This window comes from Sodalis sp. RH22 (assembly GCF_047324165.1).
In the GTDB taxonomy this organism is placed as follows: Bacteria; Pseudomonadota; Gammaproteobacteria; order Enterobacterales; family Enterobacteriaceae; genus Acerihabitans.
In genome coordinates this window covers 3,563,756-3,679,098 of the sequence record NZ_CP178731.1, presented here as the reverse complement: position 1 = coordinate 3,679,098, position 115,343 = coordinate 3,563,756, and the positions used below count along the sequence as shown (strand labels likewise).

Below are 115,343 nucleotides of genomic sequence, written 5' to 3'. Positions count from 1 at the left end.
GAAGGTGGGGATGACGTCAAGTCATCATGGCCCTTACGAGTAGGGCTACACACGTGCTACAATGGCGCATACAAAGAGAAGCGAACTCGCGAGAGTAAGCGGACCTCACAAAGTGCGTCGTAGTCCGGATTGGAGTCTGCAACTCGACTCCATGAAGTCGGAATCGCTAGTAATCGTGGATCAGAATGCCACGGTGAATACGTTCCCGGGCCTTGTACACACCGCCCGTCACACCATGGGAGTGGGTTGCAAAAGAAGTAGGTAGCTTAACCTTCGGGAGGGCGCTTACCACTTTGTGATTCATGACTGGGGTGAAGTCGTAACAAGGTAACCGTAGGGGAACCTGCGGTTGGATCACCTCCTTACCGAAAGATACGTAATGTGAAGTGTCCACACAGATTGTCTGATAACTGTAACGAGCAAGAAAAACCTTCTATAGGCTTGTAGCTCAGGTGGTTAGAGCGCACCCCTGATAAGGGTGAGGTCGGTGGTTCGAGTCCACTCAGGCCTACCAGTTCTACTTACCCTGGTCATTTTCACCGCTGCGTGACTCATGTGCTTGCGCACACTGCGTTACTCGCGCCGAAACTGTCTGCGGCTAAGCGAACTGGTCCATTCTTTACTGTGCAGGATTACGGCGCCACTCGTTTATTTCAATAAACTTCGTGACCCCACGCCTTGCCTGGAAACGAATGGGCTATCAAGTTGTTCTCCTTTCTAAATGCCATTGCTTTGTAGCTTAATTGATGCACAGCAATTTCAGTGTGGAAAAGAGTCTGGTTGATGTTAAAAGGTTAAACGACTTGGGGCTATAGCTCAGCTGGGAGAGCACCTGCTTTGCACGCAGGGGGTCAGCGGTTCGATCCCGCTTAGCTCCACCATTTCCTGACGGTGATGGGTGGTAAGATTGTCTGGTTTTTCTTATTTATTTCAGAGCACACTCTTATGAGTATGCTGCGAAATACATGCTCTTTAACAATCCGGAACAAGCTGAAAATTTGAAAAAAACATGCTGAGCAAAATCAGTATGCGATTCTCTCAAAGCAAGCAAACCTAATGATTGCCGTGTCGATGGCAATCTCTGTAGCTCAGGCGAGGGTTTACCCTCACCAGGGTGAGACTGTGCGAACAGTGTCAGGGCAAGGCGCACGGCGCGCAGCCAGCGGAGTGGACTCAATGTCCATGAGCATGGCGAGCACCGCGCAACGATGCCATGGCAGTGTGCAGCCAGTCGCAACACAGACACTTTAGGGTTGTGAGGTTAAGTGAATAAGCGTACACGGTGGATGCCTAGGCAGTCAGAGGCGATGAAGGACGTGCTAATCCGCGAAATGCGCCGGTGAGCTGATATGAAGCGCTATCAGCCGGCGATGTCCGAATGGGGAAACCCAGTGCAATTCGTTGCACTATCATTACGTGAATCCATAGCGTATTGAGGCGAACCGGGGGAACTGAAACATCTCAGTACCCCGAGGAAAAGAAATCAACCGAGATTCCCCTAGTAGCGGCGAGCGAACGGGGAACAGCCCAGAGTCACCATCAGCGTTTGTATCAGGAGAACGGTCTGGAAAGTCCGGCAACACAGGGTGATAGCCCCGTATCCGAAGGTACAAGTGCTGTGAGCTCGATGAGTAGGGCGGGACACGTGATATCCTGTCTGAAGATGGGGGGACCATCCTCCAAGGCTAAATACTCCTGACTGACCGATAGTGAACCAGTACCGTGAGGGAAAGGCGAAAAGAACCCCGGCGAGGGGAGTGAAATAGAACCTGAAACCGTGTACGTACAAGCAGTGGGAGCCTTGATTTATCAGGGTGACTGCGTACCTTTTGTATAATGGGTCAGCGACTTATATTCTGTAGCAAGGTTAACCGAATAGGGGAGCCGTAGGGAAACCGAGTCTTAACTGGGCGTTAAGTTGCAGGGTATAGACCCGAAACCCGGTGATCTAGCCATGGGCAGGTTGAAGGTTGGGTAACACTAACTGGAGGACCGAACCGACTAATGTTGAAAAATTAGCGGATGACTTGTGGCTGGGGGTGAAAGGCCAATCAAACCGGGAGATAGCTGGTTCTCCCCGAAAGCTATTTAGGTAGCGCCTCGTGAATTCATCTTCGGGGGTAGAGCACTGTTTCGGCTAGGGGTCCACCCCGGATTACCAACCCGATGCAAACTGCGAATACCGAAGAATGTTACCACGGGAGACACACGGCGGGTGCTAACGTCCGTCGTGAAGAGGGAAACAACCCAGACCGCCAGCTAAGGTCCCAAAGTCATGGTTAAGTGGGAAACGATGTGGGAAGGCACAGACAGCCAGGATGTTGGCTTAGAAGCAGCCATCATTTAAAGAAAGCGTAATAGCTCACTGGTCGAGTCGGCCTGCGCGGAAGATGTAACGGGGCTAAACCATGCACCGAAGCTGCGGCAGCGGACATATCACTTAAGACAATTGTACGGAAAACGATTGACGGAGCGCAGCGACGTCAATGCGTTCATCACGTCGAGTTGACTTAAGGATATGTCCGTTGGGTAGGGGAGCGTTCTGTAAGCCTGCGAAGGTGGCCTGTGAGGGCTGCTGGAGGTATCAGAAGTGCGAATGCTGACATAAGTAACGATAAAGCGGGTGAAAAGCCCGCTCGCCGGAAGACCAAGGGTTCCTGTCCAACGTTAATCGGGGCAGGGTGAGTCGACCCCTAAGGCGAGGCCGAAAGGCGTAGTCGATGGGAAACAGGTTAATATTCCTGTACTGGGTGTGACTGCGAAGGGGGGACGGAGAAAGCTAGGTTCGCCGGGCGACGGTTGTCCCGGTTTAAGCGTGAAGGTGGAAAGAGCAGGTAAATCCGCTCTTTCATTCAACACTGAGGCGTGATAACGAGCCACTACGGTGGTGAAGGAATTGATGCTACGCTTCCAGGAAAAGCCTCTAAGCTCCAGGTCACATCGAATCGTACCCCAAACCGACACAGGTGGTCAGGTAGAGAATACCAAGGCGCTTGAGAGAACTCGGGTGAAGGAACTAGGCAAAATGGTGCCGTAACTTCGGGAGAAGGCACGCTGGCATTAGGTGGAGGGACTTGCTCCCCGAGCTGAAGCCAGTCGCAGATACCAGCTGGCTGCAACTGTTTATTAAAAACACAGCACTGTGCAAACACGAAAGTGGACGTATACGGTGTGACGCCTGCCCGGTGCCGGAAGGTTAATTGATGGGGTTATCCGCAAGGAGAAGCTCTTGATCGAAGCCCCGGTAAACGGCGGCCGTAACTATAACGGTCCTAAGGTAGCGAAATTCCTTGTCGGGTAAGTTCCGACCTGCACGAATGGCGTAATGATGGCCAGGCTGTCTCCACCCGAGACTCAGTGAAATTGAACTCGCTGTGAAGATGCAGTGTACCCGCGGCAAGACGGAAAGACCCCGTGAACCTTTACTATAGCTTGACACTGAACATTGAGCCTTGATGTGTAGGATAGGTGGGAGGCTTTGAAGTGTGGACGCCAGTCTGCATGGAGCCAACCTTGAAATACCACCCTTTAATGTTTGATGTTCTAACTCCGGCCCATAATCTGGGTCGAGGACAGTGTCTGGTGGGTAGTTTGACTGGGGCGGTCTCCTCCTAAAGAGTAACGGAGGAGCACGAAGGTTAGCTAATCACGGTCGGACATCGTGAGGTTAGTGCAAAGGCATAAGCTAGCTTGACTGCGAGAGTGACGGCTCGAGCAGGTGCGAAAGCAGGTCTTAGTGATCCGGTGGTTCTGAATGGAAGGGCCATCGCTCAACGGATAAAAGGTACTCCGGGGATAACAGGCTGATACCGCCCAAGAGTTCATATCGACGGCGGTGTTTGGCACCTCGATGTCGGCTCATCACATCCTGGGGCTGAAGTAGGTCCCAAGGGTATGGCTGTTCGCCATTTAAAGTGGTACGCGAGCTGGGTTTAGAACGTCGTGAGACAGTTCGGTCCCTATCTGCCGTGGGCGTTGGAAGATTGAGAGGGGCTGCTCCTAGTACGAGAGGACCGGAGTGGACGCACCACTGGTGTTCGGGTTGTCATGCCAATGGCATTGCCCGGTAGCTACGTGCGGAAGAGATAACCGCTGAAAGCATCTAAGCGGGAAACTTGCCTCGAGATGAGTCTTCCCTGTGGCTTTAAGCCACCTGAAGGGACGTTAAAGACGATGACGTTGATAGGTCGGGTGTGTAAGCGCAGCGATGCGTTGAGCTAACCGATACTAATGACCCGTGAGGCTTAACCTTACAACACCTAAAGTGTTTGACGCGAAGAGAGCGTCGCCCCAAGGGGTGGCGAGAGAATTTTCAGCGAAGTTCCGGATAAAGGCCGATGGTCATCAGAAGCAGGATGACGGTTGGTAACGAATTTGCCTGGCGGCACTAGCGCGGTGGTCCCACCTGACCCCATGCCGAACTCAGCAGTGAAACGCCGTAGCGCCGATGGTAGTGTGGGGTCTCCCCATGCGAGAGTAGGGAACTGCCAGGCATCCAATTGACGAAGCCCTCTGTGAGAACAGAGGGCTTTTTCATGTGCGTAACCCTGGCGGTTCGCTACTCGAGTAAGAGAGTAGGACCCCCGGCAAAGCTTTATAAATATATTTATCCCAATATCATCTTTTAATAGTTCATGTAATAAAATTGCTGACATTTTACTAAATACTTCAGATTAAGATTATTATCAACGCGAAATGTGACAATAGACCGGACGATTGTTTGATTACTGTTTATGGGCTGATCTATATTATAAGACACAATTAAATCAATCAGGATTTTTGTAAAATGATCAATAATCATAGAGACATTAACCACTCAGATTTATTTGGGATATATAATCAGTCACTTCATTCTCATATAAATGCACATCCGAATGGTCGGGTATTGACAGAAGTAAGTAATGTAAGCTTACCACTGATTATAGGTGCTAGCGAAAGCACCGATGATGACCCCGATTTGTCAGCGGTATTGTTACGGAGTATGGCGAGTTTAAATGAAGACGTTATATTAAGGCAAACCATTGACGCCAGTTTGTCCTCCGCTAACCTGCCCTCCGGTGAAAAGGATGATGATTTCCTAAGGGCACTGGCTGCCAGCCAGGAAACCGCCCTTGAAGATGAGGAGATCAGGCGAGCAATGGAAGCAAGTTTGGCCAGCACCACTTCCGTAGGAAATGGCCGTGTGGGCATGGCAGGGTCTGCAGCCGAGGCAAATAAGAATACGGTACAGCTCGAAACGCAGGCAATGGCCCATCTCAGCGCGATGCCGGCGTTAGAAAAGTATCTCTTTGAAACGGGATATGTTATACGGGATAGTAGTGGTGAGAATAACAATTGCTTATTTCATTCCATTGTCCAGTGTATTTACCACGATAAAGGAATTACCGGCTCTATCGGGCATAAAGCATTTGAACTGCGTATGTTTTATGATGCAGTAAAACCAGGAAGTGAAAACCAAGGCCTCTTTTTTGATAACAATAATTCCACGGGTAGTAATAGCGGCGACGCCACTTTTATTGTTAATTTAGTCAATCAGGCTCTTGGTGAAAACATCAAGGTTAAATTGATTTCTCCTAATATTGTAGATGACGGTAATCACTACATTACTGAAGGAGAGTACTCTGGCGATGAGGCGGATAATAATAGCCCTGTACGCGAGATTATAATCTTAAATACTCCTGGTCATTATCAATCGGTGGTTAAAATAGCGTAGCACGGCAAATCCAGCGTTTCGTAACGGTGATAAAAGGAAATGTTGGGGAAAATGCAGATAGTCTGGTCATGTTTACACTTTTCTTATCATAACGGCCTCATACCCTAAGGGGTAACGGAATCCTGCCCGCCAGATCGGGAAGGCGCTAAAGTTAGTCGCTGAAATCCGTCCCGATCGGGTAAACTAGGCTCAAGAGTGATTAAGAAAGGTTTTTACCATGACAATGCATGGTGTGGCGTTAAAACACCTGAATACCTTTGCCATCGACGCGGTAGCCGCCCATATCGCCACTGCCCATACCGCAACTGAATTGTTGACGCTTTGGCGCGACGCCCAACGGCGGTCCGAAGCGGTATTGCTGCTGGGCGGCGGCAGTAATGTCCTTTTTTTGGAAAATTTTGCCGGCACCGTATTGCTAAATCGCATTAAAGGAATACAGGTCAGCGAAGACAACCATGCCTGGCATCTGCATGTCGGCGCCGGCGAGGACTGGCATGGACTGGTGTCCTTCGCGTTGGCGCAGGACATGGCGGGGCTGGAAAACCTGGCGTTAATCCCCGGCCGTGTCGGGTCCGCGCCCATCCAGAATATCGGCGCCTACGGCGTGGAGCTGGAATCGGTATGCGAATACGTCGATCTGCTTGATCTGAATAACGGCGAGAAGATACGCCTTAGCGCCGCGGAGTGCCGGTTCGGTTATCGCGACAGTGTGTTTAAACACCGTTATCGGGCCAGCTACGCTATCGTGGCGGTGGGGTTTACCCTGGACAAAACCTGGCGCCCGGTGCTTACCTACGGCGATCTTGTCCGCCTGGATAGCCGGACCGTCACCCCGCGCCAGGTTTTTGATACCGTTTGCGCCATGCGCCGCAGCAAATTACCCGACCCCGCCATTACCGGCAATGCCGGCAGCTTTTTTAAAAATCCACTGGTCGGCGCTGAGGACGCACGGCGCCTGTTGCAACGGTATCCCGATGCGCCGCACTATCCGCAGCCGGACGGTAGCGTAAAACTGGCGGCGGGATGGCTGATAGATCGGTGCGACCTGAAAGGCTATGTGCTGGGCGCCGCCGCGGTGCATGCCAAACAGGCGCTGGTATTGATCAATAACGGCCAGGCTGATGGGCGGGCTATCGTCGCGCTGGCGAAACTGGTGCGCAATAGCGTAGCGGAACGGTTTAACGTCTGGCTGGAGCCAGAAGTGCGGTTTATCGCCGCCGGCGGTGAAGTAGACGCGGTGGATACTCTGTCATGAAAGATATCACCGTTCCGCTAAAATTAATCGGGCTGCTGGCCGACGGGGAATTCCACTCCGGCGAACAGTTCGGCGATTCGCTGGGCATGAGCCGCGCGGCCATCAATAAACATATCCAGACCCTGCGGGAGTGGGGTATTGATGTTTTCACCGTTCCCGGTAAAGGGTATCGCCTCTATGCCCCGCTGCAACTTTTGGATGAGGGGAAAATCCTGTCGCTGCTGCCGCGGGGCGGGGTCACGGTGCTGCCGGTGATTGATTCCACCAATCAGTACCTGATGGAGCGCACCGCCGTCCTGCGCTCCGGCGACGCCTGTGTCGCAGAGTATCAGATGGCGGGACGGGGGAGGCGCGGCCGGCAATGGGTCTCGCCGTTTGGCGCCAATCTCTATCTGTCCCTGTATTGGCGGCTGGAGCAAGGTCCGGCGGCGGCGATCGGCCTTAGCCTGGTGATCGGCATCATCATGGCGGAAGTGCTGCATGAACTGGGCGCGCGCGAGGTGCGGGTGAAATGGCCTAACGATCTCTATCTGCACGATCGCAAGCTGGCCGGCATCCTGGTGGAGATCAGCGGCAAGGCCGGCGATGCCGCGCATCTGGTGATAGGCGCCGGAATTAACCTGGCGATGAGGGAAACGGCCGAGCCGGTCATCAATCAGGGCTGGATTAATTTACAGGAAGCGGGTATCCAGATCGATCGTAACGCTCTGGCCGCGAAGCTTATCAACGGGCTCAGGCTGGCATTGCCGATTTTTGAACGGGACGGCTTCGCCGCGTTCGTAACGCGTTGGCAGGCACTGGATAACTTTTATCATCGCCCGGTTAAGCTGCTGATTGGCGAGCGTGAAATCAAAGGTATTTCACGCGGCATCGATGCGCAGGGGGCCTTGTTGCTGGAACAAGACGGTAAGGTAAAAGCCTACCTCGGTGGTGAAATCTCGCTGCGGGGACTTTGACATGTTCATCCCGCGCGGGGTCATATGGCTACGGCCAATAATGCCGTAATAGACAATCACTGACGATTTATAGGGCGCCGTTTCCTGTTATTTATGGATTACAGCGCGCCCGGACGTTATGGACTATTTCCGCAGCCTGATATTCCCCACTGCGTGATTGGCGCTTTTGGATAAAATCAGACTCGCACGCTCACGCGTGGGCAGGATATTTTCTTTCAGGTTTAATCCGTTAATTTCTTCCCAAAGCTGGCTGGCAATTTGTACGGCTTCTTCTTCCGTCAGCTTGGCATAATTATGAAAGTAAGAATGCGGATTGGAAAACGCACCCTGCCGAAAACGCAGGAAACGGTTGATATACCAGCTTTTTAGTAAATCTTCCGGTGCATCCACATAAATGGAAAAATCGACGAAATCGGAAACAAAAACATGATGGGAGGCATGCTGATAATCCATGCCACTCTGCAACACGTTTAATCCTTCAAGAATTAATATATCGGGTTGCGAGATGACTTTATTATCTTCCGGCACGATATCGTAGATCAGATGGGAATATACCGGAGCAGTAACTTCACTGGCGCCTGATTTTACTTCGGAAACAAAATTAACCAGGCTGCGCATATCGTAGGATTGTGGGAATCCCTTTTTCTTCATTAATTCCCGTTCTTTCAGTACGCGGTTGGGATATAAAAAACCATCGGTGGTGACCAGCTCGACCGAGCGGTGTTCAGGCCAACGGCTCAGCAACGCCTGTAATACGCGCGCGGTGGTGCTTTTACCCACCGCCACGCTGCCGGCAATGCCGATAACATACGGGATGTGCTGGCCGTTGGTGCCAAGGAACTGTTCCAATACCGCCTGGCGGCGCAGATTGGAGCTGATGTAGAAATTGATTAAACGCGAGAGCGGCAGATAAATTTCCGCCACTTCATCAAGGGAAAGATCTTCGTTAATCCCTTTCAGTTTTATTATTTCTTCCTGGGTTAACGTCAGGGGAACCGTATCACGCAAAGCGGCCCATTGCTGCCGGTTGAACTGAAGATAGGGTGTGGTAAGTGATTGATCACGATTTATCATAAGCTTAGCCAGCCTGTTGCGCAGGTCCAATCGGGGCAGCCGAGCCCACCCGGAACGAAAACAAGCTGCATAGTATAGACAGCTTCGTTAACATCGTAGAGTGTTTTTTCTGCTTAAACCATGGAATCTTGACAATGGGCGGAAGGGTACGGCCCGGGGACACTTGGGTCACAGGTCAAAGATCCGTACCCGCCGCTTATGAGCTTAGCTGGCGATGGCGTTTAGCTGCTGGTTGACGGCGAATAAGCGTTTGTAATAGATAACCGTGGGATGGTAATAACCGTCCGGCGTGCAGGCGTAATCGGGAATTTCACCCAGGCAGCGGTAGCCGAGCGCGCGGTAAAAGGCCTCCGCGGGGGAACCGGATTGGGTATCCAGGTAGAGCAGGCCGCGCTGCAGATCGCGGGCGGTGCGCTCAAGGGCGCCTATCAGCGATTTCCCAATCCCTTCGCGCCTGGCGCGGCTGTGCACCAGGAGTTTTTGTATTTCCGCCCGGTTTTGCCCGTTTGGCTTACGGCATAACTCCAGCTGGATACTGCCGACAATGCCCCGCTCGTCACGCGCAATCCATAACAATAAGTCATTCTTAGCCATGGCGGAGCGCAGGCCGTGGATATAGCCCTCCGCCTCATCCTGGGTCAGGGGATTGGTGTAGCCCACCGAGGCGCCGCGCGCAACGGCGTCCATCAGCAGGCCTGCGAGCTCGCTGCGGTAAACGGGAAGCGTGGCGGCATTCAGCTGTACTATTTTCATGATGTCATCCTCCGGCCGGTGATATCACAGAAACTACGGTATAAATAAAGCAAGACGCGTGCCAGCCGGCGATCATGGCCAACAGAGGCACCGCGCGGAAAGCGGCGATGTTCCGGGCGCCACGGCGGTGCAATAGGCCCATCGTGGTGCAGCCTCGCCTGGCGGGCCGGGGCGGTCCTCACGGCGCATGAATAACAAACAAATTTGTGAGACATTTTCTAATTTTGGGTATTTTATGAGCGAAAGTGCGATTTACGCGATTTTTTTGTTGCATAGGTCGCCGGCTCTACCTAGAATGCGCTGCACTTGATGCCGGCATAGCTCAGTTGGTAGAGCAACTGACTTGTAATCAGTAGGTCGAGGGTTCGACTCCTTCTGCCGGCACCAACAAAAATCTGGTGGGGTTCCCGAGCGGCCAAAGGGAGCAGACTGTAAATCTGCCGTCACTGACTTCGAAGGTTCGAATCCTTCCCCCACCACCAAATTCGCCGCGGGCAACCAAGGCAATCCCTGATGCAAAGCAACATCATGCGCCAGGGGGAAGGTTGAGAACCTTCGATTAAGGTTCGAGTCGAGCAAAGCGAGACAACGTCGCTTGCGACGGCCCGAAGGGTGAGGAACGAAGTGACGAATAATCCTTCCCCCACCACCAAATTCGCCGCGGGCAACCAAGGCAATCCCTGATGCAAAGCAACATCATGCGCCAGGGGGAAGGTTGAGAACCTTCGATTAAGGTTCGAGTCGAGCAAAGCGAGACAACGTCGCTTGCGACGGCCCGAAGGGTGAGGAACGAAGTGACGAATAATCCTTCCCCCACCACCAAATTCGCCGCGGGCAACCAAGGCAATCCCTGATGCAAAGCAACATCATGCGCCAGGGGAAGGTTGAAAACCTTCGACCAAGGTTTGTATGATATGAACCTTTCAACAATCTACAGAAATATCAGGTAGCCGAGTTCCAAGATGCGGGCATCGTATAATGGCTATTACCTCAGCCTTCCAAGCTGATGACGTGGGTTCGATTCCCACTGCCCGCTCCAAATGTGCTGATATAGCTCAGTTGGTAGAGCGCACCCTTGGTAAGGGTGAGGTCGGCAGTTCGAATCTGCCTATCAGCACCACTTCTAGTCTCCCTCCTGATTCACTTTCTGTTAGAAAATAAATTTATCAGGCCTATGTCTGGTTAATGTGGTGATACCACCGATTTATTCGTGTCTTAGAGGGACAATCGATGTCTAAAGAAAAGTTTCAACGTACAAAACCACACGTTAACGTCGGTACTATCGGCCACGTTGACCATGGTAAAACGACCCTGACCGCCGCCATCACAACCGTGCTGGCCAAAGCTTACGGCGGCAGCGCCCGTGCTTTCGATCAGATCGACAACGCGCCGGAAGAAAAAGCCCGCGGTATCACCATCAACACGTCCCACGTTGAATACGACACCCCGGCCCGCCACTACGCGCACGTAGACTGCCCGGGACACGCCGACTATGTGAAAAACATGATCACCGGCGCCGCCCAGATGGATGGCGCCATCCTGGTGGTTGCCGCAACCGACGGCCCGATGCCGCAGACCCGCGAACACATCCTGCTGGGCCGCCAGGTAGGCGTTCCTTACATCATCGTCTTCATGAACAAATGCGACATGGTCGATGACGAAGAACTGCTGGAACTGGTTGAAATGGAAGTGCGCGAACTGCTGTCCCAGTACGATTTCCCGGGCGACGACACCCCGGTAATCCGTGGTTCCGCGCTCAAAGCGCTGGAAGGCGACGAAGCCTGGACCTCTAAAATCCTGGAACTGGCCGAAGCCCTGGATTCCTACATCCCGGAACCGGAACGCGCAATCGACAAACCGTTCCTGCTGCCCATCGAAGACGTATTCTCCATCTCCGGCCGCGGCACCGTGGTAACCGGTCGTGTGGAACGCGGCATCGTTAAAGTGGGCGAAGAAGTTGAAATCGTCGGCATCAAGGATACCGTCAAGACCACCTGTACCGGCGTTGAAATGTTCCGCAAACTGCTGGACGAAGGCCGTGCCGGTGAAAACGTCGGCGTTCTGCTGCGCGGCACCAAGCGTGACGACGTGGAACGCGGCCAGGTACTGGCTAAACCGGGCTCCATTAAACCGCATACCCAGTTCGAATCCGAAGTCTACATCCTATCCAAGGATGAAGGCGGCCGTCATACGCCGTTCTTCAAAGGCTACCGTCCTCAGTTCTACTTCCGTACCACTGACGTGACCGGTACCATCGAACTGCCGGAAGGCGTGGAAATGGTTATGCCTGGCGACAACATCAAGATGATTGTTAACCTGATTGCCCCGATCGCCATGGACGACGGTCTGCGTTTCGCTATCCGCGAAGGCGGCCGTACCGTTGGCGCCGGCGTGGTTGCCAAGGTTATCGCGTAAGACTGGCGTATAAGTCTTCGAAAGATGTTGAATAACATTTGACGTAGCGCGCAGTAAAAGGGCATCATTTGATGCCTTTTTTCTACGCTGTGACAGAGAACCTATCTCATCAGCGATTTTACGTCATAATCATTGGTGAGATGGGCTCTTCATCAGCGGCGTGAAGCTTTGAAGTTTTGTTGCTTTTAAAGAGCACTCTTCGCTTGGTAGCCTCGCCCTCTGCGGGGCTAAGTTGTTTGTGTGAATCCTACGTGACAGGTTTTTTTTATGAGTGCGAATACCGAAGCTCAAGGAAGCGGGCGTAGCCTGGAAGTGGTAAAGTGGGCAGCGGTCGCTGTACTGCTGGTGGTTGCGATCGTCGGTAATTATTATTATCGTGATTTTAGCTTACCCCTGCGAGCGCTGGCTGTCGTACTGATTATCGCCATTGCAGGCGGTATTGCCCTGATGACAGTGAAAGGCAAATCGACCGTCGCGTTTGCCCGTGAAGCGCGTACCGAAGTACGCAAAGTGATATGGCCGACCCGCCAGGAAACGTTGCACACCACGTTAATCGTCGCCGCGGTGACCGCCGTGATGTCACTGATCCTGTGGGGACTGGATGGTATTCTGGTCCGTCTGGTATCGTTTATTACTGGCCTGAGGTTCTAAGATGTCCGAAGCTCCGAAGAAACGTTGGTACGTCGTCCAGGCGTTTTCCGGTTTTGAAGGTCGCGTATCGCAGTCTCTACGCGAACATATTAAATTGCACAATATGGAAGAGCTGTTTGGCGAAGTCATGGTGCCAACGGAAGAAGTCGTCGAAATCCGCGGCGGTCAGCGCCGCAAGAGCGAACGCAAATTCTTCCCGGGCTATGTGCTGGTACAAATGGTGATGAATGACGCCAGCTGGCATTTAGTGCGCAGCGTGCCCCGCGTGATGGGGTTTATCGGCGGCACATCCGATCGCCCGGCGCCTATCAGCGATAAAGAAGTGGATGCGATCATGAATCGCCTCCAGCAAGTGGGTGACAAGCCGCGGCCGAAGACGCTGTTCGAACCCGGCGAACTGGTGCGCGTCAACGACGGGCCGTTTGCCGATTTCAACGGCGTGGTGGAAGAAGTCGACTACGAAAAAAGCCGCCTGAAAGTGTCGGTGTCGATTTTCGGTCGCGCCACTCCGGTCGAGCTGGACTTCGGCCAGGTTGAGAAGGGCTGATAGCCGACCCCCTATCGATAATGATTAATGCTTGCTCAAGGCGCGAAATTGAACTAGAATTTCGCGCCTTTCGTTTTTATGTGCCCACGGGCATGTAATAGCTTATACACTGGGGAGCCTTAACCGGCGCTATCACCCGCTAGAGGAAATTCAAATGGCCAAGAAAGTACAAGCCTATGTAAAACTGCAGGTTGCAGCAGGCATGGCGAATCCAAGTCCGCCGGTCGGCCCAGCGCTGGGTCAGCAGGGCGTTAACATCATGGAATTCTGTAAAGCCTTCAATGCCAAGACTGAAAGCATTGAAAAAGGTCTGCCAATCCCGGTTGTTATCACCGTTTACTCCGACCGCTCTTTCACCTTCGTTACCAAAACCCCGCCGGCTGCCGTGCTGCTCAAGAAAGCCGCAGGCGTGAAGTCTGGTTCTGGTAAGCCGAACAAAGAAAAAGTCGGTAAAGTAACGCACGCCCAGGTTCGCGAAATCGCGGAAACCAAAGCGGCGGATATGACGGGTGCCGATGTGGAAGCGATGTCCCGCTCCATTGAAGGTACTGCTCGTTCCATGGGCCTGGTAGTGGAGGATTAAGAAATGGCTAAACTGACCAAGCGCATGCGTGTAATCCGCGACAAAGTTGATTCCACTAAGCAATATGACATCAACGAAGCCGTTGCGCTGCTCAAGGAACTGGCTACCGCCAAGTTCGTTGAAAGCATCGACGTTGCCGTAAACCTCGGGATTGATGCCCGTAAGTCCGATCAAAACGTTCGTGGCGCCACCGTCCTGCCTAACGGCACCGGCCGTACCGTACGTGTAGCCGTCTTCACCCAGGGCGCCAACGTCGAAGCTGCCAAGGCAGCCGGCGCGGACCTGGTCGGTATGGATGACCTGGCCGATCAGATCAAAAAAGGCGAATTCAACTTTGACGTTGTTATCGCTTCCCCGGATGCCATGCGCGTCGTGGGCCAGCTGGGCCAGATCCTCGGGCCGCGCGGCCTGATGCCTAACCCGAAAGTGGGTACCGTTACCCCGAACGTCGCCGAAGCGGTTAAAAACGCCAAAGCCGGTCAGGTTCGTTATCGCAACGACAAAAACGGTATTATCCACACCACCATCGGTAAAGTGGACTTCGATACTGACAAATTGAGAGAAAACCTGGAATCCCTGCTGGTTGCGCTGAAAAAAGCCAAACCGACACAGGCCAAAGGCGTGTACATCAAGAAAATCAGTCTCTCCACCACCATGGGCGCAGGTCTGGCTATCGATCAAAGCGGTCTGGCAACGGTTGTTGCATAATTACCCCTTTGACTTGGGCGAAAGATTTGTCTAGAATCTAACGCCCATTGTTTCGTCATTGGCCGTTGTTTAGTCTGGACGAAAAAAAACAAGATTTTCGGTTGGAGCTTGGCCTTATCCAAGCCTCCGTCCAAGACCGCAGGTGCATATTACCTAAACTATTTCGAGGTGCAGGAAGGCGGCAACCAAGCGATCGCCAGTGGCTTACTTACGTAAGGGGCTGGAGTGAATGCGGGCAGCCAAGGCATTCGCAGTATGAAATAGAGCGGGTAAAATGCTTAATCGTCCTGCGTAGACGGTGACAGAAGCTGAATAACATATTCGTTTGCTGGATTCTGCTCACCGTGTTTAGCCGCTTATCGCCATTGTGGCGTTAAGCTAGTGAGTGTCGGGTGCTTTTCCCCGGCTAAATCCAGGAGCACAAGCTAATGGCATTAAACCTTCAAGACAAACAAGCGATTGTTGCTGAAGTCAGCGAAGTAGCCAAAGGCGCGCTGTCTGCTGTCGTTGCGGATTCTCGCGGCGTTACAGTAGGTAAAATGACTGAACTGCGTAAAGCAGGTCGTGAAGCCGGCGTATACATGCGTGTTGTTCGCAACACCTTGCTGCGTCGCGTCGTAGAAGGCACTCCTTTCGAATGCCTGAAAGACACGTTTGTCGGTCCGACCCTGATTGCATTTTCTCACGAACATCCGGGCGCTGCCGCTCGCCTGTTCAAGGCTTTTGCCAAGGAAAATGCCAAATTTGAGGTTAAAGCAGCAGCCTTTGAAGGCGAAGTTATCACGGCGGCCAATATCGATCGCCTGGCAACTCTGCCGACTTACGATGAAGCAATCTCACGCCTGATGTCGGCCATGAAAGAAGCCTCTGCAGGCAAATTGGTCCGTACACTGGCTGCACTGCGCGATCAGAAAGAAGCGGCTTAATTGGCCAACCCTTTCGGTTGTTATTGCGAACGTATAAACACTTTCTGAATTTTAGGAACTATTGTTATGTCTATCACTAAAGAACAAATTCTGGACGCAGTTGCAGAAATGTCCGTCATGGACGTCGTTGAACTGATCTCCATGATGGAAACCAAATTCGGCGTTTCCGCTGCTACCGCTGTTGCAGCTGCTGCCGGCCCGGCTGAAGTCGTTGAAGAAAAAACCGAGTTCGACGTTGTCCTGACCGCTATCGGCGGCAACAAGGTATCGGTTATCAAAGCCGTCCGTGCTGCTACCGGCCTGGGCCTGAAAGAAGCCAAGGATCTGGTTGAATCTGCTCCGGCAACCATGAAAGAAGGCGTGAACAAAGACGACGCCGAAGCACTGAAGAAAGCCCTGGAAGAAGCTGGTGCTTCTGTTGAGGTTAAGTAAGACCTCCCAGGTTGCAGCCTGAACCTAGGCTGATGGCTGGTGACTTTTTGGTCACCAGCCTTTTTGCGCTGTAGGGCGTCAGTGGGGTTTGACACGATTTAACCACTGGCCAACCCCAATATCTTTCTCTATCGACGACTTAATATATTGCACCTCCTGTCGAGCCTCCCTGGTTTAGCAAAGTGCGACGAAATGGTTTAAGAGTGATAGAAACAGGTATTGCGGAAGGGGAATTTTCTTTCCGAACGAGAGAAATTGTGTTGCATGACCTGTCCTTCTTGGGCGGACAGAGTGGGTCACTGATCAGCGAGCTGAGGAACCCTATGGTTTACTCCTATACCGAAAAAAAACGCATTCGTAAGGATTTTGGGAAACGTCCCCAAGTGTTGGACATCCCATATCTCCTTTCCATACAGCTTGACTCGTTCCAGAAGTTTATCGAGCAAGATCCGGAAGGGCAGTACGGACTAGAAGCAGCATTCCGTTCTGTGTTCCCCATCCAAAGCTACAGCGGCAATTCGGAACTGCAATACGTCAGTTACCGTCTGGGCGAGCCTGTATTTGATGTCAAAGAGTGCCAGATTCGTGGAGTCACCTTCTCCGCACCGCTGCGTGTAAAACTGCGCCTCGTGATTTACGAGCGTGAAGCACCGGAAGGCACGGTTAAAGATATCAAGGAACAGGAAGTCTACATGGGCGAAATTCCGCTCATGACCGATAACGGGACTTTTGTTATCAACGGGACCGAGCGTGTTATCGTCTCCCAGTTGCATCGTAGCCCCGGCGTATTCTTTGACAGCGATAAGGGCAAGACGCATTCGTCCGGTAAAGTGCTGTATAACGCACGTATCATCCCTTACCGCGGTTCCTGGCTGGATTTTGAATTCGATCCCAAAGACAACCTGTTCGTACGTATCGACCGTCGGCGCAAGCTGCCCGCGACTATCGTACTGCGCGCGCTTAACTTCACCACCGCGCAGATTCTCGATACGTTCTTTGACAAAGTCATTTATGAAATTCACGACAATAAACTGCAGATGGAACTGGTTCCTGAGCGTTTACGTGGTGAAACCGCTTCGTTTGATATCGAAGCCAACGGTACCGTCTATGTCGAAAAAGGCCGCCGTATTACCGCGCGTCATATTCGCCTGCTGGAAAAAGACGGCATCGATAAAATCCAGGTACCGGTTGAGTACATTATCGGTAAAGTGGTGGTCAAGGATTACATCGACGAAAATACCGGTGAAATCATTTGTCCGGCCAATATGGAACTGACGCTGGACCTGCTGGCGAAACTGAGCCAGGCGGGACATAAGCGTATCGAAACGCTGTTTACCAACGATCTGGACCATGGCTCGTATATCTCCGAGACCCTGCGCGTCGACCCGACCAGCGATCGCCTGAGCGCGCTGGTTGAAATCTACCGCATGATGCGTCCCGGCGAGCCGCCGACCCGCGAAGCGGCTGAAAACCTGTTCGAAAACCTGTTCTTCTCGGAAGATCGTTACGATCTGTCCGCGGTTGGCCGCATGAAGTTCAACCGGTCGCTGCTGCGTGAGGAAATCGAAGGCTCGGGCATCCTGAGCAAGCTCGACATCATTGAAGTGATGAAGAAGCTTATCGACATCCGTAACGGTAAAGGCGAAGTCGATGATATCGACCACCTGGGCAACCGTCGTATCCGTTCCGTGGGCGAAATGGCGGAAAACCAATTCCGCGTCGGACTGGTGCGCGTCGAGCGTGCGGTGAAAGAACGTCTGTCCCTGGGCGATCTGGATACGCTGATGCCGCAGGATATGATCAACGCCAAGCCGATTTCGGCCGCGGTGAAGGAGTTCTTTGGTTCCAGCCAACTGTCGCAATTTATGGACCAGAACAACCCGCTGTCGGAAATTACCCATAAACGCCGTATTTCCGCGTTGGGCCCAGGCGGCCTGACCCGTGAACGCGCCGGTTTCGAAGTACGTGACGTGCATCCGACCCATTACGGCCGGGTATGTCCCATCGAAACGCCGGAAGGCCCGAACATCGGTCTGATCAACTCCCTGTCCGTCTATGCGCAGACCAATGAGTATGGCTTCCTTGAGACGCCGTACCGCCGGGTGCGTGAAGATGTGGTCACCGATGAGATCCACTACCTGTCCGCGATTGAAGAAGGCAACTTCGTTATTGCCCAGGCCAATACCAATCTCGACGAAGAAGGCCATTTCGTCGATGATTTGATCACGTGCCGCAGCAAAGGCGAATCGAGCCTGTTCACCCGCGACCAGGTCGACTATATGGACGTCTCGACCCAGCAGATCGTCTCGGTGGGCGCGTCGTTGATTCCCTTCCTGGAACACGATGACGCCAACCGCGCCCTGATGGGTGCGAACATGCAACGCCAGGCCGTGCCGACCCTGCGCGCCGACAAGCCACTGGTAGGCACCGGCATGGAACGCGCCGTGGCCGTTGACTCCGGCGTGACCGCCGTGGCCAAGCGTGGCGGGACCATCCAGTATGTTGATGCGTCGCGTATCGTGATTAACGTTAACCCGGACGAAATGGTGGCCGGCGAAGCGGGTATCGATATCTACAACCTGACTAAATATACCCGTTCCAACCAGAACACCTGCATCAGCCAGATGCCGTGCGTGTCCTTGGGCGAACCGGTAGAACGCGGCGATGTGCTGGCCGATGGCCCGTCCACCGATTTGGGTGAACTGGCATTGGGCCAGAATATGCGCGTGGCGTTCATGCCGTGGAACGGCTACAACTTCGAAGACTCCATTTTGGTCTCCGAACGCGTGGTGCAGGAAGATCGCTTTACCACCATCCATATTCAGGAATTGGCCTGCGTGTCGCGCGACACCAAGCTGGGGCCTGAGGAAATCACCGCCGACATCCCGAACGTGGGTGAAGCTGCGCTTTCCAAGCTGGATGAGTCCGGTATCGTGTATATCGGTGCCGAAGTGACCGGCGGCGATATCCTGGTGGGTAAGGTTACGCCGAAGGGCGAGACCCAGCTGACCCCGGAAGAAAAACTGCTGCGCGCCATCTTCGGCGAAAAAGCCTCCGACGTGAAAGATTCGTCGCTGCGCGTGCCTAACGGCGTTTCCGGTACGGTTATCGATGTGCAGGTGTTTACCCGCGACGGCGTGGAAAAAGACAAACGCGCGCTGGAAATCGAAGAAATGCAGCTTAAGCAGGTCAAGAAAGACCTGACCGAAGAGCTGCAGATTTTTGAAGCCGGCCTGTTTGCCCGTATCCATGACGTGCTGGTTTCCGGCGGCATCGAAGACGAAAAACTGTCCAAGCTGACCCGCGAACGCTGGCTGGAACTGGGTCTGACCGATGAAGACAAGCAGAATCAGCTTGAGCAACTGGCGGAACAGTACGACGAACTGAAAACCGTGTTCGAGAAGAAGCTGGAAGCGAAACGCCGCAAGATCACCCAGGGCGATGATCTGGCGCCGGGCGTGCTGAAAATCGTTAAGGTTTACCTGGCGGTGAAACGTCAGATCCAACCGGGCGATAAGATGGCCGGCCGTCACGGTAACAAGGGTGTTATTTCCAAGATCAACCCGATCGAGGATATGCCTTACGATGAAAACGGCGTCCCCGTGGATATCGTTCTGAACCCGCTGGGCGTACCGTCGCGTATGAACATCGGCCAGATCCTGGAAACCCATTTGGGCATGGCTGCCAAAGGCATCGGCGACAAGATTAACGCCATGCTTAAACGCCAGGAAGACGTGTCCAAGCTGCGCGAGTTTATCCAGAAAGCCTACGATCTGGGTGATGATGTGCGCCAGAAAGTGGATTTGACTACCTTCACGGATGACGAAGTGTTCCGTTTGGCTGAAAACCTGAAGAAGGGCATGCCCATCGCGACACCGGTGTTTGACGGCGCCAAGGAAAAAGAAATCAAGGAACTGCTGCAGTTGGGCGGCTTGCCGACCTCCGGCCAGATCACCTTGTTTGACGGCCGTACCGGTGAACAGTTCGAACGGCAGGTTACCGTGGGTTATATGTACATGCTGAAACTCAACCATTTGGTTGATGACAAGATGCATGCCCGTTCCACCGGTTCCTACAGCCTGGTTACCCAACAGCCGTTGGGTGGTAAGGCGCAGTTCGGCGGTCAACGCTTCGGTGAGATGGAAGTGTGGGCGCTGGAAGCCTATGGCGCCGCGTACACCCTGCAGGAAATGCTGACAGTTAAGTCGGATGATGTTAACGGTCGTACCAAGATGTACAAAAACATCGTGGATGGCAATCATACGATGGAGCCAGGCATGCCGGAGTCCTTCAACGTGTTGCTGAAGGAAATCCGCTCTCTGGGCATCAACATCGAGCTGGAAGAAGAGTAATTCACCCCCTATGGCTTTCAGCCAGCGCACCTGCGGCTTGAAAGACGATGGGGGATCAGCTTGGGTGCGTTCGCACCGGTAATAAGGGCGCCTGAGCGTTTCAGGCGCCTAACAGGTCTAACTCCGACAGGAGCCAATCCGTGAAAGATTTGCTTAAGTTTCTGAAAGCACAAACCAAGACCGAAGAGTTTGATGCGATCAAAATAGCTCTGGCCTCGCCAGATATGATCCGTTCCTGGTCGTTCGGCGAAGTCAAGAAGCCGGAAACCATTAACTACCGTACGTTTAAACCTGAACGTGACGGGCTTTTCTGCGCGCGAATCTTCGGGCCGGTAAAAGATTACGAGTGCTTGTGCGGTAAGTACAAGCGCCTGAAACACCGTGGCGTTATCTGTGAAAAATGCGGCGTTGAAGTCACTCAGACCAAAGTGCGTCGCGAACGCATGGGTCATATTGAGCTGGCCTCCCCGACCGCGCATATCTGGTTCCTGAAATCGCTGCCGTCCCGTATCGGCCTGCTGCTGGATATGCCGCTGCGTGATATCGAACGTGTGCTGTACTTCGAATCCTATGTGGTGGTCGAAGGCGGCATGACCAATCTGGAGCGTCGTCAGATCCTGACTGAAGAGCAGTATCTGGACGCGCTGGAAGAGTTCGGTGATGAATTCGACGCCAAGATGGGCGCCGAAGCGATCCAGGCCTTGCTGAAAAACATGGATCTGGAAGCGGAATGCGAAACGCTGCGTGAAGAGTTGAATGAAACCAACTCCGAAACCAAACGTAAAAAGCTGACCAAGCGTATCAAGCTGCTGGAAGCCTTTGTCCAGTCCGGCAACAAGCCGGAGTGGATGATCCTGACGGTGCTGCCGGTACTGCCGCCAGACCTGCGTCCGCTGGTGCCGTTGGACGGCGGTCGTTTCGCGACCTCCGATCTGAACGATTTGTACCGCCGCGTGATCAACCGTAACAACCGTTTGAAACGTCTGCTGGATCTGGCCGCGCCGGATATCATCGTGCGTAATGAAAAACGCATGCTGCAGGAAGCGGTGGATGCGCTGTTGGATAACGGCCGTCGCGGCCGGGCCATTACCGGCTCCAACAAGCGTCCGCTGAAATCCCTGGCCGACATGATCAAGGGCAAGCAGGGTCGTTTCCGTCAGAACCTGCTCGGCAAGCGCGTGGACTACTCCGGTCGTTCCGTGATTACCGTAGGCCCGTACCTGCGTCTGCATCAGTGCGGCCTGCCGAAAAAAATGGCGCTCGAACTGTTCAAACCCTTCATTTACGGCAAGCTGGAACTGCGTGGCCTCGCGACCACCATTAAAGCAGCCAAGAAGATGGTTGAACGTGAGGAAGCCGTTGTTTGGGATATCCTGGATGAAGTCATCCGCGAACACCCGGTACTGCTGAACCGTGCGCCAACCCTGCACCGTTTGGGTATCCAGGCGTTTGAACCGGTACTGATTGAAGGTAAGGCCATCCAGCTGCATCCGTTGGTTTGCGCGGCATACAATGCCGACTTCGACGGTGACCAGATGGCCGTGCACGTGCCGCTGACGCTGGAAGCACAGCTCGAAGCGCGCGCGCTGATGATGTCCACCAATAACATCCTGTCGCCGGCCAACGGCGAGCCTATCATCGTTCCGTCCCAGGACGTGGTATTGGGTCTGTATTACATGACCCGCGACCGTGTGAACGGTAAAGGCGAAGGCATGGTATTGACCGGGCCGAAGGAAGCCGAACGCATCTATCGCGGCGGCATTGCCGAGCTGCATGCGCGCGTTAAGGTGCGTATCACCGAGCATGCCAAGAACGAAGAAGGCGAATGGGTAGAGAACACCCACATCGTGGATACGACCGTCGGTCGCGCCATTCTGTGGATGATCGTGCCCAAGGGCCTGCCGTTTGCGCTGGTTAACCAGGCGCTGGGTAAAAAAGCCATCTCCAAGATGCTTAATACCTGTTACCGCGTGCTGGGCCTGAAGCCGACCGTTATCTTTGCCGACCAGATCATGTATACCGGTTTTGCCTACGCCGCCCGTTCGGGCTCGTCGGTAGGTATCGACGATATGGTTATCCCGGATAAGAAAGCGGGCATCATTGAAGAAGCCGAAGCCGAAGTGGCCGAAATCCAGGAGCAGTTCCAGTCTGGTTTGGTGACCGCGGGCGAACGCTACAACAAGGTGATCGATATCTGGGCCGCGGCCAACGAACGCGTTGCCAAGGCGATGATGGACAACCTGTCCACCGAAGCGGTGATTAACCGTGACGGCGTGGAAGAGCGCCAGGTTTCCTTCAACAGCATCTTTATGATGGCCGACTCCGGCGCCCGTGGTTCGGCGGCGCAGATTCGCCAGCTGGCGGGTATGCGTGGCCTGATGGCCAAGCCTGACGGCTCCATCATCGAAACGCCGATCACCGCGAACTTCCGTGAAGGCCTGAACGTGCTTCAGTACTTCATCTCGACCCATGGTGCTCGTAAAGGCTTGGCGGATACCGCGTTGAAGACCGCGAACTCCGGTTACCTGACCCGTCGCCTGGTCGACGTGGCGCAGGATCTGGTGGTGACTGAAGACGATTGCGGTACGCATGCCGGCGTGACCATGACCCCGGTCATCGAGGGTGGCGATGTTAAGGAACCGCTGCGTGAACGTGTATTGGGCCGTGTTACGGCTGAAGATGTTCTCAAGCCGGGTACCGCCGACATTCTGATGCCGCGCAATACGCTGCTGAACGAACAATGGTGTGACATCCTGGAAGAAAATTCCGTGGATATCATCAAGGTGCGTTCGGTCGTCACCTGCGAAACCGACTTCGGCGTGTGCGCCAATTGCTACGGCCGCGATCTGGCCCGCGGGCATCTGGTCAACAAAGGTGAGGCTATCGGCGTTATCGCCGCGCAGTCCATCGGCGAACCGGGCACCCAGCTGACCATGCGTACGTTCCATATCGGTGGCGCCGCCTCGCGTAACGCCGCCGAATCCAGCATTCAGGTGAAAAACAAGGGTACCATCCGCTTGAACAACGCCAAGTTCGTTGTCAATGGCGTGGGTAAACTGGTTATCACGTCGCGTAACACCGAACTGAAGCTGATCGACGAATTCGGCCGTACCAAGGAAAGCTATAAAGTGCCTTACGGTGCTGTTATGGCCAAGGGCGACGGTTCCGAAGTCCTGGGCGGCGAAACGGTTGCCAACTGGGATCCGCATACCATGCCTGTGATCACCGAAGTGAGCGGCTTTATGCGCTTCACCGACATGATCGACGGCCAGACCATTACCCGCCAGACCGACGAACTTACCGGTTTGTCTTCTATCGTGGTATTGGATACGGCGGAACGTACCGGTGGCGGTAAAGACCTGCGCCCGGCGCTGAAAATCGTCGATGCCAATGGCAATGACGTGCTGATCCCCGGTACCGATATGCCGGCGCAGTACTTCCTGCCGGGTAAAACCATCGTCCAGCTGGAAGATGGCTTGGCTATCACCGGCGGCGACACCCTGGCGCGTTTGCCGCAGGAATCGAGCGGTACCAAGGATATCACCGGTGGTCTGCCGCGTGTAGCCGACCTGTTCGAAGCCCGTCGTCCGAAAGAGCCGGCCATCCTGGCTGAAATCAGCGGTATCGTTTCTTTCGGTAAAGAAACCAAGGGCAAACGCCGCCTGGTCATTTCGCCGATCGATGGCAGCGATGCCTACGAGGAGATGATACCGAAATGGCGCCAGCTCAACGTGTTCGAAGGCGAACGCGTGGAACGCGGCGACGTGATTTCCGACGGACCGGAATCGCCGCATGACATCCTGCGCCTGCGTGGTGTCCATGCCGTGACCCGTTACATCGTCAACGAAGTGCAGGACGTTTACCGTCTGCAGGGCGTTAAGATTAACGATAAACATATCGAAGTTATCGTTCGTCAGATGCTGCGCAAAGCAACCATCGTTAACGCCGGCGGCACCGACTTCCTGGAAGGCGAACAGGCTGAATACTCACGCGTCAAGATTGCCAACCGCCAGCTGGATGCGGACGGCAAGATTGAAATGACGTTTAGCCGCGATCTGCTGGGTATCACTAAAGCCTCGTTGGCCACGGAGTCCTTTATCTCCGCGGCCTCGTTCCAGGAGACAACGCGCGTGCTTACCGAAGCCGCCGTTGCCGGGAAACGCGATGAACTGCGCGGCCTGAAGGAAAACGTCATCGTCGGCCGGCTGATCCCAGCCGGTACCGGCTATGCCTACCATCAGGATCGCGCGCGCCGTCGCGCCTTGGGCGAAGTGCCGGTAGTACCGTCGGTCACCGCTGATGAAGCGTCCGCCAACATGGCGGAACTGCTTAACGCCGGTCTGGGTGGCAATAACGATAAATAATCGTTAATCCTTCCCCCTGACGTCCTATAAAACCGCCCTGACCGGGCGGTTTTTTTTTGCCTGGGTTTGAGTCATAGATTGAAGTTATTGGTATGAATTATATTAATGGTGACTAACTTAAATAGTGTTCTCTTTCAGAATACGAGTTTCTGGTAATTTAAATATCCGCCTTAATAATTCCCCTGAAATACATCATAATCTCATCAAGATGTTTTTATTTTTCCTGCAGATAATGTAATTAAAATAATTAATTTTCCAAAAAATATTAAGCTGCATTAACGACATAAGATAAGGAGAATTATGCATCGTTATTATAAATAAATTAAAAAGGAATTAGTGAAGCCATATCTGAATAATCACTATCCATGTAATAGCGCGCCCTGACGATTAATAGGAAAAATTCATGCCAGGAAAGCCCTCATACCCTACATCCGATCCTAAGAAATGTTCAGTCACCCGTACACCCGCCGACAACCGGCGTTTCCCATTATGGCGGCCCGTCGCCTGGATGGTCATTGCCGCGCAGGCCGTGTTCCCACTCAGTATAGCATCTGCTCCAGCGACAGCCTTAGGACAACCGGAGTCCGCCGCGGTGGAGAATAAGATTGCCGTCCATGCGCTGTCGGCGGGGAATATGCTGTCAGAACAACCAAGCAATAAAGCGGCGCTCAATATGGCGCGTTCGGCGCTGGTAAGCGGGGCGGGCCATTATGCCAAAGACTGGTTTGATCAATTCGGCACCGTGCGGTTACAGCTCAATCTCAATGAGCGATTCAAACTGGACAATAGCGCGCTCGATCTCTTGGTGCCGTTATATGAAAACCAGGATGCTATGGTATTCATCCAAGGGGGCATACGCAATAACGATCACCGTAATACCGGTAATATCGGCGGCGGCGTGCGGACTTTTTACGGCGATTGGATGTACGGAGTGAATACTTTTTATGATAATGACTTTACCGGAAGAAATCGCCGGGCCGGGATCGGCGCGGAAGCCTGGACCCATTACCTGAAATTATCGGCCAACAGCTATTTTCGCTTGAGCAGTTGGCGCCAATCGCGGGATTTCGCGGATTATAACGAACGACCGGCCAATGGTTATGACCTGCGTGCCGAGGCTTTTCTGCCGTCGCATCCGCAATTGGGCGGCAAGCTGATGTATGAAAGCTATCGCGGCGACGAGGTGGCGTTATTTGGCAAAAACAATCGGCAAAGGGATCCCTATGCGTTTACCTTGGGGCTTAATTATACGCCGTTTCCGCTATTGACCCTAGGCGGTGAGCATCGCCAGGGTAAGAGCGGGCAGCATGATTCCCGTATCAACCTGCAAATCAATTACCGCCTGGGGGATTCGTGGCTTGACCAGGTGGACCCATCCGCCGTTGCGGCCGGGCGAACCCTGGCAGGTAGCCGTTATGATCTGGTGGAGCGCAATAATCATATCGTGCTGGACTATCAAAAGCAGGATGCTATCCGCCTGCTGATGCCGGAGCGATTGAACGGAAATTCCGGCCAACAGCTCACCATCACCGCCCAGGTTACCGCTACCCATGCCCTGGACCGCGTGGAGTGGAATGCTGCGGAATTGATCGCCGCCGGCGGTTCCATCACGCAATCGGCGCCCCATATCCTGGCGGTGACCCTGCCGTCCTATCTGCCCGCCGGCACGACAAATCGTTATACTATTGGTGCAACGGCCCATGATAAAAAAGGCAACGCTTCAAGCCCCGCCTATACCCAGCTTACGGTGACCGGTCTGGGCATCAGCCTGGCGTCGACGTCCACGACGGCAACGCCGGACAGGTTACCGGCGGATGGTGTTTCAACCAGCCTGCTATCAATCAGTCTTAGGGATGAAAGCCATCAGCCGTTGAGTGGAATGGCGGAGGCGCTGACGTTGGATATTACATTTGAACGCGGGGACGGCCAGGCTTTCGCCGCGGCAAGCGCCGGCGTAACCGGCGCGGCGCCGGTGGTGGGTGATATCAGTGAAACCGCCGCCGGTGTCTATTCGGCCACCCTGGCCGCCGGCAGCGATACCGGACGGACAGTCATTACGCCGATGATTCACGGACAAGCGTTGCAGCCAATCAGCGTTGTCTTGCTGTCGTTGGATCTGGATCATAGCCGATCGGGGTTTGATATCAGTCGCGACAATATTCTTGCCGACGGCGCCGAACAGGCGACGGTCGTCTTCAGCGCCAGGGATGGCGCCGGCAATGCCCTCACCGGCCTCGGTCCACGCTTAGTGTTTGCTATGACGGCGTTAGAGGGCGCCGTTTTGACCGAGATAGAGGAAGATAACGGTAGCTATAGCAGCGCTTTAAAGGGCACTCAACCGGGGACGGTGACCATTACGCCGGTTGTGGACGGCGTGAAGAGGGACGCCTTGGCGAAAACCGTCAGCCTGCGCGCGGCCCAGGCATACGAAGGCCACTCTGATTTCAGCGTGGGCGAAGATACGCTTACGGTGGGCGATGCCTTCACTGTCTTGCGCTTTATCGCCAAGGACAAGGACGGCAAGCTGGTCACGGCGCTGGGCGAGCGTTTGAAATTTATCGCTTTGCCGTCAGCGGGGATCTCGATTTCAGACATGGTGGAAACCGACGGGCATTATACCGCCCGGCTGAGCGGTATCGTGGCGGGCAGTATCAATATCGCGCCGTCAATCGACGGCCAGCAATTAAGCAACTTGGTGAAAGTGATAACCTTGACGCCAGGCCCGTTCAGCGAGCTTCATTCCGTATTCAGCATCAGCGGGGACCCGCTTAAAGCCAATGATGAAGATAGCGTAGAGCTTAAGCTGATACCGCGGGATGAATATGGCAACCTGACCAAAACAGTAGGCAATATTGATTTTCATCCTTCATCGTTAACGGGTTTCAGACAAGAAAATGCGCGGTTTGATGGTGAGGGGGCCTATGTCGCCCGATTGTTCGGCTCCGTACCGGGACACTATACGATAACGCCGTCGGTTGGAGGCGATCGCATGGCGAGCCTGAGTAAGCCCATCACCCTGATCGCCTTGGCGGTGGATGCAGCCGAATCCGCCTTTGCAATCGATAAGGATACGCTGACGGCGGATAACACCGAGACCGCTACGCTGACCTTTAGCGCCAGGGATACGAGCGGCCGGGCAGTAGCCGGATTGGGCGCCCGGCTTGCTTTCAGCGCTTCGCCGGGAGATAACGTGACCCTCTCGCCTCTTAGCGAGAGTGATGGCACGTATACCGCCACCGTGCGGGGTACTAAACCCGGCATAGTCAGGGTCGCGCCCAAAGTGGACGGCGTCGAAATCAGCGAAATGGTAAAAGAGCTGAATTTCACTCCTGATAGCATTGAGTTAAAAGTCACAGTGGACAAGGCGCAGGCGCAAGCCGGCGAGCAGATTATGTTGACGGTGGACGCGACCTTGGGAGACGGTTCGCCGGCAGGCGATGTGCTCATCAATATCCATTCCCTTGGCGCCGTCAATCGGCAAAACAGGTCGGAAAGTGCCACGCTGTTGATTAACGATGCGCCAAAATATGAAGGCAGAGTGGCGATGGCGACGGGTAAAATCAGCATTCCGTTAACCGACCCCGTGGGGAAGGGGGTTAAAACCACTATTGAGGTTGTCGCACCCGGGGGGAAAAGTGTGACGCAAGACGTTATCTTTACCGTAGCCACCAGCCCGAACGTTCCGGCCGCCAATTATTATGGTCATATGGTAGAGTCCATCGGCGGTATCCAGCGCCCCAGGCTTACCTCAGAACTCACCGGCGGCTACAGCGAGAGTTTTAATCATGAAAATTGGGCAGTGGCGAGTTATTCACTGGCAAGCTCACACTGTAGATTGCCGTCCTTTACTTCTCTGCAGGCAGCCTATAGCACAATGCGCACGAGTGGATGGCCCTTATCCCCCGGCGGCTTTATTTGGTCTGGTACGGCATCCCCAATTGTTTTAGCCGGCCCGGCCGTCGAAGCTCTCAACAAACAGAACGGACTGAAATTGCTCATGGGGATATCAGGCGAGAACGCGGGATTTGTGGTGTGCGCCGATTAAAAATGTTCCGCTGCCCGGAGTAATCTAGGCTGGCGCTGATTAAGGCATACTTATCGGCGGGACTGATGATTGTCCCGCCGATAAATCAGATTAAAATCCTCGAAGTGCTCATCATCGTTTATTTAACCAGCGTCGGCGACCTGCCCAGATAATTGTCCCAATCCTTCCATACCGGTTGCAACCCGGCCTTTGTTACCATCCGCGCCACGGCCTGCGGCGAGCGGTTATCATGCGGCTCGAACTGCTCCAGCTCCGGCCGGCCGCCGGCATAACCGCCCGGTTGGGTCTTGGACCCGGCGCTGAGGCTGTTCACCATGATGGGCACCGCGTGATCGCGAAACCAGGGCGATTCCCGGGTGGACAACGACAGCTCTACGTCAGGGGCCAATAACCGGAAGGCGCACATCACTTGCAACAGCTGTGATTCATTCATCAGGGACGCAGGCGTAATGCCTCCGGCGCAGGGGCGCAGGCGCGGGAAAGAAAGCGAATAGCGGCTTTGCCAGTAGGTCTTTTGCAGATACAGCAAATGCTCGGCCACCATATAGCAGTCTGTGCGCCAGTTATCCGACAATCCTATCAGCGCCCCCAGGCCAATCTTGTCGATTCCGGCCCGCGCCAGCCGATCCGGCGTTTCCAGCCGCCAGGCAAAATCCATTTTTTGCCCGCGCAGATGATGTTTTTGATAGGTTGGCTCATGGTAGGTTTCCTGATAAACCATCACCCCATCCAGGCCGAGGGTTTTCAACTCGGCGTAATCTTCCTGGGATAATGGCTGTACTTCCATCATCAGCGCGCTGAAATACCGGCGGATCAACGGCACGTAACGGCGGAAATAGTCCATGCCCACCTTGGTCTTATGCTCGCCGGTGACCAGCAGCAGATTATCAAAACCCATCGCCCGGATGGCCTCGCATTCCTGGATGATTTCCTGCTCATCCAGCGTCTTGCGTTTCAGGTGATTGCTCATGGAAAAACCGCAATAGGTACAATCATTGGCGCACAGGTTGGAAAGATAGAGCGGCAGATAAAACCCCACCACATTGCCGAAACGCTGGCGGGTCAGTTGCTGGGCACGCTGCGCCATGGGTTCAAGATAAGGCAGCGCCGCCGGTGACAGCAGCGCCATGAAATCCTGCCGGTCCAGGCGCGGGGCATTCAGCGCCCGCTCCACGTCGCGCGCGGTCTTGGCGTGGATTTGCAGTCCGGCGTCGTCCCAGCCGAGCCGGCGCCAGTGGTCAAGAAAAGATGTCATCAGGCCGCCCCCTCTTCCTGGGGATGGCGCAAAAATCCGGTTAGCGGGCTGGTGGCGCTGGCCTGGGTTAGCGTGGCGGCAAGCCCGGCCTCGCGCGCCAGGGCGCCGGCTTCCAGCGCCAGCCTGAACGCGCCGGCCATGGCCACCGGGTTGCGGGCTACGGCGATGGCGGTATTGACCAGTACCGCGTCGGCGCCCATTTCCAGCGCTTCCAGGGCCTGGCTGGGGGCGCCGATACCGGCGTCCACCACCACCGGCACGCCCGACTGTTCAATGATAATGCGCAGGAAATCGCGGGTGATCAAACCCTGATTGGAGCCGATCGGCGAACCTAGCGGCATCACCGCCGCACAGCCGGCCTCCTCCAGACGGCGGCATAATACCGGATCCGCGCCGCAGTAGGGCAAGACCACAAAACCTTCGCGCACCAGCTGTTCGGCCGCTTTCAACGTTTCGACCGCATCGGGCAGCAGGTATTTCATATCCGGATGGATTTCCAGTTTTATCCAGCGGGTGCCCAGCGCCTCGCGCGCCAGGCGGGCGGCGAACACCGCCTCCTCGGCGGTTTTTGCGCCTGAGGTATTGGGCAGTAACTTTACCCCTGCCTGGCGCAGGGCGGGCAGGATGGCGTCATTACCGCCGCGCAGGTCCACCCGGCGCATCGCCAGGGTGACCAATTGGCTGCCGGACGCGGCGATGGCTTGCCGCATTAATTCCGCGGTGGCGAATTTACCGGTGCCGGTAAACAGCCGGGACGTAAAAGTGGTATCGGCAATGGTTAACATGGTCAGCCTCCGGCAATGGCCTGGAAAAGTAAGATATCGTCGCCCTCGTTTACCGGCTGTTGGGCCCACCGGCTACGGGGAATAATGGTTTGATTGACCGCCAGCGCGCTGCCCTCGGGCGGGTGGCCGAGCAGCTCCAGCATGTCCAGCAGCGAGGGCGTGCCTGAAAGCGCGACGGGGGTATCGTTAAGGGTAATGTTCATAGCGCCTCTTCCCGCTGAACCGCCGCGGCGCACACCGGACAGCCGGCCGCGCGGGACAGGCGCAGGGTGCGCCAGTTCATCGACTTGCCGTCGAACAGCCGCAGCTGGCCGTCCAGCGTAGACGGCATGCCGCACAGGATTTTGATCGTCTCCAGGGCCTGCATGGCGCCCATGATGCCGACCAACGGCCCGAGCACGCCCGCGGTGCGGCAATTACGCCGCGGCTCGACGGCGTCGGGAAACAGGCAGGCATAACAGCCGTGCCGGTAGGGCGGCCGCAGCACCAGCAATTGACCGCTGAACCCCACCGCGCTGGCGCTGACCAGGGTTTTCCCCCGGCGGATACAGGCGGCATTGATGTCGTGACGGGTCTGCATATTATCACTGCAGTCCAGTACCATATCGGCCAGCGCCACCGCCTGATCGAGGTCATCCCCGGCCAGGCGCCGGCTCAGCGCGACATAATGGCCCAGGGGATTAAGCGCCTGCAGCTGCCGTAGCGCCGCCGCCGCCTTGGGCCGGGCGATATCCCCGGTGCGATAAAGGATTTGGCGCTGGAGATTGCTCACGTCCAGGTTATCGTCGTCGGCCAGCAGCAGCGTGCCGACCCCGGCGGCGGCAAGATAGAGCGCCGCCGGCGAGCCCAGGCCGCCCAGTCCGGCGATCAGCACGGTTGCTGCGCTCAGATGCTCCTGGCCTCCGGGGCCTATCTCCTCCAGCAGCAATTGGCGGCTGTAGCGCAAAAAAGCCTGGTCGCTAAGCATTGCGCACCTCCCGGCCTTCGATTTTCCGCAATAACGTGGCGGTCGCCTGCCGCCAGTCGGCGGCCTTGGTGATGGCGCTGACCACCGCGATGCTGCCGACGCCGCAGCGCAGCACGTCGTCCACCCGATCGATACCAATACCGCCGATGGCCACGGTGGAGATGCCGGGCATGCCGGCCACCAGGCGTTTCAGCTCCGCCAGGCCCTGCGGCTGTGACGGCATGGCTTTGGTCTGGGTAGGGAAGATATGGCCGAGCGCGATATAGGATGGCTGTAGCGCCAAAGCGCGGGCCAGTTCGCTATCGTCGTGGGTGGAAAGACCGAGTCGCAATCCGGCGCGCTGGATGACGGCCAAATCCGCCGTAGCCAAATCCTCTTGTCCCAGGTGCACGCCATAGGCGCCGTGTTTAACCGCCAGCCGCCAATAATCGTTGATGAAAATCCGGGCGCGGTATTTCCGTCCCAGCAAAATCGCGGCCTCGATATCCGGTTCGACCCGGTCTTCCGGCTGGTCCTTGATGCGCAACTGCAGCGTGGCGACGCCGGCGTCCAGCAGCCGGACCAGCCATGCCAGCGAATCCACTACCGGATAGAGCCCGAGCCTGGGCTCGGTCGCCGCAAAGGGCGCGTCGGGCGCAATCATTTCGCCACCCCCGTATCCTCAGGCGCAAGATAGATTTCCCCGCCGCTGGCGCGAAACGCCGACGACATCTCCGCCATGCCGCTTTCCCGTACCTCAATCGCCTGGGCGGCGGCATAATCCCTGACCTCCTGGGAGATTTTCATCGAGCAGAATTTCGGACCGCACATGGAGCAAAAATGGGCTACTTTGCCGGATTCCTGCGGCAGCGTTTCATCGTGATAGGCGCGGGCGGTGGCCGGATCCAGGGCCAGATTAAACTGGTCCTCCCAACGGAATTCAAAGCGTGCCTTGGACATGGCGTTATCGCGTATTTGCGCCCCGGGATGGCCTTTGGCCAGATCGGCGGCGTGAGCGGCGATTTTATAGGTAATAAGCCCCTGCTTAACATCTTCTTTGTTCGGCAGGCCCAGATGCTCTTTCGGCGTGACGTAGCACAGCATCGCACAGCCGAACCAGCCGATAAGCGCGGCGCCGATGCCGGAGGTAAAATGGTCGTAACCCGGCGCGATATCGGTGGTCAGCGGCCCCAGGGTATAAAACGGCGCTTCGTGGCAATGCTCCAGCTGTTCGGTCATGTTGCGCCGGATCATCTGCATGGGAACATGGCCAGGGCCTTCGATCATCACCTGCACGTCGTACTCCCAGGCAACTTTGGTCAATTCGCCCAGGGTATAGAGTTCGGCAAACTGCGCTTCGTCGTTGGCATCATGGATGGAGCCGGGACGCAGGCCGTCCCCGAGGGATAATGAGACGTCGTAGTCGGCGCAAATCTGGCAAATATCGCGAAAATGCTCATAGAGGAAGCTTTCCTGGTGATGCGACAGGCACCATTTGGCCATAATGGATCCGCCGCGCGACACGATGCCGGTCAACCGTTTGGCGGTCATCGGCACGTAACGCAACAGCACGCCGGCATGGATGGTAAAATAGTCCACGCCCTGTTCCGCCTGCTCGAGCAAGGTGTCGCGAAAGCATTCCCAGGTCAGGTTTTCCGCCACGCCGTTGACTTTTTCCAGCGCCTGGTAGATGGGCACCGTGCCGATGGGCACCGGACTGTTGCGCAGGATCCACTCGCGGGTTTCATGGATATAGCGGCCGGTGGACAGGTCCATCACCGTATCCGCTCCCCAACGGGTCGCCCAGACCAGCTTCTCGACCTCTTCCTCAATGGATGAACTGACGGCCGAGTTGCCGATATTGGCGTTGACCTTGACCAGGAAATTGCGGCCGATAATCATCGGCTCCGACTCCGGATGGTTGATATTGGCGGGGATAATGGCACGACCGTCGGCCACTTCCCGGCGCACGAACTCCGGGGTAATATCCGGCGGCAAATGCGCGCCGAAGCTCTGGCCGGGATGCTGTTGCAGCAATACGTCGCCGCGGATGCGTTCGCGGCCCATATTTTCCCGCAGGGCGATAAACTCCATTTCCGGCGTAATGACGCCGGCGCGGGCATAATGCAATTGCGTGACGCGCCGGCCGGGTTTGGCGCGCCGCGGCGTATGGCTGGGGGCGAAACGAACCTCATCCAGGCCCTCGTCGGCCCGGCGTTCGCCGGTATAACGCGAGCTTAGGCTGTTCAACGCCTCGCTGTCCCCGCGCTGTTCAATCCAGCCCGAACGCAGGCGGTGAAGGCCGGCGCGCACGTCTATCTCTGTCGCCGGATCGCCATAGGGTCCGGCGGTGTCGTATACCGGCACCGGCTCGTTTTCTTCGTAGCGCGGCGTTTTGCCGTTGCCGCCGATAAGCGTGGGGCTAAGCGCGATCTCCCGCATCGGCACCCGGATGTCGGCGCTGTTGCCCTGGAGATAAATACGCCGGGAGTTGGGGAAGGCTTCGCCTTTCAGACGATGGATGAATTCCTGCGCCTGGGCGCGCTGCTCACGGCGGGAAGGGGTGGTTTTGGATAACGACATAGCAATTCCTCACAATAAACGGGAAAATTGCTTGTCAGGAGCGCTACGGGAGTAATGAGGCCGGGCTTTGAATTTAGCAAAATAGACTATAAATCAAAGCGTTGCTTTACTCTTGTTCCCTTCGCAGGTATTAACCCGATCAGGTTCCGCGGATCCCGAATTAACGGTCTCAGCCTGGCGTAATGTACGCGCTAGGCACTCCGACAAGATATAGCGGCCCGTGAAGGACCGGTTACGACTTACTGCTTACCGCAAAATTACGCCAGACGCGATACGTCCGGATTATTGGCGGCCGGCACCGAGGCCAGGTAGTCCGCTTTATATTCCAGCGCCTGCTGGATCAGTTTGTCCTCCAGGGCAAAACGCGTGGCCAGGGCCTCGCCCACGCCGGAAAGCGCCTGTTGGAACTCCATACAGTTATCATGATCGATGGCCGTTTCCAATTGGCTATCATAAAATGCCATGATTTGTTTGGTATTTTCCTGCAACGCCGGATACAACTGGGTACTGATGATTCTTTTGCTGCTGCTGGTATCGTCCGCGTCCTGAACGATACGATCGTAGATATGGAAATGGCCGGCGGAAAGGTAGTCCACCAGTTTATGGCAAAAGTCGTCCAGCGCGTTTTCGTCCAGGGGAGTATGCTTTTCTTTATTGGGCTTAAGACCGATGAGATGGTAATACGCAATGAGCAACTTCCTGCGGGCCAGTATCCACTGATCGATCAGTTCGTTACTGCCGCCAACGCGTTGAGCCAGAATGTCCAGCTGGTTTAGCATGATTGACTCCGATGTAATAAAGTAACGCTGCGTTACTCATCAATTAAAGCTAATTTCTAGCTTGCCAGTGAATAAGAGGTAGTGCAACTAAAATGGAACAAGAACTCAACGGTAGCGAAAATGGCTGGTGGATCGTCAGCCAGGACAGCAAATTGTGGTTACCCAAGGGGGAACTGCCATTTGGAACGGCATCGGCCTGGTCACTTCAAGGATTGACAGCGACGCTTATCGGCGAATGGGAGGGGTCGCCCGCCTGGCTGGTACGCCACGCCATGCCCCGGGATATGGGCTCGGTGCGCCAGATCATCGATAGCGACCCAGGCTTGTTCCAACTGGCGGGCCGGGGCGTGCAACTGGCGGAGTTTTATCGTTCCCATCGCTATTGCGGCTACTGCGGCCATGAGATGCGCGTCAGTAACCGGGAATGGGCCTGCCTGTGCGATCATTGCCATGAACGGTATTATCCGCAAATCGCGCCCTGTATTATCGTGGCGATCCGCCGCGGCGACGATATCCTGCTGGCCCAGCATACCCGCCATCGCGGCGGCATTTACACGGTGCTGGCCGGTTTTGCCGAGGTGGGGGAAACCCTGGAGCAGACCGTGGCCCGCGAGGTCATGGAGGAGACGCGGATTAAGGTGAAAAACGTCCGTTATGTCACCTCGCAGCCCTGGCCTTTCCCGCATTCGCTGATGATGGCGTTTATGGCGGAGTACGCCGGCGGCGAAATCACCCCCGATCATAATGAAATCCTTGATGCCGGCTGGTACCGTTATGACGCGCTGCCCCTGCTGCCGCCGCCCGGCACCGTGGCCAGGCGCTTAATTGAGGACACGGTCGCGCTCTGCCGCGCCGATCGGGAAAATGACGGCCCGCATGCTACACTCCATTCATAACTGCAAGGGAATCCTGTATGCATGAACTGAAGAACGACCGCTATCTGCGCGCCCTGCTGCGCCAGCCTGTTGATGTCACGCCCGTATGGATGATGCGCCAGGCCGGGCGTTATCTGCCGGAATATAAAGCCACCCGCGCCGAGGCCGGTGATTTTATGTCACTGTGCAGGAATGCCGAACTGGCCTGTGAAGTGACCTTGCAGCCGTTGCGTCGTTTTCCGCTTGATGCCGCGATCCTGTTTTCGGATATCCTGACGGTTCCCGACGCCATGGGACTGGAATTGTATTTTGAACAGGGGGAGGGGCCGTGCTTTGCCCGTCCGATTACCTGTAAAGCCGACGTGGAGCAGTTGCCGATACCGGATCCGGAGGTGGAGCTGGGGTATGTGATGGACGCCGTACGTACCATCCGGCGCAACCTGCGCGGAGAAGTGCCGCTGATTGGCTTCTCCGGCAGTCCCTGGACCCTGGCCACCTATATGGTTGAAGGCGGCACCAGCAAAGTCTTCACTAAAATCAAACAAATGATGTACGCCGAGCCGCAGACGCTGCATTTATTGCTCGATAAGCTGGCGGCGAGCGTAACGCTGTACCTGAACGCCCAGATTCGCGCCGGGGCGCAGTCGGTGATGATCTTTGATACCTGGGGCGGCGTGCTGACCGGCAGCGGCTATCTTGAGTTTTCCCTTGATTACATGCAAAAAATCATCGACGGCCTGCAGCGGGAGCATGAAGGCCGCCGGGTGCCGGTAACGCTGTTTACCAAAGGCGGAGGCCAATGGCTTGAAGCCATGGCGCAAACCGGTTGCGATGCGCTGGGCCTGGACTGGAGCACCGATATTCAGGCGGCGCGCCGTCGCGTGGGCGATAAGGTCGCGCTGCAGGGCAATATGGATCCTTCGGTGTTGTACGCGCCGCCGGCGCGTATTGAACAGGAAGTGGAGTCCATTCTGGCCGGTTTCGGTCGGGGTGAGGGGCATGTCTGCAATCTGGGGCACGGTATCCATCAGGACGTGCCGCCGGCACATGCGGGCATTTTTGTTGAGGCGGTGCATCGCCTGTCGCGCCCCTATCATCTGTAAAGACTGGTGAAAAAGGTGGAAAAAACATGGATATAACAGCATTGCGCGCCGAGCAGGTCGCCACCGCCAGTAGGGTCATACGCCATGACGATTTCGCTTTTTCCACGCCCGCGATAATCGCCGGCGCCGATGTGGGGTTCGAACAGGGGGGCGACGTTACCCGCGCGGCTATCGCGCTGCTGCGTTTTCCGTCGCTGGAGCTTATCGAATACCGCATTGCCCGTGTAACGACCACCATGCCTTATATTCCGGGTTTTTTGTCGTTTCGCGAGTATCCCGCCCTGCTGGCCGCCTGGGAACAGCTGAATCAGCGGCCGGATTTGCTGTTCGTCGATGGCCATGGTATTTCCCACCCGCGCCGTCTGGGCGTCGCCAGCCATTTTGGCCTGTTGGTCGACCAGCCGACTATCGGCGTGGCTAAGCGCCGGCTGTGCGGCCGGTTTGAGCCCTTGAGCGATGAGGCGGGCGCCAGGGCGCCGCTGATGGATAAAGGCGAACAGCTTGCCTGGGTATGGCGCAGCAAGATCCGCTGCAATCCTTTATTCATCTCCACCGGCCATCGCGTCGGCATGGACACTGCCCTGTATTGGGTACAACAATGCATGCGCGGCTACCGCTTGCCGGAGCCTACCCGCTGGGCGGATGCGGTGGCCTCTAATCGCACCGCGTTTAAACAGTGGGAGCAGGGGCGCGGCGAACCGGACTTTTTCGACCTGGAATAGGGTAACCGGCTAATTTCAGGTACACTGCGACGCAGATTAAGAGTAATGGAATAGCGCGATGTTACGTAACCCGATACATTTACGTCTGGAAAAGCAGGAAGCCTGGCAGCACGTCATTTTTATGGCGTCGCTGTGTGAACGGATGTACCCCAATTATCAACTGTTCTGCGTACAGACCGGCTTTGGCGACCCTGCCGTCTACCGGCGTATTCTCGACCTGGTTTGGGAGACACAGGTTGTTAAAGATGCTAAGGTCAATTTTGATTTACAATTGGAAAAGCTGGAAGAATGCATTCCCGCAGCGGATGATTACGATTTTTACGGCGTTTATCCGGCGATTGATGCCTGTGTGGCCCTGAGTGAATTATTGCACTCGCGGCTGAGCGGTGAAACGCTGGAGCATGCCGTCACCGTCAGCGAAACCTCTATCCGCACCGTGGCCATGCTGGAAATGACCCATGCGGAGCGGGAAATGACCGAAGAGGAGCTGAATGCCCTGCCCTCGATTGAAGAGGAATGGGACATTCAGTGGGAAATTTTTCGCCTGTTAGCTGATTGTGAAAACCGCGACGTAGAATTGATCAAAGGGCTGCGCGCAGACCTGCGCGAAGCCGGAATTAGCAATATTGGAATAATTTTACAGCAATAAGGCAATAAAACGTGATTTAAGACCTGTTTTGCCATGTCTTAATACTTCACATCTGCACCCCGTCTGGTCTACATTTGGGGGGGCATAAAAAAAGTGGCTATCGGTGCGTGTTTGCAGGAGAGTGCCGTATTCCGGCTTATCCGTCGTACTCGATGCTTAGCAAGCGATAAACACACTGTAAGGATAACATATGAACAAGACTCAACTGATTGATGTAATTGCTGATAAGGCCGATCTTTCGAAGGCGCAGGCGAAGTCGGCTCTGGAATCCACTTTGGCAGCAATTACCGAGTCTCTTAAAGAGGGTGATGCAGTACAATTGGTTGGTTTCGGTACTTTCAAAATTAATCATCGCAACGAACGCACTGGCCGTAATCCTCAGACCGGTAAAGAAATCAAAATCGCCGCGGCCAATGTTCCGGCATTTGTTTCTGGCAAGGCTCTGAAAGACGCTGTTAAGTAACCACCGTGTGTTGGTGAAAAGATTAAGCATAGGGGCAACCGTGCCCCTTTTGTTTTTGCGCCGGTGCGGTTGGCTCGGGCTGCTGGCCTGTCTCCTCACGGCATGCGGTTCGCATTCCAAGGCGCCGCCTGCGTTCACCGCCAGCGGTTATGTCGCCGATCGGGGCGCCATGCGTTTATGGCGTAAAGACGACGCGGCACAGCAAACGGTCAATATCGTCAGCGTCTACAGCCCCTATCAGGGCGAAAATACCATCATTACCCGCTATCAATTCCTCCATGACGACGTGCGCCAGATTAACCGGACGCAAAACGGCGCACATCCGCAAACCGTGCAAATCCGCTTTGACGATCAGGGTAATCCCAGCTATATGCAGCGTCAGCGCGATGGGCTGCGTGAAAAACTCAGTGATGACGAACTGGCGTTGTATCAGTTTGAAGCCAGGCGATTGCTGGATGTCAGCAGCACGCTACGTGCCGGACAGGTAAAGCTGATGCAGGGGATATGGCGCGACGGCGTGATAACCACCTGCGACGGCAAGACGGCGCGGCCTGATTTTGACCAGCGCTCGGCCTCGTGGATTGCGGCGCGCGCCCAACATTCCACCGGACAACTGGGCATCGCCTGGCTGGAGGCACCGGAAGGGACGCAGCTATTACTGGTCGCCAATGAAGACTTCTGCCACTGGCAACCTAAAAAAAGCGAGTTGTAGTCACCCGCCTGCAAGCCAACATCGACAGGGCGCCGCGCATTGCCCAACGTCATGAATGCGCGACACCAGATGATGACAGGATTATTGCTCGCGTTGGATCGCGCGATAGCCGATATCCGACCGGCAGAAACTGTCCTGCCAGCGAATAGACTTCGCCGCGCGATAGGCCCTGGCCTGAGCATCCGCCACCGTTTCGCCCAGCGCGGTAACGCACAAAACCCGCCCTCCCTGCGTCAGTACCTTACCGTCCGCCAGACAGGTGCCGGCATGAAAGACTTTTTCGCCTGCTGTCTCAGCCGTCGGCAGGCCGCTGATTTCGTCCCCGGTGCGGTAATCCCCCGGATAGCCGCCGGCGGCCAGGACCACACCCAGGGCCGGTCGTTCATCCCATAACGAGCTTTCCCGATCCAGATGCCCTTCGGTGGCCGCCAGGCACAGCGCCACCAGATCGGAACGCATGCGCAGCATGATGGGCTGGGTTTCCGGATCGCCGAAGCGGCAGTTAAATTCAATCACCTTTGGCTGGCCATCGGCGTTGATCATCAGTCCGGCATATAAAAAGCCGGTATAGATATTCCCTTCCGACGCCATGCCGCGCACCGTCGGCCAGATAACCTGATCCATAACACGCTGGTGGATTTCATCCGTAACCACCGGGGCGGGGGAATATGCCCCCATGCCGCCCGTGTTGGGACCGGTATCGCCGTCGCCGACCCGTTTATGGTCCTGGCTGGTGGCCATCGGCACGACATGATCGCCGTCCACCATCACGATAAAGCTGGCTTCCTCGCCTTCCAGGAATTCCTCCACCACGATGCGGTGCCCGGCATCGCCGAAGGCGTTACCGGCCAGCATATCCTCAATGGCCGCTTCCGCTTGCGCAAGCGTCATAGCCACGATCACGCCTTTGCCGGCGGCCAGGCCGTCCGCTTTGATAACAATGGGCGCGCCTTTGCTGCGCACGTAGGCCAGCGCCTGGTCGATATCGGTAAAGTTACCGTATTCCGCGCTGGGGATATGGTGGCGGGCCAGGAAATCCTTGGTAAACGCCTTCGAGCCTTCCAACTGCGCCGCCGCTTTGGTCGGGCCGAATACCGGCAGGCCGGCTGAGCGGAACGCATCCACCACGCCCATCACCAGCGGCGCTTCGGGGCCGACGATGGTCAGGCCGATGGCGTGGCTTTGGGCGAAGGCGACCAGCGCCGGGATATCGGTCGGGCCGATGTCGACGTTTTCAAGCGCCGGTTCGAGGGCGGTGCCGGCATTGCCGGGCGCCACGTAGACTTTATCCGCCAGCGGCGATTGGGCGGCCTTCCAGGCCAGGGCATGCTCGCGGCCGCCGTTCCCGATAATTAAGATATTCATTGGTCGCTCCTGGGCTTAGTGGCGGAAATGACGCATATCGGTAAAGATCATGGCGATGCCATGTTCGTTGGCCGCGGCAATGACTTCGTCATCGCGAATGGAACCGCCGGGCTGGATCACGCAGCTGATGCCGACCGCCGCCGCCGCGTCGATCCCGTCGCGAAACGGGAAAAACGCATCGGAGGCCATGGCCGAGCCGCGCACGTCCAGCCCTTCGTCCGCCGCCTTGATGCCGGCGATTTTCGCCGAATAAACGCGGCTCATCTGGCCCGCCCCGATACCAATGGTCATGTTATCGCGGGCATAAACGATGGCGTTGGATTTAACGAATTTAGCCACCTTCCAGCAAAAAAGCGCGTCGCGCAGCTCGCTTGCGGTCGGCCGGCGTTCGGTGACGATGCGCAGATCCGCCTCGCCGACCATGCCTAAGTCGCGATCCTGTACCAACAGGCCGCCGTTAACCCGCTTGAAGTCCAGCGCCGGCACCCGGGACGACCAGACGCCGCTGGCCAGTACCCGGACATTTTGCTTGGCGGCAAGGATGGCCAGGGCGTCGTCGTTAACGGACGGCGCGATAATCACTTCCACGAACTGGCGGCTGATAATGGCTTGCGCGGCGGCGGCGTCAAGAGGGCGGTTAAAGGCGATAATGCCGCCAAACGCCGAGGTGGGATCGGTTTTATATGCGCGCTCATATGCCTCGAGCAACGCGCCGCCGGTGGCCACGCCGCAGGGGTTGGCATGTTTGACAATCACGCAGGCCGGCTCGGCGAATTCCTTTACGCACTCCAGGGCGGCGTCGGTATCGGCGATATTGTTATAGGATAGCGCCTTGCCCTGCAACTGCCGCGCGGTGGCGACCGAGGCTTCCCGCACCGGCTCTTCTATATAGAAGGCGGCCAGCTGATGGCTGTTTTCTCCGTAGCGCATATCCTGTTTTTTGATAAAGTTCAGGTTAAGGGTGCGTGGGAAACGTCCGGCGGGTACGGTGGTATCGCCGTGATAGGCCGGTACCTGGCTGCCGAAGTAGTTGGCGATCATGCTGTCGTAGGCGGCGGTATGCTCAAAGGCCTTGATGGCCAGATCAAAACGGGTCGCCAGCGTCAGCGAGCCGTTATGCGCATCCAGCTCGGCAATGATCCCGGCGTAATCGCCGCTGTTAACCACGATCGCCACGTCTTTATGATTCTTGGCGGCGGAGCGCACCATGGTAGGCCCGCCGATATCGATATTCTCCACCGCTTCCTCGCGGGTACAGCCTTCACGCGCCACTGTGCTGGCAAACGGATAAAGATTAACCACCACCATATCGATGGGGTCGATATGGTGCTGTTGCATAATTGCATCGTCCTGGCCGCGTCGCCCCAGAATGCCGCCATGGACCTTGGGATGCAGGGTTTTCACCCGTCCATCCATCATTTCTGGAAAACCGGTGTAATCGGAAACCTCGGTCACCGGCAGCCCTGCCTCCGCCAGCAGCCGCGCGGTGCCGCCGGTGGAGAGCAGCGTGATGCCGCGTTGCGATAATGACTGAGCGAATTCTACGATACCGGCTTTGTCAGACACACTGAGCAAGGCGCGGCGAACAGGACGTGGTTGTTGCATGGTCAATTTATCCCTTGATTGGATAGCTTTAATAAAAAACTGGTATCAAGCGGCGGTTTTTTACTGAAAAAAGCCGCCGCTTGATAAAATACGCGAGCCGATAAAATTTGCGTGAATTGTAGCGAAAACGATTGCGCGATGCTCGGCAATTTTTGCCTGCGGCAATCATCTGTGGATAAGTTTGTGCAAAAGAGGGTATAAACCCCGGTATTGCTGTGGAATGCAGCAAACAGTTCGGATTGGGCAAATTAGCTGTTGCGGCTTCGGTTGAAATCCCTATAATGCGCCTCCATCGACCGGCACCGTGCAGCACATCGCAGGGTAGCGGAAACGAGTCAGAAGACAGGCCGAACGGGCTTGACACTGAAAGAGGAAAGCGTAACATACGCCACCTCGCGCCAGACTGATTACAGCGGCGCACTGCTCTTTAACAATTTATCAGACAATCTGTGTGGGCACTCACAAGACCGTATCGAAACACAAAATACCAAGTCTTGAAGAGTGAACAAACAGTTAATTCATAAGATTAACAGTATGACAATCTTTGAGCATCAAGCTTTTAATTGAAGAGTTTGATCATGGCTCAGATTGAACGCTGGCGGCAGGCCTAACACATGCAAGTCGAGCGGCAACGGGAAGTAGCTTGCTACTTTGCCGGCGAGCGGCGGACGGGTGAGTAATGTCTGGGGATCTGCCTGATGGTGGGGGATAACTACTGGAAACGGTAGCTAATACCGCATAACGTCGCAAGACCAAAGTGGGGGACCTTCGGGCCTCACGCCATCGGATGAACCCAGATGGGATTAGCTAGTAGGTGAGGTAATGGCTCACCTAGGCGACGATCCCTAGCTGGTCTGAGAGGATGACCAGCCACACTGGAACTGAGACACGGTCCAGACTCCTACGGGAGGCAGCAGTGGGGAATATTGCACAATGGGCGCAAGCCTGATGCAGCCATGCCGCGTGTGTGAAGAAGGCCTTCGGGTTGTAAAGCACTTTCAGCGGGGAGGAAGGCGACAAGGTTAATAACCTTGTTGATTGACGTTACCCGCAGAAGAAGCACCGGCTAACTCCGTGCCAGCAGCCGCGGTAATACGGAGGGTGCGAGCGTTAATCGGAATTACTGGGCGTAAAGCGTACGCAGGCGGTCTGTTAAGTCAGATGTGAAATCCCCGGGCTTAACCCGGGAACTGCATTTGAAACTGGCAGGCTAGAGTCTCGTAGAGGGGGGTAGAATTCCAGGTGTAGCGGTGAAATGCGTAGAGATCTGGAGGAATACCGGTGGCGAAGGCGGCCCCCTGGACGAAGACTGACGCTCAGGTACGAAAGCGTGGGGAGCAAACAGGATTAGATACCCTGGTAGTCCACGCTGTAAACGATGTCGATTTGAAGGTTGTGGCCTTGAGCCGTGGCTTTCGGAGCTAACGCGTTAAATCGACCGCCTGGGGAGTACGGCCGCAAGGTTAAAACTCAAATGAATTGACGGGGGCCCGCACAAGCGGTGGAGCATGTGGTTTAATTCGATGCAACGCGAAGAACCTTACCTACTCTTGACATCCAGAGAAGTTTGCAGAGATGCGAACGTGCCTTCGGGAGCTTTGAGACAGGTGCTGCATGGCTGTCGTCAGCTCGTGTTGTGAAATGTTGGGTTAAGTCCCGCAACGAGCGCAACCCTTATCCTTTGTTGCCAGCACGTAATGGTGGGAACTCAAAGGAGACTGCCGGTGACAAACCGGAGGAAGGTGGGGATGACGTCAAGTCATCATGGCCCTTACGAGTAGGGCTACACACGTGCTACAATGGCGCATACAAAGAGAAGCGAACTCGCGAGAGTAAGCGGACCTCACAAAGTGCGTCGTAGTCCGGATTGGAGTCTGCAACTCGACTCCATGAAGTCGGAATCGCTAGTAATCGTGGATCAGAATGCCACGGTGAATACGTTCCCGGGCCTTGTACACACCGCCCGTCACACCATGGGAGTGGGTTGCAAAAGAAGTAGGTAGCTTAACCTTCGGGAGGGCGCTTACCACTTTGTGATTCATGACTGGGGTGAAGTCGTAACAAGGTAACCGTAGGGGAACCTGCGGTTGGATCACCTCCTTACCGAAATAGATACTAGATTGTGTAGTGTCCACACAGATTGTCTGATAACTGTAATGAGCAAACAGCTCGTATGGTTTTTTGTCATGCCCTCTTCCTGAATGTTAAGGCAGGGTTGATAAAAAACGGTGGCATAAGAATTCGTTGCCTATTGACGACAACTTATCTCACAAACGCACTCCTGTCCCCTTCGTCTAGTGGCCTAGGACACTGCCCTTTCACGGCGGTAACAGGGGTTCGAACCCCCTAGGGGACGCCAAACTCTTTTTCATACGACCTGTTAACCAAACCAGACCCGCCTTTATTGTCTGATGATTTCAGAGCACATTGTTACGCAACCGCGTATCAGTATGCTGCGAAATACATGCTCTTTAACAATCCGGAACAAGCTGAAAATTTGAAAAAAACATGCTGAGCAAAATCAGTATGCGATTCTCTCAAAGCAAGCAAACCTAATGATTGCCGTGTCGATGGCAATCTCTGTAGCTCAGGCGAGGGTTTACTCTCACCAGGGTGAGACTGTGCGAACAGTGTCAGGGCAAGGCGCACGGCGCGCAGCCAGCGGAGTGGACTCAATGTCCATGAGCATGGCGAGCACCGCGCAACGATGCCATGGCAGTGTGCAGCCAGTCGCAACACAGACACTTTAGGGTTGTGAGGTTAAGTGAATAAGCGTACACGGTGGATGCCTAGGCAGTCAGAGGCGATGAAGGACGTGCTAATCCGCGAAATGCGCCGGTGAGCTGATATGAAGCGCTATCAGCCGGCGATGTCCGAATGGGGAAACCCAGTGCAATTCGTTGCACTATCATTACGTGAATCCATAGCGTATTGAGGCGAACCGGGGGAACTGAAACATCTCAGTACCCCGAGGAAAAGAAATCAACCGAGATTCCCCTAGTAGCGGCGAGCGAACGGGGAACAGCCCAGAGTCACCATCAGCGTTTGCATCAGGAGAACGGTCTGGAAAGTCCGGCAACACAGGGTGATAGCCCCGTATCCGAAGGTGCAAGTGCTGTGAGCTCGATGAGTAGGGCGGGACACGTGATATCCTGTCTGAAGATGGGGGGACCATCCTCCAAGGCTAAATACTCCTGACTGACCGATAGTGAACCAGTACCGTGAGGGAAAGGCGAAAAGAACCCCGGCGAGGGGAGTGAAATAGAACCTGAAACCGTGTACGTACAAGCAGTGGGAGCCTTGATTTATCAGGGTGACTGCGTACCTTTTGTATAATGGGTCAGCGACTTATATTCTGTAGCAAGGTTAACCGAATAGGGGAGCCGTAGGGAAACCGAGTCTTAACTGGGCGTTAAGTTGCAGGGTATAGACCCGAAACCCGGTGATCTAGCCATGGGCAGGTTGAAGGTTGGGTAACACTAACTGGAGGACCGAACCGACTAATGTTGAAAAATTAGCGGATGACTTGTGGCTGGGGGTGAAAGGCCAATCAAACCGGGAGATAGCTGGTTCTCCCCGAAAGCTATTTAGGTAGCGCCTCGTGAATTCATCTTCGGGGGTAGAGCACTGTTTCGGCTAGGGGTCCACCCCGGATTACCAACCCGATGCAAACTGCGAATACCGAAGAATGTTACCACGGGAGACACACGGCGGGTGCTAACGTCCGTCGTGAAGAGGGAAACAACCCAGACCGCCAGCTAAGGTCCCAAAGTCATGGTTAAGTGGGAAACGATGTGGGAAGGCATAGACAGCCAGGATGTTGGCTTAGAAGCAGCCATCATTTAAAGAAAGCGTAATAGCTCACTGGTCGAGTCGGCCTGCGCGGAAGATGTAACGGGGCTAAACCATGCACCGAAGCTGCGGCAGCGGACATATCACTTAAGACAATTGTACGGAAAACGATTGACGGAGCGCAGCGACGTCAATGCGTTCATCACGTCGAGTTGACTTAAGGATATGTCCGTTGGGTAGGGGAGCGTTCTGTAAGCCTGCGAAGGTGGCCTGTGAGGGTTGCTGGAGGTATCAGAAGTGCGAATGCTGACATAAGTAACGATAAAGCGGGTGAAAAGCCCGCTCGCCGGAAGACCAAGGGTTCCTGTCCAACGTTAATCGGGGCAGGGTGAGTCGACCCCTAAGGCGAGGCCGAAAGGCGTAGTCGATGGGAAACAGGTTAATATTCCTGTACTGGGTGTGACTGCGAAGGGGGGACGGAGAAAGCTAGGTTCGCCGGGCGACGGTTGTCCCGGTTTAAGCGTGAAGGTGGAAAGAGCAGGTAAATCCGCTTTTTCATTCAACACTGAGGCGTGATAACGAGCCACTACGGTGGTGAAGGAATTGATGCTACGCTTCCAGGAAAAGCCTCTAAGCTCCAGGTCACATCGAATCGTACCCCAAACCGACACAGGTGGTCAGGTAGAGAATACCAAGGCGCTTGAGAGAACTCGGGTGAAGGAACTAGGCAAAATGGTGCCGTAACTTCGGGAGAAGGCACGCTGGCATTAGGTGGAGGGACTTGCTCCCCGAGCTGAAGCCAGTCGCAGATACCAGCTGGCTGCAACTGTTTATTAAAAACACAGCACTGTGCAAACACGAAAGTGGACGTATACGGTGTGACGCCTGCCCGGTGCCGGAAGGTTAATTGATGGGGTTATCCGTAAGGAGAAGCTCTTGATCGAAGCCCCGGTAAACGGCGGCCGTAACTATAACGGTCCTAAGGTAGCGAAATTCCTTGTCGGGTAAGTTCCGACCTGCACGAATGGCGTAATGATGGCCAGGCTGTCTCCACCCGAGACTCAGTGAAATTGAACTCGCTGTGAAGATGCAGTGTACCCGCGGCAAGACGGAAAGACCCCGTGAACCTTTACTATAGCTTGACACTGAACATTGAGCCTTGATGTGTAGGATAGGTGGGAGGCTTTGAAGTGTGGACGCCAGTCTGCATGGAGCCAACCTTGAAATACCACCCTTTAATGTTTGATGTTCTAACTCCGGCCCATAATCTGGGTCGAGGACAGTGTCTGGTGGGTAGTTTGACTGGGGCGGTCTCCTCCTAAAGAGTAACGGAGGAGCACGAAGGTTAGCTAATCACGGTCGGACATCGTGAGGTTAGTGCAAAGGCATAAGCTAGCTTGACTGCGAGAGTGACGGCTCGAGCAGGTGCGAAAGCAGGTCTTAGTGATCCGGTGGTTCTGAATGGAAGGGCCATCGCTCAACGGATAAAAGGTACTCCGGGGATAACAGGCTGATACCGCCCAAGAGTTCATATCGACGGCGGTGTTTGGCACCTCGATGTCGGCTCATCACATCCTGGGGCTGAAGTAGGTCCCAAGGGTATGGCTGTTCGCCATTTAAAGTGGTACGCGAGCTGGGTTTAGAACGTCGTGAGACAGTTCGGTCCCTATCTGCCGTGGGCGTTGGAAGATTGAGAGGGGCTGCTCCTAGTACGAGAGGACCGGAGTGGACGCACCACTGGTGTTCGGGTTGTCATGCCAATGGCATTGCCCGGTAGCTACGTGCGGAAGAGATAACCGCTGAAAGCATCTAAGCGGGAAACTTGCCTCGAGATGAGTCTTCCCTGTGGCTTTAAGTCACCTGAAGGGACGTTAAAGACGATGACGTTGATAGGTCGGGTGTGTAAGCGCAGCGATGCGTTGAGCTAACCGATACTAATGACCCGTGAGGCTTAACCTTACAACACCTAAAGTGTTTGACGCGAAGAGAGCGTTGCCCCAAGGGGCGGCGAGAGGATTTTCAGCTTGTAACGGAAAGTATTAAACACAACCGGTCGAGATATTGACGGGTTGTCAACAACGCGGAGCGTTGGCCTTGCACAGGGGAAATGACAAAATCGCCGGGAGCGATTTTGTACAGCGCACAGCGCTGGCCCGCAGGGCGAGTCTCAGGATGAGACGAGAAATTTGCCTGGCGGCACTAGCGCGGTGGTCCCACCTGACCCCATGCCGAACTCAGCAGTGAAACGCCGTAGCGCCGATGGTAGTGTGGGGTCTCCCCATGCGAGAGTAGGGAACTGCCAGGCATCCAATTGACGAAGCCCTCTGTGAAAACAGAGGGCTTTTTCATGTGCGTGACCCTGGCGGTTCGCTACTCGAGTAAGAGAGTAGGACCACCGGCAACGCCGGTGGAACGGAGCCGCAGGCGACGGCCCGCAGGGTGCCTGACGCAGTCAGGCATCCACTGCCAGGCATCCCATTGACGAAGCCCTCAAAGAAAACAGAGGGCTTTTTCATGTGCGTGACCCTGGCGGTTCGCTACTCGAGTAAGAGAGTAGGACCACCGGCAACGCCGGTGGAACGGAGCCGCAGGCGACGGCCCGCAGGGTGCCTGACGCAGTCAGGCATCCACTGCCAGGCATCCAATTGGCGAAGCCCTCAAAGAAAACAGAGGGCTTTTTCATGTCCGTGACCCTGGCGGTTCGCTACCCGGGCGCTATGGCCGATCCCGCGATAATGCCGTACGCAGGACTTGCGCGCTGCGCTCCAGCAGATCCAGCGCCCGATCCCGCTGGCGGTGGAACTGGGTGGTCATCATCAAAAAGGTTTCAGGCGTGGCCTGGGCGGCCTGATCTTTAAGGATCCGCAGCCCGGGAAATGCGCCGCCGTGATAACTCAGGTCGTAATGAAAATCATCGACCGAGCTATAGCGCAGGCGGTGCCATAAGGCCAGCACCTTGATTATTGCCGGCTGCCATGCCTGAGTATCGTATTGCCAACATGCTACCACCCGCTGCAAATCGTCCCGCAGACCCACCATGGCGTCAAGCGCCGGACTCAGGTCAAACGCCGGATCCAGCTGATCTTGCAACGCCGCCATTTCTTTATACAGCCGATCCCGATAGCCCAGCGGATCCAGCGGTAACGCCGTAGCGGTTAGAAGCTCCGCCAGCCAGTAACCATGGATCCGGCTGTCACGCCATAAAATAGCCAGATCGACCTTATCATAGGTATCCGCTTCGGTATGCCACCACCAGCCGCCGCCGCTGCCCGGCGACAGCGTATTCTTATTTACCGGCTCTTCGCGCAGGGCGAAATGCAGCGGCAAACCGCTGCCCCAAAAAGACTGGTCGCCTCCTTTGCCCAACGGCGTAATGCGTTGTGCCGCACTACCGGTTACCCGACGCACCGCGCGGTTAAGGAAATCAGGCTGTTCGGCCCCACTGGCGTTGATCACTACCTGCAATGCTTCCCTACAGCCGGGGGAATCAACGTTAATATGCGCCACGCAATGTTGAGCCAATTGATGACGAAACCGGTCGGCATACCAGGTCGACCCCCCATAGCGGGCATTCGAATGGCCCGGCCACCAGGCAATCCGCAGACCCCGTGTTAACTCATGGCGATGCTGATGAAAATGAACGGCCATCGCCAGACATAACGCATTGCCGGTGGCATTGTCGGTAACGCCTTCATGCCAGGAATCATAATGGGAAGATAACAGGACAAACTCGGGAGATTCTCCCGCTATCTCCACCACCGGCAGGCTGCATGTGGAAACCGCCACCTGCAGCTCGGTGCGCAGACGCGCGGTAAGCGGGGCGGGGTGCCGTTGATAAAGCGCCAGCAGCTCGCGCCCCTGCTGCTGGTTGATCGAGATGACCGGCAGGCGCGGATAACGATGGCGATCGTCGGGCACCGGGGTGCCCCAGATCGGCCCGACGGTTTCCTCATGCAACGCCGTTTCGCCCGACCACCAGATATGGATGAGACCCAACGCGCCGGCGGCATCAAGCCGCTGTACATAATCTTCAAAACCCTGATCGGCAATGACAATCTTACCTTTCACCTGGGCGGACCATTGCGCCATCTGATTATCCGGTATCGGGTCCGTGGCGCGCGCGTCGTAAAACAGCGCAGCGTCCACGCCCAGCGGGCAACTGGCCGAGAAAGAGCGAGTCTTGGCCGCGCAGCGCCATGCCGGGTAGTCCGGCAGTTGCAGACTGCCGGAAAGGGGATTGCTTAACAACAATGAACATTGCTCAATGCGCGGCGACAGGCCATGACGGCTCAGCACCTCTGCCAGATAGCCGGCCGAGCGTTCGGCGTCGTCGCTGCCGGATAACCGGTGCAACTGCGAGAACTGCCGCAACAGGCTGTCCATCAGCGGCAATAGCGTCCCTGCGTGCGGCTCAGTGACTGGCATCGGCCTGCTCCGGTTGATGAACCGACAAATCGATATCACCAAAGTACTGCTGTTTGATCTTTTCCCACGTGCCGTCGGCCTTGATTTTAGCCAAACCTTCGTTTAGCAATGCCCTGATCTTTTCGTCATCTTTGCGAAAACCATAGGCCGAACCGATGCTGAAGAGTTTATCATCGCGTACTTCGGGTCCGGTCAGGGCGAAATCCTTGCCTTCGGGTTTATTCAGGAAACCATAGGTGACCGCTACCGCCGGGCTTAATGCGCCGTCCAGCCGTCCCGCCGCCAAATCCTGATAAATCATATCCTGATCGGCGTAAGGGACGATATCGATGCCCTTGGCGGCCCAGAACTGGTTGGCATACATCTCCTGGATGGTGCCCTGCTGGACGGCGATATGCTTGCCCTGCAGCGATGCCACGTCCGGCTGCAGGTTGCTGCCCTTGCGCGCCACCAGCCGGGTGGGGATATGGTAAACGAAATCACTGAAGTCGATGGCTTTCCTGCGTTTTTCGGTCGCTCCCAGCGGCGAAATAACATCGACTTTTTTAGCCAGCAGCGAGGGAATCTCCGCGTCAAAGCTACTGACCACGAATTGACATTGCACCGCCATTGCCCGGCAGACGGCATGGGTAATATCGATTTCAAAGCCCCGCGGCGTACCGTCCGCTTCCCGGTACTGAAACGGGGGATAGGTCAGATCGGCGCCGATACGCACCGTTTCACCGGCCGCCTGTGCCGCCGTTGCGCCCATAACCATGCCGAGTAACGCGAGTACCCCTCTGTTTTTCATTTTATTCCTCCTGCCCGGCCTGGTTGGCGAGCTTCCAGCGCGAAAATTCATCTCTTACCGCCTGCAATAGCGAGCGATCCTGATTCAGGTCAAAGGCGGTCATCGCCAGCGCCTTGGCGGCCTGCAGCATGCCGTCCAGGCCGGCGGGCGAAGCCGCCGCCTGGGCAAACTCAGGGGTATGCGGGAAAACGTCGCCAATGCGGATATAAGGATGGATGGCCGCGGTGACCTGGCTGACATTACCGATATCGGACGAGCCGATACCACCGGTTACCGGCGGATCGAACACGTCGATGCCCAACAGCTCAAGGTTGCGTTGAAAACCCATGGCCAGGGCCAGGTTGTTGTTGCGTTCGGCATAGGTCAGGCCCGGCTCGATTTCCAGCCTGGCGCCGCTTATCGCGGCGGCGCCTTGCGCTGCGGCGAACACTTTATCCCGCACCAGCCGCAACCCGTTAACCGTCGCCGCGCGCATCAGGAATTTTGCCTCGGCATAGGCCGGCACGATATTAGTGGCGCTGCCGCCATCGGTAATAATCCCATGTACCCGCACATCGTCGGTGAAGAACTGGCGCAGGGCATTAATGCCGACAAACGTATGGATGACCGCGTCCAGGGCGCTAATGCCTTTCTGCGGTGCCGACGAGGCATGCGCCGCCTTGCCGTAAAATTTAAATACCGCATCCACGCACGCCAGTCCGCCGCGCACCACCATGGTTTTCTCGCGCGGGTGGACCATCATCACCGCATCCACTGCATCGAATATGCCCAGATCGGCGAGAATGATTTTACCGCCGCCTTCTTCTTCCGCCGGGGTACCGATCACCAGCAGGCGCCCGCCTAATTCAGGGCAGGCGGCCTTTAACGCCAGCGCGGCGCCCACCGAGGCGGTGCCGATAAGATTATGGCCGCAGGCATGCCCCAGTTCTGGCAGCGCGTCGTATTCCGCAAGCAGCGCCACCACCGGTCCGGGTTTGCCGCTGTCAAAAGTGGCGCGAAAGGCGGTAGGAAGGCCGCCCAGCGGTTGTTCAATGACAAAACCCGCGCTCCTCAGTGGCGCGATCAGCGCGGCGGCGGACTGCGTTTCGTTAAAGCTCAGCTCCGGATTGCCATGGATCTGCAACGCCAGCTGTTCTAACTGCGCAGCCATGTCATCAACAGCATAAATAATTTTATTCTTTTGCTCGCTTATGGTGCCAATCGCCATGGTGTCTCCCTGTTTTGGTGCGTTTTCAGCGCAGCATCAATATCTTATACCGCAGATATAGGCGATTTTCCCTGCTAAGCCCAATCGAGCGTTTTTATGACTTGCATCCTTAAGCCAAAAAATATTTTATAGTGGAAGATAATTTCCCATGGACACCGGCCGTGAATGAAAAAGACTGGCTCATTATCCGGGCCGTTTACCAGCATAAAAATATCACCCGCGCCGCGGAACAGTTATATACCTCCCAGCCCGCGCTGAGTTATCGCTTAAAACAAATCGAGCGCAAACTGGCGATCCAGTTATTTGACGAGAACAGCAAAGGCCTGGCGTTCAGCGCGCAGGGGGAATTTCTGGCCAGCCATGCCGATAAGGTGCTTAGGGACATGCAGCAGCTGAAAATCAACCTGCATAGCCTGGATGAGCAACAGCAAGGGGAGATCCGCATCGGGGTGTCGAGTAATTATGCCGCCTACCGCCTGCCCGCCTTGCTGGAACGTTTTCGCCGGCAATATCCCGGCGTCAGCATTAGCCTTACCAGTGGTTACAGCGAAGAAATTTTCCAGCGCCTGCAACGGGATGAGATTCATCTGGCGCTGGTGAAAGATGATTTTAACTGGAAAGAGGGCAAACGGCTGATCGATGAGGATTGTTATTACCTGATAAGCCAGCATGAGCTTAATTTCAGCCTGCTGCCTCATTTGCCACAGATTAAAATTAATCATGGGCCGCATATTACCCAACTGATTGAGCGCTGGTGGAATGCCAATTTTTCCCTGGCGCCGCGTATCGCCATGACGGTGGACAAACTGGAGGTTTGCCTGGCCATGGTGAACCATGGCTTAGGTTACGCCATTATCTCCAGCTATTTGCCGTTGCCGGATTCACTGTTCCGTCTGCCCATCACTGTGGACGGCCAGGCGGTTAAGAACAGAACCTGGCTGCTCCACCGTCACGCCTGCGATGCCTCCGCCCTGACGCTGCCCTTTATCCAGATGCTGGCCGATGCCGCGGGCTTGCCCTGCGTCCGGTAACAATCAGCGGTTCGGCAAGCTGGAAGTAATAAAGAAAATGTTTCGCTAAAGATGAAACATTTTCAACTAATGGTTGAACACTCGACATCATTTACTAAAAACGCTATCGTGGGCATCTGGATGTCTAAACGTTTATACGTATGCTTTGAGGTTCTATAGTTATGCCGATTCGGGTTCTTGATGAGTTGCCAGCAGTGAATTTCCTGCGTAACGAAAACGTGTTTGTTATGACCACTTCCCGCGCGCGCACCCAGGAAATACGTCCGCTAAAGGTGCTGATCCTTAATCTGATGCCGAAAAAAATCGAGACGGAAAATCAGTTCCTGAGACTGCTGTCCAACTCGCCGCTGCAAATTGATATTCAGCTGTTGCGTATTGACAATCATGAGTCGAAAAACACCCCGGCGGAACACCTCAACACCTTTTACTGTGATTTTGAGGATATCCAGGATGAAAACTACGATGGTCTGGTGGTGACCGGCGCGCCGCTGGGGCTGGTGGACTTTCAGGACGTGATTTTCTGGCCGCAGATAGACCGGGTGTTGCAATGGGCTAAAGGACATGTCACCTCGACCCTGTTCGTCTGTTGGGCGGTACAGGCGGCGCTGAATATTTTATACGACATTCCCAAAATGACCCGGCGGGAGAAGCTGGCCGGCGTATATCAGCATAACACCCTTAAGCCGCATGCCTTGCTGACCCGTGGGTTTGACGAGACGTTTCTGGCGCCGCATTCCCGCTATGCCGACTTCCCCTCCGACGTTATCCGTCAATATACCGACCTGGAGATCCTGGCGGAATCGGAGCAAACCGGCGCCTATCTATTCGCCAGTCCCGATAAACGCCTGGCCTTCGTCACCGGTCATCCGGAATACGACGCCTTAACCCTGGCCGGCGAATATCATCGCGATCTGGCGGCCGGCCTGAATCCCGCCATCCCGGTTAACTATTTCCCGGATAATAATCCAGACCTGCCGCCCAGGGCCAGCTGGCGCAGCCATGGGCATTTATTGTTCGCCAACTGGCTGAACTACTACGTTTACCAGATTACGCCATACGATCTGAAAAAAATGAATCCCACCCTGGATTAAAAGGGAATGCAGCTCGCACCCTGTTCCGCGCCGGAGAGTTGCCCGCGCAGCGCGCCGAACAGTTCGCGGCCGCAGCCGATATGCTCCGCGCTTAAATCAGGCCGCGCCACGATCCGCCGCGCCAGTTCGTCGGCGTCCACCAGCAACGACAGCTCGCCGGTAACGCCGTTCACCCGCACCCGATCGCCCGTCTGGATTTTCGCCAGCAATCCGCCGTTATAGGCCTCCGGCGTGACATGGATGGCCGCCGGCACCTTGCCTGACGCGCCGGATAAACGTCCGTCGGTGACCAGGGCGACCTTGTAGCCGCGATCCAGCAGCACGCCCAGCGGTGGCATCAGTTTATGCAGCTCCGGCATGCCGTTGGCGCGCGGTCCCTGGTAGCGCACCACGATCACGCAGTCTTTGTTCAATTCGCCGGCATCAAAGGCCGGACCCACGTCATGCTGGCTTTCAAACACCATCGCCGGCCCCTCGATAACCTGGTTGGCCACGGGTACGGCTGAGGTTTTCATCACCGCGCGCCCCAGATTGCCGTCCAGAACCTTGGTGCCGCCGTGATGTTCAAACGGATTATCGATGCTGGCTATCACCTTGGGATCGAGCGAGATTTCGGTGCTTTCGCGCCAGGCCAGCACTCCTTGATCCAGCCAGGGTTCCATGGTGTAACGGCTTAAACCGAAACCGGCGACGGTATTGACCTCTTCATTCAGCAGGCCGCCTTTTAGCAATTCGCGTATCACAAGCTGGACGCCGCCGGCATCGTGGAATTGATTAATATCCGCCGGTCCGTTGGGGTAAATGCGCGACAGCAACGGCACGACGTCCGACAATTCGGAGAAGTCGTCCCAGTTAATGATAATGCCGGCGGCGCGGGCCATGGCGACCAAATGCATGGTGTGGTTGGTGGAACCGCCGGTGGTCAGCAGGGCGATAATGCCGTTGACGATCACCTTCTCGTCCACCAGCCGGCCAATCGGCAGATAGTTGCCGCTGTTTTCCGTCAGGCGCGTAACCTGTACGGCGGCGGCATCGGTCAAGGCGTCGCGCAGCGGGGTATTGGGCTGGATAAATGATGAGCCGGGTAAATGCAGGCCCATCATTTCCATGACCATCTGGTTGGAGTTGGCGGTGCCGTAAAAGGTACAGGTGCCGGCGCTGTGATATGACGCCGCTTCCGCATCCAGCATGGCCGCGCGGTCTATCTTGCCCTCGGCGTAGAGCTGGCGTACGCGTACTTTTTCTTTATTCGGCAAACCGCTGGCCATCGGTCCGGCGGGGACGAATACCGCCGGCAGATGTCCAAAGGACAGCGCCGCCATCACCAGCCCGGGGACGATCTTGTCGCAAATCCCGAGGTATAAGGCACCGTCGAACATATTATGGGATAAACCAATGGCCGCGGACATGGCGATGATCTCCCGGCTCATCAGCGACAGCTCCATGCCGTCCTGTCCCTGGGTCACGCCGTCGCACATCGCCGGTACCCCGGCGGCTACCTGGCCTACCGCGCCGACGCTGTGCAGGGCGTCCTTCAGGCGTTGCGGGTAATGCTCGTAAGGCTGGTGGGCGGACAGCATATCGTTGTAAGAATTGATAATGGCGATATCATTGCGGGTCATGCTTTTCAGCGCCAGCTTATCATCGGGCTGGCAGGCGGCGAAGCCGTGGGCCAGGTTGCCGCAGGCCAGCTGCGACCGGTGAACCGTTTTGACGCGTGCGGCGTCGATGCGCGCCAGATAAGCGGTGCGGGTGGGTAAAGAACGGTCGATAACGCGTTGCGTCACCCGGGCTACGGTAGGATTCATATCTGCCTCACACTTAAGATTGAATGGTCAAGCCTGGCTCTTGCCGTCGGCGGAGCCTGGCTCAACAACGGAATTGGTGTCCCAGCCGCCGGACAAACCGTCGAATCGCTTTTTTTATAATGACAACCTATTGGTAGCGAAGCGGCCTGCCGGCTATTACAGCGATATTGTAAAATTGAATCGTTTCAGCTAAAAAAGCTTAAACAGCCGGATGCGCCCTCTGGAGATTACCGGCCGGGTATGACAATGATTATCCCTGGCATAACAAGCATAGTTGCTGTGCCGATCGCTGCTTAAGCGCGCGGGAGGTCAGCCGCCGTTGCCCCGATCTGTTCCTTGATGCAGCGCAGGGCATCGTTGATGACCCCGTCCACCGGCTGGTTGATATCCACCACCAGGACGTCCTTTTCATCGGCGCCCGGTTCTTCCAGGGTATCGAATTGAGTGACCAGCATCTGGGTCTTGAAGAAATGACCTTTGCGCGCTTTCATCCGGGCTTCTATCACATCGAATTCGCCCTTGAGATACAGGAAGGACAGGTTGGCGTTGCCTTCCCGCAGCCGATCGCGATAATGTTTTTTCAGCGCCGAACAGACGATAATGGAAATGGCGTTGGTACGTTGCATCGCAAACGCGGCATCATTGATTGCCGCCAGCCAGGGCGCGCGATCGTCGTCGTTAAGCGCCTGTCCCGCCGCCATTTTGTTGATGTTGGCGCGCGGATGCAAAAAGTCGCCGTCAAGGAACGCGGCCGATAGCTCACGGGCCAGGGCGTTGGCCACCACGGACTTGCCGCTGCCTGAAACGCCCATTAAAACGAAGATATGGTTAGCTGTTGTTGTCATCGTAAGGCTCCGTGGCCAGAAAAGAGTGTAGTGATGTTACCGGTAACATTATCCCGATTTTTGCTGCGGTTTCCAGATGCTTTGTCGTTTTTTCGCGCTAATTGTGATCTGCTTCAAATTAAAAATGTAATCTGAAACATTCTTTTTACATCGCACAGCATCGTTTCGGGCCGGACCGGTGGGATTTGAAAAAGTCTCATGCGCCTTCGGCGTCGATTGCCTGTAATTTATGCTAGGATGTTCTGCCTGTTTTGGCTTCATAAAAGATGATTTTTTCAGCGGTGGATGGGGTAATGGTGAACAATCGAGTGGACGGACTGCGCAGGCAATTAGCACAGCGCATCATGGTGCTGGACGGTGGCATGGGCACCATGATCCAGAGTTACCGGCTTGAGGAAGAGGACTACCGGGGGGCGCGTTTCGCCGACTGGCCGAGCGATCTGAAAGGCAATAACGATCTGCTGGTGCTGAGCAAGCCCGAGGTGATCGCCGCTATCCATCACGACTATCTGGCCGCGGGCGCCGATATCCTTGAGACCAACACCTTTAACTCTACCGCCATCGCCATGGCCGACTACCATATGGAGTCGCTGGTCGGCGAGCTGAATACCGAGGCCGCCCGGCTGGCCCGGCGCAGCGCGGACGAATGGACGGCGCGCACGCCGGAGAAACCCCGCTATGTGGCCGGCGTCCTCGGCCCCACCAACCGCACCGCCTCCATTTCGCCGGACGTTAACGATCCGGCGTTCCGCAACGTCAGTTTTGATCAGTTAGTGAGCGCTTACCGTGAGGCGGTTCACGCTCTGGTGACGGGCGGCGTGGACTTGATTATGGTGGAAACCATTTTCGATACCCTTAACGCCAAGGCCGCGATATTCGCCATCGAAACCGAATTCGAGGCCATGGGCGTACAGTTGCCGGTGATGATTTCCGGCACTATTACCGATGCCTCGGGCCGCACCCTTTCCGGCCAGACCACCGAGGCCTTCTATAATTCCCTGCGCCACGTCAAGCCCCTGTCCTTTGGCCTGAACTGCGCCTTAGGCCCCGATGAGCTGCGCCAGTATGTGGCCGAGCTGTCGCGCATTGCCGATTGTTATGTCAGCGCCCATCCCAACGCCGGATTGCCGAACGCCTTTGGCGAATACGATCTCGGCCCGGATGAAATGGCCGGGCAGATCAAGGAATGGGCCGTTTCCGGTTTCCTGAATATCGTCGGCGGCTGCTGCGGCACCACGCCTGCGCACATCGCCGCCATGGCGCGCGCCGTCGAGGGCATAGCGCCGCGCGTCCTGCCGGAACGGCCCGTAGCCTGCCGTCTGGCGGGCCTGGAACCGCTGAATATCGCCAAGGATACGCTGTTCGTCAACGTGGGCGAGCGCACCAACGTTACCGGTTCGGCGCGCTTCAAGCGCCTGATCAAAGAAGAAAAATATAATGAGGCGCTGGCGGTGGCGTTGCAGCAGGTGGAAAGCGGCGCGCAGATCATTGATATCAACATGGATGAAGGCATGCTGGATTCCGCCGCCGCCATGGTGCGTTTTCTGCATTTGATCGCCGGCGAACCGGATATATCCCGGGTGCCGATTATGATCGATTCGTCGAAATGGGACGTCATCGAGCAAGGGCTGAAGTGCATCCAGGGTAAGGGCATCGTTAATTCCATCTCGATGAAGGAAGGCGAGGCCGCCTTTATCCACCATGCCCGTTTGGTGCGCCGTTACGGCGCCGCGGTCGTAGTGATGGCGTTTGATGAAGAGGGCCAGGCGGATACCCGGCAGCGCAAGATAGACATTTGCCGCCGCGCTTACCGCATCCTGACCGAAACCGTGGGTTTCCCGCCGGAAGATATTATCTTCGACCCCAATATTTTTGCCATCGCCACAGGGATTGAAGAACACAATAACTATGCCCAGGACTTTATCGGCGCCTGTGCCGATATCAAGGCCGAGCTGCCCCATGCGCTGATTTCCGGCGGGGTATCCAACGTGTCGTTTTCGTTTCGCGGCAACGAGCCGGTACGCGAGGCCATACACGCGGTGTTCCTTTATTACGCCATCAAGAACGGCCTGGATATGGGGATCGTCAACGCCGGCCAGCTGGCCATCTATGACGACCTGTCCGATGAGCTGCGCGAGGCGGTAGAGGACGTGGTGCTCAACCGGCGCGCCGACGGCACCGAAAGACTCCTGGATCTGGCGGAGAAATACCGCGTTGGCAAAAACGACGACGATACGAAACAACAGCAGGCGGAATGGCGCGGCTGGCCGGTCAATAAACGGCTGGAGTACGCGCTGGTAAAAGGCATTACCGAATACATCGAAGCGGATACCGAAGAATCGCGGCAACAGGCGGCGCGGCCCATTGAGGTGATTGAAGGGCCGCTGATGGCCGGCATGAACGTGGTGGGCGACCTGTTCGGCGCCGGGAAGATGTTCCTGCCGCAGGTGGTCAAGTCGGCGCGGGTCATGAAGCAGGCGGTTGCCTATCTGGAACCCTTTATCAAGGCGGGAAAAGAAAAGCAAAAGGCGGCCGGCAAGATTCTGCTGGCGACGGTGAAAGGCGATGTGCATGATATCGGCAAAAATATCGTCGGCGTGGTGCTGCAATGCAATAACTACGAAATCATCGACCTGGGCGTGATGGTCTCGATGGATAAGATCCTGAAAGCGGCGCGGGAATTCAACGTGGATATTATCGGCCTGTCGGGCTTGATCACGCCCTCGCTCGATGAGATGGTCAACGTCGCCAAAGAGATGGAACGCCAGGGATTTACCCTGCCGTTGCTGATTGGCGGCGCCACCACCTCGAAGGCGCACACCGCGGTTAAAATCGAGAAAAACTACAGCGGGCCGACGGTGTATGTGCAGAATGCCTCGCGCAGCGTGGGGGTGGTGTCGGCCCTGCTGTCGGACGAGCAGCGGGATGAATTTATACTGCGTACCCGTAAGGAGTATGACACGGTGCGCATCCAGCATGGCCGCAAAAAGCCCCGTACGCCGCCGGTCTCGCTGCAGGCCGCGCGCGATAACGACTTGGCCATCGATTGGGATAGCTATATTCCCCCGGTGGCCCATCGCCTGGGCATTCAGTCCGTCAGCGCCTCTATCGAGACATTGCGCAACTATATTGACTGGACGCCGTTTTTTATGACCTGGTCGCTGGCGGGTAAATACCCCCGCATCCTGGAGGATGAAGTGGTCGGCGCCGAGGCGAAACGCGTGTTTGACGACGCCAATGCCCTGCTGGACCAGCTTTCCGCGCAAAAATCCCTTAACCCGCGCGGGGTGGTGGGTATTTTTCCCGCCAACCGGGTGGGCGACGACATCGAAATCTATCGCGATGAAAGCCGGCGCGAAATTTTGGTGGTCAGCCATCATCTGCGTCAGCAGACGGAGAAAAGCGAATTCGCCAATTATTGCCTGGCGGATTTTGTGGCGCCGAAAGACAGTGGCAAGGCGGACTACCTGGGCGCGTTCGCCGTCACCGGCGGTCTGGAGGAAGATGCGCTGGCGGCGGCCTTTGACGCCCAACAGGACGATTATAATAAAATCATGGTCAAAGCCCTTTGCGACCGTCTGGCCGAAGCCTTTGCCGAATATCTCCATGAGCGGGTGCGTAAAGTCTACTGGGGCTACGCGCCCAACGAGAACCTGAGCAATGACGAATTGATTCGGGAAAACTACCAGGGCATCCGCCCGGCGCCCGGCTATCCGGCCTGTCCCGACCACACCGAGAAAGCGGCTATCTGGCAATTGCTGAATGTGGACGACACCGCCGGGATGCGCCTGACGGAGTCCTATGCCATGTGGCCCGGCGCGTCGGTCTCCGGCTGGTATTTCAGCCATCCCGACAGTAAATATTATGCCGTGGCGCAGATCCAGCGGGATCAGGTGGAAGATTATGCCCGGCGTAAAAATATGCCTATCGCTGAAGTTGAACGCTGGCTGGCGCCGAACCTGGGCTACGATGCGGACTGATCGGCCACGGATGTCACAGCGGTAAAATAGCGGGGCGGCCCGGCGTTGACGCGCCGCGCTGCTTCATTGTGCTTTCCCCATTCCCCCCGCGCGTTTTCATAAGAAAAAAATATCGATATGCTTAATATTGAATCTATTAGCAATATTCAATTTTTGTTTTAAATGATTTAACGCTAATTAATTATAGCTAATAATATAATTATTTTACCTATTGGGATGGACGGGTTAAATTTAATCGTACTCAAGGACAAGCTGAGAAAGAAAAGTTTTATATTATTTTAATTATATTAATTTTTTTTAAAATACTTAGCGCCACTTTCCGCTGGCAACGCAAGGATGAGTGTAATCAATCCCTATTATTGAGGCAACTCTGTGGACACCCTTCATGAAAAGGCACCCTGGCGTACGGGACCGCGCGCACAGACGGGATGGCGGACTTAGCATGACAAAATAATAAGCGGTAAGAGGGCAACTGATGAATCAACATGAACAAAAAATATTTCTGACGACGCTGGTGGCGGCCTTCAGATCGACACATCGTTATATGAAGCGCAATTATCCTTATGGCAAGTCCGGGGCGAAAAGCCCTCCTTCCCCCTGAACGGCGGCGTGGTTCAAGGGATGAAAAATCGGAGAGAACGATGATTGAACATAATGTCCTGTTCCGGTTCAGGCCGGCATTGGCGCCGGCGGAGATCCAGCAGGTCGCCGCGACGCTGCTGGCGATGGATCGGTATATTCCCGGCATCCTGAAGGCATCGTGGCATGACAATGCCAGCCGGGAACAACGGGATAAGGGCTTCAGGCATCTGCTCCGGCTTTTTTTTGCCGACAGCGCAGCCCTGGACCAGTACCTGGCCCATCGCCATCATCTTTACGTGTGTGAAAATATCCTGTTCCCGGTACTGGCGGACGGCGCGGGGTCCGTGCTGGTGTTTGATCTGTGGGGACATGAAAACGCATTGTGAATGACCCCCGGCGCTACTGCGCCTCTACGTCGATATGCAGGGTATCGTAGCGCCAGTACTCCAGGTCGCAGTCAATAATGCGGCCATACTGATCGCGATTGATACGGGTAATAAACAGTGCCGGGCTGTTATCCGCCAATTTCAGCGCCTGCGACGCCGCCTGCGGAAAGGTGGTGGGCAGCATGGCGAAACGTACTTTGCCGTAACGGATGCCATACTGGTTGGCATACAGTTCCGTAAGCGAGGATGTCAGATCCTCATGCAAAATCGCCGGGAAATACGCCGGATTCAGATAATGTTCCACGTAAAGCACCGCACGCCCGTCAATGCGCCTGACCCGGCGTATGCAATATACCCGTGAACCGGACGGCAAGGCCAAATGCGCGCATATCGCCGCCGGCGTCGTCATTTCGCTGGCATCCAATACCTCGGTGGCGGGTTTACGCCCCTGCTCGCGCACCATGGCATGGAAATGGCTGCGCGTCAGCGGGTTATAGATAATACGCGGCGGGCTGACAAACCAGCCGCGGCGTTCCTCGCGGTAAATCAGCCCCTGGGCTTCCAACTGCCCCAACGCTTCCCGCAGGGTAATGCGGGTCGTGGCAAATTGTTCGCTTAGCATCCTCTCGGCGGGCAAGCGATCGTTGTGCGTCAAGTCCCCTTGTGCAATCCAGCCGGCGATCGCCTGGCAAATCGCGGTAACGGTTTTTTGCCGGGACAGGCTGGCGCTGAAAGAAGCGCCATTATGCAGCATTTTTTTTACCGGCCTGCCTGTTCATAGTGCACATTTTTCTGCCTTTGCGGATGGGGTGGTAAAACCATAACAAAAAATCGGCTAAAAGAATTACTGACATCAAATATTCATCTTACTTCGGTAGATTGGCTTGGTTCTTGCTGGACTAGACCAGTAGAGTTCGTCACCTTCATTCCTTCACCCGGAGCATCATTTATGAAACTTCTGTTCGCTTCTGTGTTAACCACCGCCATCCTGATGGCAAGCCCGGCCGGTTTCGCCGCGCCCGCGGATGTCGCGGCCCTGGAGAAAGCGGCGCGCCAGGAAGGCGAGGTCAATAGTGTCGGCATGCCTGACAGCTGGGCAAACTGGAAGGATACCTGGGCGGATCTGGCCGGCAAATACGGCCTGAAGCATAGCGATACCGATATGAGTTCAGCGCAGGAGATCGCCAAATTCCTGGCTGAGAAAGGCAACGCCAGCGCGGATATCGGCGATGTGGGATCGTCCTTTGGGCCGGTGGCGGTACAAAAAGGCGTAACGCTGCCTTACAAACCCAGTACCTGGGATCAGGTTCCCGACTGGGCGAAGGACAAAGACGGCCATTGGGCGCTGGCGTATACCGGCACCATCGCTTTTATCGTGAACAAGCAAACGGTAAAAGAAACGCCGCATAGCTGGGCCGATTTGCTGAAAGGCGATTATAAGGTGACCGTCGGCGATGTCAGTACCGCGGCGCAAGCGACCAACGGCGTGCTGGCGGCGAGCTATGCCATGGGCGGCGATGAAAAGAATCTGAAGCCGGGCCTGGAATTTTTTGCCAAGCTGGCCAAGGCGGGACGCCTGGGACTGAACAACCCGACTATAGCGTCGCTGGAAAAAGGCGAAGTGGATGTGGGCATCGTCTGGGATTTCAACGGCCTTAATTACCGCGACACCATCGACAAGACCCGTTTTGATGTATTGATCCCCTCCGATGGCTCCATTACCTCCGGCTATACCACGATTATAAATAAATATGCCAAACATCCCAATGCGGCCAAGTTTGCGCGCGAATATATTTTCTCCGATGCCGGACAGATCAACCTGGCCCGGGGCTATGCCCGCCCGATCCGCGTGGAAAAGCTGACGCTGCCGGATGACGTGAAAGCCAAGCTGCTGCCTATCGAACAGTATAAAAACGCCCATCCCATCGCCGATCCGGTTGCCTGGGAAAAGAGCGCCAAGGAACTGCCGCGCCTGTGGCAGGAGAATGTCATGATGGTCATGCCGCAGTAAAGGAGGCGTGATGAAAACCCTGCTGGTGATACTGGACGGACTAAGCTATCCGGTGGCCTACGACGCCATGGGATATCTGCACGCTGAGTGCGCGGCGGGGCATGGATGCCTCTATCAACTGGACTGCGAGCTGCCGTCATTATCGCGACCGCTCTATGAGTGTATCCTTACCGGCGTGCCGCCGGTGGCGAGCGGCGTCGTGCATAATAACGTGGTGAGGCTTTCGCATCATCGCAGCATTTTTCATTTTGCCCGCGCCGCCGGCCTTACCACCGCGGCGGCGGCCTATTATTGGGTGAGCGAACTGTATAACCGCGCCCCCTTCGATGCCGTGCGCGATCGCCATACCGTCGCGCCGGAGGCGGCTATCCAGTACGGGCATTTTTATCATGCGGACCATTATCCCGACTCCCATCTGTTTGAAGATGCGGAAAGCCTGCGCCAGCGCCACCAACCGGATTTCCTGCTGCTTCATCCCATGAATATCGACGACGCGGGCCATCGCTTCGGCCTGTCGTCGCCGCAATACCGTAATATGGCCCGCACCGCGGACGGCCTGTTGTCGCAATATATGCCCGCGTGGCTGGCAGCCGGTTATCAGGTGATCGTCACGGCGGATCACGGCATGAACGACGATCGCAGCCATGGCGGCATCCTGCCCGAAGAGCGCCAGGTGCCGTTATTTGTGTTCGGCGCGGCTTTTAGCCAGGCGCCCGCCGCGCCGCGCCAGACGGAACTGTGCGGCACCCTTTGCAGCCTGCTGGGGGTTGAACACGATCGGCCGGCCTGCGCGGAGCTGTTGAAATGAAGGCCAAATGGCTGGCGGTATTGGTCATGCTGCCTTTTGCGCTGGTGTTCTGTGCTTTCCAAATCGCGCCGCTGGCGTGGATGGCGGTGCATAGCTTCAACAGCGACATCGAAGGCTGGGGGATGGATAACTATCGGCAAATCCTCGGCTCGCCGTTTTACCGGCAGGCGATCTACTTCTCCCTGCAAATCACCTTCTGGTCCAGCGTATTCGGGTTGCTGATCGCCCTGGTGGGCAGTTACTCGCTGCGCCAGCTCGGGGTGACGCGCCTGCGCACCGCCGTGATGTCCTTTACCAATATGACCAGCAATTTTACCGGCGTCCCGCTGGCGTTCGCTTTTGTCATCCTGCTCGGCACCAACGGCTGCGTTACGCTTATTCTGCGCCGTTATGGCTGGCTCGGGGACTTCAGCATCTATTCCAAAACCGGCCTGATGGTGCTGTACACCTACTTCCAGATCCCGCTCGGGGTGCTGTTGCTGTATCCGGCCTTTGACGGCCTGCGCGAGGACTGGCGCGAATCCGCCGCGTTGCTGGGCGCGGGCAAGGTGCGTTACTGGCGGCATATCGGCCTGCCGGTGCTGGCGCCGGCCCTGCTGGGCACCTTTGTTATCCTGTTGGCTAACGCCCTGGGCGCCTACGCCACGATTTTTGCCCTGACCAGCGGCAATTTCAACGTTATCCCAATCCGTATCGCCGCCCTGGTGGCGGGCGATCTGGAACTTGACCCGAATATGGCCAGCGCGCTGGGCATGTTCCTGGTACTGCTGATGGTGTTTATCACCCTGGTTCATCGCTGGGTGATGCGCAGGAGCTATACCCATGTACGATCCTGATAAGTTAGTTGGCGGCAAAACGGGAGGGGGTTGATGACGCGTGCTGAAAACATTTATCACCGCGCCGTGGTCGCGGTGCTGCTGTTTATCCTGCTGCTGCCTTTGGTGGCGACGCTGGTTTACGCTTTTTCCAGCCAGTGGGGGTCGACGGTGTTGCCGGAAGGGTTCACCTTAAAATGGATGGCCCAGCTCTGGCAGGATCCGCGTTTCCTGACGGCGCTGTGGCATTCGCTGCTGATTTGTTTTGGCGCGCTGGCCCTTGCCGTTGTACTGGTATTGCCATTAATGTTTGTGATTGCTTACTATTTCCCGCAGCTTGATGCCCTGATGAATATTCTGATCCTGCTGCCGTTCGCCGTGCCGCCGGTAGTGTCGTCGGTGGGCCTGCTGCAGCTGTATTCCGACGGTCCGCTGGCCATGACCGGCACGCCGTGGATTTTAATCGGCTGTTATTTCACCATCGCGCTGCCGTTTATCTATCGGGCGATCACCAACAATATGCAGGCCATCCACCTGCGTGATTTGATGGATGCCGCCCAATTGCTCGGCGCCAGTACCTGGCGGGCGGCGCTACTGGTGGTGCTGCCCAACCTGCGCAAGGGCTGCATGATTGCCGTATTGCTGTCGTTCTCGTTCCTTATCGGCGAGTTTGTCTTTGCCAACCTGCTGGTGGGCAACCGTTTCGAGACGCTGCAGGTCTATCTTTATAATAGCCGCAACGGCAGCGGCCATTTCACCAGCGCCCTGGTGATCTCCTATTTCCTGGTGGTCTTGCTGCTGACGCTGGTGGCGAATTCCGTGAATAAGGGCAAGGAATAATCATGTCTTATCTGGCGGTAAAACAGCTTAATAAACATTATGGTCCGACCCAGGTGTTCGAAAATATCGATTTCGATGCTGCGGAAGGCGAATTTGTTACCCTGCTCGGGCCGAGCGGCTGCGGCAAGTCTACCCTGTTGCGTTGCCTGGCGGGCCTGACGCCGGTGGACAGTGGGCAAATCTTGTTGCAAGGCGCGGATTTAGTGCCGTTGTCGCCCCAGGACCGCGGTATCGGCATGGTATTCCAGAGCTATGCGTTGTTCCCGAATATGACGGTCACCGGCAACGTGGCCTTTGGCCTGAAAATGCAAAAGCTGGCGGCGACCGAGATCACGCGCCGCGTCAACGAGGTGCTGGAACTGGTGGAACTGCATGAGTTCGCCCACCGGTATCCGCATCAGCTCTCCGGCGGCCAATGCCAGCGGGTGGCTCTGGCGCGTTCGCTCGTCACCCGTCCCCGGCTGCTGCTGCTGGATGAGCCGCTATCGGCCCTGGATGCCCGCATCCGCAAGCATTTGCGCGACCAAATCCGGCGTATTCAGCAAGAATTGCGGCTGACCGCCATTTTTGTTACGCACGATCAGGAAGAAGCGCTGACCTTATCCGACCGCGTGGTGCTGATGAATAAAGGTAAAATCGTGCAAAACGGCAGCGCCGAAACGCTTTATACCCAGCCGGTGGACGCCTTTGCCGCCGGGTTTATCGGCAGTTATAACCTGTTAAGCCCGGATCAGGCCGCGCTGTTGACCGGGCGCGGCTGGCGGGGCCGGGTCGCCGTGCGGCCTGAGTCTATTATGCTGTTGCCGGCCGGGCAGGGCATTAGCGCGCGCGTCGACGGCCACAGCCTGTTGGGTAATGTGATCCGTTATCGCGTGTCGGCGCAGGGGGTCGAACTGCTGGTGGATGTGTTGAACCGATCGGTGGCCGATCTGCACCCAAATGGCACGCCGGTTGGTCTACAGTTAGATATAACGACATTATGTGAGGTGGCATGAGCCTGGCGTTATTTGATTTGGATGACACACTGATTGATGGAGACTGCGCCAGCCTGTGGAGCCAGTACATGCTGACGCTGGGCTGGGCGCAACGCGACGGATTTGTGCAACGGGAACAGGCATTAATGCTACAGTACCGGCAGGGGACATTATCCATGGAAGAATATATGTCGTTTACCCTGGAGCCGCTGATCGGCCGTTCTACGGATGAAGTGGCGCAGTGCGTGGAGGCCTTTATCGACGAGGCGATCGTTCCCTGCATACGTGAGCCCGCCCGGCGCTGTATCGCCGAACATCAACGCCGCGGGGATCGGAACGTTATTATTTCGGCGTCCGGCGAACATTTGGTGACGCCGATTGCGCGCCGCTTCGGCGTCGCTGAAACCTTGTCGATACAACTTGAAGTTTATGACGATTCTTATACCGGTAAAACCTGTGGCGTATTAACTTATCGGGAGGGGAAAGTGTCCAGGCTGCTGGACCTGATCGAGGGCAAGGAGTCAATGTTGGCGCAGGCCAGCTTTTATTCCGACTCGTGTAATGACCTGCCGTTATTAAGTCAGGTGGGTTATCCTTATGCCGTTAATCCCGACGGTATCCTGCTTCGGCATGCACAACAGGCTGGATGGCCGGTTTTGCAATGGTAAATAGTGGGTCATCAAGGAGTTGTAAGAAGCGTGTTAACATTGTTGCATCTGCTTTCCGCGGTAGCGCTGCTGGTTTGGGGGACGCATATTGTCCGTACCGGGATCATGCGTGTCTACGGTGCCCGCCTGCGGCAGGTGCTGAGCAGAAGCGTAGAAAAAAAACCGATGGCGTTCATGGCGGGCATCGGCGTTACGGCGCTGGTCCAAAGCAGTAACGCCACGGCAATGCTGGTCACCTCGTTTGTCGCCCAGGGCCTGGTGGCGCTGACGCCGGCCCTGGTGATTATCCTGGGCGCCGATGTCGGTACCGCGCTGATGGCCCGGGTGCTGACGTTTGACTTATCCTGGCTCTCCCCCCTGCTGATCTTTATCGGCGTCTGCCTGTTCCTGAGCCGTAAGCAATCGCGCGTCGGCCAGATAGGCCGGGTGTGTATCGGCCTGGGCCTGATCCTGCTGGCGCTGGAGCTGATTGTCGCCGCCTCGACCCCCATTACCCAGGCCAACGGCGTCAAGGTGCTGTTCTCATCACTGACCGGCGATGTGGTGCTCGACGCCCTGCTCGGCGCGCTGTTCGCCATTATCAGCTACTCAAGCCTGGCGGCGGTGCTGCTGACCGCGACGCTGACCGCCACCGATGTGATTTCCTTTAAGGTGGCCCTGTGCCTGGTTATCGGCGCCAACCTGGGCAGCGGCATCCTGGCGATGATCAACGCCAGCGGGCAAAACGCGGAAGGCAAACGCGTGGCGCTGGGCAGCCTGCTGTTCAAGCTGGTGGGCGGCTTGGTGGTATTGCCGGCCATCTCATTCCTGGCCGGCCTGCTTGGGCGCCTGCCGGTCAGCGCCTCGGAGCTGGTGATCTATTTCCATGTTTTTTATAACCTGATTCGCTGCCTGCTCCTGGTGCCGTTCGCCGGGCCGATGGCGCGCTTATGTACACAATGGATCGGCGATACGGCGGTCGGCGACGTGGGCGTGCGCCCGCGTCATCTGGATACCAGCGCCCTGGATACGCCCGCGCTGGCGCTGGCCAATGCCTCGCGGGAAACACTGCGCATGGGCGATGTGGTGGAAAGCATGCTGCTGCTGCTTCGTGAAGTGCTGCACGGCCAGCCGAATAAAGACCGGGAAATACGCCGGCTGGATGATGATGTCGACGTGCTGTACACCGCCATCAAACTCTATCTGGCCCAGATGCCGAAAGAGGATCTGGAGGAAGCGGATTCCCGCCGCTGGGCCGAGATTATCGAAATGGCGCTCAACCTGGAACAGGCCGGGGATATTATCGAGCGCATGGCCGGGGATGTGGCCGCCAAGTCTCTGGCCACGCGCCGGGCCTTTTCCACCGAGGGGCTGCAGGAGCTTGATACGCTGCACGAACAGCTGATGTCCAACCTGCGCCTGAGCCTGTCGGTGTTCCTGACCGGCGATATCACCAGCGCGCGGCGCCTGCGCCGCGCCAAACATCGGTTTCGCATTACCGACCGGCGCTATGCCCATGCCCATGTGGATCGCCTCCATCAGCAAAATGTGCAGAGCCTGGAAACCAGTTCGCTGCACCTTGGGCTGCTCGGGGATATGAAGCGGATGAACTCCCTATTCTGTTCGGTGGCCTATAACGCGTTGGAACTCAATGAAGAGGACGAGGCGGAAGAGAATGAGGAGCGGCGCGACAAGGCATCCACCCCGCTCTAAAGGCCCGTCATCCCTGGTTGGTCCGGGCGCCCGCGCGCCCGTGCGGGGATAACGTCAACCAAACAGGTTGTGGTGCAGGGTCTTGACCACTTGTTCCGCGTCCTGTCCCGGCACCAGCAGGCACAGGTTATGGCTGCTGGCGCCATAGCAGATCAGCCGGATATTAAACGGGTCCAGTACGCCAAATACATCTTTACCCACCCCGCAGGCCTGGGAGAGCTTATTGCCGATCAGGGCGATCAGCGCCAGGTTCTCTTCAACCTCCACCCGGCACAGGGATGAGAGTTCCGTCAGCAGGGACGTGGTCAACAGGCTGGCGCTGGACGAAGTCGATCCCGTGGTGTCCATGGTCAGCGCCACGCTCACCTCGGACGTGGTAATCAAATCCACGGAAATATAATGGCGCGCCAGGATATTGAACACTTCGGCCAGGAATCCGCGCGCCTGCAGCATATTCAGACTGTGCAGGGTCAGCAGCGTTTGCCGGCGGCGCAGGGCAATGGCGCGGAACAGCGGTGGATTGGGCGTTTTATTGCACACCAGGGTGCCGCCGGCATGAGGGTCCTTACTGGACCCGACAAAAACCGGAATATCGCTGCGCACCGCCGGCAACAAGGTGGCCGGATGCAGGATTTTGGCGCCGAAGGTGGCCATTTCCGCCGCCTCCTCGAAACTGATTTCATCAATGCGCTTGGCCTCGGGCACGACGCGCGGGTCGGTGGTATAGATACCGGGCACATCGGTCCAGATGTCGATGCGCTGGGCCTGCAGCGCTTCGCCCAGCAGGGCGGCGGTATAATCGCTGCCGCCCCGTCCCAACGTGGTGGTGCGCCCTTTGGCCTCACTGCCGATAAAGCCCTGGGTAATGATCAGCGCCGCGTCGATGCGCGGCAGCAGCAGGCTTTGGGTTAATTCCTTCAGGACGGCGATCTCCGGCTCGGCATGGCCGAAACGGTCATTGGTACGCATCACCTTGCGAATATCGAACCATTGGGCCTGCGCCTGGCGCTGGCGCAGCACCTCAACGAACAGCAGCGTCGACATCAGTTCGCCGTGGCTGACCAGCTCATCGGTCAGGGCATGGGATGTGGCGAGGCCCGCCGCCTCGGACAGCATGGCGATATTATCGAGCATGCGGTCAATTTCCTCGCGAATCACCCGCGAATCGGCCAGCCGGTCGATAATGGCATACTGGATGCGGCGGATTTCATCCAGATGAAAGGCGCGGCGCTCGGGTTCTTTGCCTTCAGCCAGCGCCACCAGCAAATTGGTGACGCCCGCCGAGGCGGACAACACCACCAGACGGACGGCGGCATTGGACAGCACGATATCCGCGCTGCGGTTCATCGCGTCGTAATCGGCGACGCTGGTGCCGCCGAACTTCGCCACGATAGGGGACTGTATTGATTCTGCCATGCTATTAATGCCTCTAATGCCTCGTGTCAGGATGCCATCCTTGATGACAACATATTAAGCTTTTGGCACGAGTCAGGGGCGGGAAACAGGGAGCAGGCGTAGAAGACTACGGTACACCCAGAAGCGCCCCACCGTGCCTATCGCCAATGGCGAAAATGCCGGTGACAACCCATGGGATTCAGCCCATGCGGCCGGTAACGCCGGCCCGTTTGCCGTACGCTGCCTCGGCGTCGCTCCCCCTTGGGTTTCATCAGCGGAAAACGGATCCTCCGAAACCTTGCCTGGGCGACGCGCCTCTTCTGGTTCACGCAACGGGTGCGCTACTAGGACCTTACAAATAGCGGGTAATTACCCCGGTGTCAACGGGCAGCGCATGATGCAAACGCATTTATCCTGAAAAGAGGGCAATCGCAAGAAAAGGGGTCGCAACTCGTGAGCTACGCGATACAATCATTGTCATCACGTCTTTTTATTCTCAATAAGAGCGTTGCCTATGAAAAACATAAACCCTAGCCACACCGCGGCCTGGAAAGCGCTGCAGCAGCATTTTGAACACATGAAGGATGTTACCATCAGCGAACTGTTCGCCAGGGACAACTCCCGTTTCGACACCTTCTCCGCCACCTTTGACGACCAGATGCTGGTCGATTATTCCAAAAATCGCATTACCCATGAAACGCTGGAAAAATTGCAGGCCCTGGCCCGGGAGTGCGATCTCGACGGGGCTATCAAGTCGATGTTCTCCGGTGAAAAGATCAACCGCACCGAAGATCGCGCGGTGTTGCACGTGGCCCTGCGTAACCGCAGCAACACGCCGATCCTGGTGGACGGCAAAGACGTGATGCCGGATGTGAACGCGGTATTGGCCAAGATCAAGCAATTCTGCCACCGGGTCATCGGCGGTGAATGGAAAGGCTATACCGGCAAAGCGATCACTGACGTGGTGAATATCGGTATCGGCGGCTCGGATCTCGGGCCTTATATGGCGACCGAAGCGCTGCGCCCGTTTAAAAACCACCTGACCATGCACTTCGTATCCAATGTCGACGGCACCCATATCGCCGAAACGGTCAAGCACCTCGACCCGGCCACCACCCTGTTCCTGGTGGCGTCGAAAACCTTTACCACCCAGGAAACCATGACCAACGCCCACAGCGCGCGCGATTGGTTCCTGCAGACCGCCGGCGATGAAAAACACGTCGCCAGGCACTTTGCCGCCCTGTCCACCAATGCCAAGGCCGTGGGTGAATTCGGCATCGATACCGACAATATGTTTGAGTTCTGGGACTGGGTCGGCGGCCGTTATTCCCTGTGGTCGGCCATCGGCCTGTCCATTGCCCTGTCCGTGGGTTTTGACAATTTTGAACAGCTGCTCAGCGGCGCCCATGCCATGGATCGTCATTTCCGGGACACCCCGGCGGAACAAAACCTGCCGGTGCTGCTGGCCTTGATCGGCATTTGGTATAACAATTTCTACGGCATGGAAACAGAAGCCATCCTGCCCTACGATCAGTATATGCACCGTTTCCCCGCGTATTTCCAGCAGGGTAATATGGAGTCCAACGGCAAGTACGTGGATCGCAACGGCCATCCGGTGGATTACCAAACCGGCCCGATTATTTGGGGTGAACCGGGCACCAACGGCCAGCATGCCTTTTACCAGCTGATTCACCAGGGCACCAAAGTGGTTCCCTGCGATTTTATCGCCCCGGCGATAAGCCATAATCCGCTCAGCGATCATCACGCCAAGCTGCTGTCGAACTTCTTTGCGCAAACCGAGGCCCTGGCGTTTGGTAAATCTTTGCAGGTGGTCGAGGACGAATTCGCGGCGGCGGGTAAAACCCCGGATCAGGTCGGGCACGTGGCGCCTTTCAAAGTCTTCGCCGGCAATCGGCCGACCAATTCCATACTGCTCAGGGAAATCACCCCTTACAGCCTGGGCGCGCTGATTGCGCTGTATGAACATAAAATCTTCACCCAGGGCGTTATCCTGAACATCTACACCTTTGACCAATGGGGCGTGGAACTGGGTAAACAGCTGGCGAACCGGATCCTGCCGGAACTGGCGGCCGATGACCGGGTCACCAGCCATGACAGCTCCACCAATGGCCTGATTAACCGCTTTAAAAACTGGCGCGGCTGATACGCGCCGAAGGCCTTGCAGGACGGCCAGGGAACGGCCGCCGGGAGGCCGGCATACCCGGCGGTTGCGCTGCTTTCGCCGGGTGTTGCAGAAAACAGCCGTGGTGTTAACTGTTTGTTACTTGGCGGCTTTTTGGCACTCTTTAAGGATTTTCCTAAAAAACTAACCGCGCCTGTTTTCAGAATAAGGCGCATCGTTGCGGGCAGGGAATATAAAAACCGGCTCTAAGGCCTTATTTTAAAACACGCAGACGGCTTATATACTTTTGGGCGTATAAGCCTCCTCATTGAGGTACTGACAGCGGAATTATCTGATTTTGCCCCTTGGCGTGAACTTCTCATTCACCGAAAAATTGTGCCCTAAATCGCATTACTGGTGATTAATTTTGCTTTTATGCAACAAAAAAGGGCATTTCACTACTTTGCCGCGTACCAATGCGGTGTCGCGCATTTTTTCGGCTAAATCAGGGATGATGAATGCAAGATATATTTTATTGCATTATATTCCTTTATGATGCTTATATAAGGCAAATCATCATTTCATTGCTTTATAGTCATCATCCTCATGAATCAAAGGTAATAAATATGAATAAACTGTTTAGTGTAGTAATGGCTGCAATGTTGATGGCTAGTGGTTCTTATGCGTTAGCTGCCACGCCGGGTAACAGTAGCGGTAACACCGAGACTGCTTCTGGTCTGAGCGCCGGGGCTGCCACGGCAGTCGGCGTTGGTGCGGTCGCACTGTTAGCTGGAGTGGCCTTAATCGGCGCTCATAATGACGATAACGGTGACGGTAATGGCAATACCGGTACCGGCACCACCACCTCAACGGTGCAGTAATAATAACTATTCGATAACCACACGCAAGTGTGGTTATTTTTTGGTCTCCTTTCGTTTGGGATAAACGACGTGCGCTATTTATTTATGGTGGTGGTGTGCTTTCTGGTGGCCGCTTGCAGTCAGTCGCAACAAGGTATTGGTGAAACATTCAAACTGGCGCTGTTCGGCACGCCGGACGTTGAGTTAACGCCGGAGCAGGTCCATGACATTCCCTACGCCAGTATTTACGCGCGCATCAATGACGGCGCGCAGATCTTCATGGTCTTGGCTTATGCCGAAAACGGCGATTTAAAATGGGTTTCGCGCGATAAAGCCATGCTGGTGACCCGCAATGGTCGCCTGATCAAAACCCTGGGCCTGCCCGATAATCTCCTCGAAGTCACCAACCTGGCCTCCGATCCGCTGGCCCACGCTCAAAGGATTACCGACGGCACTGAATGGACCCGCATCCAGTCCTGGACGGAAGATAAACAACTACGTTCGGCAACCCTGACCTCCCGTTTCACCCTGGCGGGCACCGAGACTATTACCGTATTGAATGCGCCGCACGCCTACCGCGTCATCAATGAGGATGTTACGGTGGCCGAGCTCAACACGCATTATCAAAACCGCTTTTGGATCGAACCAGGCACCGGCGCCGTGCGCAAAGCCCAACAATATGTCGGGCCGGGTAATTTCCCGATTGAAACCATCACTTTAAATCCTTATAAGCCATGAAAAAACAACTCTTACTCGTAGTGAGTTTATGTGCTGGTTTTATTGCCTCCGCCGCAGCCGACAGTCGTGTGGCGGTTTATTCTCCAGGTCAATCGCAGCCCGTGGTCCTGACGGGGATTAATACCCTCCAGCAGCTGACCCTGGATCCGAAACTGGCCGGGCGTACCTGGTGGCCCGGCACCGTTATCGCGGAAAACCTGGCCACCGCCGTCCAGCAGGAGCAACAGCGGCAATTGCTGGCGCGCCTGAGCGCCCTGAGCGCCGATTTCCGCCAGGACAACGACTTGGATCTGGCCGATGCCGTTGATCGGGTGCGCGGCCAGATCGCCGCCCTGAAGGTGACCGGGCGTCAGTTCGTCTCGCTGGACGCGGACGTGATTCGCCTGCAGACCGGCGCCAACCGCAGGCTCGTGGGCGACTACAGCCTGTATACGCTGGCTAAGCCGACCAGCGTTTATGTGTTCGGCGCGGTGACGCCCACCGGTTCACAGCCGTTTCAGGTGGGTCGCGATGCGGATGATTATCTGCAGACCCACCAGCGCCTGAGCGGAGCCGAAAGAAGTTATGCCTGGATAATCCTGCCGGATGGGCAGGCCAAATCGGTGCCGGTGGCCTACTGGAACCGGCGCCACAATGAAGTGGCGCCGGGCAGTGCGATTTACGTGGGTTTTTCCTCGTGGTCATTGCCGCGGGCCTATCAGGACGTAAACGAAAAAATTGTTTCCTTGCTGACACACCGGATCCCTGACTGATGAAAACACAATATCTATTAAGTCTCATCGCGCTGTCAGTGGCCTCCGCTTGCCAGGCGGCCTCCTATACCGAGCCGCTGGGGCCATCGCAGATGGATATGGGCGGCGCCGGATTATTGCAAACCCCCTCCGGGCGCATGGCGAAGGACGGTGAATTCAGCCTGAACTACCGGGATAACGATCAGTACCGCTTTTATTCCATCAACGTGCAGCTGTTCCCCTGGCTTGAAAGCACTATCCGCTATACCGACGTCCGTACCCGGCAATACAGCGGCAATGAGAACTTCAGCGGCGATCAAACCTATAAAGATAAGGGCATCGATTTCAAGCTGCGGTTATGGGAGGAAGGATACTGGCTGCCCGAGACATCGGTGGGTATCCGTGATTTTGGCGGTACCGGCCTGTTTGACAGCGAGTTTATCGCCGCCAGCAAAGCCTGGGGCCCCCTGGACTTCACCCTGGGGCTTGGTTGGGGCTACCTGGGCAATAGCGGCAATGTGAAAAACCCGTTCTGCGAAGTTTCCGATGGCTACTGTACCCGCAATAATGCCCACCGCAGCGCCGGTTCATTTAACGGCGGCGACTTCTTCCATGGCCCGGCCTCGCTGTTTGGCGGCGTGGAATACCAAACGCCGTGGCAGCCGCTGCGCCTTAAGCTGGAATATGAAGGCAATGATTACGAAGGGGATTTTGCCGGCCGGCTGAAGCAGGACTCGCCGGTCAATGTCGGCGCCATATACCGGCTTGGCAAATGGACGGATCTTAACCTGAGCTATGAACGCGGCAATACCGTGATGTTCGGCGTGACGCTTCGCACCAACTTTAACGACCTGACCCAGCAGCACCGCGACAGCGAAAAACCGGCATATGCGCCGCAGCCGCAGACCGACATGCTCCAGCATCAGGTGGTGGCGCAGCAGCTGACCGATATGGACAGCAACGCCGGTTTTGCCGGCCCGCATATCCAGGTTAAAGATCGCACCTTGTATATGACCGGCGAGCAGTATAAGTACCGGGATAATGCAGAGGGTGTCGATCGCGCCAATCGGATCCTGGTCAATAACCTGCCGGAGAATATCGATAAGCTGAAGGTGACCCAGACCCGGCAGAACCTGCCGCTGGTGACCACGGAAACCGACGTGAAGAGTTTGCAAGACACGCTGGCGGGCTACCCCCTGGGGCATGAGCAGCCGCTCAAGCAGCGCCGCACCGAGCCGGATGTGCCGAAAAACGCCGAACAGGGTTACTATATCGAACGGGACCGCCTGCAGCTTGGCTGGGCGCCGGTGCTTAACCAATCGTTCGGCGGGCCGGAATCGTTTTATATGTATCAAATCGGCGTCGAAGGCTCGGCCAATTATTGGCTGACCGACCACTGGGTGACTTCCGGTACCCTGTTCGGCAATATCACCAATAACTATGACCGGTTTAAGTTCACCGCGCCGCCGAGCGACTCGCATTTGCCGCGCGTCCGTACCCGGATTCGGGAATATGTGCAGAACGATGTTTATATCAGCAACCTGCAAACCACCTATATGGATCGCCTGGGCGACGGCTGGTACGGCCAGCTCTACGGCGGCTACCTGGAAATGATGTACGGCGGCGTCGGCGGTGAAGTACTGTATCGCCCGCTGGACAAGAACTGGGCGGTGGGTCTTGACGGTAACTACGTCAAGCAGCGCGACTGGGACAATATGATGCAGTTCGCCGACTATACCGTGGCGACCGGCAACCTGACCGGCTACTGGCAGCCCGGCTTTTTGGACGGCGTACTGGTTAAAGCCAGCGTCGGACGATACCTGGCCAAGGATAAGGGCGTCACCTTCGATGTCTCGCGCCGCTTCGACAGCGGGGTCACCGCCGGCGCCTTTGCCACCTTTACCAATGTCTCCAAAGAGGACTATGGCGAAGGGTCGTTTACCAAAGGATTCTATCTCTCGATTCCGTTGGATCTGCTGACGCCGACGCCGAACCGCAGCCGGGCGCAGCTGAACTGGATCCCGCTGACGCGTGACGGCGGCCAGATGGTCGGCCGGAAATACTATCTGTACGGTCTAACCGAAGAACGTTCGCCGGCGCTGGAATAGCGGCGGGCAGATCTGATTTTAACGGCCTCCCTGCGGAGGCCTTTTTTTTGCCGCCGGCGCCTTAGCGCCCGGCGACCGGTATATTGCCGCCTGAAGAAACGCATTCTTCCCGCATCGGCAGGTTAATAAAATGGCGTTCTGAGCTACAATATCGGAGCTGACCACCTGAAACCATGGGGAACAGGATGACGGACGATCCCTCTATCGCCTTATTGGCATCCATCACCTGGCTGACTGACCAGGATCCGCCGCCATCGCCCGCCCTGGCGGACTGGTTGATGGAACAAGGGTCGATGACCCGGCGCCTCGAGCGCCATTGCCGGCGGGTTACCATCCGCCGCGGCCGCGAAGGTTATTTCCCGGCCCAGGCGCTGGGAGACGATATCGCTCTGTTGCCGCCAAGCGATCGCTACTGGCTGCGCGAAATCGTCTTATGCGGCGATGAACGGCCCTGGCTGGCCGGCCGCACCTTGGTGCCCGAAAACGCCATGAACGGAGCGGAGTGGGCGCTCACCACGCTGGGAGATATCCCCCTGGGCCGCTGGCTGTTCCGCGGCCGGGCGCCGGAGCGGGACTTTATCCAACTGGGCCGCGCTGACGGCCTGTGGGCGCGGCGCTCCTGCCTGCGGCCGGACGGTAAGCCGTTATTGCTGACCGAACTGTTTTTACCCCAAGCCCCGCTGTATTGTTAAGCGCCGTGCGAGAATGATGAAGTAAAGGAGAAATAAGTGGAACAAAGCGCCACGATGGGCAAATGGCAGGCCTGGTGCCGCCTGATGCGCATTGATAAACCCATTGGTTCTCTGTTATTGCTTTGGCCGACCCTGTGGGCTTTATGGCTGGCGGGAAGCGGCACGCCCGCTTTCGGCACGCTGGTGGTATTTGTCCTCGGGGTGTTTTTCATGCGCGCCGCGGGGTGTGTCGTCAATGATTATGCCGATCGCAAGATAGACGGCCACGTCAAGCGTACGGCATCCCGCCCTTTGCCCAGCGGTCTTATCAGCGAAAAAGAAGCCAAGATCATCTTTGTGGTCCTGGTGGGGGTGTCGTTTGGGCTGGTGCTGACGCTTAATACCATGACCATTGCGCTATCGGTGGCGGGACTGGCGCTGGCCTGGGCGTACCCCTTTATGAAGCGGGTAACCCATCTGCCGCAACTGGTGCTGGGCGCGGCGTTCGGCTGGTCGATACCGATGGGCTACGCGGCGGTCAGTGAGTCCTTACCTCTTTCCTGCTGGCTGCTGTTTGCCGCCAATATCCTCTGGACGGTGGCGTACGATACGCAGTACGCCATGGTGGATCGCGATGACGATATCCGTATCGGCGTCAAATCCACCGCCATCCTTTTTGGGCGCCATGACAAACTGATTATCGGCCTGCTGCAAGCGGCGACGCTGCTGTTGCTGGTCTGGCTGGGAATACGGTCTGCGCTGGGGGTGATGTTCTATACGTCCCTGGCGCTGGCGGGGGCGTTATTTGTCTATCAGCAAAAACTGATCGCGCGGCGGGAACGGGATGCCTGTTTTAAAGCTTTTTTAAACAATAACCTGGTGGGCATGCTGATTTTTATCGGTATTGCCCTGAGTTTTTTCGGCCAGGGCCGTTTATAGCAGCGCGGTAAAGACGGGCGATGCGTCGGCATACGCCCGTTGCTTTCTTACACCGTGGACGGGGAGGCGTCTTCCGGCGTTGCGGCCAGCAGGCTGGCGCTGTTAATGGTCAGCTGTACCTCCGGCGTCATCAGTTCGCTCAGGATTTCGCTCATCTCATTGACCTTCTCGCCGATGGCATCGCCGGTGTCGCTAATATAATGTTCATCCCGCAGCGTCGCCACCAGGGTGGAGAATACCGCTTTATCAAAAAACTCCGGCGCGTTGATGCCATGCAACACCGAAAGTCGCTGGGCCATAATCCGGCTTTCCTTCTCCAATGTGCCGCGATTGATCCGGGGATTAAAACGCAGCAATGAAAAGGTAATGGCATACCGTTGCAATGTCTCGCGCACGCCCGCCGCCAGCAGTTGCAAGGTAAATGATTGCGGAGGGTTCAAGAACAACCGCCCCTCGCGCTCGGCAATCAGCTCCTGGCGCGACAGTTCCCCGATGAGCGCGTCGATGACCGGGCCGAGCTGCGACGTCTCGTAGCGCATGAACAGCTCGGCTTTCATCAGTGGGTAAAGCAAATCGATACGGCGTGCCAGCTGCGCGCGATCGATGCCGGGATGGCCGATAATGATACTGGCGACCAACGCGGGCAGGATAAACAGATGCTGGATATTATTGCGGTAATAGGTCATCAGTACCGCCTGCTCGCGGGACAGGTAGATGATATCGCCAATGGTATCCTGCTCGACGCTGAATTTGTTCATCGCCAGGGCATGCTCCAACAGGTCCTGCGCCGTGGTGTCCGGCACCGTGACGTCATCGGCGTAGGGCACATTGCGCATCAGTTCCAGATAGCAGGCCAACTGCTGCAAAAGCTGCTCGCGGGTTAACGAACGCTGGCGGGAGGCCAGCAACACCGTGGAACACAGGTTGATGGCGTTTGCCGCCGCGGCGTTATTAATGCGCACCATGATTTTCGCGGCGATGTCATCCACCGCCGGCGCCAGCCAGCCGGGACGCTGGGCTTCGATGGGGTCGATGGAATCACGCCAGTGCGGTACCTGCTGGTTAAGATAGGCGCTTAACGACAGCGGCTCGCCAAAATTGACATAACCCTGTCCCAGGTTGCGTAACTTACGTAAACCGCGCACCATCTGCACAAAGCCTTCTTTTTCCTTGGTGGCGCCCCGTAATTCCTTGGCGTAGGTCGCCACTTCCATAACATGTTCATAGCCGACATAGATGGGCACCAGCGTAATAGGCCGGTTGCCGCCGCGCAGCATTGCCTGGATGGTCATGGTCAATGTGCCGGTCTTGGGATCGAGCAGGCGCCCGGTACGCGACCGCCCGCCTTCCATAAAATATTCCACCGAATAACCCCGGGTAAATAACTCACCCAGATATTCGCGGAATATGGTGGAGTAAAGTTTATTGCCCTTGAAGGTACGCCGGATAAAAAACGCGCCCAGCCGACGAAAAATCGGACCCGCCGGCCAGAAGTTCAGGTTAATGCCGGCGGCGATATGCGGCGGCACCAGCCCCTGATGATACAGGACATAGGACAGCAGCAGATAATCCATATGGCTGCGGTGACAGGGCACATAGACAATCTCATGGCCGTCCTCGGCCAGTTGCCGGACGCGTTCGGCATTGCGCACGTGCAGGCCCTGGTATAGCCGGTTCCAGGTCCAGCTTAATACCCGATCCGACAAGCGCACGGCTTCATAGGAAAAATCCGCCGCAATTTCTTCCATCAGCTCGATGGCGTTTTGCTGCGCTTTATCAGTCGAGATTTTTTTGGCGCGGGCTTCGTCCTCCACGGCTTTTTCAATCGCCTTGGACGCCAGCAGCTTATTGAATAAATCCTGGCGGACAGGCAGCCGCGGCCCCACAGCCACCAGGCGTTGGCGGGCAAAATGAATCATGGCGACGCGTGCCAGCTTCTGCGCGATGGTTTTATCGGTGCCATGCTCGGTCGCCATATAGCGCATGGACAGCGGACGGGAAAAACGCACAAAGCTGTCGCGCCCCAACCACAAGACGGCGATAAACTTCTGGAAACCATTGAGGAGGCGCAACTGGGGCGCCGGCTGGTTCTGCTGCGCTTCACGGCCGGGCGATCGTCCGAACATAACGGATACCGGCACCATCTGGACATCAAGCTGCGGATTATTGCGATGTAAATCCAGATAATCGTGAAACAGCTTCACGGATTCCAGTTTTTCGGAAAAATAGCGAAAAATACGGGGGCCATCGTGGATAAAGACGTAGCGCGGCAAGACGACGCCGTCGATCTCCAGTGGTATCAGCGGATCGGACAACCCAAGTTGCAGACATTGCGCGCGCAGGGTGAGCAGGTCCGTCTTGGAGTTATAGGGCAAAACATACATCATTGGCCGCAGCGGGTCCAAGCCGGCTTCTTGCCGGGGATTGGCGGGAATGGCTTTACTCCGCACCAGTAGCCTGAGCGGTAAATTCAACAACGTATAATAAATAGTACGCCAGCCTGACATATCTTCGTGAAGCCTCTTGTTAGCATTGCGCCACAAGAATACCAGAAACCGCGCGACAGATCTGTGGTGATGCGAACGAGAAGAAACGGTAATATAGGCACAATTTTTCTTTAGCGCGCAAAATTATGGCAAACCAAACCAACGGACTTCGGCGCATCTTTAACGCCATGGGCTATTCCATAAAAGGATATCGCGCCGCCTGGCGGCATGAAGCCGCTTTTCGCCAGGAAGTGGTGGTTGCCGTGGTGGCGATTGCCCTTGCCTGTTACCTGGAGCCAGAACCCGTGGCGCGGATTTTATTGATCGGTTCGGTATGGCTGGTGCTGATCGTTGAGATCGTGAATAGTGCTATTGAAGCGGTGGTGGATCGCATCGGGCCGGAGCTGCATCCACTTTCTGGCCGGGCGAAGGACCTGGGCTCGGCGGCGGTGACCCTGGCCATTGTTTTGGCGCTGTTCGTGTGGATAACGCTGTTATGGCGGTATATTCCTTAAAATGGCCGGCGCGGCCGGTCGTCGGCAGGGTTTTATCACATTTTGCAACGCTTGTGGTTTTCAATTGCTGCGGACCTGTATATACTCACAGAAAGACTGTATAAACAAACAGGGGACGGAATGAAAGCATTAACCGCCAGACAACAAGAGGTATTTGACCTCATCCGCGATCATCTTGCGCAAACCGGCATGCCGCCGACCCGGGCGGAAATCGCGCATCGTCTGGGATTTAAATCCCCTAACGCCGCCGAAGAGCACCTTAAGGCGCTGGCGCGCAAGGGCGCCATTGAAATCGTTTCCGGCGCCTCGCGCGGCATCCGGTTATTGATAGAAGAAGAAACCGGCCTGCCGCTGATCGGCCGCGTGGCCGCCGGAGAACCCCTGCTGGCCGAACAGCATATCGAAAGCCATTACCAGATCGATCCCGATCTGTTTAAGCCCCACGCGGATTTCCTGCTGCGTGTCAGCGGCATGTCCATGAAGGATATCGGCATCATGGACGGCGATCTGCTGGCGGTGCATAAAACCCAGGATGCCCATAATGGTCAGGTCGTGGTGGCGCGAATCAATGACGAGGTCACGGTAAAACGCCTGAAAAGACACGGTAACATCGTTGAGTTGCTACCGGAAAACAGCGAGTTTTCGCCCATTATTGTCGATTTGCGCGAGCAGGAAATGTCCATCGAAGGTTTAGCGGTCGGCGTTATCCGCAACGGCAACTGGATTTAACTCACGGTGCTCCATGGCATCCTGAATATCCCTTATCCCGCGTCAGCGAGAATTTTATGGCGGATAACCGGCGACGCGGAATGCGGGTTCGCCGCCATAAAAGTGCCGCGGCGCGTCCGCTGCCGCTAGCGGTATTTATATTTAGTTACAATTAGCGGTGTACGGGCTGATACCTTCTACCTACTGTTTTATTTCACCTTATAGCCCATACGGCGTTTATAACCCTGCCAATATGGTCTAATCATCTGCTGAATAAACCTTATGCCAAATCCCCTGCTATACTTTAGACATAGGGTTAACTTATGACATGCAGGTTTTGGGACGCAATACGTGTCCTCGCTATGCGCTAACAAAACCTGGAGTGGCAGATGTTGACTGAGAAACCGATAACCAAGGAGAACTCCGATGAACAAAGATGAAGCCAGCGGTAATTGGAAACAGTTCAAAGGTAAAATGAAAGAACAATGGGGTAAGCTTACTGACGATGATCTGACGGTAGTTGAAGGTAAACGCGATCAGTTAATCGGTAAGATCCAGGAACGTTACGGTTACGGCAAAGAAGCCGCGGAAACGGAAGTAAAGGACTGGGAAACACGTAACAAATATCGTTGGTAATGATTTTTGGAAATCATGACTAATGCATATTCACTGTGCGGTTATGGCTTCCTTAAGTGTTCCTACCCAAAGGTACAAGGACGTACCACCTATTTTATATGATCCTATCAGCATTCCCCTGTTTTGCCGCCTCTCCAATGTATTAACCAAACGCGTTATCTCACTTCAGCCATAATAAACGTCATTTGCTCCCGGGTTCTTGTAAAAGCCAAAATGGGACGCTAGCGTTTCTTTATCGCTACGCTATGATCGTGTCCGCAGTCCTGGGGATTGTCACAAGCTTGCACTTCGGCGCATAAGGTACAAAATCCGTGTGCCTCGACGACATTATGGCGCATGGCGAAACCCGTGGCTTGCGCCATTTTTTGCAAAATATCTTCAATGCCTTCGGTTGATTGTTCAGTCACCTGGCCGCAGCGATCGCAGATAAAGAAGGCGGAGGTGTGACTGGGCTGCTCAAAATGGTGGCAAAGAACAAAGCTGTTAGTGGATTCCACTCTATGGATAAAACCTTGTTCCAGAAGGAAATCCAGCGCGCGGTAAATTGTCGGCGGCTTTGCCTGCGGTTCCGTCGCCCGCAGCAGATCAAGCAGGTCGTAAGCACTGATCGCGCCATCCTGCTGTGTCATCAGGCGCAACACTTCAAGTCGCTGTGGCGTCAGGCGCACGTTGCGTTGCTCACATAATTGTTCAGCCTGGCTGAGCAATTGAGACTGATCGGTGGTATTCATAGCGTTTCCCCCACTGCTGATTTCCGCCCTCTATCTTATCATGAAGGCGGAAAAACGCCGAATATTGGCGTGTTTTAACCCATATTGTCACCGGCAAAAGGGTGAGGGGACGGGGATCGGGGGCAGGTTTCTTTAGCTGTGGCGTTCGAACGGAGCCGCTGGTTTTCAGCAAACGGGATAACGGATATTGATACTATCTGTGACGCTGTTGGCAATAGCAATTAAATGGTATATCACCTGTTTATTACTGGCCTTGGTTTTCCGCTTAATATTTATTTTGTGAGAAGAAAGCGTTTTTTCTTTAATGTGCAATTGGGTACAGATATACATGGTGTCATAACCTGACATCCACATGGTTAAAATTTCTACTTCGGTCTTGCTAAAACGCAGCGGAGAGAACCCGATGGCGGAATCGTCATTGCGCCAGGCTTTGGTGTCCATAAAGTAACGGATTATCATTAACAATGTGCTGATCTTTATAAATTTTGATAAAATAATCACATTGTCCCTGATTGGCACGAAATCATGGAACTTAATATTCTCATTACCAATGAAAATAAAAAAAAGCGTCAAAGGCCGTTCGTCAATAATGGATTTTAATCCTTCTCCATCACCTTGATACTGATAAGAGTTTTGATTAATAAAAACTATCGAAGGATTGGCGTTTTTGCATCTCATTCGCAACGTGCTGATATTGTCCACATCGCGAATGGCGCCTTTGATACCGCTTGCCGACAATGAGCTTTTAAGCGCGCATTTAGTATAAGTGCAAGGATCGAGTATAAATACTGTCATAATAATATCTGCAATTAGATTCATCCTGAAATAAAAAGGATTCGGATAAAAAATGACATAGGGGAATATTAAAATATAAAAATTACTGTCTATATCGATTTATCATTTTTCAACCTTTTATCAGCATGGCTGGATAAATTTGAATTAAGATCATGTGATAAATGATTATGATCGCTTTGTAAATCACTTGGGGAGGTATTGGGATGAAATGGTGCTTATTTGAGACGCCGTGGCCTTTTCACGCATTCTGGAAGCATAATTATTTAACAATCTTTAAACATTTACCTATGTTTAGTAAGAATTAAACATTAACATGGTTGATGAATCGCCGCATGGGGTGTTCGCTACCTAATAGGGTTTCTGTGATACACTACACAGATAATCTCCCTGTATTCCTTAAACCCATTTTTATGCCTGCATATGACGTTATGACATTTTCAACCGAGGCTAACAGCCGGCTGGCCGTAGCGCCATTTTCCCCGCAGCGCTTTTCCGTCGCGCCGATGCTGGACTGGACCGATCGTCACTGCCGCTATTTTCTGCGCCAGCTGACCCGTCATGCATTGCTGTATACGGAGATGGTGACCACCGGCGCATTGCTATACGGCAAGGGCGACTACCTGGCCTATAACGAGGCCGAGCATCCGGTGGCGTTGCAATTGGGCGGCAGCGAGCCGGATGCATTGGCGCAATGCGCGCGCATGGGCGCGCTGCGCGGTTATGACGAAATTAATCTTAATGTCGGCTGCCCTTCCGACCGGGTACAAAACGGCCGCTTCGGCGCCTGCCTGATGGCTGAGCGCGAGCGGGTGGCCCATTGTATCGCCGCTATGCGCTCGGCGGTGTCGATTCCGGTGACAGTGAAAACCCGTATTGGTATAGACGAACAGGATAGTTATGAATTCTTGTGCGAGTTTATCCAGACTGTGGCTGAGCAGGGCGGCTGCGAGACCTTTATTATCCATGCGCGTAAGGCGTGGCTATCGGGGCTGAGCCCGAAGGAAAATCGCGAGATACCGCCGCTGGATTATGAACGCGTCTATCAGCTAAAACGCGATTTTCCTTCCTTGACGTTTGCCATTAATGGCGGCATCACGACGCTTGACGACGCCCAGCGGCATCTGAGCTGCCTGGATGGCGTGATGATAGGACGCGAGGCCTACCAGAATCCCGGTATGCTGTGCCAGGTGGACAGCCGGTTATTTGGTGTCGTTGATCCCCATGACACCATGACAGCGGTGGTGGAAGCCATGTTTCCTTATATGGAACGCGAGCTGGCGAACGGCACTTACCTCGGCCATATCACCCGCCATATGCTTGGGATATTCCAGGGCGTGCCGGGCGCGCGGCAATGGCGACGTCATCTGAGCGAAAACGCCCACAAGCCCGGCGCCGGTATTGAGGTGGTACGTCAGGCATTGGCCAAAGTGGCAAAAGCTGAACCGATGCGGTGCGTTGCCGAATAACTATTGCCGGCTGCCCCCAGCCAATGGGTACCGCCATGCGCCGCCGGGGGTGAAAGCGCGTCATGAGGGCTATTGCGGCCATGGCGCGGGATTGAGGCTGCTGATAGCGGCGATAATAACTATTAATTAGTCAAAAATACCATTCCCGCTTTGAGCACAACACTATTTTTCATTATTTTTCAATGGCCTGGCGCGCTACTTTATTGGCACGATTTTTGTAATATGTTTATTATCATCGCAATAGGCGCAGAAGGTCCAGCCTGCTGTGTCACCCCGATTTCAGGAGCCTGTAATGGTGGAATTCGTCTTTGTCATCGCATTCTTTTTCATGCTGCTGTTGACCGGTATCTCATTCCTGGGCGTACTGGCGGCGCTGGCGGTGGGTTTCCTGGTCATGATGTTTGCCGGCGTGCTGGTCATGGCGTTGAAACTGCTCCCCTGGCTGTTACTCGCGCTGGTGGTGGCCTGGATCTGGCGTACGGTTAACCCGCCCCGTTTTCCCCGCTATTAAGCTACCCGCCCGGGATGGGCGGCATAGGTGTTATATCTAATCCGAAGTCTTCCAGCTGGCGCCTTACCTGACAAGGGCAAGGTGCCAAAACGTTATTTTTGATATAATAATATTAGTATCCCATAAGCTTTTCAAAAACCCAGCGAATATCTCGATATTGCTTATTTATAGATTGCTATAGTAGCTCTCGTTATTTAAAGCTATGCGTCCACTCACATCGCTATATAAATGAGAGCTGCATTTCATTGAAGCTGGTGTGCATTTTTAATATATATTATTTATAATGCGTGGTATATCATGCAGCTAACTAAAGTTAAAATACATAAATCGTTATTTTATCGATTAGCTTTTTTTAAGTATTTTATTTGGCTTTTTGTTTTTATAATCCTGATGTTGCACTCTGTTATCATTGATGTGCATGCTGCTGAGACGCCAGGTGCCGCTGTATTTATGAGTCGGACTTATATTTTAGGGGAAGGGGAAACGGTTGATTCTGTAGCAAGGAAATATCATATTACAGCGGAAAATTTAAAAAATTTGAATAAATTCCGTACTTTTTCGAAACCTTTCGCTTCATTGACGGCAGGGGATGAAATTGACGTGCCGGATGGCGATACCTTGAGTAAGCCTGGTTTGCCCATAGCCGTGGCGACCGACGATGATCAGCGGTTCATCAATAGGTTTACCACGCTTGGCACGATGATGTCCGCCGATCAATCCGATGGGGAGATGGGAGCAAGGGTTGGCTCGCTGGTGACCGGCGAGGCAGGCGCGGCCATGCAGAAATGGTTAAATCACTATGGTACCGCCAGGGTGAAGATCAATACCGATAATCGTTTCCGCTTCGTAAATAGCTCGCTGGATTTTTTATTACCTCTGTATGACGACGACTCTGCTATGTTATTTGTGCAATTGGGCGGGCGGAATAACGACGATAGGAACACCCTTAATATGGGATGGGGAATAAGAACCTATCATGATGCCTGGCTGTACGGGATGAATTTTTTCTACGATAACGACCTGACCGGCAACAATCGGCGGGCAGGCGTAGGCGCGGAGGCCTGGACCGATTACCTGAAATTATCCGCCAACAACTACTTTGCTTTGTCCGGCTGGCATCAGTCGCGGGATTATGCCGATTATAATGAACGGCCGGCGGACGGCTATGATGTGCGCGCACAAGCCTGGCTACCGGCCTGGCCGCAATTAGGCGGGAAACTCATCTATGAAAAATACCGCGGAGATGATGTGGCCTTGTTCGGCAGGGGAACCCGGGTGCAAAATCCTTATGCCGTGACGCTGGGGGTGAATTATACCCCTTTCCCGTTATTAACCCTGGGCGCAAATTACCGCATCGGAAAAGGTAATAATGAGGATACCTCTATCAACCTGCAGCTAAACTATCGCATCGGCGAGACGTGGCAAAAACAAATCGACCCTGCGGACGTTGCCGTTATGCGTACTCTGGCCGTAAGCCGTTATGATCTGGTCGAACGTAACAACGATATTGTTCTCGAATACCAGAAGCAAGAATTAATCCGCCTGATTTTACCAGAGCAGTTGACCGGAACCGCCGGTGAGACAATGCATATCAGCGCGCAGGTTATGGCAAAATATGGGCTGGCAAGGATTGATTGGGATGCCGCGGAGCTTGTGGGGGCGGGGGGCGCGGTAACCCTTCCTGCCACGGATGCCATCGACATCGTGCTGCCGCCGTTCCGGCAGGGAGGAGCTTCGGCCAACCGCTATCATCTGCGCGCGCGCGCCATCGACCAACAGGGCAATGGGTCAAACCAGGCACAGGTGGTCATCAACATCGTGGCCCCCGCCGAACAGCTAGTGATAAGTGGGCTTGCGGTGACGGTGGATAACGCCGAAGCGAACGGCGCCGCGGCTAATGAGGTTCAGGCCACCGTCACCCTGGCCGGGCGGGCGGTCGCCGGGCAGGCGGTCAACTTTAGCGCCACCAATGAGGCCACGGTGCCAAGTCCAGTGGTCACGGACCGCTTTGGTATCGCCACCGCCCGGATTACCTCGTTGAAAGGCGGTACCAGCCAGGTGAGGGCGACGGTCGCGGGCAGCAGCCGCGCGGTGGATGTGCATTTTGCTGCTGTCGCCGCGCCGGACGAAGCCAACACGACGCTTGAGATTTTAACCAGCGGCGATAAAGTGGCCGACAATATTGACGCCCACCAGATTAAACTTACGGTAAGGGATATAAACAATCAGCCCCTGGCCGATCTGCCGGTGACCTTCTCGGCGGATAATGACGCCAGGGTGAATCCTGCCAGCGGACGCACGCGTGATGACGGTACCTTGATGGCAAGCGTCACCACCGATCGGCCGGGGCCGGTCAAGGTGACGGCGGCGGTCGAAGGTATCAGCAAAACCTCCGGGGAAATGCATTTTATCGAGCAGGTGGTGATGCTGAGTATCGCCGTTACGGCAAATGATGGTTTAAGCAACGGCCTCCAGCAAAATGTCGCTGAAATTATTGCCAAAGATGTTAACGGCATTCCTTTGCCAAATGTCCAGCTTGCGTTAAGCGCCGCCTATACCCTGCCTTCAAACCCGGGGACCTTAACCATTGATTCGTCAACCAACCCGGTGACAGATGGCAATGGCAGGGCGGAGGTGCGTTATACCAGTACCAGCAATGGCAGCGTGGTTCTCACCGCCGCATTGGGAAATGGGCAAAACTACTCCAGCACCGGCGGCCGTTTCGCGTCGCCTACCGCTACCTGGCGTGTTATCACCAATAATCAGCCCGCTGACGGCTTTTCACGTAATAGAATCGAAATAGACCTTCTTTCGCCGCGAGGCGAACCGGTGCCTAACGCAAGAATAGATATCACCTTTGTCCGGGTACAGTCTGGTGTCCAGCTGCCGTCAACTGCCGCGGCCGTCGTCAACCCTGTTTTTACCGGTGCTGACGGTATCGCCACCCTTGAAGCAACCAATGGCTCGGCGGAAGCAAATGTGGTGGTCCTGGGGGCATTAGCCGCTTATAACCTGGGCATGCAAATAAACAGTACAGGTAATTATATGAATTTTCTATAAAATAAACAGTGACTATAACCGCGGATAATTGACAGGCGGATCCGTCGTTACACCGGCAGGGTATAGGAAATATTGCCGGCCAGCACGGCGGGAACATTGGCTTGTTGCGCGGCTTCGCCGCCGCCCCATACGCTGACCCGTGAGTCATCCTGTAGCGCGGCGAAAGACCTTCTACCGCCATAGATAGCGCGTATATTACGTAAGTATGTGATATTTAATGGAGGGTTTCCCCCTGCGAATGACGAGCCCCATGCCGCCACGCTACCATCGGCGCGCAGGGCGGCAAAGGCTGTTTCCGTACTGCTCAGAGAGACAATATCCCTTAAACTGCCGATGACGCCCGGCAGGGGGCCGCCAAAGTATTCATGACCCCATGCTACGACACTGCCATTTTGGCGTAGAGCGGCAAACGCGCCTCCGTTGCCGCACAGGGCGATGATATCCCGTAACGTGGCGATTGCCATAGGCACAGACCCGCCATACTGCGCGGTACCCCATGCGACGACGCCTCCGCCTCTGCGTAAGGCCGCAAATGCATAGTTTGCCGACACTACGCTGATAATATCGGTTAGCGCGCCGATTTCCGGCGGGAGTTGCTGCCCCCCTCCCCAGGACAATACGCTGCCATTGCGCCTGAGTAGGGTGAAGGTAAGGTTTGATGCGCTTACGCTTATGATATCGCGTAATACTTCGGCTTCCGGTGGCACGATGCCACCGCCTGAAACTGTGCCCCAGGCCACCACGCTACCGTCCTGGCGCAACGCGCTAAAGGCATTAGCCGTTGCCCGCAGGCTGACGATATCGCGAAGTTGGCTGATGTTGTAGGGCACAGACCCGCCTTCGGACGGCGAACCCCAGGCCACCACCCCGCCGTTTTGCCGAATGGCGGCAAAAGCAAAATCACAGGCGCACAGGCTTATAATGTCACGTAAATTACCTATGTCGGCAGGTACCTCCCCGCCCCGGCCCGCGATCCCCCAGCCGATCACGCCGCCATTTTGCCTCAGGCCGGCAAAGGCGTTAAGCGTGGCGCAAAGCGTCACGATATCGCGCAGGCCGGCTATTGCCCCCGGCACCGTTGCTTCAGCATTCCCCCATGCTACAACGCTGCCATTATTAAGGCAGGCGGCCACCGCACCGAAATGATTGTCATTGATTATTACGTTCAACGGTCGTATCCGCGCCGTCGCACCGCCGGCCGTGACCCGCAAAATTTTTTCAGGCTTGGTATCAATAAAATACGCGCCGCTGACGCTAATCGATTCACCTTCATATTGCCAATGGGCGTTAAGTAATGTGCGATCCATACGGTTAAGCGCGGTTAACAGCGTGGGATTCCCCGTGTATCTCGCCGTTTGCTGGGATCGCCGCCCCATGACCCAGGGTATCATGCCCGGCGTCCCCGGCGGGTGGAATTGCGATGTAACGGTATCGATGGCGCCGGGTCGGTTAATGAGAATGGCCTGTACGATAACAGTTTCCGCACTTTGATTAGTGAAAAAAACCTGGGCCCTGCCCGTTACGCCGGTACGAAGTTGCTGTGTTGCTAAGCCATTGGTAAATCGCGCGTTGCCGGATAAGGTAAACAGGGTATCTTCATTTGCCAGCAAAATGTCGTTATCCCGTAAGGCTGTTGCCGTCGCGCTATTGGTATCCTGCCCGTCTGCGGTTGCGGATGAGGTGGCGGATAGCGATACTGAAAATTCCTGGCGCATGTTTGCAAGATAATACATAGGCGATTCTCCTATCTATCCCTGACATAACCGGGTGCCGCAATGCCGGGGACCGGTTGCGCGACGAAATCGGTATTCAGCGTGAATGCCCCACCGGCAACCTGCGGCAGCCGCAGGATCACCGTCACCCTCTCGACATAGGTATCAGTGATATTGATAGCGACCGAATTGTCGCTGTTCAACGCGATGGTGGCGGCTTGCGCGTTGTAGCCGGCAATAACGGCATGCCCGTTTACCCTAACGTCGATTTCGGTGATATATATGCCCCCGGCCTGGGGGCGGGTTTGCAGGTAAATAGAATTCTGCGTGCGGCCATTCGCCGGAGCATGAGTGGTAAAGTTTATGGCTTCGATATTTTCATTGCCAATTTTATAAGGACCAAAAATCATGGTGTCGTGCAATACGCGATCGGGCCTGTCGGTTTCATAGGCTGTTAAATATGTCATTACTTGTCTTGGCGAATACACCTTAAAAAATCCAAGCCCATTTTGGTCTAAAAAAAAGCTATATTTCTGACTGTGCGACTCATAAATAAAAGCAGGTTCGCTAACAGTGACATTAACCTGGGCAGTTGGCCTCCCCACCAATGCCCCTTGATTAAAGGGTTCTACATTAATAGCGTCGTAATCAATACTGGCGGCATTGGTTGAAACCGCCATAGCCAACGGGGGTGAAGGCGCCTGGCTATTGCCGGTTATAAAGACCTCCGCCGCCGGCGATGTACTCGTTTGATTAAACGTATCTGTGACCGTATAGAATAGCGTGTTATTTCCGTTCGGAACATTATACGCCGGGATAATTGTAGAAAATGGCGGTTCATTGGCTAAATCCATAATAATGCGCTGGAGTACTGATGTTCCATTAAATATGAGATCAATATAATCGCCCAGCCCTGCGGTCACATAGCGGGGAACAATTACAATCAGTCCCCCCGCCACCGCCAAATCGTTTCCGGTAACGACACCCTCTTTTTTTTGAGGAACTGTAGGTTCAGGCAATGCCATAGCGTTTCCCCTTTTTGTCCATAATTCACTATTACGGACGATGAGAGCCAGGGTTATGTTCTGGCTCGGGATATTTTGGTAATACGTCTATCCGGGTAACACTGTATTGATCAATACTCTTGTAATATTGGAAACACTAACTGCATTTGTAATACGATTGATAATGCTATAAGAAATACTGCCGTTTACGCCACTGAGTTCCCGGAGATTGAAATAATTTATAGTGGCGTTTGTGCCCACCGTTGAGTTGGTCACTTCACCCTCCGCTACCACCGTACTACGGATAGGTACGCCGGCGTAGGTGCTGAGTGCTAACGTTATTCTGTAATGGTCCCCGTTGGAGACATTCGGCTGGCCACCGGGAATTTGCACTATGACGCCCTGGACCGCGGCATTATAAGTTATACGATAATCGGATATGTAGGGTAATGTTGGCGCGGCCAGAGTTGGAAGACTATAGGGGCTTCCTTCAATAGCAAGAAGCAATGGCGTGGAGGGAAAAAAGCCGTTCTGACTTTCTACTTCATAATAAACAAGGTAGGTTCCGTCAACGAGGTCGACTCCTGCATCCACTAGACCGGAAATATCTATGACCCAAGGGATATTCGTACCATCATAGAATCTTTGCGTTTTAAAAGACCCCCAGTAAAAAGTGAATACGTCGCCAATTGCCAGCACAACCGGGCGATATATGAGTGCCTGGACGCCTTGTTTGATAACGCTACCGGGCAAGACATTTTGTGTCGTCAGACCATTCACGCGTACCGGCAGCAAACTGGCATTAAAATAGATTATATTAATGGATGCGCTATTACCGCCGACAGAAGCTGTTACCGTCGCGGTGCCGAATTGAGGATTTGCCACTGAATTCATCAGCGTATTAGTGGTGATCCCATTATTGTCCGTCTCAGTGACCTGTGTAATTTCACCAAAAGAAGAACTCCAGGTTACCAACGCGTCTCTATGGGGCACCCCCGCCGAACTGGCGAAAAGGCTCAGCGTTACATCCGGGATGACTTGTGGGTTAATATAATAGGTCTCAGAGGTCAAGGATATCTCTACCGCCAGCGGATTTACCGGGCATACCGAATTGTGCTCTGGTGCATAATCAGGTTGATAAAATGTGTCAGACATAAGCACCCCTCTAAGAAATTACGCTAAAATTGCCGGCACAAATACCGGCAAAATTATCTTTTGTTTGTTCATTCCCAATCGGATTTGTTGCACACACATGGGCAATGCGGAAATAAATCAGCATAGATAAAGCATATGTTTATCAGCATCAATGAAATCGGCTAATTCAATATTAAGCGCGGCAATAATCGGAAGTCCATTGCCTTTTTCGCCTTATTACACCCAAGGCGCTTTTCCTCGCACCGCATGGCCGGATGCCACTATCAAAAAATGAGGCGCGCGGCGTATGCGTATAAGTAAGGAAGGGAAATGTGGGCGATGGATCACACTTTGATGTTTTGCCGACGTCAGTCAGCGGCAAAGTATGCATTTTACTTATCTATCCTGTTAGAATAATACCTCGGTTTTAGCATAAGCGTTTCATCGGCATCGGTGAATAATAGCTGTATAAGCAGCATACACCGTTGTTTAAGCCACTGTCCTACCTACACACGCGTTTTGCAGTTCGTTGTAATCGACGGGCCTTCGTGAGAAGGCCCGTTTTTTTGCATGGCGCAAGGCATGCTTTGGCCATGGATTATCCCCGCGGTCGGAGAAGGGAAGGGATAATGTGGCCGAACTTAATCAGGGTATTAATAATGAGGAGCCGTTGGTTTCACGGTTTTCCAGTGCCTCATGCGCCCGCCGTGCCTCGCCCAGGGGGTATTTTTGCCGCTCCGGTACCGTGATCTTGATGGCGCCGCTGGCAATCATCGAGAACAATTCGTTACTGGCAAATTTCAGCTCTTCGCGATTGGTGACATATCCGTTAAGCGAGGGACGGGTAACGTACAGCGAGCCTTTTTGGTTCAGGATGGCCAGGTTAACGCCGGTCACCGGGCCGGACGAGTTGCCGAAGCTGACCATCAGGCCGCGCCGGCGCAGGCTGTCCAGCGAAGCTTCCCAGGTGTTTTTACCCACTGAATCATACACCACGCTCACCTTGTTCCCCTGGGTCAGCGCCGCAACGCGTTCCGGCACGTTTTCTTCCCGGTAGTTGATGATTTCCCAGGCGCCGGCCTCTTTGGCCAGGGCGGCTTTTTCCTGCGAGCCGACGGTGCCAATCATCTTGGCGCCCAGCGCCTTGGCCCACTGGCAGGCAATGCGGCCGACACCTCCGGCGGCGGCGTGAAACAGGAAAATTTCATTCGGTTTGATTTCGTAGGTCTGGCGCAGCAGGTAAAAGACGGTCAGGCCTTTCAAAAATGACGCTGCGGCCTGCTCAAACGAAATGGCGTCGGGCAGGAGGGCGATATTTTTTTCCGGCACGTTATGCACGTCGCTATAGGCGCCCAGGGGCGACTGCGCATACACCACCCGATCGCCCGCCTTCAGCCCGGAGACACCGGCGCCCACCTTGATGATAATGCCGGCGGCCTCGGTCCCCAGGCCCGACGGCTTGGCGGGCGTCGGGTATAACCCGCTGCGTACATAGGTATCGATGTAATTGATGCCTATGGCTTTATTCGCAACCTGCACCTCGCCCGCCGCCGGATCCGCCGGGTTAAAATCCACGTATTGCATCACTTCCGGTCCGCCGTTGGCGGCAAACTGAATGCGCTTGGCCATGTCTGTTCCTCGCTTGGACAATGTTATTTACCCTTTATTTAACCATAAGCGCTTAATACCGGTTTGCAAAGCCGCATAGGATTTGGCGACAATCAACGCTACAATGCTGTTTTACCCAATGTCGCATCTATCAGGCAAAACCATTATTCCATGTCAGAAAAAAAACCAGCCGCCAAAACACAATTTTCCCGTGACCGCCAGGTCGAGGGTCTGAAACTTCCTCCCCATTCGCTGGAAGCGGAGCAGTCGGTATTGGGCGGATTGATGCTGGATAATGAACGTTGGGATAACGTCGCGGAACGCGTCACCGCCAAGGACTTCTTCAATCGTCCCCACCGCCTGATTTTTGGCGAGATGCAGCGTTTGCTGGAGCTGAACAAGCCGATCGATCTAATCACCCTTTCCGAGTCGCTGGAGCAGAAAGGCGATTTGGATTCGGTGGGCGGGTTCGCCTACCTGGCGGAATTATCCAAAAACACGCCCAGCGCGGCCAATATCTCGGCCTATGCCGATATCGTGCGGGAACGGGCGGTGGTGCGTGAAATGATCGCCGTCGCCCACGAAATCGCCGACGCCGGTTACGATCCCCAGGGGCGCAGCAGCGAGGATTTGCTCGATCTGGCGGAATCCAGGGTATTCCAGATTGCCGAAAACCGCGCCAGCAAGGATGAAGGTCCCAAGAGCATCGACCGCATCCTGGAAGACACCGTGGCGCGCATCGAGCAGTTGTACCAAAAACCGCATGACGGCGTTACCGGCGTCTCAAGCGGTTATTCCGATCTGGATAAAAAAACCGCCGGCCTGCAGAAATCCGATTTGATTATCATCGCGGCGCGCCCGTCGATGGGTAAAACCACGTTCGCCATGAACCTGTGTGAAAACGCCGCTATGACCGAGGATAAACCGGTGCTGATTTTCAGCCTGGAAATGCCCGGCGAGCAAATCATGATGCGTATGCTGGCGTCACTGTCCCGCGTCGATCAGACGCGTATCCGCACCGGCCAGCTGGACGATGAGGACTGGGCGCGAATTTCCAGCACCATGGGCATCCTGCTGGAAAAACGCAATATGTATATCGATGACTCGTCGGGGCTGACGCCGACCGATGTACGCTCGCGCGCCCGGCGGGTTTTTCGCGAGCACGACGGCCTGAGCCTTATCATGATCGACTACCTGCAGCTGATGCGCGTGCCGCAGTTGTCGGAAAACCGTACCCTGGAAATCGCCGAAATTTCCCGTTCGCTGAAAGCGTTGGCAAAAGAATTGCAGGTACCGGTAGTGGCGCTGTCCCAGCTCAATCGCGGCCTGGAGCAGCGCGCCGATAAACGTCCGATCAACTCCGATCTGCGTGAATCCGGCTCCATCGAGCAGGATGCCGATCTGATCATGTTTATCTATCGTGACGAGGTCTATCACGAAAACAGCGATATGAAAGGTATCGCGGAAATTATTCTCGGCAAGCAACGTAACGGCCCGATCGGGACGGTACGGCTGACCTTTAACGGACAGTGGTCGCGGTTCGATAGTTACGCCGGGCCGCAATATGATGATGATTAACAACCAGGACAAGGATAATGAAAACGGCAATCGCCGTTATTGACCGTGATGCGTTGCGCCATAACCTGCGGCAGGTTCGCCGGTTGGCGCCGCATAGCCGCGTGGTGGCGGTGGTAAAAGCGCAGGCATATGGTCATGGGCTGCTGGAAACCGCGTTCGCCGTGCAGGATGAGGCCGATTATTTTGGCGTTGCGCGCCTTGACGAGGCGCTTCAGCTGCGCAAAGCCGGCATCACCAAGCCGATTTTGCTGTTGGAGGGATTTTTCAGCGCCGATGAGCTGCCGCTCCTGGCCGAATACCGTCTCGCCACCGCGGTGCACAGCCCCGAGGAGCTGCAGGCGCTGGAACAGGCTACGCTGGCGCATCCCCTCGAGGTCTGGCTGAAGCTGGATACCGGCATGCACCGCCTGGGCGTACGTCCGTCCCAGGCCGAGGCGTTCTATACCCGGCTGGCGGCCAGTCGGAATGTCGCCGGGCCGGTAAATATCATGAGCCACTTTGCCCGCGCCGACGAGCCGGAGCTGGATACCACCCGCCGGCAACTGGCCGTTTTCGACGCCTTCGCGCAGGGCAGGCCGGGCAAACAATCCATTGCCGCTTCCGGCGGCATCCTGCTGTGGCCGCAATCCCACCGCGATATGGTGCGCCCCGGCATCCTGCTCTACGGCGTCTCGCCGCTTGATAACAACACGGCGGCGAACGACGGTTTTCGCCCGGCGATGACCCTCGCCTCCGTGCTGATTGCGGTGCGCCGCCATCGTGCCGGCGAAGCCTGCGGTTACGGCGGCACCTGGGTCAGCCCGCGCGATACCCGCCTCGGCGTGGTGGCGTTCGGCTACGGCGACGGTTATCCGCGCAGCGCGCCGAACGGCACCCCGGTGCTGGTTAATGGCCGCGAAGTGCCGCTGGCGGGGAGGGTGTCCATGGATATGCTGACCGTCGATCTCGGGCCGGACGGGCGTGAGCGCGTGGGCGACCGCGTCGAGCTGTGGGGGCCGCGGCTTCCGGTGGAACGCATTGCCGCCGCCAGCGGCATCAGCGCCTATGAGCTTATCACCAAGGTCACCTCGCGGGTCGCGCGCGAGTATGTGGATGGCGGCGACATCCGTTAAATTTTAATTAGGGTTATGACAAATAATTATATTTATTTGGTAATGTAGTGGCGAGGTTTCATATTTGAACCCGACAACCCAGGAGAGCTGCACTGTGTTCCAGAATGTTGATGCTTATGCGGGGGATCCAATCCTGTCGCTGATGGAAACCTACAAACAGGACCCGCGACCGGACAAAGTCAACCTGAGCATAGGGCTGTATTACAATGAGCAGGCGATTATTCCGCAATTGAAATCGGTGGCGCAAGCCGAATCCCTGCTAGAAGTCAGCCCGACGCAGGCATCATCCTACCTGCCGATGGCGGGACTGGCCTCGTACCGTTCCGCCAGCCAGTCGCTGCTGTTCGGTGAGCATCATCCGATGCGCGCGGCGTTGCGCATCGCCACCATCCAGACCCTGGGCGGCTCGGGAGGGTTAAGGATTGGCGCGGATTTCCTCAGGGATTATTTCCCGCAGTCCGAAGTCTGGGTCAGCGATCCGACTTGGGAAAATCATGTGGCCATTTTTTCCGGCGCAGGGTTTAAGGTCAACCGTTATCCCTATTTTGACGGCGAAACGCTGACGGTCAATGTCAGCGCCATGCTGGAATGCCTGCGCCAGTTGCCGGCCCAGAGCATCGTGCTGCTGCATCCGTGCTGCCACAACCCCACCGGTTCCGATCTCACCCGCGAACAATGGGACCGGGTTATCAGCGTGGTGGCGGAGCGGGAACTCATCCCGTTCCTGGATATTGCCTACCAGGGCTTTGGCGAAGGATTAGATGAGGATGCCTATGCGGTGCGCGAAATGGCGCGGCTGGGACTGCCCTGCCTGGTAAGCCAGTCGTTCTCGAAAATTTTCTCGCTCTATGCCGAGCGGGTGGGAACGTTGTCCGTGGTCTGCGCCAGCGCGGAAGAAGCCGGGCGCGTTCTGGGCCAGCTGACGTCCACCGTGCGCCGTAACTATTCCAGCCCGCCTAATTTTGGTGCGCAGGTGGTGGCGCGGGTGCTTAACGATCCGGCGCTGTACGCGCTGTGGCGTGAGGAAGTCGCCGCCATGCGCGCGCGTATCCTGCAGATGCGCCGGGACCTGGTGGGCGCGCTGAAAGTCGCGTTGCCCGCGCGTCGTTTTGACTATTTGCTGGAGCAGCGCGGCATGTTCAGCTATACCGGCCTTAGCCCGCGGCAGGTGGACCGGCTGCGCGACGAGTTTGGCGTTTATCTGATTGGCAGCGGCCGGATGTGCCTCGCCGGGCTGAACACCGATAACGTCCAGCGGGTAGCGCGGGCTATCGCCGCGCTGTAATGTGCCCGGCAATGCCCTGACGGCCCGTCGCGCGTTTTGCCGGCGGCGGGCCGCCGGCGCCTGCCATGAACGCCCGCTTTTCTCCGGTTCCCCCTCTATTAATCACCCCTTTCCACGCCGGTATGCCCCTATGCTCGCGCTGCTATACTTAAACTTACTGAAAGGAGCCTGAACTATGTGGCATCAACAAACCCTGATCCTGAAAGCCCGCGCGCGCGGTTTTCACCTGGTCACCGACGAGATAGCCGGCCAGCTCCCCGCGCTTGCCGATATTCGCACCGGCCTGCTGCATTTATTGCTGCAGCATACTTCCGCCTCGCTGACGCTGAATGAAAACTGCGACCCCAGCGTCAGAACCGATATGGAAAGCCATTTCCTGCGCCAGGTGCCCGAGGACGCCCCCTATGAACATGATTACGAAGGCGCGGACGATATGCCCGCGCACATTAAATCGTCTTTACTGGGTGCGTCACTGTTGATCCCCATCGGTCGGGGTAAATTGCTATTGGGGACCTGGCAGGGCATCTGGCTGGGTGAACATCGTAATCGGGGAGGGGAGCGCCGCATCGTCGCTACCCTGCAAGGGGAGTAAATATGGATCAATCCACATTTCTGGCGTATTGCATGGATAAGCCGGGCACGGAACAGAGCCTGCGGCAAGAATGGCAGGCCAGTCAGGTAAAAGTGGGGGAGGTTATGTTCGCCATGACCCACGAAATGAATGGCAAGCCCGTGATTTCACTGAAAAGCAGTCCGGAAATGGCGGCATCGCTGCGCGCGGAATATCAAGCCATCGTGCCGTGCGGCCTGTTGAATAAAACGCACTGGAATACGCTGTTCCTGGACGGGGATATCCCTGATTCGCAGTTTTATCACCTGGCCGACGCCTCCTGGCAGTTGGCGGTGGAATCGCTGCCGGACGCGCGGCGCCAGGAACTGAATATCTGACAGGGCGAAAACGCGCTCACCCTGCGGCGGCGCCTGTGCCGTTACGCCGCGCCGTATTTTCCCCAGTCGCTAATTAAAGCGCCATACAGCGCTACGGCCTGCCGTAGTTTATCCACCGCGCAGTATTCGTTGGTTTGATGCGCCATCGTCGGTTCACCGGGGCCGAGGATAATGCACGGCGGCGCGCCCAGCGCGCCCAGCAGCAGCGAGGCGTCGGTAAAATAGGGCACCACGCGCGGCTCTGGCTGCGCGTCATGCAGCGGGGCGCAGCGTTCGAATACCCGGCGGATCCAGGCGTTGCGGGGCTCGGTCAGTATCGCGGGCAGATCCACAAGCGTCGTCACCGTCACGGTATCGCCCAGCGCGGTGGTCAGCCGCTGGCGGATTTCGTCATGACGCAGATTGGGCGCGGTGCGGATATCCACGTCAAATTGGCTATGGTCCGGTACCGAATTGATATTCAGCCCGCCGCGGATGGTGCCGACGTTCAGGGTGGGCTGTTTCATCAGCGGATGCGGCGCGCCCGGCGTGAAATGACGGATCTTGCCTATTGCCTCGGCGGCCAGGTAAATGGCGTTGATACCCAACTCCGGCATGGCGCCGTGGGCGGTTTTTCCCCGGGTTTCGCAGCGCAGCCACAAGGCGCCCTTATGGCCGATGACCGGATAGTTGGCGGTGGGTTCGCCGACAATCAGCGCGCCTGCCGCCGGCAATGTGTCGCGCGCCGCGTCGATCAACGCCCGGGCGCCGTCGCAGCCGGTTTCCTCGCCGCCGGTTAAGACCAGCACCACGCCGGGGCCTGCCAGGATGGCATCGCGATACTGGCGGCAGGCGACGATAAAGGCGGCGATGGCCGCTTTCATATCGCTGGCGCCGCGCCCGTACAGCCGGCCGTCGCTGATTTCGCCCGCAAAGGGGTCAAAACGCCACTCCGCGTTGCCGAGCGGCACGGTATCCACATGGCCGGTGAACGCCAGCGGTTTCTCGTCGGCCCGCCGGCCCGCGAGGCGGGCCACCAGGTTAAACCGCCGCTCGCCGAACCGCTTGAGATCGATGCTGAATCCCTGTTCCCGCAGATAATCCGCCAGGAATGCCATGCATAAAGACTCGTCGCCGGGCGGATTGATGGTATTAAACCGCACCAGGGCGCGGGTGAGTGAAATAACGTCATCGTTCGGGTTCATGGCTTGGTCCGCAATCAGCGCCACGGGGGCGATGCCCCGCGGCATTCAGCGCGTAAAGACACGCCGGGGATTATCGATCATCAGGGTTTCCAACTGCTCGCCGCTGATGCCGTGGCGCCGCAGGCGCGGTACAAAATGCTTGAGAATATAACCATAGCCATGGCCGCCATAGCGGGTCAGCATGGTTTTCAGGAACACATCCTGGGACAGCAGCACCTGTTGAATAAACCCGTCGTCGATAAGCTCGCGAATGGCGCGGGCGTTTTCTTCGTCCGACGGCGATTGCGCGGCTTCATCGGCATAATAATAACCCATGCCGATCATATCGTATTCCAGGAACGCGCCGCGCCGCGCCAGATCGCGCTGATAGGTTTTATCCTGGAAACTGGGGTTCATATGGCACAGCACCACATGGCGCAGGTCGGCGCCCTCATGCTCCAGGATGTCCAGCACCCGGTGGCCGTGGCGTTCCCAGCCCGGCAAATGGATTTCCATCGGCACGCCGGTGGCGGCGCTGGCGCGTCCGGCGGCGCGCAGCGATTTTTCTTCATCCGGCGTAAACGCGGCGGATACGCCGATTTCGCCGATAAGCCCGGCGATAACCAGCGGTTTTTCCACGGCGCCGCCGACATCGTAGATAAGCTGCTCCGTTAACTGTTCCACCGATCGGGTCTTGACGTAGGCCGGATGCGAGGGTTCCAGGTAAAAGCCGGTGCCCATCACGATATTCAGGCCGGTAAGGCGCGAAATGCGCTGCAACGCCAGCGGATCGCGGCCGATGCCGATATTCGTGGGATCAACTACCGTTTCGCCGCCGAGCGCGCGAAATTTCATCAGCTCCGCCACCGCCAGCTCCGGGTCGAACAGCTGGCAATTATCGCGGCTGGCCAGGGGATTGAGCGCCAGTTCGCCGAGGTTTTCCATCCGCACCGGCATTTCGGCCAGGTGGCGTTCGCTGCAGCAGCAGGGCGGCACCCATTTGCCGGAAGCATCCAGCAGAATATGCTCATGCATCAGGGTCACCCCCATCCGCGCCACCGGCAGCGGGCCGAGCACCGTCATCACATAACCGCTGTCCACGCCGAGCGGCAGCGGATCGGCATGGCGGAAAATCGAGTTTTGCATCCTGTCTATCCTTTGGTCGGCACGGGATTAAAAATGCGGGTATTGAGCCAGATTGCCAGCAGGATTATGGTGCCGGTGGCAATTTGGGTATAAAACGGCGATATATGCGACAGGATCAGTCCGTTTTGGATTACGGCAATGGACAGGGCCCCCAGCAGGGTACCGATAATGGTGCCGAATCCGCCGAACAGGCTGGTGCTGCCGAGCACCACCGCGGCGATAACCTGCAGCTCGAATCCCTCGCCCTGGTTGGAGGAACCGCTGCCCAGGCGGGCGGTAATAATCATTCCCGCCAGCGCGGCGCTCATGCCGCTTAGCACATACACCCACAGGGTGGTGGCGCGGGTATTGACCCCCGCGCGCCTGACTCCTTCGGTGTTGGAGCCGATGCCGGTGACATAACGGCCGAAACGGGTGTGATTAAGCAAAACATGCCCGCAAAGCAGGGCCAGCACGCCCAGGATGGCCGGCAAGGGCAACCCTATCACCCATGCCCGTCCCAGCAGGGTAAAAGGGCTATCGGCCGGGATGGGAATGGAATAGCCCTGGGTTATCAGCAGCGCCACGCCGCGCACCACCGCAAGCGTCGCCAGGGTGACGATAAAGGCCGGGATGCCTTCGTAGGCGATAAAATACCCGTTAAGCACGCCTATCATCCCGCCGAGCGCCAGGCCGCCCAGCAGCACCACCGGCCAGGGCAATCCCCAGTTATTCAGGGCAATGGCGGACAGCGCGCCCACCAGGGCCAGGGTGGATCCTACCGACAGGTCGATGCCGCCGGTGGTGATCACAAGCGTCATGGCCGTGGCGACAATGAGCAGCGGCGCGCTCTGGCGAATAATATTCAGCCAGTTGGCGCCGCTGAGGAAGTTATCGGTAATCAGCGCAAACACCACGCAGCAGAACAGGCAAAACAGCGCGATGCTGACCACGCCGGAGTGATTGTGCAGGATGCGTCTTGGCAGGGAGTGCCGGATCATTCGGGTACTGGTCATATTTATCATACTCATGCGGAGATCCCCCGTTAATGGGCGCGGGCGGAATGCGCCTCGAACTTTTCGCCAACGATAAGGTTAACGATTTCCGCCAGGCTGGTATCGGCCACCCGGCGGTCGGCAACATTCGTGCCCTCGTACATCACCATAATGCGATCGCATACCAGGAACAGATCCTGTAAGCGGTGGGTAATCAGGATCACGCTGACCCCGCGGGCGCTGACGCGTTTGATTAACGCCAGAACCGCCTCCACCTCGGCCACCGCCAGCGCGGCGGTCGGCTCATCCATGATCAGCACCTTGGGTTCGAATGCCGCGGCGCGGGCGATGGCGATGGCCTGCCGTTGCCCGCCGGACAGGTTGCGCACCAGCAGACGGGTATCGGGAATGGAAATGCCCAGCCCCTGCAGCATGTCCCGCGCCTCGGCATGCATTCTTTTTTCATCCAGGAACGGCATGCCCAGTAGCCGCGTCTGCGGCTCCCGGCCCATAAATAAATTACCGGCCACATCCACCGTGTCGCACAACGATAAATCCTGATAGACCATTTCGATATGGCAGCGGCGGGCATCGGCGGGCGTGGCGAATCGCTGTTCGCTGCCGTCGATGCGGATGGCGCCGCTGGAGGGGACCACCGCGCCGGATAAAATCTTGGTCAGCGTGGATTTGCCCGCGCCGTTATCGCCGACCAGTCCCAGCACCTCGCCCGGCGCCAGCTTGAGATTGACGCCGCGTAGCGAACGTATGGATCCGTAGGTTTTGGTGATGGCCACCATCTCCACCCGGGGTGGCACCCTCTGTGCTACAGCCATTGATTAACCTCCACTCGTGTTAACAAATACGAAGGGGGGGCATGCCGGCCCGCAGGGCCGTCACGCCGGCGTCGGAAATTGCCGTTATTTTCGGTTTGCATTCCTTTGTAAACCGGTTTACCAAAATAACGGGAATCCACTTTCGCCGCTCCACTCGCAATAACGCGCTGCTCATGGATATTTGTATCGCCATACGCCATCAAGCAGCTTTCATGCCATTCAGGATGGGGCGGGGGCGACATATTGGTGTAATGAACAGGTATTTAACTGTTTTTTAAGATAATAAAAATTATTCGCAACATTGCGATCCCGGACTTGCCGGTCAGGGGGACCGGCGCGGATTACCGCGCCGTGACGCAGGGTTGTGCAGGCATGCGCCGTTATGGTGCAAAAGCGTTAGACCGGGGCATAAGGTTTAACCGAATCGCGGCCAATCCATTCCACCGGGATGCGGGTAACCTGGGCCACCGCCTGGCCGCCGCCAAGCAGCTTCATCATAATCTCAATGGCGGTGCGGCCCAGCAGCCGGGCGGGCTGGCGAATGGTGGACAGCCGCGGGGTGATAAGCTCGGCATAGCTGGCGTCATCGAAGCCGACCAGCGATAGTGCGTCGGGGGCGCTTTGGCCCCGTTGGCGCAGTCCGTCCAGCAGACCCAGCACCAGATAATCACTGGCGGCGAATACCGCGCTCGGCGCATCCGGCAGCGCCAGCAGCCGGTGCAGGGCGGCCTGGCCGAACTCGCGGCTGTAATCGCCATACAGTACCCATTCCGGCGGGCAGCTCAAACCGGCGCGCGCCATCGCCTGCCTGAATCCTTCATGCCGTTCCCGCACGCTCATCAGGGCGTCGGGACCGCCGACAAAGGCGATACGCCGGTGTCCGGCATCAAGCAAATGCTGGGTGGCCAGTATTCCGCCCTGGACATTATCGACAAAGACCTTAGGCACGGCGCTGCCCGGGATATCCTCGTCAATCAGCACGATGCGCTGATGGCCCAGCAACTCCTCGCGCAGCAGGCCGTTATCGGGCCGGTTGGTCGTGAACAGCAGGCCGTCCACCTGGCAGGTATCCAGCCAGCGGATAAACTGACGCTCCTTGTCGGGATTATTGCGGGTAATGCACAGCACCAGGCTGTAGTGGTGTTCAGAGGCCGCCTCTTCCGCCGCATCGGCCAGCTCGGCAAAAAACGGATTGGTAATATCCGGCAGCACCAGGCCGATAGTCTCGCTGCCGCCCTTGCTCAGGCGGCGCGCCAGGCTGTTGGCCCGATAGTCCAGACTGGCAATGGCATCCTCGATACGCGTTATAGTGGCCTGCGGCAGGACGATGCTGTTATTCAGGTAACGCGAAACGGTAGCCTTGGACAGGCCCGCCAGAGAGGCGACATCCGACAGTACGACCCTTTTTTTACCCATCCAGCCCACCGCTGTCAGTGAATCCAGCGGTATTGTTAACACATTTTGGTCAGGCGTTTACAGCCTTTTTTTAGCCGGCGCGGGCTCCCGACTGCTAGCCATAAAAAAATTAGCGCTTGACAAAAAAACGGCGCCGATTAATTGTAATTAACAGTTTACCTGCACCAAAGAGTAACCGGGAGTTATTCCCAAGCCTGTTGGTTCCTGCCGTGAAATAGCCTACATGGACAGGTTATGGTAAGGATTCAGCAGTGACGATGTATGCAAACCCGGCGAAAACAATTTAAGCCCGGGAATGTTTCTTCGCGCTATCAGATATTTGTCCCGCCAAAAAATAATCCTTGATGCGTAACGCGGCTGCCGCTTTACATTTCCCATCATGCCCTGAGCGTTTATTTCCGACGAGGACAACGTTATGTCATTCTATGCCAGTAAAAAAATTATCCGTACTGTAGCATGCTCGCTAAGCGCCGCCGCGCTCGTGGCCGGCGGGGTTTTCTCCGCCGGGGCAATGGCCAAGGACGCGCCGCCCACCTACGCGCTGGTGCAAATTAACCAGCAGGCGTTGTTCTTTAACCTGATGAATAAAGGCGCGCAGGAAGCCGCGAAAGAGAGCGGTAAATCATTGGTCATCTTTAATGCCAACGACAATCCGGTGGCGCAGAATGACGCCATCGAAAACTATATCCAGCAGGGAGTGAAAGGCATCCTGGTGGATGCTATTGATGTCAACGGCATTATGCCCGCCATTAAGGAAGCGGCGGACGCCCATATACCGGTTATCGCCATCGATGCAGTACTCCCGGACGGCCCGCAAAAATCCCAGGTGGGCGTGGATAATGTCAAAGGAGGCCAGATCCTGGGCGATTATTTTACCGATTATGTACAAAAAAATATGAACGGCAAAGCGAAGGTCGGTATTGTCGGCGCCCTGAACTCAGCCATTCAGAATGCCCGGCAGAAAGGTTTTGAAGACGCGATAAAAAAGAATCCGGCGATTACCGTCGCCGATGTGGTGGACGGACGCAATATCCAGGATGATGCCCTGACCGCGGCGGAAAACCTGATCACCGGCAACCCGGATATGACCGCGATTTACGCCACCGGCGAGCCGGCGCTGCTGGGTGCCATGGCGGCGGTGGTCAACCAGGGACGCCAGGGCGATATCAAGGTCTTCGGCTGGGATTTGACCGCCCAGGCGATTGCCGGTATCGATCAGGGGTATGTGGCGGCGGTACTGCAGCAGGATCCGCAGAAAATGGGCGCCGAGGCGTTGAAGGCGCTAAACGCGGTAACCGCCGGCAACAGCGTGGAGAAAAATATCCTGGTACCGGCCGCGGTGGTGACCAAAACCAACGTCGATACCTATCGGCCATTGTTTAAATAACGCCGATCGGATCGGTGTTGATGGTCATGGGTGATAACGCCATTACCCGTACGGCATCCCGGCCCGGGCCGGGATGGATGAACGCGTCCGGTCACGCCAGGATGGCGTCAAGCTCGGCGCGGGTGGGAAACGCGCGCAGCGTACCGCTGCGGCCGATGGTGACTGCCGCCGCCAGGCCCGCGTGCCGCAGGGCGATAGCATCAACCGGCAGGTCGCGCCGCAGCGCGGAGGCCAGCATGGCCGCCAAAAAGGTATCGCCCGCGCCGGTGGTGTCGACGACCCGGCAGGGCGCGGCTTCGGCCCGCAGTTGCCGGCCGTCCCTGAACAATACCGCGCCGTCGGCGCCCAGGGTCATGACCAGGGCGCCGTTGCCGCCGGCCAGCAGGCGCCGTGCGGCGTCGGTCCTGTTTTCCAGGGCGGCGTTGAGCAAACGGGCCTCGACGCTGTTCACCACGGCCAAATCGACCAGCGGCCAGAGCCGGGCGAATTCCGTTTTGACCGGCGAGGGATTAAACACGGTGTATAACCGGCGGCTGCGGCAATATTCAAAAATGGCGCGCGTTTTATCAAAGGAGAAATTACCCTGCTGCAAGACGATATCGCCCGGCCGGGCATCGGCCAGGACGGCAGTTATCTGCGCCAGCGATAACATCCCGGCGGCGGTGGTGGTGGTAATATTGGCGTTATCACCGTCGGCGCTGTTTAAGATAATCGAGGTATCGGTCGCACAATCCAAGGGTTCTTCTGGAAATAATGTTAATGATTCCTGAGCTAATTTATCGCGACACCAGTCACCCTGATGATCGTTGCCGCGGGCGGCGATTAACGTGGTGCTTATTCCGCAGCGGGCCAATATTACGGCCTGATTGGCGCCTTTACCGCCAAGATCCTGCGATATTTTTCGGCCATGGATCGATGCGCCTTTTTCCGGCAGTTCATCGATTTGATAGGTCTGGTCAACGCCCATATTACCCACGACATAGACGTGCATAACTTATTCCTTAGAAGGTGAAACATAATGGCATCTATATCAGCAGAAAAACCAAGCGCAATACAAGATATATTTTCAAGAAACAAAGCGATTATTGGCGTGGTCCATTGCGAAGCCTTTCCCGGCTCGCCACAATATAAAGGCCAGTCTTTTGCTAAAATAATTGATCGCGCGCTCTATGACGCAAAAAGTTATATTGAAGGCGGTGTGCATGGATTAATTGTCGAGAACCACGGCGATATTCCTTTTTCTAAACCCGAGGATATCGGCCCGGAAACGGCGGCGTTAATGTCGGTGATTACCGATCGTATTAAGATGGCATTCGGCGTGCCGCTCGGCATCAATGTATTGGCCAATGCGGCGTTGCCGGCATTGGCCACGGCGTTGGCGGGCGGCGCGGATTTTATCCGGGTCAACCAATGGGCGAACGCCTACATCGCCAACGAAGGTTTTATCGAGGGGGCGGCGGCCAGGGCGCTGCGTTATCGCAGCCTGCTGCGCGCCGAGCATATCCGGGTATTTGCCGACAGCCATGTAAAACACGGCAGCCATGCCATTGTCGCCGATCGCTCCATCCAGGAACTGACCCGCGATGTGGATTTTTTCCAGGCCGACGCGGTGATCGCCACCGGCCAGCGCACCGGCGACAGCGCCACCCTGGAGGAAATTGACGAAATCCGTTCGGCCACGGCGTTGCCGTTGCTGGTCGGGTCGGGCGTCACGCCAGATAACGTAGGACAGATCCTGCAGCGCACCCAGGGGGTGATCGTGGCCAGCACCCTGAAAGTGGGCGGCGTATGGTGGAACGAAGTGGAGCCGGCGCGGGTTAAACATTTTATGGCCGCGGCGCGGGCCGCGCTGGAGGCGTGATCGTGATAAGTTTTAGCGAACAATTGCTGGCGGAACATCAATCCACCTGGCAGGCCATGCAGCAGCATCGTTTTGTCACCGATATCGGGCAGGATCGGCTGCCGGCGCGGGTGTTTAACCAGTACCTGGTGTTTGAAGGCGATTTTGTCGCCACGGCCATCGGCATTTTTGCCCTGGCGGTGAGCAAGGCGCCTGGCATCCGCCAGCAGCGCTGGCTGGTGGGCGTGCTAAACGCGCTGGTGGACGAGCAGATGGGCTATTTTGAGGACGTGCTGGCAAGGCGCGGCATCGATATTAACAACTACAGGCGCGATGTGCCGGCGGTCGCCCGTTTTCGCGACGGTATGCTGGCGGCGGCGCGGCAGGGGGGCTATGCGGATATTATTACCCTGATGTTCGGCGCCGAGTGGATGTATTACGCCTGGTGTCGGCGCGTCAGCGAGTCGGCGCAGTCGGACGCCGATTTGCGCCATTGGGTGGAGATGCATGCCGCCGAGGCGTTTTTTGCCCAGGCGCGCTGGTTAAAAGAGGAATTGGACGCCCTCGCCGCGGCCCTGCCGGAGACGGAGCGCCGGCGCCTTTCCGCCCTTTACCGCCAGGTGCTGGTGTGGGAAATTGATTTTCACGAGGCGGCGTATACCCAATAAGGCAGGGAAACAACGCCGGGTGGTTGCCCGGCGTTGGGTAGGGCGGCTTTGCGCCATCACCCGACGGAGGTTACCGGATGATGTTTGCGCGCCAGGATCGGCTTGAGAAAACGCGCGGTATGCGAGGTTTCACAGGCCGCCACCGTTTCCGGCGTGCCGGAGATCAGGATTTCGCCGCCGCCGTTGCCCCCTTCCGGACCCAAATCGACAATCCAGTCCGCGGTTTTAATCACGTCCAGGTTATGCTCGATAACCACGATGGTATTGCCCTGATCGCGCAGCTGGTGCAGTACCGCCAGCAGCTGTTCGATATCGGCAAAATGCAACCCGGTGGTGGGTTCGTCAAGGATATACAGCGTCTGCCCGGTGCCGCGTTTCGACAGTTCGCGCGCCAGCTTCACGCGCTGCGCCTCGCCGCCGGACAACGTGGTCGCCGACTGGCCCAGCCGGATATAGGACAGGCCCACGTCGATCAGGGTTTGCAGCTTGCGCGCCAGTGCGGGCACCGCGTCAAAAAACTCGCGGGCGTCCTCGATGGTCATATCCAGCACCTCGTGGATATTTTTACCCTTATACTTCACTTCCAGGGTTTCACGGTTGTAGCGCTGCCCTTTGCACTGATCGCAGGGCACGTAGATATCCGGCAGAAAGTGCATTTCCACTTTTATCACCCCGTCGCCCTGGCAGGCTTCGCAACGTCCGCCGCGCACGTTAAAACTGAAACGCCCCGGCGTATAACCGCGGGTACGGGATTCAGGCACGCCGGCAAACAGTTCACGCACCGGCGTGAATACGCCGGTATAGGTCGCCGGGTTGGAGCGCGGCGTGCGCCCGATGGGGCTTTGGTCGATATCAATGACCTTATCGAAATGTTCCAGGCCCTGGATATCGCGATAAGGGGCGACCTCGGTGGTGGTGGCGCCGTTGAGCTGGCGCTGCGCCACCGGGAACAGCGTGTCATTGATAAGCGTCGATTTACCGGAACCCGAGACGCCGGTGATGCAGGTAAACAGGCCCACCGGCAGGGTCAGCGTAACATCCTTGAGGTTATTGCCCCGAGCGCCGATAAGCTTCAGCACCTTGGTGGGGTCGGCCGGTATGCGGTGTTCGGGGATGGCGATTTCCCGCTTGCCGCTTAGGAACTGGCCGGTCAGCGAGGCCGGATTGGCCATGATCTGCTCGGCGGTGCCTTCCGCGACGATTTCGCCGCCGTGCACCCCCGCGCCCGGGCCGATATCGATAATATGATCCGCCGACCGGATGGCGTCTTCGTCATGTTCGACCACAATCACCGTATTGCCGAGGTTGCGCAAATGAATAAGCGTTTCCAGCAGGCGTTCGTTATCGCGCTGGTGCAGCCCGATGGACGGTTCGTCCAGCACATACATCACCCCCACCAGGCCGGCGCCGATCTGGCTGGCCAGGCGGATGCGCTGCGCCTCGCCGCCGGACAAGGTTTCCGCCGAGCGGGACAGCGAGAGGTAGTTCAGGCCCACGTTCACCAGGAATTTCAGTCGATCGCGGATCTCCTTGAGGATTTTGTCCGCAATCTGCGCGCGCTGGCCGCTGAGTTTCATCTCATCAAAGAACCCCAGCGCATTGCCGATGCCCATATCGGAAATGGTCGGCAGGGTGGTGTTTTCCACAAACACATGGCGCGCCTCGCGCCTGAGGCGGGTGCCGCCGCAGCTGGCGCAGGGCCGGTTGCTGATATATTTCGCCAGTTCCTCGCGCACCGCCGAGGATTCGGTTTCCTTATAGCGGCGCTCCATGTTCGGCAGCACGCCTTCGAAAGGATGGCGCCTGACCGAGCTGTCGCCGCGATCGTTGATATACCTGAACTCAATGGTTTCCTTGCCGGAGCCGAACAGGATTTTTTGCTGTACCGAGGCGTCCAGCGCGTTGAACGGCGCTTCCACATCGAACTTATAATGATCCGCCAGGGAGCGCAGCATTTGGAAATAGTAAAAGTTGCGCCGATCCCAGCCGCGAATGGCGCCGCCCGCCAGCGAGATTTCCTCGTTCTGCAATACACGTTCCGGATCGAAGTATTGCTGCACGCCCAGTCCGTCACAGGTGGGGCAGGCGCCGGCCGGGTTATTAAATGAGAACAGCCGGGGTTCCAGCTCCGGCATGCTATAACCGCAGATCGGGCAGGCAAAGTTGGCCGAAAACAGCATCTCCTCGGCATCGCCGCCGTCCATCTCGGCCACCACCGCCGTGCCGCCTGACAGGCCGAGCGCGGTTTCAAACGATTCCGCCAGGCGCTGGGCCAGATCTTCGCGCACCTTGAACCTGTCGACCACCACTTCGATGGTGTGTTTCTTTTGCAGTTCCAGTTTGGGCGGATCGGAGAGATCGCATACTTCGCCGTCGATGCGGGCGCGGATATAGCCCTGGGTGGCCAGGCCTTCCAGGGTTTTGCTGTGCTCGCCTTTGCGGTCTTTGACGATCGGCGCCAGCAGCATCAGGCGCTTGCCCTCCGGCTGTGACAGCACGTTATCCACCATCTGGCTGACGGTTTGCGCCGCCAGCGGCACGTCGTGATCGGGACAGCGCGGCTCGCCGACGCGGGCGAACAGCAGGCGCAGGTAGTCGTGGATTTCGGTAATCGTCCCGACGGTTGAGCGCGGGTTATGCGAGGTGGATTTCTGCTCGATGGAAATAGCGGGGGACAACCCCTCGATATGGTCGACATCCGGTTTTTCCATCAGCGACAGGAACTGGCGGGCATAAGCGGACAGCGATTCGACGTAGCGGCGCTGCCCTTCGGCATACAGGGTGTCGAACGCCAGCGAGGACTTGCCGGAGCCGGACAGGCCGGTAATCACTATGAGCTTGTCGCGGGGAATAATCAGACTAATGTTTTTCAGATTGTGGGTACGCGCACCCCGAACTTCGATCTTATCCATTCAACTTAATCCCGACACCGGATGAATATTTGCCGCCGGTGATGCCTGCAACGACACACCTGGCGCGAAACGGACAATTATGACACAAAAAAAGCTGAACGAATATCCAGTATTGATTGTAACGCTGAACTCTGCATTCATCGGGCTGCGATCGCAGCCGCAATGATTTTCACCCGTGTCCTTTGGGCATTTGCGTGGTAAACTTTACCGATTACACTTACGTAAACGTTTAAGTAAAACATCTTATCAGGAGAGTCGACATGGCCAGCAGAGGCGTTAATAAAGTGATTCTAGTCGGAAATCTGGGCCAGGATCCGGAAGTCCGCTACATGCCGAACGGTGGCGCCGTGGCCAACATGACTCTGGCCACTTCCGAGAGCTGGCGCGACAAGCAGACCGGCGAGACCAAGGAAAAAACGGAATGGCACCGCGTGGTGCTGTTCGGCAAGCTGGCGGAAGTGGCCGGCGAATATCTGAAAAAAGGGTCGCAGGTCTATATCGAAGGCGCGTTGCAAACGCGTAAATGGACCGATCAGGGCGGCCAGGAACGTTACACCACCGAAGTCGTGGTTAACGTCGGCGGCACCATGCAGATGCTGGGCGGCCGCCAGGGCGGCGGCGCGGCGGGTGCCGGCGCGGGCGGCGGCCAGCAGGGCTGGGGCCAGCCGCAGCAGCCGCAGGGCGGCAACGCGCAGTTCAGCGGCAATCCGGGCGGCGCGGCGCCGGCAGCGCCCGCGGCCAGTCGTCCCGCCGCGCAGAATAATGCGCCGGCCGCGGGCAATGAGCCGCCGATGGATTTTGACGACGATATCCCGTTTTAAGTGTGCCGTTTTTCTTTGTAAATCAAGTGGTTAATTCGAGTTATTGAATTAATCATAGGCTGTTGGAGTGCCTATTGCAAGCCTGACTTATCCTTACCCAGTAATGGGTTTGAACCTCGAAAGAGGGAGGGGGAGTGTAGCATGTCAGGAAAAGGCTGGTTGCGGGGAAATAACCTACTTTGCGCCAGCCATTGCAAATCCCATATGGTTAAGCCTGATTGGTTGAATCATAGTTCATAGTGGGTTTCGGGATATCGATGGCTCACGGTTATTTAGGAGTCATACCAATATTTATAGTAATTATTTTTAGAAGGTTACTATATCCAACAATGTTGGCACCTGCTCGGTGAGAGTGGTAATTGAACGTAAGTGAAACCTAAGTGGGATGCACCTTGACTACAAAGAAATACGGGATTACCTAAGTTGGTTAAGTAATTAACCAATATGGTAACGGAGACTCCGTAGTACCCAACGTAGCTCTGTAATGGAGTCGCAATTGGCTAACCAATCTGAAAAATATATATAAATTGATAAGTAATTATCAGTGAAACTATATTCGTAAGGGGGAAGGGAGTCAGTTGGATCTATACTAATAGAAGCGGGGTTCGATAGTCAGTGCTATCACAGAGAACACTCAATGCTCTAAATGGTATAAACAAAGCCAGTATACAAGGTTATAAGATCAAGAAACTGCATAAAATTATGTGCAGTAATAAAGATCTTTGGGCACAGGCCTATGCTAATATTTATTCTAATCAGGGAGCCATGACAAGAGGAATAAATAACAATACGATGGATGGAATGAGTGTGGACAGGATTATTAGTCTTATTCACCTCATAGAGTCCGGTTCGTACATACCCAAACCTTGTAAGCGCACGCACATACCCAAAGATGCCCGAAAGCCGAATGGAAAGAAACGTCCATTAGGTATTCCAACCGGAGACGATAAATTAATACAGGAAGTAATG

General features: G+C 56.0%; 85 protein-coding genes, 7 tRNA genes, 6 rRNA genes, 2 other RNA genes, 1 pseudogene and 2 riboswitches (2 of these 103 running past the window's edge). Of the genes and pseudogenes, 68 read left to right on the top strand and 33 right to left on the bottom strand.

Translation table 11 applies throughout. The features are described 5' to 3' along the window. The 8 genes from ACL2XN_RS16705 to birA all read left to right on the top strand — a co-directional run. Positions 1-365, top strand: a 16S ribosomal RNA gene (locus ACL2XN_RS16705) (it extends 1,178 nt beyond the left edge of the window). A 72-nt stretch (positions 366-437) separates the two neighbouring features. Next, positions 438-514: transfer RNA gene (locus ACL2XN_RS16700), tRNA-Ile, on the top strand. Positions 515-805: 291 nt separating this feature from the next. After that, a tRNA-Ala gene (locus tag ACL2XN_RS16695) sits at positions 806-881 on the top strand. Between the two features lie 378 nt (positions 882-1,259). After that, positions 1,260-4,252: ribosomal RNA gene (locus ACL2XN_RS16690) — 23S ribosomal RNA — on the top strand. 125 nt (positions 4,253-4,377) lie between these two features. Then, positions 4,378-4,493: ribosomal RNA gene (gene rrf, locus ACL2XN_RS16685) — 5S ribosomal RNA — on the top strand. Together the 16S, 23S and 5S rRNA genes with 2 tRNA genes alongside form the textbook arrangement of a ribosomal RNA operon. Positions 4,494-4,786: 293 nt before the next feature. Beyond that, positions 4,787-5,713, top strand: coding sequence for a hypothetical protein (locus ACL2XN_RS16680; protein WP_413729101.1), 927 nt, complete (start codon positions 4,787-4,789; stop codon positions 5,711-5,713). A 217-nt stretch (positions 5,714-5,930) separates the two neighbouring features. Further along, positions 5,931-6,968 (top strand): UDP-N-acetylmuramate dehydrogenase, encoded by a 1,038-nt coding sequence (gene murB / locus ACL2XN_RS16675; RefSeq protein WP_413721816.1) that lies wholly within the window; start codon positions 5,931-5,933, stop codon positions 6,966-6,968. Beyond that, a complete protein-coding gene (gene birA / locus ACL2XN_RS16670) occupies positions 6,965-7,924 on the top strand; it encodes a bifunctional biotin--[acetyl-CoA-carboxylase] ligase/biotin operon repressor BirA (protein ID WP_410012676.1) in 960 nt (319 codons plus the stop codon). The genes murB and birA overlap by 4 nt, the downstream gene beginning before the upstream one ends. Positions 7,925-8,047: 123 nt before the next feature. Here the strand turns inward: birA and coaA are convergent, their stop codons facing one another. After that, complete coding sequence (gene coaA / locus ACL2XN_RS16665) at positions 8,048-8,998, bottom strand: type I pantothenate kinase (protein ID WP_410012675.1); 951 nt, start codon at positions 8,996-8,998, stop codon at positions 8,048-8,050. A 204-nt stretch (positions 8,999-9,202) separates the two neighbouring features. Continuing rightward, entirely contained in the window at positions 9,203-9,751 is a 549-nt protein-coding gene (locus tag ACL2XN_RS16660; protein WP_413727393.1) for a GNAT family N-acetyltransferase, read from the bottom strand. A gap of 311 nt (positions 9,752-10,062) precedes the next feature. Here ACL2XN_RS16660 and ACL2XN_RS16655 point away from each other — a divergent pair. The 16 genes from ACL2XN_RS16655 to ACL2XN_RS16580 all read left to right on the top strand — a co-directional run bounded on the left by ACL2XN_RS16655 (position 10,063) and on the right by ACL2XN_RS16580 (position 28,774). Next, positions 10,063-10,138 (top strand) — tRNA-Thr (locus ACL2XN_RS16655). 10 nt (positions 10,139-10,148) lie between these two features. Beyond that, a tRNA-Tyr gene (locus ACL2XN_RS16650) sits at positions 10,149-10,233 on the top strand. 42 nt (positions 10,234-10,275) lie between these two features. Next, positions 10,276-10,403, top strand: a non-coding RNA gene (locus ACL2XN_RS16645) — RtT sRNA. 42 nt (positions 10,404-10,445) lie between these two features. Further along, positions 10,446-10,573: non-coding RNA, RtT sRNA (locus ACL2XN_RS16640), on the top strand. Between the two features lie 142 nt (positions 10,574-10,715). Continuing rightward, positions 10,716-10,790 (top strand) — tRNA-Gly (locus ACL2XN_RS16635). Between the two features lie 5 nt (positions 10,791-10,795). Continuing rightward, positions 10,796-10,871, top strand: a tRNA-Thr gene (locus ACL2XN_RS16630). A gap of 110 nt (positions 10,872-10,981) precedes the next feature. Further along, positions 10,982-12,166 (top strand): elongation factor Tu, encoded by a 1,185-nt coding sequence (gene tuf / locus ACL2XN_RS16625; RefSeq protein ID WP_410012673.1) that lies wholly within the window; start codon positions 10,982-10,984, stop codon positions 12,164-12,166. Positions 12,167-12,433: 267 nt separating this feature from the next. After that, positions 12,434-12,817, top strand: coding sequence for a preprotein translocase subunit SecE (secE, locus tag ACL2XN_RS16620; protein ID WP_410012672.1), 384 nt, complete (start codon positions 12,434-12,436; stop codon positions 12,815-12,817). A 1-nt stretch (position 12,818) separates the two neighbouring features. After that, complete coding sequence (nusG, locus tag ACL2XN_RS16615) at positions 12,819-13,364, top strand: transcription termination/antitermination protein NusG (RefSeq protein WP_410012671.1); 546 nt, start codon at positions 12,819-12,821, stop codon at positions 13,362-13,364. A 154-nt stretch (positions 13,365-13,518) separates the two neighbouring features. Next, complete coding sequence (gene rplK, locus ACL2XN_RS16610) at positions 13,519-13,947, top strand: 50S ribosomal protein L11 (protein ID WP_162368658.1); 429 nt, start codon at positions 13,519-13,521, stop codon at positions 13,945-13,947. 3 nt (positions 13,948-13,950) lie between these two features. Next, positions 13,951-14,655: a 50S ribosomal protein L1 gene (gene rplA / locus ACL2XN_RS16605; protein ID WP_162368657.1), complete on the top strand. Its 705-nt coding sequence runs from the start codon at positions 13,951-13,953 to the stop codon at positions 14,653-14,655. 428 nt (positions 14,656-15,083) lie between these two features. Next, positions 15,084-15,581 carry a 50S ribosomal protein L10 gene (rplJ, locus tag ACL2XN_RS16600; protein WP_162368656.1) on the top strand — a complete coding sequence of 166 codons (498 nt, stop codon included), beginning with the start codon at positions 15,084-15,086 and terminating at the stop codon, positions 15,579-15,581. A 66-nt stretch (positions 15,582-15,647) separates the two neighbouring features. Beyond that, complete coding sequence (rplL, locus tag ACL2XN_RS16595; RefSeq protein ID WP_410012670.1) at positions 15,648-16,013, top strand: 50S ribosomal protein L7/L12; 366 nt, start codon at positions 15,648-15,650, stop codon at positions 16,011-16,013. Positions 16,014-16,336: 323 nt separating this feature from the next. Beyond that, positions 16,337-20,365, top strand: coding sequence for a DNA-directed RNA polymerase subunit beta (gene rpoB, locus ACL2XN_RS16590; RefSeq protein ID WP_410012669.1), 4,029 nt, complete (start codon positions 16,337-16,339; stop codon positions 20,363-20,365). Positions 20,366-20,505: 140 nt separating this feature from the next. Then, positions 20,506-24,729: a DNA-directed RNA polymerase subunit beta' gene (rpoC, locus tag ACL2XN_RS16585; protein WP_410012668.1), complete on the top strand. Its 4,224-nt coding sequence runs from the start codon at positions 20,506-20,508 to the stop codon at positions 24,727-24,729. A gap of 592 nt (positions 24,730-25,321) precedes the next feature. Continuing rightward, positions 25,322-28,774, top strand: coding sequence for an inverse autotransporter beta domain-containing protein (locus ACL2XN_RS16580; RefSeq protein ID WP_413729099.1), 3,453 nt, complete (start codon positions 25,322-25,324; stop codon positions 28,772-28,774). A gap of 118 nt (positions 28,775-28,892) precedes the next feature. Here ACL2XN_RS16580 and thiH read toward each other — a convergent pair whose 3' ends face one another. The 7 genes from thiH to rsd form a co-directional block, all read right to left on the bottom strand. After that, positions 28,893-30,029: a 2-iminoacetate synthase ThiH gene (gene thiH, locus ACL2XN_RS16575; RefSeq protein WP_410012666.1), complete on the bottom strand. Its 1,137-nt coding sequence runs from the start codon at positions 30,027-30,029 to the stop codon at positions 28,893-28,895. Further along, complete coding sequence (locus ACL2XN_RS16570) at positions 30,029-30,814, bottom strand: thiazole synthase (RefSeq protein ID WP_410012665.1); 786 nt, start codon at positions 30,812-30,814, stop codon at positions 30,029-30,031. Before ACL2XN_RS16570 ends, thiH begins: the two co-directional genes overlap by 1 nt. 2 nt (positions 30,815-30,816) lie before the next feature. Next, complete coding sequence (gene thiS / locus ACL2XN_RS16565) at positions 30,817-31,017, bottom strand: sulfur carrier protein ThiS (RefSeq protein WP_410012664.1); 201 nt, start codon at positions 31,015-31,017, stop codon at positions 30,817-30,819. Beyond that, the gene (locus ACL2XN_RS16560; protein WP_413727391.1) at positions 31,014-31,781 is read right to left on the bottom strand and encodes a HesA/MoeB/ThiF family protein; all 768 of its coding nucleotides are present in this window, start codon (positions 31,779-31,781) and stop codon (positions 31,014-31,016) included. The genes thiS and ACL2XN_RS16560 overlap by 4 nt, the downstream gene beginning before the upstream one ends. After that, positions 31,774-32,424, bottom strand: coding sequence for a thiamine phosphate synthase (gene thiE, locus ACL2XN_RS16555; RefSeq protein ID WP_413721821.1), 651 nt, complete (start codon positions 32,422-32,424; stop codon positions 31,774-31,776). The genes ACL2XN_RS16560 and thiE overlap by 8 nt, the downstream gene beginning before the upstream one ends. Beyond that, a complete protein-coding gene (thiC, locus tag ACL2XN_RS16550) occupies positions 32,421-34,343 on the bottom strand; it encodes a phosphomethylpyrimidine synthase ThiC (RefSeq protein WP_413721822.1) in 1,923 nt (640 codons plus the stop codon). Before thiC ends, thiE begins: the two co-directional genes overlap by 4 nt. 99 nt (positions 34,344-34,442) lie before the next feature. Then, positions 34,443-34,556, bottom strand: a riboswitch (TPP riboswitch). A 44-nt stretch (positions 34,557-34,600) separates the two neighbouring features. Continuing rightward, on the bottom strand, positions 34,601-35,122 hold the full coding sequence (rsd, locus tag ACL2XN_RS16545) for a sigma D regulator (RefSeq protein ID WP_410012660.1): 522 nt from the start codon (positions 35,120-35,122) through the stop codon (positions 34,601-34,603). Positions 35,123-35,214: 92 nt separating this feature from the next. Here rsd and nudC point away from each other — a divergent pair, with 92 nt between their 5' ends. The 6 genes from nudC (at position 35,215) to ACL2XN_RS16515 (ending at position 39,646) form a co-directional block, all read left to right on the top strand. Further along, on the top strand, positions 35,215-36,018 hold the full coding sequence (gene nudC / locus ACL2XN_RS16540; RefSeq protein WP_410012659.1) for an NAD(+) diphosphatase: 804 nt from the start codon (positions 35,215-35,217) through the stop codon (positions 36,016-36,018). A gap of 17 nt (positions 36,019-36,035) precedes the next feature. After that, the gene (gene hemE, locus ACL2XN_RS16535) at positions 36,036-37,100 is read left to right on the top strand and encodes a uroporphyrinogen decarboxylase (RefSeq protein ID WP_410012658.1); all 1,065 of its coding nucleotides are present in this window, start codon (positions 36,036-36,038) and stop codon (positions 37,098-37,100) included. A gap of 26 nt (positions 37,101-37,126) precedes the next feature. Further along, positions 37,127-37,822 (top strand): deoxyribonuclease V, encoded by a 696-nt coding sequence (gene nfi / locus ACL2XN_RS16530; RefSeq protein WP_413721823.1) that lies wholly within the window; start codon positions 37,127-37,129, stop codon positions 37,820-37,822. A gap of 58 nt (positions 37,823-37,880) precedes the next feature. Next, positions 37,881-38,471, top strand: a complete 591-nt coding sequence (locus tag ACL2XN_RS16525; RefSeq protein WP_413727390.1) for a YjaG family protein — start codon at positions 37,881-37,883, stop codon at positions 38,469-38,471. 190 nt (positions 38,472-38,661) lie between these two features. Continuing rightward, on the top strand, positions 38,662-38,934 hold the full coding sequence (hupA, locus tag ACL2XN_RS16520) for a nucleoid-associated protein HU-alpha (protein ID WP_162368642.1): 273 nt from the start codon (positions 38,662-38,664) through the stop codon (positions 38,932-38,934). Positions 38,935-38,974: 40 nt separating this feature from the next. Continuing rightward, positions 38,975-39,646, top strand: coding sequence for a DUF1481 domain-containing protein (locus tag ACL2XN_RS16515; protein WP_413729097.1), 672 nt, complete (start codon positions 38,975-38,977; stop codon positions 39,644-39,646). Positions 39,647-39,727: 81 nt separating this feature from the next. Here ACL2XN_RS16515 and purD read toward each other — a convergent pair whose 3' ends face one another. Genes purD through ACL2XN_RS16500 form a run of 3 tightly spaced genes read right to left on the bottom strand, consistent with a single transcriptional unit; the run spans position 39,728 to position 43,001 of the window. Continuing rightward, entirely contained in the window at positions 39,728-41,011 is a 1,284-nt protein-coding gene (purD, locus tag ACL2XN_RS16510; RefSeq protein WP_410012654.1) for a phosphoribosylamine--glycine ligase, read from the bottom strand. A 15-nt stretch (positions 41,012-41,026) separates the two neighbouring features. Further along, the gene (gene purH / locus ACL2XN_RS16505; protein ID WP_410012653.1) at positions 41,027-42,616 is read right to left on the bottom strand and encodes a bifunctional phosphoribosylaminoimidazolecarboxamide formyltransferase/IMP cyclohydrolase; all 1,590 of its coding nucleotides are present in this window, start codon (positions 42,614-42,616) and stop codon (positions 41,027-41,029) included. 28 nt (positions 42,617-42,644) lie between these two features. After that, positions 42,645-43,001: a hypothetical protein gene (locus ACL2XN_RS16500; protein WP_410012652.1), complete on the bottom strand. Its 357-nt coding sequence runs from the start codon at positions 42,999-43,001 to the stop codon at positions 42,645-42,647. Positions 43,002-43,176: 175 nt separating this feature from the next. On the opposite strand from ACL2XN_RS16500, the gene ACL2XN_RS16495 reads away from it, so the two are divergent. The 4 genes from ACL2XN_RS16495 to rrf (ACL2XN_RS16480) all read left to right on the top strand — a co-directional run bounded on the left by ACL2XN_RS16495 (position 43,177) and on the right by rrf (ACL2XN_RS16480) (position 48,713). Further along, positions 43,177-44,719 (top strand): 16S ribosomal RNA (locus ACL2XN_RS16495). A 180-nt stretch (positions 44,720-44,899) separates the two neighbouring features. After that, positions 44,900-44,975, top strand: a tRNA-Glu gene (locus ACL2XN_RS16490). Positions 44,976-45,374: 399 nt separating this feature from the next. Then, a 23S ribosomal RNA gene (locus tag ACL2XN_RS16485) occupies positions 45,375-48,367 on the top strand. A gap of 230 nt (positions 48,368-48,597) precedes the next feature. Next, positions 48,598-48,713 (top strand): 5S ribosomal RNA (gene rrf / locus ACL2XN_RS16480). A gap of 410 nt (positions 48,714-49,123) precedes the next feature. Here the strand turns inward: rrf (ACL2XN_RS16480) and ACL2XN_RS16475 are convergent. The 3 genes from ACL2XN_RS16475 to ACL2XN_RS16465 are packed head-to-tail and all read right to left on the bottom strand — an operon-like array spanning position 49,124 to position 52,830. Continuing rightward, positions 49,124-50,833 carry a M28 family peptidase gene (locus ACL2XN_RS16475; protein ID WP_413729096.1) on the bottom strand — a complete coding sequence of 570 codons (1,710 nt, stop codon included), beginning with the start codon at positions 50,831-50,833 and terminating at the stop codon, positions 49,124-49,126. Continuing rightward, complete coding sequence (locus ACL2XN_RS16470; protein WP_413721826.1) at positions 50,820-51,623, bottom strand: transporter substrate-binding domain-containing protein; 804 nt, start codon at positions 51,621-51,623, stop codon at positions 50,820-50,822. Before ACL2XN_RS16470 ends, ACL2XN_RS16475 begins: the two co-directional genes overlap by 14 nt. Before the next feature lies 1 nt (position 51,624). Then, on the bottom strand, positions 51,625-52,830 hold the full coding sequence (locus tag ACL2XN_RS16465; protein ID WP_413729095.1) for a M20 family metallopeptidase: 1,206 nt from the start codon (positions 52,828-52,830) through the stop codon (positions 51,625-51,627). A 161-nt stretch (positions 52,831-52,991) separates the two neighbouring features. Between ACL2XN_RS16465 and ACL2XN_RS16460 the strand changes: the two genes are divergently transcribed. Further along, positions 52,992-53,861, top strand: a complete 870-nt coding sequence (locus ACL2XN_RS16460; protein WP_413729094.1) for a LysR family transcriptional regulator — start codon at positions 52,992-52,994, stop codon at positions 53,859-53,861. A gap of 161 nt (positions 53,862-54,022) precedes the next feature. Continuing rightward, on the top strand, positions 54,023-54,952 hold the full coding sequence (gene metA, locus ACL2XN_RS16455) for a homoserine O-acetyltransferase MetA (RefSeq protein WP_410012646.1): 930 nt from the start codon (positions 54,023-54,025) through the stop codon (positions 54,950-54,952). Here the strand turns inward: metA and edd are convergent. Both edd and gntK read right to left on the bottom strand, forming a co-directional pair. After that, positions 54,949-56,760 (bottom strand): phosphogluconate dehydratase, encoded by a 1,812-nt coding sequence (gene edd / locus ACL2XN_RS16450; RefSeq protein WP_413729092.1) that lies wholly within the window; start codon positions 56,758-56,760, stop codon positions 54,949-54,951. The two genes, metA and edd, sit on opposite strands and share 4 nt — an antisense overlap. A 293-nt stretch (positions 56,761-57,053) precedes the next feature. Further along, positions 57,054-57,605, bottom strand: coding sequence for a gluconokinase (gene gntK, locus ACL2XN_RS16445; RefSeq protein WP_413721830.1), 552 nt, complete (start codon positions 57,603-57,605; stop codon positions 57,054-57,056). Between the two features lie 293 nt (positions 57,606-57,898). On the opposite strand from gntK, the gene metH reads away from it, so the two are divergent. Beyond that, entirely contained in the window at positions 57,899-61,585 is a 3,687-nt protein-coding gene (gene metH, locus ACL2XN_RS16440; RefSeq protein ID WP_413729091.1) for a methionine synthase, read from the top strand. A 641-nt stretch (positions 61,586-62,226) separates the two neighbouring features. Beyond that, positions 62,227-62,553, top strand: a complete 327-nt coding sequence (locus tag ACL2XN_RS16435) for a Dabb family protein (RefSeq protein WP_410012642.1) — start codon at positions 62,227-62,229, stop codon at positions 62,551-62,553. A gap of 13 nt (positions 62,554-62,566) precedes the next feature. Here ACL2XN_RS16435 and ACL2XN_RS16430 read toward each other — a convergent pair whose 3' ends face one another. After that, positions 62,567-63,307 (bottom strand): UTRA domain-containing protein, encoded by a 741-nt coding sequence (locus ACL2XN_RS16430; protein WP_410012641.1) that lies wholly within the window; start codon positions 63,305-63,307, stop codon positions 62,567-62,569. 195 nt (positions 63,308-63,502) lie between these two features. Between ACL2XN_RS16430 and ACL2XN_RS16425 the strand changes: the two genes are divergently transcribed. Genes ACL2XN_RS16425 through ACL2XN_RS16395 form a run of 7 tightly spaced genes read left to right on the top strand, consistent with a single transcriptional unit; the run spans position 63,503 to position 70,361 of the window. After that, the gene (locus ACL2XN_RS16425) at positions 63,503-64,564 is read left to right on the top strand and encodes an ABC transporter substrate-binding protein (protein ID WP_413721832.1); all 1,062 of its coding nucleotides are present in this window, start codon (positions 63,503-63,505) and stop codon (positions 64,562-64,564) included. A gap of 10 nt (positions 64,565-64,574) precedes the next feature. Continuing rightward, a complete protein-coding gene (locus ACL2XN_RS16420) occupies positions 64,575-65,372 on the top strand; it encodes an alkaline phosphatase family protein (protein WP_410012639.1) in 798 nt (265 codons plus the stop codon). Continuing rightward, positions 65,369-66,208 (top strand): ABC transporter permease, encoded by an 840-nt coding sequence (locus ACL2XN_RS16415; protein WP_410012638.1) that lies wholly within the window; start codon positions 65,369-65,371, stop codon positions 66,206-66,208. Before ACL2XN_RS16420 ends, ACL2XN_RS16415 begins: the two co-directional genes overlap by 4 nt. A 33-nt stretch (positions 66,209-66,241) precedes the next feature. Continuing rightward, complete coding sequence (locus tag ACL2XN_RS16410) at positions 66,242-67,027, top strand: ABC transporter permease (protein WP_410012637.1); 786 nt, start codon at positions 66,242-66,244, stop codon at positions 67,025-67,027. Between the two features lie 2 nt (positions 67,028-67,029). Beyond that, positions 67,030-68,022: an ABC transporter ATP-binding protein gene (locus ACL2XN_RS16405; RefSeq protein WP_410012636.1), complete on the top strand. Its 993-nt coding sequence runs from the start codon at positions 67,030-67,032 to the stop codon at positions 68,020-68,022. Further along, entirely contained in the window at positions 68,019-68,669 is a 651-nt protein-coding gene (locus ACL2XN_RS16400) for an HAD family hydrolase (protein WP_410012635.1), read from the top strand. The genes ACL2XN_RS16405 and ACL2XN_RS16400 overlap by 4 nt, the downstream gene beginning before the upstream one ends. A gap of 30 nt (positions 68,670-68,699) precedes the next feature. Further along, on the top strand, positions 68,700-70,361 hold the full coding sequence (locus tag ACL2XN_RS16395; RefSeq protein ID WP_410012634.1) for a Na/Pi cotransporter family protein: 1,662 nt from the start codon (positions 68,700-68,702) through the stop codon (positions 70,359-70,361). A 54-nt stretch (positions 70,362-70,415) separates the two neighbouring features. On the opposite strand, the gene lysC is transcribed toward ACL2XN_RS16395, so the two are convergent. Then, entirely contained in the window at positions 70,416-71,777 is a 1,362-nt protein-coding gene (gene lysC / locus ACL2XN_RS16390; protein WP_413729090.1) for a lysine-sensitive aspartokinase 3, read from the bottom strand. 113 nt (positions 71,778-71,890) lie between these two features. After that, positions 71,891-72,084: riboswitch (Lysine riboswitch) on the bottom strand. A gap of 186 nt (positions 72,085-72,270) precedes the next feature. Between lysC and pgi the strand changes: the two genes are divergently transcribed. The 7 genes from pgi to ubiA all read left to right on the top strand — a co-directional run bounded on the left by pgi (position 72,271) and on the right by ubiA (position 79,925). Next, a complete protein-coding gene (pgi, locus tag ACL2XN_RS16385; protein ID WP_410012632.1) occupies positions 72,271-73,920 on the top strand; it encodes a glucose-6-phosphate isomerase in 1,650 nt (549 codons plus the stop codon). A gap of 476 nt (positions 73,921-74,396) precedes the next feature. Then, entirely contained in the window at positions 74,397-74,759 is a 363-nt protein-coding gene (gene yjbE / locus ACL2XN_RS16380) for an exopolysaccharide production protein YjbE (RefSeq protein ID WP_410012631.1), read from the top strand. A 69-nt stretch (positions 74,760-74,828) separates the two neighbouring features. Then, complete coding sequence (locus tag ACL2XN_RS16375; protein WP_410012630.1) at positions 74,829-75,476, top strand: YjbF family lipoprotein; 648 nt, start codon at positions 74,829-74,831, stop codon at positions 75,474-75,476. Then, positions 75,473-76,228 (top strand): capsule biosynthesis GfcC D2 domain-containing protein, encoded by a 756-nt coding sequence (locus ACL2XN_RS16370; RefSeq protein WP_410012629.1) that lies wholly within the window; start codon positions 75,473-75,475, stop codon positions 76,226-76,228. The genes ACL2XN_RS16375 and ACL2XN_RS16370 overlap by 4 nt, the downstream gene beginning before the upstream one ends. Further along, complete coding sequence (locus ACL2XN_RS16365; RefSeq protein WP_413729089.1) at positions 76,228-78,315, top strand: YjbH domain-containing protein; 2,088 nt, start codon at positions 76,228-76,230, stop codon at positions 78,313-78,315. Before ACL2XN_RS16370 ends, ACL2XN_RS16365 begins: the two co-directional genes overlap by 1 nt. 185 nt (positions 78,316-78,500) lie before the next feature. Further along, the gene (gene ubiC, locus ACL2XN_RS16360) at positions 78,501-79,007 is read left to right on the top strand and encodes a chorismate lyase (protein ID WP_413727379.1); all 507 of its coding nucleotides are present in this window, start codon (positions 78,501-78,503) and stop codon (positions 79,005-79,007) included. 54 nt (positions 79,008-79,061) lie between these two features. After that, the gene (gene ubiA / locus ACL2XN_RS16355) at positions 79,062-79,925 is read left to right on the top strand and encodes a 4-hydroxybenzoate octaprenyltransferase (RefSeq protein WP_410016660.1); all 864 of its coding nucleotides are present in this window, start codon (positions 79,062-79,064) and stop codon (positions 79,923-79,925) included. Between the two features lie 47 nt (positions 79,926-79,972). Here the strand turns inward: ubiA and plsB are convergent, their stop codons facing one another. Next, a complete protein-coding gene (plsB, locus tag ACL2XN_RS16350; protein WP_413727378.1) occupies positions 79,973-82,432 on the bottom strand; it encodes a glycerol-3-phosphate 1-O-acyltransferase PlsB in 2,460 nt (819 codons plus the stop codon). 125 nt (positions 82,433-82,557) lie between these two features. On the opposite strand from plsB, the gene ACL2XN_RS16345 reads away from it, so the two are divergent. The 3 genes from ACL2XN_RS16345 to ACL2XN_RS16335 all read left to right on the top strand — a co-directional run bounded on the left by ACL2XN_RS16345 (position 82,558) and on the right by ACL2XN_RS16335 (position 84,270). Beyond that, a complete protein-coding gene (locus tag ACL2XN_RS16345; RefSeq protein WP_410012625.1) occupies positions 82,558-82,926 on the top strand; it encodes a diacylglycerol kinase in 369 nt (122 codons plus the stop codon). Between the two features lie 120 nt (positions 82,927-83,046). Continuing rightward, on the top strand, positions 83,047-83,655 hold the full coding sequence (lexA, locus tag ACL2XN_RS16340) for a transcriptional repressor LexA (protein ID WP_410012624.1): 609 nt from the start codon (positions 83,047-83,049) through the stop codon (positions 83,653-83,655). A 405-nt stretch (positions 83,656-84,060) separates the two neighbouring features. Continuing rightward, complete coding sequence (locus ACL2XN_RS16335; protein WP_410012623.1) at positions 84,061-84,270, top strand: CsbD family protein; 210 nt, start codon at positions 84,061-84,063, stop codon at positions 84,268-84,270. A gap of 221 nt (positions 84,271-84,491) precedes the next feature. Here ACL2XN_RS16335 and zur read toward each other — a convergent pair whose 3' ends face one another. Next, positions 84,492-85,001 (bottom strand): zinc uptake transcriptional repressor Zur, encoded by a 510-nt coding sequence (gene zur / locus ACL2XN_RS16330; protein WP_410012622.1) that lies wholly within the window; start codon positions 84,999-85,001, stop codon positions 84,492-84,494. 165 nt (positions 85,002-85,166) lie between these two features. Then, positions 85,167-85,796, bottom strand: coding sequence for a transcriptional regulator RcsA (gene rcsA / locus ACL2XN_RS16325; RefSeq protein ID WP_410012621.1), 630 nt, complete (start codon positions 85,794-85,796; stop codon positions 85,167-85,169). A 428-nt stretch (positions 85,797-86,224) separates the two neighbouring features. On the opposite strand from rcsA, the gene dusA reads away from it, so the two are divergent. The 3 genes from dusA (at position 86,225) to ACL2XN_RS16310 (ending at position 90,833) form a co-directional block, all read left to right on the top strand. Next, complete coding sequence (gene dusA / locus ACL2XN_RS16320) at positions 86,225-87,262, top strand: tRNA dihydrouridine(20/20a) synthase DusA (protein WP_410012620.1); 1,038 nt, start codon at positions 86,225-86,227, stop codon at positions 87,260-87,262. A 292-nt stretch (positions 87,263-87,554) separates the two neighbouring features. Next, entirely contained in the window at positions 87,555-87,773 is a 219-nt protein-coding gene (gene pspG / locus ACL2XN_RS16315) for an envelope stress response protein PspG (protein ID WP_410012619.1), read from the top strand. Positions 87,774-88,070: 297 nt separating this feature from the next. After that, positions 88,071-90,833: an inverse autotransporter beta domain-containing protein gene (locus ACL2XN_RS16310; RefSeq protein WP_413729087.1), complete on the top strand. Its 2,763-nt coding sequence runs from the start codon at positions 88,071-88,073 to the stop codon at positions 90,831-90,833. Between the two features lie 47 nt (positions 90,834-90,880). Here the strand turns inward: ACL2XN_RS16310 and ACL2XN_RS16305 are convergent, their stop codons facing one another. The 4 genes from ACL2XN_RS16305 to ACL2XN_RS16290 form a co-directional block, all read right to left on the bottom strand. Then, positions 90,881-92,566, bottom strand: a complete 1,686-nt coding sequence (locus tag ACL2XN_RS16305) for a hypothetical protein (RefSeq protein WP_413721843.1) — start codon at positions 92,564-92,566, stop codon at positions 90,881-90,883. Between the two features lie 11 nt (positions 92,567-92,577). After that, positions 92,578-93,570: a hypothetical protein gene (locus ACL2XN_RS16300; RefSeq protein WP_413721844.1), complete on the bottom strand. Its 993-nt coding sequence runs from the start codon at positions 93,568-93,570 to the stop codon at positions 92,578-92,580. A gap of 87 nt (positions 93,571-93,657) precedes the next feature. After that, positions 93,658-94,704: a hypothetical protein gene (locus tag ACL2XN_RS16295; protein WP_413729085.1), complete on the bottom strand. Its 1,047-nt coding sequence runs from the start codon at positions 94,702-94,704 to the stop codon at positions 93,658-93,660. 624 nt (positions 94,705-95,328) lie between these two features. Further along, positions 95,329-96,312, bottom strand: coding sequence for a quinone oxidoreductase (locus tag ACL2XN_RS16290; protein ID WP_413729083.1), 984 nt, complete (start codon positions 96,310-96,312; stop codon positions 95,329-95,331). Between the two features lie 150 nt (positions 96,313-96,462). Here ACL2XN_RS16290 and dnaB point away from each other — a divergent pair, with 150 nt between their 5' ends. From dnaB to ACL2XN_RS16265, 5 genes are all read left to right on the top strand, one after another. Continuing rightward, positions 96,463-97,869, top strand: a complete 1,407-nt coding sequence (gene dnaB / locus ACL2XN_RS16285) for a replicative DNA helicase (RefSeq protein ID WP_410012613.1) — start codon at positions 96,463-96,465, stop codon at positions 97,867-97,869. 17 nt (positions 97,870-97,886) lie between these two features. Continuing rightward, positions 97,887-98,981: an alanine racemase gene (gene alr / locus ACL2XN_RS16280; RefSeq protein ID WP_410012612.1), complete on the top strand. Its 1,095-nt coding sequence runs from the start codon at positions 97,887-97,889 to the stop codon at positions 98,979-98,981. Between the two features lie 94 nt (positions 98,982-99,075). After that, positions 99,076-100,266, top strand: a complete 1,191-nt coding sequence (locus ACL2XN_RS16275; RefSeq protein ID WP_410012611.1) for an aromatic amino acid transaminase — start codon at positions 99,076-99,078, stop codon at positions 100,264-100,266. A 175-nt stretch (positions 100,267-100,441) separates the two neighbouring features. Next, a complete protein-coding gene (locus tag ACL2XN_RS16270; protein WP_410012610.1) occupies positions 100,442-100,858 on the top strand; it encodes a secondary thiamine-phosphate synthase enzyme YjbQ in 417 nt (138 codons plus the stop codon). Between the two features lie 2 nt (positions 100,859-100,860). Next, the gene (locus tag ACL2XN_RS16265; RefSeq protein ID WP_410012609.1) at positions 100,861-101,214 is read left to right on the top strand and encodes an MmcQ/YjbR family DNA-binding protein; all 354 of its coding nucleotides are present in this window, start codon (positions 100,861-100,863) and stop codon (positions 101,212-101,214) included. A 41-nt stretch (positions 101,215-101,255) separates the two neighbouring features. Here the strand turns inward: ACL2XN_RS16265 and ACL2XN_RS16260 are convergent, their stop codons facing one another. The 5 genes from ACL2XN_RS16260 to ACL2XN_RS16240 form a co-directional block, all read right to left on the bottom strand. Next, the gene (locus ACL2XN_RS16260) at positions 101,256-102,398 is read right to left on the bottom strand and encodes a M20 family metallopeptidase (RefSeq protein WP_413721848.1); all 1,143 of its coding nucleotides are present in this window, start codon (positions 102,396-102,398) and stop codon (positions 101,256-101,258) included. Positions 102,399-102,443: 45 nt separating this feature from the next. After that, positions 102,444-103,523, bottom strand: coding sequence for a phosphotriesterase (locus ACL2XN_RS16255; protein ID WP_410012607.1), 1,080 nt, complete (start codon positions 103,521-103,523; stop codon positions 102,444-102,446). 5 nt (positions 103,524-103,528) lie between these two features. After that, positions 103,529-104,524 carry an ABC transporter permease gene (locus ACL2XN_RS16250; protein ID WP_410016659.1) on the bottom strand — a complete coding sequence of 332 codons (996 nt, stop codon included), beginning with the start codon at positions 104,522-104,524 and terminating at the stop codon, positions 103,529-103,531. A 23-nt stretch (positions 104,525-104,547) separates the two neighbouring features. Beyond that, positions 104,548-105,294 (bottom strand): ATP-binding cassette domain-containing protein, encoded by a 747-nt coding sequence (locus ACL2XN_RS16245; RefSeq protein ID WP_410016658.1) that lies wholly within the window; start codon positions 105,292-105,294, stop codon positions 104,548-104,550. Positions 105,295-105,726: 432 nt separating this feature from the next. Then, a complete protein-coding gene (locus ACL2XN_RS16240) occupies positions 105,727-106,746 on the bottom strand; it encodes a LacI family DNA-binding transcriptional regulator (protein WP_410012606.1) in 1,020 nt (339 codons plus the stop codon). Positions 106,747-107,161: 415 nt separating this feature from the next. On the opposite strand from ACL2XN_RS16240, the gene ACL2XN_RS16235 reads away from it, so the two are divergent. After that, complete coding sequence (locus ACL2XN_RS16235; protein WP_410012605.1) at positions 107,162-108,133, top strand: substrate-binding domain-containing protein; 972 nt, start codon at positions 107,162-107,164, stop codon at positions 108,131-108,133. Between the two features lie 91 nt (positions 108,134-108,224). Here the strand turns inward: ACL2XN_RS16235 and ACL2XN_RS16230 are convergent, their stop codons facing one another. Continuing rightward, positions 108,225-109,124, bottom strand: coding sequence for a ribokinase (locus ACL2XN_RS16230; RefSeq protein ID WP_410012604.1), 900 nt, complete (start codon positions 109,122-109,124; stop codon positions 108,225-108,227). A gap of 27 nt (positions 109,125-109,151) precedes the next feature. Between ACL2XN_RS16230 and ACL2XN_RS16225 the strand changes: the two genes are divergently transcribed. Both ACL2XN_RS16225 and ACL2XN_RS16220 read left to right on the top strand, forming a co-directional pair. Continuing rightward, entirely contained in the window at positions 109,152-109,994 is an 843-nt protein-coding gene (locus ACL2XN_RS16225; RefSeq protein ID WP_410012603.1) for a BtpA/SgcQ family protein, read from the top strand. 2 nt (positions 109,995-109,996) lie between these two features. Continuing rightward, a complete protein-coding gene (locus ACL2XN_RS16220; protein ID WP_413721852.1) occupies positions 109,997-110,641 on the top strand; it encodes a TenA family protein in 645 nt (214 codons plus the stop codon). A 56-nt stretch (positions 110,642-110,697) separates the two neighbouring features. Here the strand turns inward: ACL2XN_RS16220 and uvrA are convergent, their stop codons facing one another. Beyond that, positions 110,698-113,553, bottom strand: coding sequence for an excinuclease ABC subunit UvrA (gene uvrA / locus ACL2XN_RS16215; protein ID WP_410012601.1), 2,856 nt, complete (start codon positions 113,551-113,553; stop codon positions 110,698-110,700). Between the two features lie 260 nt (positions 113,554-113,813). Between uvrA and ACL2XN_RS16210 the strand changes: the two genes are divergently transcribed. Further along, positions 113,814-114,374 (top strand): single-stranded DNA-binding protein, encoded by a 561-nt coding sequence (locus tag ACL2XN_RS16210; protein WP_410012600.1) that lies wholly within the window; start codon positions 113,814-113,816, stop codon positions 114,372-114,374. A 615-nt stretch (positions 114,375-114,989) separates the two neighbouring features. Further along, positions 114,990-115,343: pseudogene (locus ACL2XN_RS16205) on the top strand (reverse transcriptase domain-containing protein) (it continues 1,526 nt past the right edge of the window).

Excerpts from the sequence above, each read along its gene's own strand:
- ACL2XN_RS16305 (WP_413721843.1), bottom strand. The coding sequence starts at position 92,566 with ATGTATTATCTTGCAAACATGCGCCAGGAATTTTCAGTATCGCTATCC.
- thiS (WP_410012664.1), bottom strand. The coding sequence starts at position 31,017 with ATGAACATTACCCTTAACGATACCCCCGTCGCGCTTTCAGGCACGCCC.
- dusA (WP_410012620.1), top strand. The coding sequence starts at position 86,225 with ATGACATTTTCAACCGAGGCTAACAGCCGGCTGGCCGTAGCGCCATTT.
- edd (WP_413729092.1), bottom strand. The coding sequence starts at position 56,760 with ATGAATCCTACCGTAGCCCGGGTGACGCAACGCGTTATCGACCGTTCT.
- ACL2XN_RS16570 (WP_410012665.1), bottom strand. The coding sequence starts at position 30,814 with ATGTTAACCATTGCCGATACCACTTTTACGTCCCGGCTGTTTACCGGC.
- hupA (WP_162368642.1), top strand. The coding sequence starts at position 38,662 with ATGAACAAGACTCAACTGATTGATGTAATTGCTGATAAGGCCGATCTT.
- ACL2XN_RS16415 (WP_410012638.1), top strand. The coding sequence starts at position 65,369 with ATGAAGGCCAAATGGCTGGCGGTATTGGTCATGCTGCCTTTTGCGCTG.
- ACL2XN_RS16660 (WP_413727393.1), bottom strand. The coding sequence starts at position 9,751 with ATGAAAATAGTACAGCTGAATGCCGCCACGCTTCCCGTTTACCGCAGC.
- ACL2XN_RS16270 (WP_410012610.1), top strand. The coding sequence starts at position 100,442 with ATGTGGCATCAACAAACCCTGATCCTGAAAGCCCGCGCGCGCGGTTTT.
- ACL2XN_RS16225 (WP_410012603.1), top strand. The coding sequence starts at position 109,152 with ATGGCATCTATATCAGCAGAAAAACCAAGCGCAATACAAGATATATTT.
- ACL2XN_RS16475 (WP_413729096.1), bottom strand. The coding sequence starts at position 50,833 with ATGCCAGTCACTGAGCCGCACGCAGGGACGCTATTGCCGCTGATGGAC.
- ACL2XN_RS16560 (WP_413727391.1), bottom strand. The coding sequence starts at position 31,781 with ATGCTTAGCGACCAGGCTTTTTTGCGCTACAGCCGCCAATTGCTGCTG.
- rcsA (WP_410012621.1), bottom strand. The coding sequence starts at position 85,796 with ATGACAGTATTTATACTCGATCCTTGCACTTATACTAAATGCGCGCTT.
- ACL2XN_RS16365 (WP_413729089.1), top strand. The coding sequence starts at position 76,228 with ATGAAAACACAATATCTATTAAGTCTCATCGCGCTGTCAGTGGCCTCC.
- ACL2XN_RS16410 (WP_410012637.1), top strand. The coding sequence starts at position 66,242 with ATGACGCGTGCTGAAAACATTTATCACCGCGCCGTGGTCGCGGTGCTG.
- ubiA (WP_410016660.1), top strand. The coding sequence starts at position 79,062 with ATGGGCAAATGGCAGGCCTGGTGCCGCCTGATGCGCATTGATAAACCC.
- ACL2XN_RS16405 (WP_410012636.1), top strand. The coding sequence starts at position 67,030 with ATGTCTTATCTGGCGGTAAAACAGCTTAATAAACATTATGGTCCGACC.
- ACL2XN_RS16425 (WP_413721832.1), top strand. The coding sequence starts at position 63,503 with ATGAAACTTCTGTTCGCTTCTGTGTTAACCACCGCCATCCTGATGGCA.
- uvrA (WP_410012601.1), bottom strand. The coding sequence starts at position 113,553 with ATGGATAAGATCGAAGTTCGGGGTGCGCGTACCCACAATCTGAAAAAC.
- nfi (WP_413721823.1), top strand. The coding sequence starts at position 37,127 with ATGGATATAACAGCATTGCGCGCCGAGCAGGTCGCCACCGCCAGTAGG.
- thiC (WP_413721822.1), bottom strand. The coding sequence starts at position 34,343 with ATGTCGTTATCCAAAACCACCCCTTCCCGCCGTGAGCAGCGCGCCCAG.
- ACL2XN_RS16430 (WP_410012641.1), bottom strand. The coding sequence starts at position 63,307 with ATGCTGCATAATGGCGCTTCTTTCAGCGCCAGCCTGTCCCGGCAAAAA.
- murB (WP_413721816.1), top strand. The coding sequence starts at position 5,931 with ATGACAATGCATGGTGTGGCGTTAAAACACCTGAATACCTTTGCCATC.
- ACL2XN_RS16300 (WP_413721844.1), bottom strand. The coding sequence starts at position 93,570 with ATGGCATTGCCTGAACCTACAGTTCCTCAAAAAAAAGAGGGTGTCGTT.
- hemE (WP_410012658.1), top strand. The coding sequence starts at position 36,036 with ATGCATGAACTGAAGAACGACCGCTATCTGCGCGCCCTGCTGCGCCAG.
- ACL2XN_RS16420 (WP_410012639.1), top strand. The coding sequence starts at position 64,575 with ATGAAAACCCTGCTGGTGATACTGGACGGACTAAGCTATCCGGTGGCC.
- tuf (WP_410012673.1), top strand. The coding sequence starts at position 10,982 with ATGTCTAAAGAAAAGTTTCAACGTACAAAACCACACGTTAACGTCGGT.
- plsB (WP_413727378.1), bottom strand. The coding sequence starts at position 82,432 with ATGTCAGGCTGGCGTACTATTTATTATACGTTGTTGAATTTACCGCTC.
- ACL2XN_RS16345 (WP_410012625.1), top strand. The coding sequence starts at position 82,558 with ATGGCAAACCAAACCAACGGACTTCGGCGCATCTTTAACGCCATGGGC.
- ACL2XN_RS16235 (WP_410012605.1), top strand. The coding sequence starts at position 107,162 with ATGTCATTCTATGCCAGTAAAAAAATTATCCGTACTGTAGCATGCTCG.
- rpoB (WP_410012669.1), top strand. The coding sequence starts at position 16,337 with ATGGTTTACTCCTATACCGAAAAAAAACGCATTCGTAAGGATTTTGGG.
- ACL2XN_RS16295 (WP_413729085.1), bottom strand. The coding sequence starts at position 94,704 with ATGTCTGACACATTTTATCAACCTGATTATGCACCAGAGCACAATTCG.
- birA (WP_410012676.1), top strand. The coding sequence starts at position 6,965 with ATGAAAGATATCACCGTTCCGCTAAAATTAATCGGGCTGCTGGCCGAC.
- ACL2XN_RS16290 (WP_413729083.1), bottom strand. The coding sequence starts at position 96,312 with ATGGCCAAGCGCATTCAGTTTGCCGCCAACGGCGGACCGGAAGTGATG.
- secE (WP_410012672.1), top strand. The coding sequence starts at position 12,434 with ATGAGTGCGAATACCGAAGCTCAAGGAAGCGGGCGTAGCCTGGAAGTG.
- ACL2XN_RS16245 (WP_410016658.1), bottom strand. The coding sequence starts at position 105,294 with ATGGTGGCCATCACCAAAACCTACGGATCCATACGTTCGCTACGCGGC.
- purD (WP_410012654.1), bottom strand. The coding sequence starts at position 41,011 with ATGAATATCTTAATTATCGGGAACGGCGGCCGCGAGCATGCCCTGGCC.
- purH (WP_410012653.1), bottom strand. The coding sequence starts at position 42,616 with ATGCAACAACCACGTCCTGTTCGCCGCGCCTTGCTCAGTGTGTCTGAC.
- thiH (WP_410012666.1), bottom strand. The coding sequence starts at position 30,029 with ATGACATCTTTTCTTGACCACTGGCGCCGGCTCGGCTGGGACGACGCC.
- ACL2XN_RS16240 (WP_410012606.1), bottom strand. The coding sequence starts at position 106,746 with ATGGGTAAAAAAAGGGTCGTACTGTCGGATGTCGCCTCTCTGGCGGGC.
- pspG (WP_410012619.1), top strand. The coding sequence starts at position 87,555 with ATGGTGGAATTCGTCTTTGTCATCGCATTCTTTTTCATGCTGCTGTTG.
- coaA (WP_410012675.1), bottom strand. The coding sequence starts at position 8,998 with ATGATAAATCGTGATCAATCACTTACCACACCCTATCTTCAGTTCAAC.
- ACL2XN_RS16370 (WP_410012629.1), top strand. The coding sequence starts at position 75,473 with ATGAAAAAACAACTCTTACTCGTAGTGAGTTTATGTGCTGGTTTTATT.
- ACL2XN_RS16400 (WP_410012635.1), top strand. The coding sequence starts at position 68,019 with ATGAGCCTGGCGTTATTTGATTTGGATGACACACTGATTGATGGAGAC.
- ACL2XN_RS16255 (WP_410012607.1), bottom strand. The coding sequence starts at position 103,523 with ATGCAAAACTCGATTTTCCGCCATGCCGATCCGCTGCCGCTCGGCGTG.
- pgi (WP_410012632.1), top strand. The coding sequence starts at position 72,271 with ATGAAAAACATAAACCCTAGCCACACCGCGGCCTGGAAAGCGCTGCAG.
- rplK (WP_162368658.1), top strand. The coding sequence starts at position 13,519 with ATGGCCAAGAAAGTACAAGCCTATGTAAAACTGCAGGTTGCAGCAGGC.
- ACL2XN_RS16210 (WP_410012600.1), top strand. The coding sequence starts at position 113,814 with ATGGCCAGCAGAGGCGTTAATAAAGTGATTCTAGTCGGAAATCTGGGC.
- ACL2XN_RS16335 (WP_410012623.1), top strand. The coding sequence starts at position 84,061 with ATGAACAAAGATGAAGCCAGCGGTAATTGGAAACAGTTCAAAGGTAAA.
- ACL2XN_RS16230 (WP_410012604.1), bottom strand. The coding sequence starts at position 109,124 with ATGCACGTCTATGTCGTGGGTAATATGGGCGTTGACCAGACCTATCAA.
- lexA (WP_410012624.1), top strand. The coding sequence starts at position 83,047 with ATGAAAGCATTAACCGCCAGACAACAAGAGGTATTTGACCTCATCCGC.
- nudC (WP_410012659.1), top strand. The coding sequence starts at position 35,215 with ATGGAACAAGAACTCAACGGTAGCGAAAATGGCTGGTGGATCGTCAGC.
- metA (WP_410012646.1), top strand. The coding sequence starts at position 54,023 with ATGCCGATTCGGGTTCTTGATGAGTTGCCAGCAGTGAATTTCCTGCGT.
- zur (WP_410012622.1), bottom strand. The coding sequence starts at position 85,001 with ATGAATACCACCGATCAGTCTCAATTGCTCAGCCAGGCTGAACAATTA.
- lysC (WP_413729090.1), bottom strand. The coding sequence starts at position 71,777 with ATGGCAGAATCAATACAGTCCCCTATCGTGGCGAAGTTCGGCGGCACC.
- nusG (WP_410012671.1), top strand. The coding sequence starts at position 12,819 with ATGTCCGAAGCTCCGAAGAAACGTTGGTACGTCGTCCAGGCGTTTTCC.
- rplL (WP_410012670.1), top strand. The coding sequence starts at position 15,648 with ATGTCTATCACTAAAGAACAAATTCTGGACGCAGTTGCAGAAATGTCC.
- alr (WP_410012612.1), top strand. The coding sequence starts at position 97,887 with ATGAAAACGGCAATCGCCGTTATTGACCGTGATGCGTTGCGCCATAAC.
- thiE (WP_413721821.1), bottom strand. The coding sequence starts at position 32,424 with ATGATTGCGCCCGACGCGCCCTTTGCGGCGACCGAGCCCAGGCTCGGG.
- gntK (WP_413721830.1), bottom strand. The coding sequence starts at position 57,605 with ATGACAACAACAGCTAACCATATCTTCGTTTTAATGGGCGTTTCAGGC.
- metH (WP_413729091.1), top strand. The coding sequence starts at position 57,899 with ATGGTGAACAATCGAGTGGACGGACTGCGCAGGCAATTAGCACAGCGC.
- ACL2XN_RS16260 (WP_413721848.1), bottom strand. The coding sequence starts at position 102,398 with ATGAACCCGAACGATGACGTTATTTCACTCACCCGCGCCCTGGTGCGG.
- dnaB (WP_410012613.1), top strand. The coding sequence starts at position 96,463 with ATGTCAGAAAAAAAACCAGCCGCCAAAACACAATTTTCCCGTGACCGC.
- yjbE (WP_410012631.1), top strand. The coding sequence starts at position 74,397 with ATGCAAGATATATTTTATTGCATTATATTCCTTTATGATGCTTATATA.
- rplA (WP_162368657.1), top strand. The coding sequence starts at position 13,951 with ATGGCTAAACTGACCAAGCGCATGCGTGTAATCCGCGACAAAGTTGAT.
- ACL2XN_RS16470 (WP_413721826.1), bottom strand. The coding sequence starts at position 51,623 with ATGAAAAACAGAGGGGTACTCGCGTTACTCGGCATGGTTATGGGCGCA.
- ACL2XN_RS16435 (WP_410012642.1), top strand. The coding sequence starts at position 62,227 with ATGATTGAACATAATGTCCTGTTCCGGTTCAGGCCGGCATTGGCGCCG.
- ACL2XN_RS16310 (WP_413729087.1), top strand. The coding sequence starts at position 88,071 with ATGCAGCTAACTAAAGTTAAAATACATAAATCGTTATTTTATCGATTA.
- ACL2XN_RS16465 (WP_413729095.1), bottom strand. The coding sequence starts at position 52,830 with ATGGCGATTGGCACCATAAGCGAGCAAAAGAATAAAATTATTTATGCT.
- ubiC (WP_413727379.1), top strand. The coding sequence starts at position 78,501 with ATGACGGACGATCCCTCTATCGCCTTATTGGCATCCATCACCTGGCTG.
- ACL2XN_RS16500 (WP_410012652.1), bottom strand. The coding sequence starts at position 43,001 with ATGTTACGCTTTCCTCTTTCAGTGTCAAGCCCGTTCGGCCTGTCTTCT.
- rplJ (WP_162368656.1), top strand. The coding sequence starts at position 15,084 with ATGGCATTAAACCTTCAAGACAAACAAGCGATTGTTGCTGAAGTCAGC.
- rsd (WP_410012660.1), bottom strand. The coding sequence starts at position 35,122 with ATGCTAAACCAGCTGGACATTCTGGCTCAACGCGTTGGCGGCAGTAAC.
- ACL2XN_RS16680 (WP_413729101.1), top strand. The coding sequence starts at position 4,787 with ATGATCAATAATCATAGAGACATTAACCACTCAGATTTATTTGGGATA.
- ACL2XN_RS16265 (WP_410012609.1), top strand. The coding sequence starts at position 100,861 with ATGGATCAATCCACATTTCTGGCGTATTGCATGGATAAGCCGGGCACG.
- ACL2XN_RS16525 (WP_413727390.1), top strand. The coding sequence starts at position 37,881 with ATGTTACGTAACCCGATACATTTACGTCTGGAAAAGCAGGAAGCCTGG.